124 protein-coding genes, 1 tRNA gene and 1 pseudogene (2 of these 126 cut by a window edge) are annotated in these 105,997 nt (G+C 71.3%); 59 read left to right on the forward strand and 67 right to left on the reverse strand.

Annotated elements, in window-relative coordinates; all coding sequences use genetic code 11:
* A protein-coding gene (locus AB0J76_RS00620; protein ID WP_364388308.1) for a hypothetical protein crosses the window boundary here: on the reverse strand, nt 1-244 show its 5' end (the start). The gene continues 1,700 nt to the left of window position 1, outside the view; the window shows 244 of its 1,944 coding nt (coding positions 1-244); it begins with the start codon at nt 242-244; the stop codon falls past the left edge of the window.
* A gap of 169 nt (nt 245-413) precedes the next feature.
* Here AB0J76_RS00620 and AB0J76_RS00625 point away from each other — a divergent pair, with 169 nt between their 5' ends.
* From AB0J76_RS00625 to AB0J76_RS00635, 3 genes are all read left to right on the forward strand, one after another.
* Complete coding sequence (locus AB0J76_RS00625) at nt 414-1,082, forward strand: hypothetical protein (protein ID WP_352319755.1); 669 nt, start codon at nt 414-416, stop codon at nt 1,080-1,082.
* Nucleotides 1,079-1,732 (forward strand): hypothetical protein, encoded by a 654-nt coding sequence (locus AB0J76_RS00630; RefSeq protein WP_352319757.1) that lies wholly within the window; start codon nt 1,079-1,081, stop codon nt 1,730-1,732. Before AB0J76_RS00625 ends, AB0J76_RS00630 begins: the two co-directional genes overlap by 4 nt.
* 568 nt (nt 1,733-2,300) lie before the next feature.
* Nucleotides 2,301-3,050: a hypothetical protein gene (locus tag AB0J76_RS00635; RefSeq protein WP_352319759.1), complete on the forward strand. Its 750-nt coding sequence runs from the start codon at nt 2,301-2,303 to the stop codon at nt 3,048-3,050.
* On the opposite strand, the gene AB0J76_RS00640 is transcribed toward AB0J76_RS00635, so the two are convergent.
* Nucleotides 3,037-4,278 (reverse strand): hypothetical protein, encoded by a 1,242-nt coding sequence (locus AB0J76_RS00640; protein WP_352319761.1) that lies wholly within the window; start codon nt 4,276-4,278, stop codon nt 3,037-3,039. The genes AB0J76_RS00635 and AB0J76_RS00640 overlap by 14 nt on opposite strands.
* Before the next feature lie 225 nt (nt 4,279-4,503).
* On the opposite strand from AB0J76_RS00640, the gene AB0J76_RS00645 reads away from it, so the two are divergent.
* Nucleotides 4,504-5,058, forward strand: a complete 555-nt coding sequence (locus AB0J76_RS00645) for an XRE family transcriptional regulator (RefSeq protein WP_352319763.1) — start codon at nt 4,504-4,506, stop codon at nt 5,056-5,058.
* Here the strand turns inward: AB0J76_RS00645 and AB0J76_RS00650 are convergent.
* The 11 genes from AB0J76_RS00650 to AB0J76_RS00700 form a co-directional block, all read right to left on the reverse strand.
* Complete coding sequence (locus AB0J76_RS00650; protein WP_352319765.1) at nt 5,034-5,786, reverse strand: methylated-DNA--[protein]-cysteine S-methyltransferase; 753 nt, start codon at nt 5,784-5,786, stop codon at nt 5,034-5,036. The two genes, AB0J76_RS00645 and AB0J76_RS00650, sit on opposite strands and share 25 nt — an antisense overlap.
* Entirely contained in the window at nt 5,783-6,343 is a 561-nt protein-coding gene (locus tag AB0J76_RS00655; protein ID WP_352319767.1) for a sigma-70 family RNA polymerase sigma factor, read from the reverse strand. Before AB0J76_RS00655 ends, AB0J76_RS00650 begins: the two co-directional genes overlap by 4 nt.
* 104 nt (nt 6,344-6,447) lie before the next feature.
* Nucleotides 6,448-6,750 carry a DUF1416 domain-containing protein gene (locus AB0J76_RS00660; protein WP_352319769.1) on the reverse strand — a complete coding sequence of 101 codons (303 nt, stop codon included), beginning with the start codon at nt 6,748-6,750 and terminating at the stop codon, nt 6,448-6,450.
* Nucleotides 6,750-7,589: a sulfurtransferase gene (locus tag AB0J76_RS00665; RefSeq protein ID WP_352319771.1), complete on the reverse strand. Its 840-nt coding sequence runs from the start codon at nt 7,587-7,589 to the stop codon at nt 6,750-6,752. The genes AB0J76_RS00660 and AB0J76_RS00665 overlap by 1 nt, the downstream gene beginning before the upstream one ends.
* Complete coding sequence (locus AB0J76_RS00670) at nt 7,586-7,999, reverse strand: DUF4395 domain-containing protein (protein WP_352319773.1); 414 nt, start codon at nt 7,997-7,999, stop codon at nt 7,586-7,588. Before AB0J76_RS00670 ends, AB0J76_RS00665 begins: the two co-directional genes overlap by 4 nt.
* Before the next feature lie 58 nt (nt 8,000-8,057).
* Nucleotides 8,058-8,141 carry a putative leader peptide gene (locus AB0J76_RS00675; protein WP_350668905.1) on the reverse strand — a complete coding sequence of 28 codons (84 nt, stop codon included), beginning with the start codon at nt 8,139-8,141 and terminating at the stop codon, nt 8,058-8,060.
* A 32-nt stretch (nt 8,142-8,173) separates the two neighbouring features.
* Complete coding sequence (locus AB0J76_RS00680; RefSeq protein ID WP_352319846.1) at nt 8,174-8,515, reverse strand: thioredoxin family protein; 342 nt, start codon at nt 8,513-8,515, stop codon at nt 8,174-8,176.
* 144 nt (nt 8,516-8,659) lie between these two features.
* Nucleotides 8,660-9,475 carry a zf-HC2 domain-containing protein gene (locus tag AB0J76_RS00685; protein ID WP_352319774.1) on the reverse strand — a complete coding sequence of 272 codons (816 nt, stop codon included), beginning with the start codon at nt 9,473-9,475 and terminating at the stop codon, nt 8,660-8,662.
* A complete protein-coding gene (locus AB0J76_RS00690) occupies nt 9,475-9,987 on the reverse strand; it encodes a sigma-70 family RNA polymerase sigma factor (protein ID WP_125643242.1) in 513 nt (170 codons plus the stop codon). Before AB0J76_RS00690 ends, AB0J76_RS00685 begins: the two co-directional genes overlap by 1 nt.
* Before the next feature lie 37 nt (nt 9,988-10,024).
* On the reverse strand, nt 10,025-10,690 hold the full coding sequence (locus AB0J76_RS00695; protein ID WP_352319776.1) for a DUF2993 domain-containing protein: 666 nt from the start codon (nt 10,688-10,690) through the stop codon (nt 10,025-10,027).
* A gap of 72 nt (nt 10,691-10,762) precedes the next feature.
* Nucleotides 10,763-11,014: a MoaD/ThiS family protein gene (locus AB0J76_RS00700; RefSeq protein WP_352319778.1), complete on the reverse strand. Its 252-nt coding sequence runs from the start codon at nt 11,012-11,014 to the stop codon at nt 10,763-10,765.
* A 176-nt stretch (nt 11,015-11,190) separates the two neighbouring features.
* Here AB0J76_RS00700 and AB0J76_RS00705 point away from each other — a divergent pair, with 176 nt between their 5' ends.
* The 3 genes from AB0J76_RS00705 to AB0J76_RS00715 all read left to right on the forward strand — a co-directional run bounded on the left by AB0J76_RS00705 (nt 11,191) and on the right by AB0J76_RS00715 (nt 15,904).
* Nucleotides 11,191-11,883, forward strand: a complete 693-nt coding sequence (locus tag AB0J76_RS00705; RefSeq protein ID WP_352319780.1) for a response regulator transcription factor — start codon at nt 11,191-11,193, stop codon at nt 11,881-11,883.
* 104 nt (nt 11,884-11,987) lie between these two features.
* The gene (locus AB0J76_RS00710; protein ID WP_352319782.1) at nt 11,988-15,434 is read left to right on the forward strand and encodes a tetratricopeptide repeat protein; all 3,447 of its coding nucleotides are present in this window, start codon (nt 11,988-11,990) and stop codon (nt 15,432-15,434) included.
* Between the two features lie 101 nt (nt 15,435-15,535).
* Nucleotides 15,536-15,904, forward strand: coding sequence for a hypothetical protein (locus AB0J76_RS00715; RefSeq protein WP_352319784.1), 369 nt, complete (start codon nt 15,536-15,538; stop codon nt 15,902-15,904).
* A 100-nt stretch (nt 15,905-16,004) separates the two neighbouring features.
* On the opposite strand, the gene AB0J76_RS00720 is transcribed toward AB0J76_RS00715, so the two are convergent.
* Nucleotides 16,005-17,195 (reverse strand): aromatic acid exporter family protein, encoded by a 1,191-nt coding sequence (locus AB0J76_RS00720; RefSeq protein ID WP_352319786.1) that lies wholly within the window; start codon nt 17,193-17,195, stop codon nt 16,005-16,007.
* 103 nt (nt 17,196-17,298) lie between these two features.
* Here AB0J76_RS00720 and AB0J76_RS00725 point away from each other — a divergent pair, with 103 nt between their 5' ends.
* The gene (locus AB0J76_RS00725; RefSeq protein ID WP_352319787.1) at nt 17,299-17,895 is read left to right on the forward strand and encodes an alpha/beta family hydrolase; all 597 of its coding nucleotides are present in this window, start codon (nt 17,299-17,301) and stop codon (nt 17,893-17,895) included.
* A gap of 37 nt (nt 17,896-17,932) precedes the next feature.
* Here AB0J76_RS00725 and AB0J76_RS00730 read toward each other — a convergent pair whose 3' ends face one another.
* The 5 genes from AB0J76_RS00730 to AB0J76_RS00750 all read right to left on the reverse strand — a co-directional run bounded on the left by AB0J76_RS00730 (nt 17,933) and on the right by AB0J76_RS00750 (nt 21,094).
* The gene (locus AB0J76_RS00730; protein ID WP_352319789.1) at nt 17,933-18,781 is read right to left on the reverse strand and encodes a PHP domain-containing protein; all 849 of its coding nucleotides are present in this window, start codon (nt 18,779-18,781) and stop codon (nt 17,933-17,935) included.
* Between the two features lie 17 nt (nt 18,782-18,798).
* On the reverse strand, nt 18,799-19,506 hold the full coding sequence (locus AB0J76_RS00735; RefSeq protein WP_352319791.1) for a zf-HC2 domain-containing protein: 708 nt from the start codon (nt 19,504-19,506) through the stop codon (nt 18,799-18,801).
* On the reverse strand, nt 19,503-19,997 hold the full coding sequence (locus AB0J76_RS00740) for a sigma-70 family RNA polymerase sigma factor (RefSeq protein WP_352319848.1): 495 nt from the start codon (nt 19,995-19,997) through the stop codon (nt 19,503-19,505). Before AB0J76_RS00740 ends, AB0J76_RS00735 begins: the two co-directional genes overlap by 4 nt.
* 172 nt (nt 19,998-20,169) lie before the next feature.
* Nucleotides 20,170-20,808: a hypothetical protein gene (locus AB0J76_RS00745; RefSeq protein WP_352319793.1), complete on the reverse strand. Its 639-nt coding sequence runs from the start codon at nt 20,806-20,808 to the stop codon at nt 20,170-20,172.
* 82 nt (nt 20,809-20,890) lie between these two features.
* Nucleotides 20,891-21,094, reverse strand: coding sequence for a hypothetical protein (locus AB0J76_RS00750; protein ID WP_352319795.1), 204 nt, complete (start codon nt 21,092-21,094; stop codon nt 20,891-20,893).
* Here AB0J76_RS00750 and AB0J76_RS00755 point away from each other — a divergent pair.
* Both AB0J76_RS00755 and AB0J76_RS00760 read left to right on the forward strand, forming a co-directional pair.
* Nucleotides 21,083-21,415: a MarR family winged helix-turn-helix transcriptional regulator gene (locus AB0J76_RS00755; protein ID WP_352319797.1), complete on the forward strand. Its 333-nt coding sequence runs from the start codon at nt 21,083-21,085 to the stop codon at nt 21,413-21,415. The genes AB0J76_RS00750 and AB0J76_RS00755 overlap by 12 nt on opposite strands.
* A 121-nt stretch (nt 21,416-21,536) precedes the next feature.
* Nucleotides 21,537-23,123, forward strand: a complete 1,587-nt coding sequence (locus tag AB0J76_RS00760; RefSeq protein WP_352319799.1) for a Coagulation factor 5/8 type domain-containing protein — start codon at nt 21,537-21,539, stop codon at nt 23,121-23,123.
* 18 nt (nt 23,124-23,141) lie between these two features.
* Here AB0J76_RS00760 and AB0J76_RS00765 read toward each other — a convergent pair whose 3' ends face one another.
* On the reverse strand, nt 23,142-24,347 hold the full coding sequence (locus AB0J76_RS00765; protein ID WP_352319801.1) for an MFS transporter: 1,206 nt from the start codon (nt 24,345-24,347) through the stop codon (nt 23,142-23,144).
* A gap of 79 nt (nt 24,348-24,426) precedes the next feature.
* Here AB0J76_RS00765 and AB0J76_RS00770 point away from each other — a divergent pair, with 79 nt between their 5' ends.
* Complete coding sequence (locus tag AB0J76_RS00770) at nt 24,427-25,344, forward strand: LysR substrate-binding domain-containing protein (protein ID WP_352319803.1); 918 nt, start codon at nt 24,427-24,429, stop codon at nt 25,342-25,344.
* Here AB0J76_RS00770 and AB0J76_RS00775 read toward each other — a convergent pair.
* Nucleotides 25,310-26,200, reverse strand: coding sequence for a hypothetical protein (locus tag AB0J76_RS00775; RefSeq protein ID WP_352319805.1), 891 nt, complete (start codon nt 26,198-26,200; stop codon nt 25,310-25,312). The two genes, AB0J76_RS00770 and AB0J76_RS00775, sit on opposite strands and share 35 nt — an antisense overlap.
* Before the next feature lie 57 nt (nt 26,201-26,257).
* Entirely contained in the window at nt 26,258-27,523 is a 1,266-nt protein-coding gene (locus tag AB0J76_RS00780; protein WP_352319807.1) for an MFS transporter, read from the reverse strand.
* Nucleotides 27,524-27,575: 52 nt separating this feature from the next.
* On the opposite strand from AB0J76_RS00780, the gene AB0J76_RS00785 reads away from it, so the two are divergent.
* A complete protein-coding gene (locus AB0J76_RS00785; protein ID WP_352319809.1) occupies nt 27,576-28,448 on the forward strand; it encodes a winged helix-turn-helix transcriptional regulator in 873 nt (290 codons plus the stop codon).
* A gap of 26 nt (nt 28,449-28,474) precedes the next feature.
* Nucleotides 28,475-28,921 carry a GNAT family N-acetyltransferase gene (locus AB0J76_RS00790; RefSeq protein WP_352319811.1) on the forward strand — a complete coding sequence of 149 codons (447 nt, stop codon included), beginning with the start codon at nt 28,475-28,477 and terminating at the stop codon, nt 28,919-28,921.
* A 6-nt stretch (nt 28,922-28,927) separates the two neighbouring features.
* Here the strand turns inward: AB0J76_RS00790 and AB0J76_RS00795 are convergent, their stop codons facing one another.
* Entirely contained in the window at nt 28,928-29,854 is a 927-nt protein-coding gene (locus tag AB0J76_RS00795; protein WP_352319813.1) for a WYL domain-containing protein, read from the reverse strand.
* A gap of 92 nt (nt 29,855-29,946) precedes the next feature.
* Here AB0J76_RS00795 and AB0J76_RS00800 point away from each other — a divergent pair, with 92 nt between their 5' ends.
* The 3 genes from AB0J76_RS00800 (at nt 29,947) to AB0J76_RS00810 (ending at nt 31,647) form a co-directional block, all read left to right on the forward strand.
* Nucleotides 29,947-30,360, forward strand: a complete 414-nt coding sequence (locus tag AB0J76_RS00800) for a VOC family protein (protein WP_352319815.1) — start codon at nt 29,947-29,949, stop codon at nt 30,358-30,360.
* 5 nt (nt 30,361-30,365) lie between these two features.
* The gene (locus tag AB0J76_RS00805; protein WP_352319816.1) at nt 30,366-30,722 is read left to right on the forward strand and encodes a hypothetical protein; all 357 of its coding nucleotides are present in this window, start codon (nt 30,366-30,368) and stop codon (nt 30,720-30,722) included.
* Between the two features lie 118 nt (nt 30,723-30,840).
* Entirely contained in the window at nt 30,841-31,647 is an 807-nt protein-coding gene (locus AB0J76_RS00810) for a CPBP family intramembrane glutamic endopeptidase (RefSeq protein ID WP_352319818.1), read from the forward strand.
* Between the two features lie 73 nt (nt 31,648-31,720).
* Here AB0J76_RS00810 and AB0J76_RS00815 read toward each other — a convergent pair whose 3' ends face one another.
* Together AB0J76_RS00815 and AB0J76_RS00820 are read right to left on the reverse strand one after the other, a co-directional pair.
* Nucleotides 31,721-32,008, reverse strand: a complete 288-nt coding sequence (locus tag AB0J76_RS00815) for a hypothetical protein (RefSeq protein WP_352319820.1) — start codon at nt 32,006-32,008, stop codon at nt 31,721-31,723.
* Nucleotides 32,009-32,129: 121 nt separating this feature from the next.
* Nucleotides 32,130-33,071, reverse strand: a complete 942-nt coding sequence (locus tag AB0J76_RS00820; RefSeq protein WP_352319822.1) for a hypothetical protein — start codon at nt 33,069-33,071, stop codon at nt 32,130-32,132.
* A gap of 174 nt (nt 33,072-33,245) precedes the next feature.
* On the opposite strand from AB0J76_RS00820, the gene AB0J76_RS00825 reads away from it, so the two are divergent.
* Nucleotides 33,246-34,007 carry a MerR family transcriptional regulator gene (locus AB0J76_RS00825; RefSeq protein WP_352319824.1) on the forward strand — a complete coding sequence of 254 codons (762 nt, stop codon included), beginning with the start codon at nt 33,246-33,248 and terminating at the stop codon, nt 34,005-34,007.
* Nucleotides 34,004-34,612, forward strand: coding sequence for a hypothetical protein (locus AB0J76_RS00830; RefSeq protein ID WP_352319826.1), 609 nt, complete (start codon nt 34,004-34,006; stop codon nt 34,610-34,612). The genes AB0J76_RS00825 and AB0J76_RS00830 overlap by 4 nt, the downstream gene beginning before the upstream one ends.
* Nucleotides 34,613-34,652: 40 nt before the next feature.
* On the opposite strand, the gene AB0J76_RS00835 is transcribed toward AB0J76_RS00830, so the two are convergent.
* The 3 genes from AB0J76_RS00835 to AB0J76_RS00845 all read right to left on the reverse strand — a co-directional run bounded on the left by AB0J76_RS00835 (nt 34,653) and on the right by AB0J76_RS00845 (nt 38,086).
* Nucleotides 34,653-36,152, reverse strand: a complete 1,500-nt coding sequence (locus AB0J76_RS00835) for a M28 family metallopeptidase (protein ID WP_352319828.1) — start codon at nt 36,150-36,152, stop codon at nt 34,653-34,655.
* 122 nt (nt 36,153-36,274) lie between these two features.
* Nucleotides 36,275-37,216: an ATP-dependent DNA ligase gene (locus AB0J76_RS00840; protein WP_352319830.1), complete on the reverse strand. Its 942-nt coding sequence runs from the start codon at nt 37,214-37,216 to the stop codon at nt 36,275-36,277.
* 33 nt (nt 37,217-37,249) lie between these two features.
* Nucleotides 37,250-38,086, reverse strand: a complete 837-nt coding sequence (locus AB0J76_RS00845) for a helix-turn-helix transcriptional regulator (RefSeq protein WP_352319832.1) — start codon at nt 38,084-38,086, stop codon at nt 37,250-37,252.
* A gap of 78 nt (nt 38,087-38,164) precedes the next feature.
* Between AB0J76_RS00845 and AB0J76_RS00850 the strand changes: the two genes are divergently transcribed.
* The 3 genes from AB0J76_RS00850 (at nt 38,165) to AB0J76_RS00860 (ending at nt 39,704) form a co-directional block, all read left to right on the forward strand.
* Nucleotides 38,165-38,929: an SDR family oxidoreductase gene (locus AB0J76_RS00850; protein WP_352319834.1), complete on the forward strand. Its 765-nt coding sequence runs from the start codon at nt 38,165-38,167 to the stop codon at nt 38,927-38,929.
* 65 nt (nt 38,930-38,994) lie between these two features.
* Nucleotides 38,995-39,387 carry a CoA-binding protein gene (locus tag AB0J76_RS00855; RefSeq protein WP_352319836.1) on the forward strand — a complete coding sequence of 131 codons (393 nt, stop codon included), beginning with the start codon at nt 38,995-38,997 and terminating at the stop codon, nt 39,385-39,387.
* A gap of 35 nt (nt 39,388-39,422) precedes the next feature.
* The gene (locus AB0J76_RS00860) at nt 39,423-39,704 is read left to right on the forward strand and encodes a hypothetical protein (protein ID WP_352319837.1); all 282 of its coding nucleotides are present in this window, start codon (nt 39,423-39,425) and stop codon (nt 39,702-39,704) included.
* A gap of 18 nt (nt 39,705-39,722) precedes the next feature.
* Here AB0J76_RS00860 and AB0J76_RS00865 read toward each other — a convergent pair whose 3' ends face one another.
* On the reverse strand, nt 39,723-41,117 hold the full coding sequence (locus tag AB0J76_RS00865; protein ID WP_352319839.1) for a cytosine permease: 1,395 nt from the start codon (nt 41,115-41,117) through the stop codon (nt 39,723-39,725).
* Between the two features lie 113 nt (nt 41,118-41,230).
* Here AB0J76_RS00865 and AB0J76_RS00870 point away from each other — a divergent pair, with 113 nt between their 5' ends.
* Entirely contained in the window at nt 41,231-42,634 is a 1,404-nt protein-coding gene (locus AB0J76_RS00870) for an MFS transporter (RefSeq protein ID WP_352319841.1), read from the forward strand.
* 19 nt (nt 42,635-42,653) lie between these two features.
* Here AB0J76_RS00870 and AB0J76_RS00875 read toward each other — a convergent pair whose 3' ends face one another.
* Nucleotides 42,654-43,541 (reverse strand): cytochrome c oxidase assembly protein, encoded by an 888-nt coding sequence (locus tag AB0J76_RS00875; protein WP_364388334.1) that lies wholly within the window; start codon nt 43,539-43,541, stop codon nt 42,654-42,656.
* Between the two features lie 256 nt (nt 43,542-43,797).
* On the opposite strand from AB0J76_RS00875, the gene AB0J76_RS00880 reads away from it, so the two are divergent.
* Complete coding sequence (locus AB0J76_RS00880) at nt 43,798-45,138, forward strand: HAMP domain-containing sensor histidine kinase (RefSeq protein ID WP_352327961.1); 1,341 nt, start codon at nt 43,798-43,800, stop codon at nt 45,136-45,138.
* Between the two features lie 52 nt (nt 45,139-45,190).
* On the opposite strand, the gene AB0J76_RS00885 is transcribed toward AB0J76_RS00880, so the two are convergent.
* Entirely contained in the window at nt 45,191-47,011 is a 1,821-nt protein-coding gene (locus tag AB0J76_RS00885) for a bifunctional metallophosphatase/5'-nucleotidase (protein ID WP_352327960.1), read from the reverse strand.
* A gap of 119 nt (nt 47,012-47,130) precedes the next feature.
* Here AB0J76_RS00885 and mshD point away from each other — a divergent pair, with 119 nt between their 5' ends.
* Nucleotides 47,131-48,027, forward strand: a complete 897-nt coding sequence (gene mshD, locus AB0J76_RS00890; RefSeq protein ID WP_352327963.1) for a mycothiol synthase — start codon at nt 47,131-47,133, stop codon at nt 48,025-48,027.
* An 11-nt stretch (nt 48,028-48,038) separates the two neighbouring features.
* Here the strand turns inward: mshD and AB0J76_RS00895 are convergent, their stop codons facing one another.
* From AB0J76_RS00895 to dcd, 3 genes are all read right to left on the reverse strand, one after another.
* Entirely contained in the window at nt 48,039-49,043 is a 1,005-nt protein-coding gene (locus AB0J76_RS00895; RefSeq protein WP_352327959.1) for an inorganic phosphate transporter, read from the reverse strand.
* 5 nt (nt 49,044-49,048) lie between these two features.
* The gene (locus AB0J76_RS00900) at nt 49,049-49,666 is read right to left on the reverse strand and encodes a DUF47 family protein (protein ID WP_106243913.1); all 618 of its coding nucleotides are present in this window, start codon (nt 49,664-49,666) and stop codon (nt 49,049-49,051) included.
* A 236-nt stretch (nt 49,667-49,902) separates the two neighbouring features.
* The gene (gene dcd / locus AB0J76_RS00905) at nt 49,903-50,478 is read right to left on the reverse strand and encodes a dCTP deaminase (RefSeq protein WP_352327958.1); all 576 of its coding nucleotides are present in this window, start codon (nt 50,476-50,478) and stop codon (nt 49,903-49,905) included.
* A 100-nt stretch (nt 50,479-50,578) separates the two neighbouring features.
* Here dcd and AB0J76_RS00910 point away from each other — a divergent pair.
* Nucleotides 50,579-50,652, forward strand: a tRNA-Gly gene (locus AB0J76_RS00910).
* 150 nt (nt 50,653-50,802) lie between these two features.
* On the opposite strand, the gene AB0J76_RS00915 is transcribed toward AB0J76_RS00910, so the two are convergent.
* From AB0J76_RS00915 to AB0J76_RS00935, 5 genes and pseudogenes are all read right to left on the reverse strand, one after another.
* Nucleotides 50,803-51,024, reverse strand: a complete 222-nt coding sequence (locus tag AB0J76_RS00915; RefSeq protein ID WP_352327964.1) for a hypothetical protein — start codon at nt 51,022-51,024, stop codon at nt 50,803-50,805.
* 448 nt (nt 51,025-51,472) lie between these two features.
* Nucleotides 51,473-51,835, reverse strand: a pseudogene (locus tag AB0J76_RS00920) (site-specific integrase); the annotation flags it as partial.
* Nucleotides 51,835-52,110 (reverse strand): helix-turn-helix domain-containing protein, encoded by a 276-nt coding sequence (locus AB0J76_RS00925; RefSeq protein WP_352327957.1) that lies wholly within the window; start codon nt 52,108-52,110, stop codon nt 51,835-51,837. The gene AB0J76_RS00925 and the pseudogene AB0J76_RS00920, both read right to left, overlap by 1 nt.
* Nucleotides 52,053-53,507 (reverse strand): replication initiator, encoded by a 1,455-nt coding sequence (locus AB0J76_RS00930; RefSeq protein ID WP_364388339.1) that lies wholly within the window; start codon nt 53,505-53,507, stop codon nt 52,053-52,055. The genes AB0J76_RS00925 and AB0J76_RS00930 overlap by 58 nt, the downstream gene beginning before the upstream one ends.
* 17 nt (nt 53,508-53,524) lie before the next feature.
* On the reverse strand, nt 53,525-54,064 hold the full coding sequence (locus tag AB0J76_RS00935) for an SMI1/KNR4 family protein (protein WP_352323915.1): 540 nt from the start codon (nt 54,062-54,064) through the stop codon (nt 53,525-53,527).
* A 208-nt stretch (nt 54,065-54,272) separates the two neighbouring features.
* Here AB0J76_RS00935 and AB0J76_RS00940 point away from each other — a divergent pair, with 208 nt between their 5' ends.
* Nucleotides 54,273-54,605, forward strand: coding sequence for a hypothetical protein (locus AB0J76_RS00940; protein WP_352323916.1), 333 nt, complete (start codon nt 54,273-54,275; stop codon nt 54,603-54,605).
* A gap of 329 nt (nt 54,606-54,934) precedes the next feature.
* On the opposite strand, the gene AB0J76_RS00945 is transcribed toward AB0J76_RS00940, so the two are convergent.
* Both AB0J76_RS00945 and AB0J76_RS00950 read right to left on the reverse strand, forming a co-directional pair.
* Complete coding sequence (locus AB0J76_RS00945) at nt 54,935-55,108, reverse strand: methyltransferase domain-containing protein (protein WP_352323917.1); 174 nt, start codon at nt 55,106-55,108, stop codon at nt 54,935-54,937.
* 229 nt (nt 55,109-55,337) lie between these two features.
* Nucleotides 55,338-55,964 carry a DUF6518 family protein gene (locus AB0J76_RS00950; protein ID WP_352323918.1) on the reverse strand — a complete coding sequence of 209 codons (627 nt, stop codon included), beginning with the start codon at nt 55,962-55,964 and terminating at the stop codon, nt 55,338-55,340.
* Nucleotides 55,965-56,127: 163 nt separating this feature from the next.
* Between AB0J76_RS00950 and AB0J76_RS00955 the strand changes: the two genes are divergently transcribed.
* Nucleotides 56,128-56,364 carry a hypothetical protein gene (locus AB0J76_RS00955; RefSeq protein ID WP_352323919.1) on the forward strand — a complete coding sequence of 79 codons (237 nt, stop codon included), beginning with the start codon at nt 56,128-56,130 and terminating at the stop codon, nt 56,362-56,364.
* Between the two features lie 238 nt (nt 56,365-56,602).
* On the opposite strand, the gene AB0J76_RS00960 is transcribed toward AB0J76_RS00955, so the two are convergent.
* The 3 genes from AB0J76_RS00960 to AB0J76_RS00970 form a co-directional block, all read right to left on the reverse strand.
* Nucleotides 56,603-57,220, reverse strand: coding sequence for a hypothetical protein (locus AB0J76_RS00960; protein WP_352323920.1), 618 nt, complete (start codon nt 57,218-57,220; stop codon nt 56,603-56,605).
* Nucleotides 57,221-57,538: 318 nt separating this feature from the next.
* Nucleotides 57,539-58,165, reverse strand: coding sequence for a hypothetical protein (locus AB0J76_RS00965; RefSeq protein WP_352323922.1), 627 nt, complete (start codon nt 58,163-58,165; stop codon nt 57,539-57,541).
* A 643-nt stretch (nt 58,166-58,808) separates the two neighbouring features.
* The gene (locus tag AB0J76_RS00970) at nt 58,809-59,474 is read right to left on the reverse strand and encodes a hypothetical protein (protein WP_352323924.1); all 666 of its coding nucleotides are present in this window, start codon (nt 59,472-59,474) and stop codon (nt 58,809-58,811) included.
* 468 nt (nt 59,475-59,942) lie between these two features.
* Between AB0J76_RS00970 and AB0J76_RS00975 the strand changes: the two genes are divergently transcribed.
* Entirely contained in the window at nt 59,943-60,221 is a 279-nt protein-coding gene (locus AB0J76_RS00975; protein WP_352323925.1) for a hypothetical protein, read from the forward strand.
* Nucleotides 60,222-60,322: 101 nt separating this feature from the next.
* On the opposite strand, the gene AB0J76_RS00980 is transcribed toward AB0J76_RS00975, so the two are convergent.
* The 4 genes from AB0J76_RS00980 to pyrH form a co-directional block, all read right to left on the reverse strand.
* On the reverse strand, nt 60,323-60,577 hold the full coding sequence (locus AB0J76_RS00980) for a hypothetical protein (RefSeq protein WP_352323926.1): 255 nt from the start codon (nt 60,575-60,577) through the stop codon (nt 60,323-60,325).
* 333 nt (nt 60,578-60,910) lie between these two features.
* On the reverse strand, nt 60,911-61,462 hold the full coding sequence (locus AB0J76_RS00985) for an SMI1/KNR4 family protein (protein WP_352323927.1): 552 nt from the start codon (nt 61,460-61,462) through the stop codon (nt 60,911-60,913).
* Nucleotides 61,463-61,496: 34 nt separating this feature from the next.
* Complete coding sequence (locus AB0J76_RS00990) at nt 61,497-61,790, reverse strand: hypothetical protein (protein ID WP_352323928.1); 294 nt, start codon at nt 61,788-61,790, stop codon at nt 61,497-61,499.
* A 16-nt stretch (nt 61,791-61,806) separates the two neighbouring features.
* Nucleotides 61,807-62,520, reverse strand: coding sequence for a UMP kinase (pyrH, locus tag AB0J76_RS00995; RefSeq protein ID WP_352323929.1), 714 nt, complete (start codon nt 62,518-62,520; stop codon nt 61,807-61,809).
* Nucleotides 62,521-62,658: 138 nt separating this feature from the next.
* On the opposite strand from pyrH, the gene AB0J76_RS01000 reads away from it, so the two are divergent.
* Nucleotides 62,659-63,294 (forward strand): histidine phosphatase family protein, encoded by a 636-nt coding sequence (locus AB0J76_RS01000; protein ID WP_352323930.1) that lies wholly within the window; start codon nt 62,659-62,661, stop codon nt 63,292-63,294.
* 78 nt (nt 63,295-63,372) lie between these two features.
* Here AB0J76_RS01000 and AB0J76_RS01005 read toward each other — a convergent pair whose 3' ends face one another.
* Both AB0J76_RS01005 and AB0J76_RS01010 read right to left on the reverse strand, forming a co-directional pair.
* Nucleotides 63,373-63,834 carry an NUDIX domain-containing protein gene (locus tag AB0J76_RS01005; RefSeq protein WP_352323931.1) on the reverse strand — a complete coding sequence of 154 codons (462 nt, stop codon included), beginning with the start codon at nt 63,832-63,834 and terminating at the stop codon, nt 63,373-63,375.
* 68 nt (nt 63,835-63,902) lie between these two features.
* Nucleotides 63,903-64,571 (reverse strand): FadR/GntR family transcriptional regulator, encoded by a 669-nt coding sequence (locus AB0J76_RS01010; RefSeq protein WP_352323932.1) that lies wholly within the window; start codon nt 64,569-64,571, stop codon nt 63,903-63,905.
* Nucleotides 64,572-64,647: 76 nt separating this feature from the next.
* On the opposite strand from AB0J76_RS01010, the gene AB0J76_RS01015 reads away from it, so the two are divergent.
* From AB0J76_RS01015 to alc, 11 genes are read left to right on the forward strand one after another with little or no spacing between them, the layout of a single operon-like run.
* Nucleotides 64,648-65,778 carry an amidohydrolase family protein gene (locus AB0J76_RS01015; protein WP_352323933.1) on the forward strand — a complete coding sequence of 377 codons (1,131 nt, stop codon included), beginning with the start codon at nt 64,648-64,650 and terminating at the stop codon, nt 65,776-65,778.
* A complete protein-coding gene (locus tag AB0J76_RS01020; RefSeq protein ID WP_352323934.1) occupies nt 65,778-67,403 on the forward strand; it encodes an ABC transporter substrate-binding protein in 1,626 nt (541 codons plus the stop codon). The genes AB0J76_RS01015 and AB0J76_RS01020 overlap by 1 nt, the downstream gene beginning before the upstream one ends.
* On the forward strand, nt 67,400-68,332 hold the full coding sequence (locus AB0J76_RS01025) for an ABC transporter permease (protein ID WP_352323935.1): 933 nt from the start codon (nt 67,400-67,402) through the stop codon (nt 68,330-68,332). Before AB0J76_RS01020 ends, AB0J76_RS01025 begins: the two co-directional genes overlap by 4 nt.
* Nucleotides 68,329-69,129, forward strand: coding sequence for an ABC transporter permease (locus AB0J76_RS01030; protein ID WP_352323936.1), 801 nt, complete (start codon nt 68,329-68,331; stop codon nt 69,127-69,129). The genes AB0J76_RS01025 and AB0J76_RS01030 overlap by 4 nt, the downstream gene beginning before the upstream one ends.
* Complete coding sequence (locus tag AB0J76_RS01035; RefSeq protein ID WP_352323937.1) at nt 69,126-70,055, forward strand: ABC transporter ATP-binding protein; 930 nt, start codon at nt 69,126-69,128, stop codon at nt 70,053-70,055. The genes AB0J76_RS01030 and AB0J76_RS01035 overlap by 4 nt, the downstream gene beginning before the upstream one ends.
* Nucleotides 70,056-70,071: 16 nt before the next feature.
* Nucleotides 70,072-70,857 (forward strand): ATP-binding cassette domain-containing protein, encoded by a 786-nt coding sequence (locus tag AB0J76_RS01040; RefSeq protein WP_352323938.1) that lies wholly within the window; start codon nt 70,072-70,074, stop codon nt 70,855-70,857.
* A complete protein-coding gene (locus tag AB0J76_RS01045) occupies nt 70,854-72,308 on the forward strand; it encodes an amidohydrolase family protein (protein WP_352323939.1) in 1,455 nt (484 codons plus the stop codon). Before AB0J76_RS01040 ends, AB0J76_RS01045 begins: the two co-directional genes overlap by 4 nt.
* Nucleotides 72,305-73,582, forward strand: a complete 1,278-nt coding sequence (locus tag AB0J76_RS01050; protein ID WP_352323940.1) for an aldolase/citrate lyase family protein — start codon at nt 72,305-72,307, stop codon at nt 73,580-73,582. Before AB0J76_RS01045 ends, AB0J76_RS01050 begins: the two co-directional genes overlap by 4 nt.
* A gap of 1 nt (nt 73,583) precedes the next feature.
* Complete coding sequence (locus AB0J76_RS01055) at nt 73,584-74,366, forward strand: aspartate/glutamate racemase family protein (protein WP_352323942.1); 783 nt, start codon at nt 73,584-73,586, stop codon at nt 74,364-74,366.
* A complete protein-coding gene (gene allB / locus AB0J76_RS01060) occupies nt 74,366-75,706 on the forward strand; it encodes an allantoinase AllB (protein ID WP_352323943.1) in 1,341 nt (446 codons plus the stop codon). Before AB0J76_RS01055 ends, allB begins: the two co-directional genes overlap by 1 nt.
* The gene (gene alc / locus AB0J76_RS01065; protein ID WP_352323945.1) at nt 75,703-76,872 is read left to right on the forward strand and encodes an allantoicase; all 1,170 of its coding nucleotides are present in this window, start codon (nt 75,703-75,705) and stop codon (nt 76,870-76,872) included. Before allB ends, alc begins: the two co-directional genes overlap by 4 nt.
* A 9-nt stretch (nt 76,873-76,881) precedes the next feature.
* On the opposite strand, the gene AB0J76_RS01070 is transcribed toward alc, so the two are convergent.
* The 4 genes from AB0J76_RS01070 to AB0J76_RS01085 all read right to left on the reverse strand — a co-directional run bounded on the left by AB0J76_RS01070 (nt 76,882) and on the right by AB0J76_RS01085 (nt 79,997).
* Entirely contained in the window at nt 76,882-77,403 is a 522-nt protein-coding gene (locus AB0J76_RS01070; protein ID WP_352323946.1) for an EF-hand domain-containing protein, read from the reverse strand.
* 97 nt (nt 77,404-77,500) lie between these two features.
* Nucleotides 77,501-77,947 (reverse strand): hypothetical protein, encoded by a 447-nt coding sequence (locus AB0J76_RS01075; protein ID WP_352323947.1) that lies wholly within the window; start codon nt 77,945-77,947, stop codon nt 77,501-77,503.
* The gene (locus AB0J76_RS01080; RefSeq protein WP_352323948.1) at nt 77,944-79,326 is read right to left on the reverse strand and encodes a HAMP domain-containing sensor histidine kinase; all 1,383 of its coding nucleotides are present in this window, start codon (nt 79,324-79,326) and stop codon (nt 77,944-77,946) included. Before AB0J76_RS01080 ends, AB0J76_RS01075 begins: the two co-directional genes overlap by 4 nt.
* The gene (locus AB0J76_RS01085; RefSeq protein WP_352323949.1) at nt 79,323-79,997 is read right to left on the reverse strand and encodes a response regulator transcription factor; all 675 of its coding nucleotides are present in this window, start codon (nt 79,995-79,997) and stop codon (nt 79,323-79,325) included. The genes AB0J76_RS01080 and AB0J76_RS01085 overlap by 4 nt, the downstream gene beginning before the upstream one ends.
* A gap of 138 nt (nt 79,998-80,135) precedes the next feature.
* On the opposite strand from AB0J76_RS01085, the gene AB0J76_RS01090 reads away from it, so the two are divergent.
* The 3 genes from AB0J76_RS01090 (at nt 80,136) to AB0J76_RS01100 (ending at nt 81,373) form a co-directional block, all read left to right on the forward strand.
* Nucleotides 80,136-80,639: a hypothetical protein gene (locus AB0J76_RS01090; protein ID WP_352323950.1), complete on the forward strand. Its 504-nt coding sequence runs from the start codon at nt 80,136-80,138 to the stop codon at nt 80,637-80,639.
* A gap of 163 nt (nt 80,640-80,802) precedes the next feature.
* Nucleotides 80,803-81,138 (forward strand): hypothetical protein, encoded by a 336-nt coding sequence (locus AB0J76_RS01095; protein WP_352327400.1) that lies wholly within the window; start codon nt 80,803-80,805, stop codon nt 81,136-81,138.
* Between the two features lie 10 nt (nt 81,139-81,148).
* Nucleotides 81,149-81,373 (forward strand): hypothetical protein, encoded by a 225-nt coding sequence (locus tag AB0J76_RS01100; RefSeq protein WP_352327399.1) that lies wholly within the window; start codon nt 81,149-81,151, stop codon nt 81,371-81,373.
* A gap of 113 nt (nt 81,374-81,486) precedes the next feature.
* Here AB0J76_RS01100 and AB0J76_RS01105 read toward each other — a convergent pair whose 3' ends face one another.
* Together AB0J76_RS01105 and AB0J76_RS01110 are read right to left on the reverse strand one after the other, a co-directional pair.
* Nucleotides 81,487-81,933: a diadenosine tetraphosphate hydrolase gene (locus tag AB0J76_RS01105; RefSeq protein ID WP_352327398.1), complete on the reverse strand. Its 447-nt coding sequence runs from the start codon at nt 81,931-81,933 to the stop codon at nt 81,487-81,489.
* 110 nt (nt 81,934-82,043) lie between these two features.
* Nucleotides 82,044-83,090: a hypothetical protein gene (locus AB0J76_RS01110; RefSeq protein ID WP_352327397.1), complete on the reverse strand. Its 1,047-nt coding sequence runs from the start codon at nt 83,088-83,090 to the stop codon at nt 82,044-82,046.
* An 86-nt stretch (nt 83,091-83,176) separates the two neighbouring features.
* Between AB0J76_RS01110 and AB0J76_RS01115 the strand changes: the two genes are divergently transcribed.
* A complete protein-coding gene (locus tag AB0J76_RS01115) occupies nt 83,177-83,386 on the forward strand; it encodes a hypothetical protein (RefSeq protein WP_352327396.1) in 210 nt (69 codons plus the stop codon).
* Nucleotides 83,387-83,391: 5 nt separating this feature from the next.
* Here AB0J76_RS01115 and AB0J76_RS01120 read toward each other — a convergent pair whose 3' ends face one another.
* Nucleotides 83,392-84,150 (reverse strand): NAD(P)H-binding protein, encoded by a 759-nt coding sequence (locus AB0J76_RS01120; protein ID WP_352327395.1) that lies wholly within the window; start codon nt 84,148-84,150, stop codon nt 83,392-83,394.
* 165 nt (nt 84,151-84,315) lie between these two features.
* Between AB0J76_RS01120 and AB0J76_RS01125 the strand changes: the two genes are divergently transcribed.
* Nucleotides 84,316-85,203, forward strand: a complete 888-nt coding sequence (locus AB0J76_RS01125; protein WP_352327394.1) for a maleylpyruvate isomerase N-terminal domain-containing protein — start codon at nt 84,316-84,318, stop codon at nt 85,201-85,203.
* 41 nt (nt 85,204-85,244) lie between these two features.
* Entirely contained in the window at nt 85,245-85,472 is a 228-nt protein-coding gene (locus AB0J76_RS01130) for a hypothetical protein (protein ID WP_352327393.1), read from the forward strand.
* A gap of 207 nt (nt 85,473-85,679) precedes the next feature.
* Here the strand turns inward: AB0J76_RS01130 and AB0J76_RS01135 are convergent, their stop codons facing one another.
* Nucleotides 85,680-87,479, reverse strand: a complete 1,800-nt coding sequence (locus AB0J76_RS01135) for an alkyl sulfatase dimerization domain-containing protein (RefSeq protein WP_352327392.1) — start codon at nt 87,477-87,479, stop codon at nt 85,680-85,682.
* A gap of 147 nt (nt 87,480-87,626) precedes the next feature.
* Here AB0J76_RS01135 and AB0J76_RS01140 point away from each other — a divergent pair, with 147 nt between their 5' ends.
* From AB0J76_RS01140 to AB0J76_RS01160, 5 genes are all read left to right on the forward strand, one after another.
* Entirely contained in the window at nt 87,627-88,265 is a 639-nt protein-coding gene (locus AB0J76_RS01140) for an HAD family phosphatase (RefSeq protein WP_352327391.1), read from the forward strand.
* Nucleotides 88,262-88,720, forward strand: coding sequence for a GNAT family N-acetyltransferase (locus AB0J76_RS01145; protein ID WP_352327390.1), 459 nt, complete (start codon nt 88,262-88,264; stop codon nt 88,718-88,720). The genes AB0J76_RS01140 and AB0J76_RS01145 overlap by 4 nt, the downstream gene beginning before the upstream one ends.
* A gap of 18 nt (nt 88,721-88,738) precedes the next feature.
* Nucleotides 88,739-89,677 (forward strand): ribose-phosphate diphosphokinase, encoded by a 939-nt coding sequence (locus tag AB0J76_RS01150; RefSeq protein ID WP_352327389.1) that lies wholly within the window; start codon nt 88,739-88,741, stop codon nt 89,675-89,677.
* Between the two features lie 53 nt (nt 89,678-89,730).
* Nucleotides 89,731-90,477: a nucleotidyltransferase domain-containing protein gene (locus AB0J76_RS01155; RefSeq protein ID WP_364388363.1), complete on the forward strand. Its 747-nt coding sequence runs from the start codon at nt 89,731-89,733 to the stop codon at nt 90,475-90,477.
* Between the two features lie 100 nt (nt 90,478-90,577).
* Entirely contained in the window at nt 90,578-91,216 is a 639-nt protein-coding gene (locus AB0J76_RS01160; protein ID WP_364388366.1) for a maleylpyruvate isomerase N-terminal domain-containing protein, read from the forward strand.
* A 13-nt stretch (nt 91,217-91,229) separates the two neighbouring features.
* On the opposite strand, the gene AB0J76_RS01165 is transcribed toward AB0J76_RS01160, so the two are convergent.
* Nucleotides 91,230-91,799 carry a TetR/AcrR family transcriptional regulator gene (locus AB0J76_RS01165; RefSeq protein WP_364388369.1) on the reverse strand — a complete coding sequence of 190 codons (570 nt, stop codon included), beginning with the start codon at nt 91,797-91,799 and terminating at the stop codon, nt 91,230-91,232.
* A gap of 73 nt (nt 91,800-91,872) precedes the next feature.
* Between AB0J76_RS01165 and AB0J76_RS01170 the strand changes: the two genes are divergently transcribed.
* Together AB0J76_RS01170 and AB0J76_RS01175 are read left to right on the forward strand one after the other, a co-directional pair.
* Nucleotides 91,873-93,048: an FAD-dependent monooxygenase gene (locus tag AB0J76_RS01170; protein WP_352325943.1), complete on the forward strand. Its 1,176-nt coding sequence runs from the start codon at nt 91,873-91,875 to the stop codon at nt 93,046-93,048.
* Nucleotides 93,049-93,108: 60 nt separating this feature from the next.
* Entirely contained in the window at nt 93,109-93,933 is an 825-nt protein-coding gene (locus AB0J76_RS01175) for an NAD(P)H-binding protein (protein ID WP_352325942.1), read from the forward strand.
* A 1-nt stretch (nt 93,934) separates the two neighbouring features.
* Here the strand turns inward: AB0J76_RS01175 and AB0J76_RS01180 are convergent, their stop codons facing one another.
* The 5 genes from AB0J76_RS01180 to AB0J76_RS01200 are packed head-to-tail and all read right to left on the reverse strand — an operon-like array spanning nt 93,935 to nt 99,663.
* Nucleotides 93,935-94,939: an ABC transporter ATP-binding protein gene (locus AB0J76_RS01180; protein ID WP_352325941.1), complete on the reverse strand. Its 1,005-nt coding sequence runs from the start codon at nt 94,937-94,939 to the stop codon at nt 93,935-93,937.
* A complete protein-coding gene (locus AB0J76_RS01185) occupies nt 94,936-95,916 on the reverse strand; it encodes an ABC transporter ATP-binding protein (protein WP_352325940.1) in 981 nt (326 codons plus the stop codon). Before AB0J76_RS01185 ends, AB0J76_RS01180 begins: the two co-directional genes overlap by 4 nt.
* Nucleotides 95,913-96,794, reverse strand: coding sequence for an ABC transporter permease (locus AB0J76_RS01190; RefSeq protein WP_352325939.1), 882 nt, complete (start codon nt 96,792-96,794; stop codon nt 95,913-95,915). The genes AB0J76_RS01185 and AB0J76_RS01190 overlap by 4 nt, the downstream gene beginning before the upstream one ends.
* Nucleotides 96,791-97,846, reverse strand: coding sequence for an ABC transporter permease (locus AB0J76_RS01195; protein ID WP_352325938.1), 1,056 nt, complete (start codon nt 97,844-97,846; stop codon nt 96,791-96,793). Before AB0J76_RS01195 ends, AB0J76_RS01190 begins: the two co-directional genes overlap by 4 nt.
* On the reverse strand, nt 97,843-99,663 hold the full coding sequence (locus AB0J76_RS01200) for an ABC transporter substrate-binding protein (RefSeq protein WP_352325937.1): 1,821 nt from the start codon (nt 99,661-99,663) through the stop codon (nt 97,843-97,845). Before AB0J76_RS01200 ends, AB0J76_RS01195 begins: the two co-directional genes overlap by 4 nt.
* Nucleotides 99,664-99,809: 146 nt before the next feature.
* On the opposite strand from AB0J76_RS01200, the gene AB0J76_RS01205 reads away from it, so the two are divergent.
* A complete protein-coding gene (locus AB0J76_RS01205) occupies nt 99,810-100,160 on the forward strand; it encodes a DUF2809 domain-containing protein (protein WP_352325935.1) in 351 nt (116 codons plus the stop codon).
* A 4-nt stretch (nt 100,161-100,164) separates the two neighbouring features.
* On the opposite strand, the gene AB0J76_RS01210 is transcribed toward AB0J76_RS01205, so the two are convergent.
* On the reverse strand, nt 100,165-100,425 hold the full coding sequence (locus AB0J76_RS01210; protein WP_352325934.1) for a heavy-metal-associated domain-containing protein: 261 nt from the start codon (nt 100,423-100,425) through the stop codon (nt 100,165-100,167).
* Nucleotides 100,426-100,534: 109 nt separating this feature from the next.
* Here AB0J76_RS01210 and AB0J76_RS01215 point away from each other — a divergent pair, with 109 nt between their 5' ends.
* Nucleotides 100,535-101,080: a type 1 glutamine amidotransferase domain-containing protein gene (locus AB0J76_RS01215; protein ID WP_352325933.1), complete on the forward strand. Its 546-nt coding sequence runs from the start codon at nt 100,535-100,537 to the stop codon at nt 101,078-101,080.
* A 24-nt stretch (nt 101,081-101,104) separates the two neighbouring features.
* Here the strand turns inward: AB0J76_RS01215 and AB0J76_RS01220 are convergent, their stop codons facing one another.
* The gene (locus AB0J76_RS01220; protein WP_352325932.1) at nt 101,105-101,659 is read right to left on the reverse strand and encodes a helix-turn-helix domain-containing protein; all 555 of its coding nucleotides are present in this window, start codon (nt 101,657-101,659) and stop codon (nt 101,105-101,107) included.
* A gap of 91 nt (nt 101,660-101,750) precedes the next feature.
* On the opposite strand from AB0J76_RS01220, the gene AB0J76_RS01225 reads away from it, so the two are divergent.
* The 4 genes from AB0J76_RS01225 (at nt 101,751) to AB0J76_RS01240 (ending at nt 105,793) form a co-directional block, all read left to right on the forward strand.
* Nucleotides 101,751-102,665, forward strand: coding sequence for a zinc-binding dehydrogenase (locus AB0J76_RS01225; protein ID WP_352325931.1), 915 nt, complete (start codon nt 101,751-101,753; stop codon nt 102,663-102,665).
* A 97-nt stretch (nt 102,666-102,762) separates the two neighbouring features.
* Nucleotides 102,763-104,292, forward strand: a complete 1,530-nt coding sequence (locus AB0J76_RS01230; protein WP_352325930.1) for an amino acid permease — start codon at nt 102,763-102,765, stop codon at nt 104,290-104,292.
* A gap of 117 nt (nt 104,293-104,409) precedes the next feature.
* Nucleotides 104,410-105,246 carry an alpha/beta hydrolase gene (locus tag AB0J76_RS01235; protein ID WP_352325929.1) on the forward strand — a complete coding sequence of 279 codons (837 nt, stop codon included), beginning with the start codon at nt 104,410-104,412 and terminating at the stop codon, nt 105,244-105,246.
* Nucleotides 105,239-105,793: a TetR/AcrR family transcriptional regulator gene (locus tag AB0J76_RS01240; RefSeq protein WP_352325928.1), complete on the forward strand. Its 555-nt coding sequence runs from the start codon at nt 105,239-105,241 to the stop codon at nt 105,791-105,793. Before AB0J76_RS01235 ends, AB0J76_RS01240 begins: the two co-directional genes overlap by 8 nt.
* A 4-nt stretch (nt 105,794-105,797) precedes the next feature.
* On the opposite strand, the gene lipB is transcribed toward AB0J76_RS01240, so the two are convergent.
* Nucleotides 105,798-105,997, reverse strand: partial view of a lipoyl(octanoyl) transferase LipB gene (gene lipB / locus AB0J76_RS01245; RefSeq protein WP_352325926.1) — the 3' end only. 436 nt of this gene lie beyond the right edge of the window; the window shows 200 of its 636 coding nt (coding positions 437-636); its start codon lies beyond the right edge, outside the window — the gene reads right to left on this strand; the stop codon is at nt 105,798-105,800.

Here is a 105,997-nt window from a genome sequence, read left to right on the forward strand (position 1 = left end):
ACATGGTCAGGCTGATGGCCCGGATGGCGCGTACGGGCCGGTTGAGCATGTCCTCCTGGAGCCGCTCGCGGCGCAGTGCCTCGGCCGCCCGCCGGCCGGACGACTCCGCGTCCGGCGCCGGCTCCTTCTCGGGCGAGGGACGCTTGGGCGGCGGCCCCGGGTCGGGATGCAGCAGGATGTACTGCCACCCCAGGTAGATGCGGTCCGCCTGGAGCTGGGCATGCTCGGGATGCACGTCCGCCACGTGACCCTCCGGCCGCGATATGTCGTTAGTTGCAGGGGCCAGCCCTTTTCCGCTCCGTGACAGCGTATGAGCTTCCACCCCCGTAGCGGCAGGGTTCGCGGCAATTCCCCCCGCCAGAAGGGACCATTGCGGCAGATGGGGCAACCGTGACCTATTACCATCCATACCCATGACGGAACCCTCCGGCGACAGCACGAGGCCGAGACGCCCGGTGGCGGTGCCCATCGTGGCTCTCGTGGCGGTCACGGCCGTCGGCATCACGGCCTTGCTGGGCGGGTTGAACGAGGCCCCCGACAAGGGCCCGGACCTGCTCGGCCAGGGCGCGACGCTCGACCAGGGCCGTTACTCCACGCGCTTCGTCGAGTCGCGGGTCAAGGTCGAGCGGGCCAAGACGCAGTTCGACGAGGACAAGCGGTTCGTGGAGCTGGTCTTCGAGGTCACCAACAAGGGCGACGAGACCTCCAGCGTCGGCCTGCCCCCCGACCCCGCCGAGCCGGACAAGGCGTGGCTCGGCATGTTCTTCGCCGACTCGCTCGTCGCCATCAGCCCCAAGTTCCCGAAGGAGTCGGGGCCCTTCGTCTACGCCCTGGACAAGGGCGACGAGACCCGGCAGCTCCACCCCGGCGTGACCAGCCAGGTGCTCGTCCGGTACCGGCTCGGCGCGACCGAACGTCCTCCGGACAAGATCACGCTCGACGTGGCCACCTTCGAGTACGTCTCCGGTTTCCAGGACGAGCAGCTGCGCTGGAAGATGGTCGCCAAGGAGAAGGACAACAAGTACTACCCCGAGGTGAAGGCCCGCGTGACGCTGCCGGTCAAGGCGGGTGAGGGGGCATGACCGCCACCCAGCCGCGTTCCTCGGCCGTCCCCGAGCGTCCTGAGCGTCCCGGCCGCCGTGCCGGACGCGGGCCGGGCGGCGGCTCCAAGGTGCTCAACGCCTGCGCCGGGCTGCTGCTGGCGGCCGCCGCCGTCGGGCTGCAGACGTTCCACCTTTCCGCCAACGAGGCGAGAGCCAAGGCGACCTACACGGGCGCCAAGGGCGAGGACGTGGACGCCCGGCGGTTCACCGTCCGGCTCGACTCGTTCCTGGCCACCAGGACGATCCAGAACAGCGACCAGACCATCACGACGGACAACCTGTTCCTCGTGGTCAACGCCTCGGCCAAGTCGAGCCTCAAGCCGTACCACCTGGGGCAGCCGCAGCTGCTGACCGCGGACGGCAAGAAGTTCCAGGCCACCGACCGCGTGGCGAGCACTCTGACGCTGGCGAACACGTGGGTGCAGCCCGACATCTGGGTCAGCGGGCGGTTCTTCTTCGAGGTTCCTTCATCGGCGCTGCCGGGGGCGCGGGTGATCTTCGGCTTGCCGGCCGAGATGCTGGAGGAGCCGTTCCAGCCGGAGGTCGAGATCGACCTCGGGCTCGACGAGGAGGCCGCGCGCAAGCTCGCGGCCTCGCCGCAGGCCGTCTACTCCACCGTCAAGAAGTGATCGCACTGTGAGCACGAACGAGCGCGACTGGTTCGCCCCCAGGACCGACCACCACCCCGAGGACCCCGCCCCGGCCCCCTCGGCCTTCCCGCCTCCCCCGCCTCCCCCCGCACCCGCGGACCCGCCGTCACCGCCGTCGCCGCAGCCCGGAGCCGGACCGATGCCGCCTGCGCCGCAGCCCGGAGCCGGATCGATACCGCCGTCGCCGCAGCCTGGGACCGGGCCGATACCGCCGTCGCCGCAGGCGCCGCTGCCCGCCAGGCCCCGACGCCGCCGTACGGGCTCGCCGCGCGACCGCGCCACCCCGCCGCCGGCCCGTCCCACGCCGCCTCCCGGCTACGGCCCCGACCCCTCGGGCCCCGCCCTCGCCGGCCACGCGGCTCCCCCGCCCGGCCCCGCGGGGGCGCCTCCCGGTCACGACGCGCGGCCTCCCGGCCGTGGCGGCGCGCAGCAGCCCGGCCCTGGAACGCCGGGCGGACCGGCCGCACCCGCCGGCGCCGGGATGCCCGGCGGCCCCACGGCTTCCGGCGGCCAGGGGATGCCCGGTGGACCAGGGCGGGGGCGGTTCGTGCATCCGGACCAGCAGGTGTGGCCGCCCGCCCCCCGCGAGTCCTCAGGGCGCAGCACCCAGCCGCTGCCCGCCATCCGGCCCGGCATGGCCGTGCCGTCCCCGCAGCGCTCCCCGGCCGCGGCCGCGGCCGCGGCGCCCCCCGCGCAGCAGCCGCCGGCGAGCCCGCAGGACGCCCGCCCGCCCAGGCGCGGCCGGGTGATCCTGGTCGCCGTGGGCGCCGCCGTGGCGTCCATCGTCGCGATGGGCCTCAACACCTACGACGGCTACCGCTTCTACGACACGACCATCACCGACGGCGTCAAGGTCAACGAGGTCGCCGTCGCCCCCGGCCAGTCGGGCAAGGTCCACCACATCGAGTGGAAGGCGGCCCTGAAGGCCGTCCAGGCCCCCGAGGGCAGCAAGCACGGCCCCGAGGTCACCTGGCTGAAGGTGGACATCACCCAGAAGCTCCTCGACGAGTCCAGCGCCACCATGACCGCCCCGCCGGACCGGGCCAAGCTGGAGGACCGCTCCGGCCGGACCTGGACGGTGGAGTTCACTCCGGGCGACCGCCCGACGGACCGGCTGGAGCTGGGCAAGGAGTACAAGTTCGAGGGCATGGCCATCGTGCCGACGCCGGTCGCGAACGAAGTCGAGCTCTCCTTCAGGGTCAGCGACTACCGCTCCGACACCCCGACGGCGGACTTCTTCAAGCGGGAGAAGGTCGGCAAAGCGGAGGTGGACGCGCTGCGGTTCACACGTCGGTGAGCGGCTCGCCCTTGAGCCGGGCCCGCGTGGCGGCCAGGTCGTACGTGGCCGCCAGCAGCGCCATGGTGAGCACGGTCACGACCAGCCCGCTCACGAACGCCAGGGGCCCCTGCTTGTACGCCCACACCCAGTCGGCCTGCGCGCCGACGAGCGTCACCACGGCGCGCTCGGCGTACTCGGCGCCCACGGTCAGGGCGACGTAGCTCAGGCACATCATGCCGAACAGCGGCGCGCCGCCCTTGGCGATCATCCGCAGGGAGTTGGCCAGCGGCAGCCAGCGGTCCCGGAAGCCGCCGGTGAGCTGGTCGAACGTCCTCTTGGTGAGGTCGTGGCTGTCCTCCAGCCGATCCACGCCCCGTTCGAGCCGGGTGCCCTTGACCAGGCTGCGGGTCTCGTCGGAGTAGGCGCCGAACACCAGCATCGCCACGGTCAGCCAGGCCAGCGGGACGGCGACGCCGCCGATGAAGAACGGCCAGAAGTCGCTCACCGCGTCCGTGACCGTCTTCCACAGCGGCACGCTCTTCTCCGCCTGCTCCAGCAGGTCGTTGGTGCCGGCGACCACGCTGCGGTGCTCCACCCACTCCGAGCGCAGCCCGGCGATGGCGACGGTGGCGTTCAGGCCGTAGAAGACGAAGGCGAATTCGGAGAAGGCGGCGCCGAAGCCGTACAGCTTGCCCTTGCCCTGCTCCACGAGCTTGGCGAACAGCCACTTCAGGCCGAACAGCACGACCATCGCGCCCAGCGAGACCCGCCAGTCGAGGTCGGTGAGGCCCTTGCCGACGGGGGTCTCCTCGCCGAACCAGGCCGCCGACTGCATGTCGTAGAAGTGGTGGTTCAGGTCCATGCGCTGCAGGGCGCGGGCGTCCTCCACGTGCCAGCCCCACGACAGGTAGAGCACGGCGAAGGCGGGGGCCACCCGGTCCAGCACCCGGAAGAAGCGCTCGTCCTCGACGCCCTCCTCCCTCCTCGCGCGCATCTCCCACAGCGCGCCGCGCAGGGTGTAGAGCATGCCCGTGGTGACCGTCATCGCCGCGAGGACGATCAGGGTCAGGAAGGTGACCGTGCCCACCAGCCGGAGCTGTCGCAGGTCGCCGTAGGCGAGTTCGGTGGCGGCGTACAGCAGGACGAAGCGCACGACCTGGCCCGCCGCGTACCAGAGGATCAGCGGCAGCGCGCATTTCCCCGCGAGGCGCAGCGCGTGCAGGGGCAGCGAGTACGGCGACGGCATCCGCTGAGCCGGCGTAGGCCCAGGTCGGGGCGGCGCCATCACACCTGTCGATCCGGACATCTGCTGAATCGTAGCGGTCCGTCCCTTACGCCGCAGCCGCAACCCGTGGACAGCCTGTGGCCAGGGTGTTTCCAGGCCACTCCTGAGCAGTGGCGAAGGCGGGAAACGACGATTCGGTCCCCGGGAGGCGGTCACACCGGACGAGCCGTGCGGCACGATGGCGTTATGGACCCGCTGCCCGCCTTCGACCAGGACCCCGCCGTCGTCGGCGACCGGCTGCGACGGCTGCGCCAGGCGCGCGGAGTCTCGCTGTCCGAGCTCGCCAAGCGGGCGGGCATCGGGAAGGCCACGCTGTCCGGCGTCGAGACCGGCACCCGCAACCCCACGCTGGAGACGCTCTGGGCGATCACCGCGCAGCTCGGCGTGCCCATCGGGGCGATACTCGACTCGCCGCCCGAGCCGCGGACCATGCGCGGCACCGCCATCGAGGCCGACCTGCTGGAGGTCTTCGAGGACGACAGCGTCACCTACGAGCTCTACCGCGTCCGCGTGCCCCCGGGCGTCACGCAGACCTCGCCCGCCCACCACAAGGGGGTGAGCGAGCACGTCACGGTCTTCACCGGCACGCTCAGCGCCGGCCCGATCCACGAGCCGCTCACGGCCGGGCCGGGCGACCACATCTCCTGGCTCGCCGACGTCCCCCACGGCTACCGCGCGCACGGCCCCGACGTCGTGCGCGCCACCCTCCTGATGCGTTACCCGGCCAAGCCGCCCGCCTGAGCCGGCCGGCAGGTGCGGCACGGCCGGTAGCCGGCCGCCCTGGCCTGGGCGACGCTGCGGAAGCCGTGCCGGTGCGCGGGGGTGATCCGGCGGGCGTTGTGGCAGGTCGGGAAGCACACCACGCCGGTGGTGTCGCTGGCCAGGTAGAACACCCGCTCCCCGGCGAGGGCGCGCACCCGGTCCAGGTCGACGCCCTCGGCCAGCAGCAGCCGTTCCTTGGCCACCCGGCCGAACACGTAGTCGCCGGTCACGCCGTCGGACCTGACGACCCGGTGGCACGGCACGAGCAGCGGCACCGGGTTGGCGCCGAGCGCCGTCCCCACCGCGCGTACGGCCCGCGGACGCCCGATCTGCTCGGCCACCCACGAGTACGGCCTGACCTCGCCCCTCGGGATCGTCCTGACCGCGTCGAGCACGTCACGCTGGAAGCCGCTGACGCCGCGCAGGTCCAGCGGCACCTTGCCGAGACGGCCGGTGCGCAGCGCGGGCACCAGCCCCGCGGGCGGCCGGTCGGCGGCCAGCAGCGGCCGGCCGAAGCGTTTCCTGAACGAGGCGGCGAAGTCGTCGCCGGTGTGCACGTACGCCACGCCCTGGTCGGTGAAGGCCACCCGCAGCTCGCCGATCGGCGCGGGCACGCTCACCCAGCGGGCGGCGATCCGGTCGAGCAGTCCGGCGGGCGCGTCGGTGGCCAGCGCGGCCAGCCCGGCCAGCAGTGAATCGTCGTTCATCGGGCACCTCCCAGTTCGCGCAGCCGCCGCAGCCCTCGCGACACGTGCGACTTGACCGTGCCCTGCGGAATCCTGAGCACGGTGGCGATCTCGCTGACCGGCAGGTCGACGACGTGCCTGAGCACCACGGCGGCCCGCTGTTCGTCGGGCAGCAGGCCGAGCAGCTCCGACAGCTCGTCGCCGGTCTCCCTGCGGACCGCCGCCTCCTCGACGTCCTGGGCGGGGTCGGGCTCGTCGACGGGCTCGTCACGCAGGTCGGGTGGCGGTTTGCGGGATTTCGCCCTGGCGCAGTTGCGCCAGATGTTCATGAGGATCGTCATCAGCCAGGCCCGCGGCTGCAGCGCGGCCAGGCGGTCGGGCTCGTAGCCCGCCAGTGCCCGGTACGCCCGCAGGAACGCCTCGGCGGTGAGGTCCTCGGCGTCGGCCCAGCGCCCGCTCAGCCGCAGCGCGGTCGAGAAGACCAGGCCGCGGTGGGCGGCGTACAGCTCGGCGAAGCCCTCGTCGAGGTCGTCGAGGAGCGCCTTGCGCACCGGGTCGAGACAGTCGGTTCCACTCACGCCCTCTACAACACCGCAGCGCCGGGTTTCGTTGCGCTCGCCCGGAACGGGAACGGGGCCCGTGTCCGGTGTGGACACGGGCCCCGTCTCGGCGCTGTCTGGGCTCAGACGGCGACCGCGAGCTGGGAGACCTCACCCAGCCTGGCCTCCACCTGAACGTCGCGGGTGACGCCGCCGCCGGCGATGATGCGGACGGTCCAGTCGCCGGGCGCGGCGAAGAAGCGGAAGACGCCGTCGTCGGAGACGACGACCTCACCGGTGAACTCGCCGGAGTGGTCGAGCAGCCGCGCGTAGGCGGTGGTGGCGCCCGTCACCACGCCCTGGATGACGGCCTGGTTGGACAGATCGATCCCGGCCGGCAGCGCGATGGTCTGCTCCGGCGCTCCGCAACCCTGTGCAGCGGTCATCAGCGGGCCTCCCCCAGCTCGATCGGCACGCCCACGAGCGAGCCGTATTCCGTCCACGAACCGTCGTAGTTCTTCACGTTGCCCTGGTCGAGGAGCTCGTGCAGCACGAACCAGGTGTGCGCCGAGCGCTCGCCGATGCGGCAGTAGGCGATGGTGTCCTTGCCGAAGTCGACGCCGGCCTCGCCGTAGAGGGCGCGCAGCGCGTCGTCGGACTTGAAGGTGCCGTCGTCGTTCGCGGCCTTGGACCACGGGATGTTGCGGGCGGTGGGCACGTGGCCGCCGCGCTGCGCCTGCTCCTGCGGGAGGTGGGCCGGGGCGAGCAGCTTGCCGGTGAACTCGTCGGGCGAGCGCACGTCGACCAGGTTGAGCTTGCCGATCGCGGCGACCACGTCGTCGCGGAAGGCGCGGATCGCGGTGTCCTGCTCCTGGGCGACGTACTGGGTCTTGGCGCGCTCGGGCACGTCGCGGACCAGCTCGCGGGAGTCGAGCTCCCACTTCTTGCGCCCGCCGTCGAGCAGCTTGACGTCCTGGTGGCCGTAGAGCTTGAAGTACCAGTAGGCGTAGGCGGCGAACCAGTTGTTGTTGCCGCCGTAGAGCACGACGGTGTCATCGTTGGAAATGCCGCGGTCCGACAGCAGAGCCTCGAAACCGGTCTTGTCCACGAAGTCGCGGCGGACCGGGTCCTGCAGGTCCTGCCGCCAGTCGACCTTCACGGCGCCACGGATGTGGCCCTTGTCGTAGGCGCTGACGTCTTCGTCGACCTCGACGAGTACGACGTTGGGCGTGTCGAGGTTGGCCTCGACCCAGTCGGCGTCCACCAGGGCGGCGGAGCGGCTCATTGGGAAACCTCCATTTTGGCGGCGGGCAGTAGACGGCGAATGAGCAGGTACGTTTCGCAGCCGAGGCAGAATCCGAAGGCTGCGTTGAGGAAGGCGGCGAGGAGAGCCGCGGCCGTGGCCCCGAGGGCCAGCGGTGTGATCCCGGCGGCGAACCCGGCCAGCCCCGCGACCGCGAAGAGCAGCCCCACCCCCTGCGCGAACCGCGGCGGGCGGGCGTCTTCGGTCTCCTTCGGCGCGCTCCTGACGAGCGCCTTGAAGAGCATCGTGTACGGCGAGCGGCGCGCGACTCCCAGCGCGAAGACCACCGCCTGGACGGCGAGCAGCCACGCGCTCCCCGTCACGAGGACGAGAGCGAGGACCAAGGTGGTGACGGCCGCGCCGAAGCGCAGCGCTCTGGGATCAGCACGCATCGCAGGATGCTCCTGAAGGGGTCGATTGGGGCGGACCAGATGTCCGCGGTGACCGTCCTCAGGCAGCGCGACAGAGCGCGGTGGCCACGCGGCAGAAATCAACCGCGCGCCGCTTCGTGAGCAGCTCTGTCGACGGGTTCATAGCGACGACCCTACTCGTCGTCTCGCCATCTGTCACATCTCGTCCGAGTTCTGAGACAGTTCGTGAGACGGCCGTGACTCCCCGGAGGGGATCGCGGCTGCCAGCGCGGCCAGCACGTCAGCCTTCCGTGGCTGGCCAGAGGCCTTTTTGACCACATTGCCTGACGGATCCAGCACAAACACAGTGGGCGTGCGCATGACGTCGAATCGCCTTACCAGATCGAGCCGGGACTCGGCGTCGATCTCCACGTGCGCCACCCCAGGCACGAGCGCGCTCACGTCGGCCAGCACCCGCCTGGTCGCCCGGCAGGGCTGGCAGAACGCGGTCGAGAACTGCACCAGCGTGGCCCGCTCGCCCATCGCGGCGCCCAGCATGTCCGCGGTCAGCCGTTCCCCGGCCGCCGCGCGCACCCGTCCGTCGCGGCGCAGACGAACCACCCCGATCACCGTGCCGAGCGCCAGCGTCGCCAGCGCGATCCACAGACCCGTCACCTCAGGGCCAACCACGGGCGGCCGCGATTACTTCCTGGCCGGGCCGGCGACGTTCACCAGGACGCGTCCCCGCCGGTCGACGACCTCGAAGCGGTCGATGCGCCGCATGGGCACCGGCGTCGCCATCTGGAAGACGGTCTCCTCCCGGTAGCTCGCGCGGCTGACGGTCCAGCTCCCGGCGACCTCGCGCCGCCCCCTGTCGTCGTAGACGGCCAGGCTGCAGGCGGTGCCGACCGGCACGTTCCGCACGGTCACCAGCAGCTCGGTGCGCCCGTCGCCGGGCAGGGCGTAGACCGTGGCGTAGTAGTCCCTCGCCCGGTTCTCGCCCTTGAACGCCCGGCCGTCGCCGGTGGTGCTCAGGGCCGTGGTGGGCATCGCGCTCGGCGACGGGACGGCCTTCCTGAGCTGGGCGTCGGGCGCGGCGTCGCTGGCGACGAAGCCCTCGGTCTCCGGCGACTTCGCGGCCGCGGAGGACTGGGGGGCGGCCGCGGGCGCGGCCGCGGTCTGCTGCGTGACGTCCTGCCGGGTGACGCTCCAGACCGTGCCGCCGACGGCGATCACCGCGACGGAGGCGGCCACGGCCAGCATGACCCGGCCGCGCCGGTGGCGCCTGGCGCGGGCGTTGAGCAGCCGGTCGAGCACCTGGCGCGGCGGGCTGGCCACCAGCTCGACGTCGCGCTCGGACACCTTGCCGAGGAAGGCGGCGACGCCTTCGAGTTCGAGCAGCTCGGCGCCGCAGCTCTCGCAGGTGGCCAGGTGGTTGTCGATCTCCAGCGCCTCGTCGGGTTCGAGCGCGCCCAAGGCGTGCGCGCCCATGGCGATGCGCACTTCTTCGCAGGTCATCACGGCGCCAGCCCCCGCTCTTCGAGCGCCAGCTTGAGCGCGCGCAGCGCGTAGTAGGTGCGCGACTTGACCGTGCCCGGCGGTATGCCCAGCGTCGCCGACGCCTCCTTCACCGATCGCCCCCGGTAGTAGACCTCCAGCAGCACCTCGCGGTGCTCGGGCCGCAGCGCGGCCAGCGCCTCGGCCACGGCCCACGACTCGACCGCCCGTTCCAGCTCGTCGTCGGCAGGCAGCACCGCGAGGGCCTCGTCGCCGGTCTCCTGCGGCCTGGCCTTCTTGGCGCGGTGCTGGTCGACCACGAGGTTACGCGCCACCGTGAACAGCCAGGCCCGGATGGGACGGCCGGAGAGCGCGTCGGGGTGCCGCCAGGCCCGCAGCAGCGTCTCCTGCACCACGTCCTCCGCACGTCCGGAATCACCGGTGAGTCGCAGCACGTACCCGTAGAGTGGCCCGGCGTGCTCGTCGAAGAGGGTGCGTACGAGCTCCTCGTCCGCGGTGCCTGCTGCGCTCACGCCCTCATCACGTACGGGGGGCCGCAGCGGTTCAGGCTCATCCACGGATCGGCACGTCAGACGCTTCGGCCGAGAACTCCAATCCGTCGGCCACGTTCTTGACCCCGGTGATCTTCACGTCGAAGGGCAGGCCGCCCTTGAACGGGATCGTGTAGGTGACGAAGCGGGCGAGCTGGTCGGGCACGCCCTGGATCTTCTCCGCCTGGAGCCTGATGGCGCCGTCGGCCACGTCGACCCGCATCTCGGCGGTGAACTGCACCTTCTGCACCCCCACCGTCACCTCTCCCGACGCCACGAGCCGCCGCCCGTTGCCGCTGATCTTGATGCCCCGGGGCGCGTACTTGTCGATCGTGGCCCGGGTGAGCACGCCGCTCACGGTGACCCGCCCAGCCCGGACGTCGGCACGGTTCTGCAGCACGTCGGACAGCGGGGCGGTCACGTCGTAGGCGACGCCGCGCAGGTTCTTCACCGGCACGCCTCCGTAGGTGAGGGTGCCGAGATCGAACCGTACCTCGGGATAGTGCCCCGAGACGGCCTGAGTGAGAAACGGGATGCCCTCGATCGTCACCTTGGGGGTGCCGCTGAGGTCGGTGGCGGCGGCGATCCGGTTGGACAGGTCACGCTCCACCCCGGCGACGGCGACGCGGTCGACCACGACGAAGAGGACGACCAGCACGATCAGAAAGATGATCAGCTTGCGCATGGGGCTCCCTGTCGTCGGCGGGGGTGTCGAGCCTATCGATCCGGCGGTCTCCTTCCCCGCCGGAGCCGTCGATCACCCGCCGGCGAAGGGCGGCAGCACCTCCACCGTGACGCCCTCGCCGAGCACCACCGTGTCGTGGGCGCGCCGGCCCACGGGGGCGCCGTCCACGAGGAACGACGAACGGCCGACCACCCGGGCGAGCTCGGCCCTGTTCTGTGTGATTTTGGTCATCAGTTCCTCAAGAGTCGCCGCCTCGAACGACTCTTCCGCGACTCCGGCGGCCTCCTTGGCCGCCGCCCAATAACGTACTTTTCCTGTGGCCACGCGTTGCCTCACAATCGCCTTCGCTCTATTGTGCGACGCCCTTAACACGCCTGTTTCAAAGGGCCCGCTGTTCATCTGGTGGACGCGCAATGGACGCGACTAAGCCGTGGGATATCCTCGCGTACAGGACCTGGGCGACGTCGCCTCCGGGTCCTTGTGTGTTAGAGGAGGCCGTGATGAGCAACCTGCTGCTGCTGACCAACGCCCTCGAGCCGTCCTCCGAGGTGCTGCCGGCGCTGGGGTTGCTGCTCCACTCCGTCCGTGTCTCGCCGGCCGAGGCGTCGGTGCTCATCGACACGCCGCCCGCCGACGCCGTCGTCGTCGACGCGCGTAAGGAGCTCGTGCAGGCCAAGAGCCTGTGCCGGTTGATCCGCACCACGGGCATCGACTGCCCGCTGCTGGTGGTGGTGACCGAGGGCGGCCTGGCCGCGATGACCGCCGAGTGGGGGGTCGACGACGTGCTGCTGGAGACCGCCGGGCCCGCCGAGGTGGAGGCGCGGCTGCGCATGGCGACCGGGCGCAGGTCGCAGGCCGCCGCCGAGGACGTCCCCGACGAGATCCGCAGCGGCGACCTGTCGATCGACGAGGCCACCTACACCGCGCGGCTGCGCGGGAACGTGCTCGACCTGACGTTCAAGGAGTTCGAGCTGCTGAAGTACCTGGCCCAGCATCCCGGCCGGGTCTTCACCCGCGCCCAGCTCCTGCAGGAGGTCTGGGGCTACGACTACTTCGGCGGCACTCGGACGGTCGACGTGCACGTCCGGCGGCTGCGCGCCAAGCTGGGCACCGAGAACGAGTCGCTGATCGGGACCGTCCGCAACGTCGGCTACCGGTTCGTGCCCGATCGCAGCGATTCGGCGCACGTGTGATCCGTTGACCCGTGTTCGCCTGATGTGACACTTTGTCGTTGGGACTGTTTCCAACCTGTCATGTCGAGGACACCGCCGTCCCCAAGATTGGTGGTGGTGGCGGCGTGGGTCTGTTCAGGTCACTCGTGGACGAGGGCGCGAGCCTTCGCCTCTTCCGCCGCGGCGAGCTGATCTGCTCGCCGGTCCGGCCGGTCAACCGCGTCCACCTGATCGACCACGGGTACGCCCGCGAGCACGTCCCCGGCGGCGACCGGGAGGTCGTGCACGACCTGCGCGGCCCCGGCGACCTGGTGGGCGAGCTGGCCTTCTGGAGCCCCGGCGAGCGCGTCAAGGTGGACGCCCTGACCGAGGTCCGGGCCTGGCCCATCGACCTGCGGCGGTTACGCGAGCACGCCTCGGCGGGCCCGGCAGTGGCGACCGCGCTCGTCCAGGAGCTGTTCGCCAGGAACCTGGCGGCCCGCAGGCACGAGGCGCTGGCCCGGGCCCCGGTCGCCGCCCGTCTGGCCGTGTGGCTGCTGCACCTGGACGAGCGGTACGAGCTGGCCTCCCCCACCGCGCCCCCGCTGTCCATGGAGACGCTGGCCGATCTCGTGGGCAGCGCGCCCGACGTCGTGCAGCGGCAGCTCACGCAGTGGGTCAGGCGCGGCTGGCTGGTGCGGCCGGGGTACCGGAGGCTGCGGATCGCCGACCCGGTGGCGCTGCGCGAGGCCGCGGGGGCCTGGGAGCACCTGTCCGAGCCGTGGCGCGGCCGGGTGACGCCGTTCCTCACGCGGCCGGGCGCGCAGGCCGGGCCGCTGCCGGTCGGCGAGCTGCCGAAGCCGCGCCAGCTGCCCGCCGACGTGTCCGACTTCACCGGCCGCCAGCAGAGCCTCGACCTGCTCACGGCCTGGCTGGACCGGCCGCGGCGGACGAACACCATGGTCGTGCAGGGCCTGACCGGCGTGGGCAAGACCGCGCTGGTGACGCACTGGGGCCACCTGCACGCCGATCGGTTCCCCGACGGCCAGATCATGATCGACCTGCGCGGCCACTCGCCGACCCAGCCGCCCATGAGCTCGGCCGAGGCGCTCGGGCAGATCCTGCGCTCGCTCGGCGTCGGCGAGCACATGCCGGCCTCCGACGAGGCCGAGCTGATGCTGCTCTACCGCAGCAGGATCGCCGGGCGCAGGCTGCTGCTCGTCCTGGACAACGCGGCCGACCCGGCCCAGGTGCGGGCGCTGCTGCCGGGCGGCAAGGACTGCGTGGTGCTGGTGACCAGCAGGACGCGGATGGCGCCGCTGCGCGCCACCGGGCACGCCGACCTCATGGACCTGTCGGTGCTCGACCCGGGCAACGCGGTGGCGCTGCTGGTGTCGGTGCTCGGCGAGGGCTCGCCGCGGGCCGCCGACCGGGACGCGCTGGCCGAGCTGGCCCGGGTGTGCTCGTACCATCCGTACGCGTTGCGGATCTCGGCGGCCAAGCTGGCCGAGGATCCGGGGCTGAGTGTGCGGGCGCGGGCGGCGGAGCTGCGTACGCCGGACCGGCCGCTGGCCGGGGACCCGGAGGAGGCGTTCAGGTCGGCGCTGGACCTGGCGTACGAGTCGCTGAGCCCCGCCCAGCGGCGGGCCTTCCGGCACGTCGGGCTGCTTCCCGGACGGGACTTCGCGCCGGAGGTGCTGGCGGCGGCGCTGGGCGTGCCGGTGGGCGAGGCGGTCGCGGCGGTCGAGGGGCTGCACCGGGCGTACCTGGTCGAGCCGCTGCCCGGGTCGCGGTACCGGGTGCACGACCTGGTCAAGTGGCAGGCCAGGGAACTCGGCCGGCACGCCGAGGCGGGGGTGCGCGAGGCCAGGGTGCGGCTGCTCGACCACTACCTGGCGGTCGCGACGGGGCCGGACACGCCGCGCGAGTGGTTCGAGGCCGAGCGGCGGTCGCTGGTCTCGGCGGTGCGGCTGGCCGAGGAGAGCGGCGCGTACGGGATGGCCTGGCAGCTCGCCGAGGCGGTGTTCGAGCCGTTCAGAAGGCTGCGGTACTACGAGAACAACCTGGAGGTGCAGCAGGCCGGGCTGACCTCGGCCATCCAGGTGGGCAACCGGCGGGCCGTCGCGCTCATGCGCAGCCATCTCGGCTCGATCCACCGCGACATCGGGCCGTCCACGCTGGCGGCCAGATTCATCGGCGAGGCGCTGGCCGACTTCACCTCGCTGGGCGACCGCGCGGGGCTGGCCCGCGCGCTCAACGACCTGGCCGAGGTGCACGGCATCGCGGGCAACAGGGACGCGGCGCTGCGCCGCGCGGGCGAGGCGCTGGAGGTGTACCAGGAGATCGGCGACCTGGCCGGCGTGGCGACGTGCCTGCACACGCTCGCCCTGCTGCACCTGTCGCGGGAACGGCACGACCTGGCGCTGCGGTTCGCCGGCCAGGCGCTGCGCGTGCGGGAGGAGCTGGGCGACCGCAGGGGCACCGCGCAGAGCCTGATCGTCTCGGCCCGGGTCCGGCAGAGCCTGGGCGAACCGGACGCGGCGCTGTCGGAGGGCCTGGAGGCGTTGTCGATCTGCCACGAGCTGGGCGACGAGCACGCCGAGGCCGAGACGCTGCTCTGCCTGGCCGAGATCTACGACCGGCTCCGGCTGCAGCAGGACGCCCGCCGCGACGCCGAACGCGCCCTGGCCGGGTACACGGCCACCGGCGACCAACACGGCTGCGGACGGGCGTTGTGCGCCCTGGGCCGCATCGCGCGCAACGGCTCGCGCTACGACGAGGCGCTGGCCTGCTACGAGCAGGCGCTGGCGGTGCAGGTCGAGCTCCACCACGAGCAGGGCAAGGCCGAGACGCTCGGCGACATCGGGCTGGTGCACTGGCGGCTGTCGGACTACCTGCGCGCCGACGACTACCTGAACCAGGCGCTCGGGATCAGCCGGGTGATCCGCGACGAGCCCGTCGAGGCCCGCATGCTCAACCGGCTGGCCCGGGTGCGCCGCCGCCAGGGCCAGCCGCAGGTGGCCTTCGTGTACGCGCTGGAGGCCCTGGACCTGGTCCAGGGGCTGGGCAACCGGCGGGCCGAGGCCGACGTGCAGGAGACGCTGGCGTACACGTACCTGTCGCTGGGGTGGCACGAGCAGGCGCTGCGGGCAGCGCGGGCCTCGCTGGCGCTCAGGGAGGAGACGGGCGACAACAGGGCCAGCGCGCTGCTGTCGATCGCGCAGGCCCTGCACACGGGCGGCGAGCCCGCGGCGGCCCTGGAGTACGCCAGGCAGACCGCCGAGCTGCAGAACGAGACCGGCACCAGGGACCGGTGGGGGGCGGCGCTCACGACGCTGGCCATGGTGCTGCTCGACCTGGACCGGGCCGAGGAGGCGCTGGTGCACGCCAAGCAGGCCAGGGACGTGCACCTGGAGTGCGGGACGCGGCGCGACCTGGGGTGCGCGCTGAGGGCGCTCGGCCTGATCACCGCCAGGCTCGGGGACCGCGCGGCGGCGGTGGCCCATCTGGCCGAGGCGGTGCGCACGCTGGACGAGGTGGGGGACGTCTTCGAGGGCCGGCGGGCGGCGCAGGAGCTGCGGGAGCTCTCCTGAAAAGCCGCTAAAAGTCGGGAAATCTCGGAAGTGAGGTCGCAGATCTTCTCCGCGCCTTCTCGTTAGCTGGTGCCACCAGCGACGACACGGAGGTGATCCGGATGCTCAAGCACCACATGCGCCGAGACCTGCAGTCACTCAAGCGACAGGCGCGCAGGGATCGGCGGGTCACGCTCGGCCTGCTGGCCGGGGTGCTGGCGGCCTGGACCCGTCAGCTCTCGCCGGGTGACCCGCCGGCCGGGCCGGGGGTGCTGGTCGCCCTCTCGGTCGGGCTGCTCACCGCGTCGGGGGCGGCCTGGCTGATGGCGGCCTACTTCGCGGCACGGGCGGTCAGGCCGCGGTCCGAACCGGTGGAGGTGCTGGTCTGGGTGGCGCGGGTGAGCAGGAGCAAGGAGTGGGCGTTCTGCTCGCTGGCCGCGTACGTGGCCTGGCACCTGCTCCAGTTCGTCACCGCGCTGCTCCTGGCCTGAACGGGGGCACGGCGGCGGACGACCTCGGCGAGGGTGTCGTCGGCCCGGTCGGGCCGGCGTCAGGGGAAGGCGGGGGTCAGTGGCGGGGGCAGGGGCGGGGTCAGGGGAAGGCGGACTGGTGGGGGCCGGTGTCGGGGTCGAACTCGTGGCGGATCCTGGCGCAGTCGTCGAGCAGGGCGCCGTACAGGGGCCACAGGGGGCCCTTGGGCGGGGAGCCGGCCAGCTCGGCGGCCAGGTGGCGCTGCTGGTGCTCGCCCTCGCGCAGGGCCGCGCACAGGTTCGCCATGTCCCTGGACGCGGCCTTGCCCACCTGGATCAGGCCGAAGTCACGGAAGATGCGCGACAGCGCGCGCAGCTCGCCGGCCAGGGGTTCGGGCAGGTCGGCGGCCTTCTCGCCGGGCAGGCCGCGGGCGCCGGCGATCAGGTCCACCAGCCCGCGCGCGATGCTCCTGAGCTGGTGCCCGGCGTGGTCGAGGCAGGTCGCGGCCTCGGCCGACTGGCGCAGGCGCCGGTCGTAGCGGCGCCGCCGGCGGAAGGTCAGGCGCAGGGATTCGGCCGCCTGGTCGGCGGTGTCCTTGGTCTCCTCCAGGCGCTGGGACAGCTCGCGGGCGCGGTCGAGCCAGTCGCGGGCCATGTCCTCGGTCCAGTGGCCGCTCAGCCCGTCGGCCATGTCCTGGGCCAGGTCGGCCAGCTCGGCCGACATGTCGCACAACTGCCTGGCGGCGTGCTCGACGAAGCGCGGCGGCAGGATGAGCAGGTTCGCCGCGATGCCGATGGCCGCGCCGAGCAGGACGTCGGCCAGGCGCGCGAAGCCGTACGTGCGGCCGAGCGAGAGCACCAGCAGGGCGGTGATCGGGATCTGCACGTTCTGGGCCGGCAGGTTGAGCAGCCGGGTCAGCACGAGCCCGGCCGCCACCAGCACGCCCAGCGTCAGCGCGTTGACGCCCATCAGCCAGATCAGCCCCGACGCCGCCGCCACCCCCACCACGACCGCCCCGACCTGCTGGAACCCGCGTACGACCGTGCTGTAGGCGGTCGCCGAGACCGTGAGCAGCACCCCGATCGGCACCAGCACGGGCAGCGGCACCTTCAGCGCGAACGTGGCGAGCCACCACCCGAACACGCAGGCCAGCGTCACCTTGACCGTCTGGGCGAACGCCTCCCGTTCGGCCCTCAGCCACTCCCGGAACCCCTGGGCGCGCAGGCGCGCGAGCCCGGCCGCCGCGCCCGAGACGATCCGCCCGAGCGGCGCGCCGGCGCTCTGCTGCTTGCGCCCCGGCTCTTTGTTCATACTCCCAGGTCAATGCCCATTCGAGCGGTGGATAGAGGTCGCCGTGCCTGGGTAGCGGCAAGGTTGTGGCGCAGCGGGGCAGCGCGCCCGTCGGAGGTGAAGCATGACCGGCGACCTGGTCGTCCCTGACGCCGCCCGGGGGGTGGTGGTGTTCGCGCACGGCAGCGGCAGCGGCCGGCTCAGCCCGCGCAACCGTTACGTGGCCGAGGTGCTGAACAGGGCCGGCCTGGCGACGTTGCTGTTCGACCTGCTCACGCCCGAGGAGGAGGCCGACCGGGCCAACGTGTTCGACATCGGGCTGCTGGCCGGGCGGCTGCTGGAGCGTACGGAGGAGCTGCGCGGGCACGAGGAGGCGGCGGGGCTGCCGATCGGCTACTTCGGCGCGAGCACGGGCGCGGCGGCGGCCCTGTGGGCGGCGGCCGAGCCGGACAACCGGATCGCGGCGATCGTCTCCCGCGGCGGGCGGCCGGACCTGGCCGGGAAGCGGCTGGCCGCGGTACGCGCGCCCACGCTGCTCATCGTCGGCGGCCGGGACCCGATCGTGATCGACCTGAACGAGGAGGCGCAGCGGCATCTGAGCGCCGAGCACCGCCTGACCGTCGTGCCCGGCGCCACCCACCTGTTCGAGGAGCCGGGCGCGCTGGAGAGCGTCGCCGAACACGCCCGCGACTGGTTCACCACGTACTTCAGCGCGCCGTGATCGGTGCGGCCTTCAACGGCCTCTGATCGGGCCGCTCTCAACGGCCCGTGATCGGTGCGGCGCCCTTCGCCTCGGCGAGCAGGCGCGCGTAGACCTCGGGGTCGGTGGTCTCGCAGCCCAGGCGGTGGCCGGTCAGCTCGCCGTGGTCGTCGCTCGACCCGGTCACTTCGAGGCCGAGCCCGGCGGCGAGGCGGCGCAGGCGGGCGCGGGCCTCGTCGTCGTGGTCGAGGTGGTCGGCCTCCACGCCGAAGAGCCCGGCCGCGGCCAGCTCGGCGATCCACTCGTCGGGCACCGCCTCGCCACGCCGGACCGCCTTCGGATGGGCCAGCACGGGCACCCCGCCGGCCGACCGCACAAGGCGGACCGCGCGTACGGGGTCGAGGGCGTAGCGGGTGACGTGCGCGCGGCCGCCCGCGCCGATCCACTCGGGCGTGAACGCCTCCTCCGGCGCGGCCACGGCCCCCGCGGCGACCATGGCGCGGGCGATGTGCGGCCGTCCGACCGGGCTGTCGCCGGCCACCGCGGACACCTGCTCCCAGGTGATCGGCACGCCCAGCTCGACCAGCCGCTCGACGGTCAGCCTGCCGCGTTCCTCGCGGGCCCGGCGGATGCGTTCGCACTCGGCCAGCAGCTCGGGGTCGGCGGGGTCGAAGAGGTAGGCGAGCAGGTGGATGCTCTGCCCGGCCCGCCGGCACGACAGCTCCATGCCCGGCACCAGCGTCAGGCCCTCGGGCAGCGCCTCGGCGGCCGCCCGGTGGCCGGCGACGGTGTCGTGGTCGGTCAGCGCGAGCACGTCGAGGCCGCGCTCGCGGGCGCGGCGCACCACGTCGGCCGGCGGCTGCGTGCCGTCGGAGGCGGTGCTGTGGCTGTGCAGGTCGATGCGCATCGCTCGATGGTAGGCGGTCACACCTGCACGGTCGCGAGGATGCGGCCGTCCAGGGTCTCGATGGTGAAGTGGTTGAGGTCGTCCTGGGTGAGGCTGGTGCCGCCGTGCAGCAGCAGGGGGTCGGGGGCGCCCGGGACGCCGTACCCCTTGTCGGGCACGCCCCAGCTCGCCACGGTCTCCGAGCGGCCGTCGTCGCCGAAGGCCACCAGCCGGCACTTCAGCGGCCCCTTGACGCCCTTGAGCTCCAGCGCCACGTGGGTGCCCCAGCCCTTGTCCTCGACGCCCACCACCCCGGACACGCCGGTCGCGGGGTCGTTGACCGGGTAGGTGCGGCCGGTCATGAGCAGGGCGCGGGCGGGGCTGTGCACGCTGTCGGGGTCGGGGCCCGAGGTCGCCGCGTTGACGGCGAGGAAGACGCCGGTCGCGACGAGGAAGCACGCGGCGGCCGACATGAGCCCCCGGTGGAGGGCACGGCGGCGGCGCTCCACGGCGGCCCGGCGCACCAGCAGCGACTCGACCGGCGACTCCAGCTCCGACTCGACCGGCCCGGCGCGCAGGTCGTCGGGGTCGACGTCGCGCATCAGCTCCCCCATGGCCGCGAACGCGCCGACCTCGCCGGCGCAGCTCGGGCAGCCGTGCAGGTGGCGTTCGAAGGCGTTGCGCTCGTCGTCGTCCAGCAGGCCCAGCGCGTACGCCGCCACGTCCTCGTGGTGCACTTCGTTCACGGGAGCCCCACCCCCCTTTCCTCCAATGCGACGCGTAACGCCCGCATCGCGTAGTACACGCGGGACTTCACCGTGCCCACGGGCACGCCGATCGTCTCCGCGGCCTCCTGCAGCGTACGATCGCGCAGGAAGGTCTCCGTGAGCACCTGGCGGTGCGCCGGCGACAACGAGAGCATGGCGTCGGTCACCACGATCTCGCGCAGCAGGCGGTCGTCCTCGGCGGCCACGGCGTTCGCCCGTTCCGGGACCTCCTCCACGGTGTCGAGGGGACGCGTGCCGGCCCGGCGCCGGTCGTCGATCACGACCCGGCGGGCCACGGTGGCCAGCCAGGGCATCAACGAGCCGTTGTCGGTCCGCAGGTCCCCGAGGTTGCGCCAGGCGCGTACCAGCGTCTCCTGGACGACGTCCTCCGCCCAGCGCCGGTCGCCGCCCGTCAGCCGCACGGCGAAGGCCATCAGCGGGGACCCGTATTCGCGGTACAGGGCCCGCACCATGGCCTCGTCGGTCACACGATGATTCACGCGGCGACTCCTCGCGCTGCGTACATCATGAAATGTCGCCCGGATAACTACTGATATTGAATTATTGCCCTAGCACGGGCGAGGAACAAGATACGGGATTTGCATCAATCGCCCCACCTGTTCATTCAACGATAAAAGCTGATCATTCACCCGATGACGCCCGCCCGTGCCGCCCCGCCGCTCGCGACCGCGCCTCCGGACGTGCTTCCGTACGTGCCTCCGGACGTGCTTCCGTACGTGCCTCCGGACGCGCCGGCTCGTGCGGGCCGGCCCATGCCTCGGCCTCGCGCAGCAGGTCGCGCACCGAGGCGTGCCGGGCCGAGGCCGCGTGCCCGAGCAGGACGCGTACCAGCTCGATGGCCGTCGGCCGGGCGGCCGGGTCCGGCCGGCGGCACCGGTCGACCAGGCCTCGCAGCACGGGCGGCAACCGATCGAGGCCCGCGCCGCCCCTAACGTGCCCGGCGTGCCCGGCCGCGGCGAAGACGATCACGTCGGCCCACTCGCGCACGTCGGCCGGCGGGAGGTCGCTGCTCCTCGGGCCGGGCGCGAACGACGCCTCGCCGAGCGGCCCGACCAGCACGTTGTGCGGCCCGAGCCGCAGCCCCGCGATCCCGGTCAGATGCAGCCTGGCCATGGTGGCGGCCGTGCCCAGCGCGAGCCGGTGCAACGCCTCCCCCTCGTACGGCCCCGCCGCCGCGACCACGTCGGCCAGCGGCTCGCCCATCCCCAGGTAGTCGCGCGGCCGCAGGGCCAGCCCGCCACCCCATCCCTGACTGTCCATCGCCGTCCTCCGGCTCGGTGCTCGTCGTCAGGGTGTACGCCGTCCCGCGCGGCCCGGGTTCAACGGCTCCCATGCGGAAAACTCATGGAACGGCCGTGAAGAACTCGTAGCTGTGGCCGTTCGGGTCGCGCACGTAGACGCCCCTGCCGCCGCCCAGGTCGTTGGTCCGCCGGTCCCAGCCGTTCCAGGGGCCCGAGCCGTACTCGACGTCCGGGTCGGCGGCGAGCCGGGCCAGGAGCGCGTCGAAGGCGTCGTCGTCCAGCAGGAAGGCGTAGTGGCCGGGCACGTCCTGGTCCTGGAGGCGGTGCGCAGCTCCCCCGGCGAGGCGGACGTCGCCACCGTGGCCCACCAGCTCGGCCTCGACCACTCGGGCGCCAGCCGCATGGTCAGGGACGCCGTCGCCGCCGGCCATCTCGTCCGCGAGACCAGCGAGCACGACCGCCGCCGGGCCGCGCTGCGGGTCACCGGCAGCGGCGAGGCCCTGCTGGCCGCCGCCCGGCAATGGCAGCGGCACGTCTTCGACGACCTGACCGCGTCCTGGGACGAGCCGGACCGGCGGCGGTTCGGCGCCTACCTCGGCCGCCTGGCCGACGACGTGGGCGCCTGACATTTCGGTCCCGGATTTAGAGCGGATTTAGATGAGATCAGCTCATGTTCGGTCTTGCCGGGACCCTTCCGGCGGTGGATGCTTGCGGCGACCCCGGTACCGCAGCCTGGGAGGTGGTCCCGTGTTCCACCGTCTCATCCGCCGGGCGGCCGCAGCCGTCCTTCTCCTGACCGGCGCGCTGGTCGCGCCGTCCGTCCCGACCGCCGCCGCGCACGCCGCCGCCGCCGTGAGCGGCTTCGTGGACGGCCACAGCCACCTGTTCTCCTACGAGACGTTCGGCGGCATGCTCATGTGCGGCAAGCCGTTCGACCCCGACGGCATCGAGCACGCGCTGACCGACTGCCCCGACCACTACCCGAACGGCGAGCTGGCCTGGTACGAGAACTTCACCAGGACCGGCAAGCCCACCGGCACCCACGACCCGGTGGGCTGGCCCACCTTCCGCGACTGGCCGGCCCACGACTCGCTGACCCACCAGCAGGCGTACTACACCTGGGTCGAGCGCGCCTGGCGCGGCGGGCTCCGGGTGCTGGTCAACGACCTGGTGGCCAACCGGCAGCTGTGCGCGATCTACCCGCTGAAGAAGTACTCCTGCGACGAGATGACGTCCATCCGCCTGCAGGCCCAGCGGGCCCGCGAGCTGCAGGACCACATCGACGCCGAGTCGGGCGGCCCCGGACGCGGCTGGTTCCGCCTCGTGAACGACCCCGCGGAGGCCAGGAGCGTGGCCGCGGCCGGCAAGCTGGCCGTCGTCCTCGGGATCGAGACGTCGGAGCCGTTCGGCTGCCGGCAGATCCTCGGCATCCCGCAGTGCACGAAGTCCCAGATCGACCGGGGCCTGGACGAGATGTACGCGCTCGGCGTGCGCAGCATGTTCGTCTGCCACAAGTACGACAACGCGCTGTGCGGCGTGCGCTTCGACTCCGGCACCCAGGGCGCGATCGTCAACGTCGGCAACCTGCTGTCCACCGGCTCGTTCTGGCAGGCCCGCACCTGCACCGGCCCCGAGCACGACAACACCATCGACCCGGCCGGCGTGCTGCCCGACCAGATCGCGCGGCTGCTGCCACCGGGCGTCTCGCTGCCGCTGTATCCGCCGGCGCCCCACTGCAACACCCGGGGGCTGACCTCGCTCGGCACGTACATGGTCCAGGGGCTGATCCGGCGCGGCATGATGGTGGAGATCGACCACATGAGCGTGAAGGCCGCGGCCCAGACGCTCGGCCTGCTGGAGGCGGCCCGCTACCCCGGCGTGATCTCCTCCCACAGCTGGGCCGACCCGGGCTTCTTCGGCCGCATCTACGCCCTCGGCGGCATGATCACCCAGTACGGCCACAACTCCCCGGACTTCGTCGCGGAGTGGCGGCGCACCGCGCCGCTGCGGCAGCAGTACAACGTGCCCGGATACGGCTACGGCCTGGACGTCAACGGCATGGGCCGCCTGCCCGCCCCGCGCGCGGGCAACGCCGCGAACCCGGTGACGTACCCGTTCACGTCCTTCGACGGGAGCGTGCGCCTCGACCGCCAGCGCACCGGGCAGCGGGTCTGGGACGTCAACGTCGACGGCGTGGCCAACTACGGCCTGGTCCCCGACTGGATCGAGGACATGCGCCTGCTCGCCGGTCAGGACATCGTCCGTGACCTGGCGGGCGGCGCGGAATCGTACCTGCGGACCTGGGAGGCGACCGCCGCGCGGCGACTGCCGTGAGGCGGGCGTCCCCGTCGTTCACGCGACCGGCTGGACGGACCGCGAGGTCCGCCGGCCGGTGGCGAGGTTGAGCAGCAGCGAGCCAGCGGTCAGCGCCACGCCGAACCACACGACGCTGGTGACGCCGACGTTGTCGGCGAACAGCCCGCCGAAGAGCGCGCCGAGCGCGATGGAGGTGTTGTACGCCATCGTGTTGAGCGACATGGCCGCCTCGAAGGTCTCCGGCGCGGCGGCGAGCGTCATGTTGACCTGGGCGAGCTGCACCACCCCGAACGACAGCCCCCAGACGACCAGCGCCACGATCGCCCCCGTGGCGCTGCCGCCGATCGCGAGCAGCAGCAGCATGGCCGCCACCAGCCCCGCGGCGCCGACGACGAAGCTGCCCCGCAGGCTGCGGCTCACGGTGTGCCCGGCGACGAAGTTGCCGATCGCGCCGGCGACCCCGAACACCATCAGCACCCCGGTCACCAGCAGCGGCGAGGCGCCCGCGTTGGCCTCCAGGAAGGGCCGGACGAAGGTGTAGGCCCCGAAGTGGCCGAGCACGAACAGCACCACCGTGAACAGCACCATGCGCAGCGGCACGTTCCGCAGCGGGAGCCCGAACACCTCGCGCACCGAGACGGCGTTCGCCGACGGCAGCGACGGGATCGCGAAGGCGACCGCCAGGAACACCAGCCCGCTCAGCCCGCTCCAGATGAGGAACGTGGTGCGCCAGTCGGTGAGGCTCTCCAGGAAGGTGCCGAGCGGGATGCCGACCACGGTGGCGATCGAGATGCCGGACATCACGATGGCGGCGGCCCGGTTGGCGTGCCGTTCCTCGACCAGCCGCATCGCCATGCTCACGCCGATGGCCCAGAACACGCCGCTGGCGAAGCCCAGCAGGAGCCGCGTCGTCAGGATCACGCCGTAGTTCGGCGCGATGCCGGTCACCAGGTTGCCCAGGGCCAGCACCGCCAGCAGGACCGACAACAACACCCGCCGGTTGACCCGCCGCGACCAGGCCACGATGAACGGCACGCCCAGCCCGGCCGACACGCCCTGCAACGTCACCATCAACCCGGCCGCGCCCACGGAGATGCCCAGATCCTCGCTGAGCGGGGTCAGCAGTCCCACCGGCATCAACTCGGTCGTGAGGAAGACGAAAAGGCTGGCCGTGATCGCGGCGACCCCCGCCCACGCCCGGAAGGCGGAGCGCGTCGCCTGCGGAGAAAGAGTTTGCGTCATGCGACCAGCCTGCCGACACTCCATCGATGAGTCCAACACATAGTTTTCATCACGATCGATCGTCTGACACGATTGATCCATGGAGCTTCAGCAGCTGCGGTACGTCCTCGCCGTCGCCGAGACCAGCAACTTCACCCGCGCCGCCGAGCGCTGCCGGGTCGTGCAGTCGGCGCTCAGCCACCAGATCGCCGCCCTGGAGCGGGAGCTGGGGGCCCGGCTGTTCGAGCGCACCAGCCGCCGGGTGCGGCTGACCACGGCCGGGGAGGCGTTCCTGCCCGCGGCCCGCGACTGCCTGGAAGCCGCCGACCGGGCGCGCACCGACGTCGCGGCGGTCAGCGGGGAGATCCGCGGGCGGCTCGCGGTCGGCTCGATCCCCACGGTCTCCGCCGTGGACCTGCCGGTCGTGCTGAAGGAGTTCCGCCGCCGGCACCCGCGGGTGCGCATCACGCTGGTCTCCGCCGGCAGCGAAGACCTGATCGAACGCGTCCGGCGGGGCGAGACGGACGTCGCCTTCCTCGGCCTGCCGACCCGCGCGGAGCCGAAGGCCGTCCAGAGCCGCCCGCTGGCCAGGGGCGAACTGGTCGCCGTCGTCGCGCCGGACCACCCACTCGCGGGTGGCGAGAGCGACCTGCGCGGCCTCGCCGACGAGCCGTTCATCGACTTCCGCGCCGGTCACGCCGGGCGCATCCAGTCGGACGTGGCGTTCGCGGCGGCCGGCGTCCACCGCGAGGTCGCCTTCGAGGTCACCTCCGCCGAGTTCATGGTCGACCTGGTCCGGCACGGCCTCGGCGTGGGCCTGCTCCCCGCCGCGTACGCCCCCCGCTTTCCGAACCTCGGCCTCGTCCGCCTCCGCGACGCGCCGGCCCGGGTGGAGCACCTGATCTGGGGCGCCCACCCGTCCGCGGCGGCCGCGGCGTTCCTCGGCCTGATCGGCCCGCCGGCCGACGGCGGCGGGAGCGGGGTCAGCCGCGCAGCAGCGGCTGGCCGGGGAGCTTGACCTTGGTCTTCATCAGGCTGGGCGCGCCGTTGCCGCCGATGTTGACGAAGTAGAGCGCCCTGCCGTCGAAGGCCAGGCTGGCCGGGCTGTCCAGCTTGTCGGCCAGCACCTCCACGCCGCCGCCGGTGCGCACGATGCTGAGGGTGTTGCCCGTGTAGCTCGGCACGTAGAGCTGTCCGCGCACGTCGAAGGCCACGCCGTCGGCGCCGGCCAGCTTGGCGTCCTTGACGTACACGGTCGGCACGCCGGCCTTGCCGCCCTTGCCGTACGGGACGCGGACGATCTGTCCTTCGTCGGACACGGCCACGTAGAACGCGCCCGAACGCCAGGCGATGCCGTTCGCCCCGGTGCCGTCCGAGCCGACGAACAGGGACGACTTGGCCCAGACCGCCGCCTTGCCGTCGGTCACGCGGTAGACGACGCTGTTCGTGGTGTCTGTGACGTAGAGCGCGCGGTCGGGGCCGAAGGCCAGGCCGTTGGCGAAGCCGATCGGCAGCGCGGCGTAGAGCTTGGCCTCGCCGTAGGGGGTGATCCGCCAGATGCCGTTGGTGGCGGCTGCACCGGAGTTGAGCGCGGCGTAGACGTTGCCCTGGCGGTCGGTGGCCAGGCCGTTCAGCTTGCCCTCACCGATGGGCAGGGCGGCCAGCAGGCTGTCGGTGCCGGTGGTGTCGACCTTCCTGATCTCGCCCTTGGTCAGCAGGCCGACGTAGATCGTGCCGTCCGGGGCGACGGTGACGCCCTCGGTGAGGTCGCCGTACGGCTGCACGACGATCGGGCGCAGCGCGGCGGCCTGGGCCGGCGTGGCGACCAGCGTCAGCAGCGCGGCGGTGGAGAGGAAGAGGGGGATGCGCTTCATGGCTGTGATCCTGTCGCCGCAAGATCGCCGTGACGTCACCGCCACTTCCGCGAATCATCATGTGATCGGCACGCCCTGCGAGCCTGCGGTGCTCTCCTGATGGTCGGTGAGGTCGCGCAGGCGCCGGATCGGCGAGGCCAGCAGCACCAGCGGCGCACAGACGGCCGCGACGACGAAGACGAACAGGGTGGCCCGCGCGCCGAGCAGCCCGGCGATCACCCCCGCGACCAGCCCGCCGACCGGGATCGCGCCCCAGGAGACGAAACGGACCGTGGCCATCACCCGGGACAGCAGCTCGGGCGGGCTGGCGAGCTGCCGGTACGTCCTGGTCAGCACGCTGAGCACCACGACGCCGCCGGCGAACACCACGTTGCCGACGGCGAACGCGGCGAAGCCCGGCCGGCCGTCGCCGAGCGGGATGACGAGCGCTCCGGCCACCGCGACGAAGCCCGAGCCGACCAGCGTACGGGCGGTGCCGAACCGGGCCGTGAGCCGGCTCGCCGACGCCGCGCCGACCAGCGTGCCGACGCCCTCCACCGCCAGCAGCAGGCCGACCAGACCGGGCTCGGCGTGCAGCTCGCGTACCAGGTAGAGCGCGTAGAGCGCGTGCTGCGCCCCGCAGACCGTGTTCACCGCGGTGGCGGCCCACATGCACGGACCCATGACCGGGTGACGCGCGACGAACCGCCAGCCCTCGCGGATCATCTCGCGCATGGGCGGCCGGCTGTCGGGGCTCTCGGGGCGGCGTTCGGGCAGGGTCCGCAGCAGCAGGGCCGAGACGAGGTAGCTGACCGCGTCCACGAGCAGGGTGGGCACCGCCCCGAGCAGCTGGACGACGACACCGCCGACCGACGGCCCGCCGAGCTGGGTGGTGGCGTGGGTGCCGGAGATCAGGCTGTTGCGGGACTGCAACTGCTCCTTGCTCACGATCGACGGCAGGAAGGTCGCGTTGGCGACGTCGAAGAGCACGTTCGCGAAGCTGATCACCAGGGCCACGATCACCAGCTGGGCGATGGTCAGCTCGTCCAGCCACCAGGCCAGCGGGATGGATGCGACCGCCGCGGCGCGCGCCAGGTCGGCGGCGACCTGCACCGTCCGCATCGGCAGCCGCTGCACGATCACCCCGGCGGGCAGGCCGATCACGATCCAGGCGACGTAACCGGCGGCGGCGATCAGGCCCATCTCGAACGCGGAGGCGTCGAGCACAGTCAGGGCCGTCAGCGGTAACGCCACCGCGCCGACCGCCGAGCCGGCCCCGCTGGTCGTGCCGGCCGCCCACCACCGCCAGAAGACGGCCGCGCCGCCTTTGCCGCCGAGCCCCATCCCGCACCTCCGCCTAGTAAGTTCCAAACTGGAACGCACTATACTGGAGTCCGTGAAGCGCGCCGATCTCCCCGACTCCGACTGCGGCATCGCGCAAGCGCTCGGCGTGATCGGCGACTGGTGGACGTTCCTGGTCGTGCGCGACATCGCGGGCGGCACCACCCGCTTCGACGGCCTGCAGCGCGAGCTCGGCGTCAGCCGCCGGGCCCTGGCCGAACGCCTGGCCAAGCTGGTCGAACACGGCGTGCTCGAACGCCGGCCCTACTCCACCCGCCCGCCGCGCCACGACTACGTGCTGACGGCGAAGGGCGAAGGTCTGCTGCCCGCGCTCATCGCCCTCCAGGACTGGGGCACCAGGCACGTGATGGGCGACGGCGCCCTGACCGCCACCAGCGAGACCGGCTCCGCCGAGAGCCGTCGCGTGCACGAGCTGGTCGGCCGGAAGATCCCCGACGTCCTGCTGGAACGCCATGACGGCGAGCCGGTCGCCCCCGGCGCGCCGGGCGTCTGGACGGTGCTCTACTTCTTCCCCGGCGCATTCGCCCCGGGCGCCCAGGACCACCCGCCCGGCTGGGCCGACATCCCCGGGGCGACGGGCTGCACCCTGGAGGCCCTCGCCTACGCGTCACGGTTCGCCGACTTCGAGGCGGCGGGCGCCACGATCCGCGGCGTGAGCACCCAGCGTCCCGACCAGCTGGCCGCGTTCGTCGCGCACACGAAACTGCCCTATCCCCTGCTGTCCGACCAGAACGACCGGCTCGCCGCCGGGCTGCTGCTGCCGACCTTCCGGACGGCCGGCGTCGACCGGTTCAAGCGCCTCACCCTGCTGGCCGACCCCGGCTCGGTCGTCCGGGCCGTGCAGTTCCCGATCAGCGATCCGGCCGGTTCGGTGGACGAGATGCTCGCCCTCGTCCGCGACCGCTGACCGGCGGCCTACGGCAGGATGGCACCATGCTGGAGATCGACTTCCTGACCGAACCCGACCGCGCCCGCTGGGAAGTGCTGGCCCGCGGGCAGGACGCCTACTTCGACACCGAACGCGACGACGACGCCTACGAACGGACCTGGCGACGCCTGATCGACGACGAGCAGACCCGCGGGATCACCGCCCGCCTGGACGGCGAGATGGTGGGCATCGCGCACTACCTGTTCCACGCCAGCGTCTGGTACGCCGGGCGGTGCTACATGGCGGACCTGTTCGTGGACGCCGGGTTCCGGCGGCGGGGCATCGCGACGGCGGTGATCGAGTGGGTGGCCCGCGACGCCGAGGCCCACGGCTACCCGAGCCTCTACTGGAACACCCTCGAAGACGCCCAGGCCCGCGCACTGTACGACAAGATCGGCAGGTTCCACGAGGGCCTCATCCTCTACACCTACCGGCGCGACGCCGCCCGGTAGGGGCCGTCAGAGGCCGCCGTACAGCGCCGCGATCTGGGCGGCCAGCTTCGTCAGCTCCTTCTGGACGGACTCCGGGCCCTCCACGACGACGAGGTCGCCCCAGCCCGCGAGCTGGCGGGCGATGTCCAGCGCGGTCGGCGCGGTGAGCCTGACGCGGACCCGGTCGCCGCGGGAGATCACCTCGCAGTGGCGGCCGAAGCGGTCGCGCAGCACGCGCAGGTAGCGGGCCTCGACGGTCGCGGTGGCCGTGGTCGTCGCGCGCCGGGCCTCCATCGCGGTGACGACCTCGTCCCAGGCCGCCGCGAGGTCGAAATCCGCCGGGCGTTCGGCCGGCTCCTCGGTGACCTCGGCGTCGGTGACCCGGTCGACGCGGAAGGTCCGCTGCCCGTCGGGGGTGCCGGCGATCAGGTACCAGGTGTCGTCCTTGTCGACGAGGCCGTACGGCGCGACGACGCGCTCCCGTCCGGAGTAGGTGAGGCGGACCTTCCGGCGCCGGACCACCGCGTCCTCCAGCAGGTTGACGAGCACGGGCCGGGTACGGCGGTGCTCGCCCCAGCGGGCCGGATCGACCACGACGGCGTCCGCCGCCGCCTCGGCCTCCTGCCGGAACGTCGACGGCAGGGCGCGGACCAGCTTGCGCAGCGCCGCCTTGGCCTCCGGCGCGATCGCCGCGGCCGGGCCGAGCAGCAGGAACAGCGCCCTGGCCTCGGAGGCCTTGAGCCCGGACAGGTCGGTGCGGGCGCCGCCGAGCAGGGCCCACCCGCCGCCGCGCCCGGCCTGCGGATAGACGGGGATGCCCGCCGCCGACAGGGCCTCCAGGTCACGGCGCGCGGTGGCGACCGAGACCTCCATCTCGGCGGCGACGTCCGCCGCCGTCACCCGTCCGCGCGCCTGCATCAGCAGCAGGACGGCCACCAGTCGATCCGCTCTCATGTCTTCGACGATGCCAGAAAAAGTGCTCATTCGATGAGCACTTTGCCTGGAAGCATCGATCTCACCAGCCACCACGCGAAAGGCCACAGGACATGCTCCGCGGACTCACCACCATCAGCTTCTACGCCCACGACGTCGCCGCCGCCCGCGACTGGTACGCCGACCTCCTCGACATCCCCGCCTACTTCCAGCGCCCCGAACAGGGCGACCCCGCCTACGTCGAGTTCCGCGTCGGCGACTACCAGCACGAACTCGGCATCATCGACGCCCGCTACGCCCCCCACGGCTGGAGCACCGAAGACGGCGGAGCCATCGCCTACTGGGCCGTCGACGACCTCGACGCCACCTGGAAGAAGCTGCTGGAGATGGGCGCCACCCCCTACGACCAGCCCACCGAACGCGGCCCCGGCTTCACCACCGCCTCCGTCCGCGACCCCTTCGGCAACATCCTCGGCATCATGATCAACCACCACTACCTGAACGTCCTCGCGAGCCGGAAGGGCTGACCACGATGACCGACGACGCCCTGATCCTGCACGACGCCGCCGCCTGGCAGTCCTGGCTCGCCGAGCACCACGGGACCGCCGCCGACGTCTGGCTGCTGATCGCCAAGAAGAACAGCGCCGCGACCACCGTCACCCTCGACGAGGCCCTGGACGAAGCGCTGTGCCACGGCTGGATCGACAGCCACCGCAGGGCCTTCGACAGCGACTACTACCTCCAGCGCTACTCGCCGCGCACCCGCCGGAGCCCCTGGTCCGCCATCAACGTCGCCAAGGCCGAGGCGCTGACGGCGGCCGGCCGGATGCGCCCGGCGGGCCACGCCGCGATCGAGAGCGCCAAGACCACCGGCCGGTGGCCCGCCTGACGCCTGCCCGCCCCGCGGGGACGCTCCGGCCCCTCATGACGTGCGCCTTTCACGGGGCTCGGAGCCGTGTCAGAACGATGTCAGGGCCGTGTCGGGTCGCCCGTCCACGATTGCCGGCATGGACACAGCAACGCGGCCCCCGGCCGGCGCCCACCCGACAGGCTTCGTCGCGAAGCTCCTCGCGGACCGTCACTCCGTCCCGCTCTCCATCGCCCTGCACCTGGTGCCCGGCGCGGCCATCGTCGCCGTGTACGCGTTCGTCGCCGCCCCGCTGGTGCGGGCGATGGACGCGCCGATCTTCGCGGCCTGGGCCATGGCCCTCGCGATCGTGCTCTTCCCGCTCCAGCTGTTCCTGCTGTGGCTGGGCAGGAAGCAGACCGGCCGCTTCACGCTGGAGGGCGTCGTCCGCTACCGCGGCAAGCCGCTCACGCGCCGCAAGGTCATGTGGCTCGGGGGCGCGTGCCTGGTGTGGATGACCGTCGTCTCGCTCGCGCTGACCCCGCTGGACAACCTCGTCTACGACTGGTTCTTCACCTGGGTGGACTACCAGGGCGCCGGCCCCGACGGCACCACCTACCTCCAGGGCTACCCCCAGGCGGTCGTGCTCACCACGCTGATCGTCTGCGGGCCGTTCACCGGCTTCACCCTGCCGCTGATCGAGGAGTACTACTTCCGCGGCTTCCTGCTGCCCCGCCTGCCGCAGCTCGGCAAGTGGGCCCCGATCTTCAACACCCTCCTGTTCTCCGTGTACCACTTCTGGGCCCCCTGGACGGTCCTGTCGAAGCTCGTCTTCCTCTACCCCGGCGTCTGGCTGGTCTGGAAAAAGCAGGACATCCGCATCTCGATCACCATGCACCCCGGCACGACGCTCCTGATGACCGTCGTCGGCATCGTCGCCCTCGCCTCCGGCGCGGCCGCGGTGTGAGAGGCCCCTTCCCTGGAACGACGACGGCCACGACCCCGCACAACGCTGCGGGGCCGTGGCCGGACGATTTCCCCTACCGGATGAACACGCTGGTGCCGAACACCTCCTGGCCGTCGTTCGGCGGCACCGTCCCGGTCACCGGTCCCTCGCAGCCCGGCCGGAGGAACACGATGGCCACCTCGTTGGTCCGGTTGTAGACGAAGGGGTTCGCGCTGTCGGAGCTGTAGCAGCCGCTGGGGTCGTCGTACTGCGCCCGGTTGATGTAGAGGGTGCCGGTCGCGGCCGAGGCGGGGGCCGCCAGGCTCAGGACGAGTGCGGCGGCGGAGGCGAGGCCGGTCAGGCTGGTCGTGGTACGGAGCATGAGCGCGTTCCTGTCCCTTGAGGTACGGCGCCGTGGCGCCGGCGTCCTCGCCATCATTCACGCAGAGCAGTTTCATTACTACTGTCCGTGACGACAGTGATCGGTGGCGCTCGACGAACGGCTACTCGGGACGCAGCAGCTCCTCGCGCCTGGTCAGCAGCCGCGACTGCTCGGCCAGCAACTGGCCGCGCCGCCCCCTCAGGTGCGCCCTGGTCTCGCGCACCCACTGCGCCAGTCTCCGCACCTCGGCCCTGGTCTTCTCGATGCGCTGATGCTTGAGCACGTCGCTGATGACGTTGTCGAAGAAGGCGTCCACGAACCATCGCGTGTCCACCTTGGGCATCACCGGCCGGGCCGCGATGCCGGTGTCGGCCAGCTCGCGGGAGAAGACGTCCAGAGCCCGCTGAGCGTGCCAGGCGGCCTTGTCGGCGCTGGTCAGCCGGTCGTGCTCGAAGGCGTCGGCGATCAGGCCGCCGCCGAACACGTCGAAGGTGGAGGCCGTCCTGGCGGAGTCGAGCAGGCGCAGCACGACGGCCAGCGCGTCGTGCGCGCCCTGCCCCGCCTGGTGGGCCTCGTCGCACTCGCGCACCTCGGCGCTCAGCCGGTCGAGCGCGGCGCCGAGATCGGCCAGCTCCCGCGCCCGCGGATCGCCGCTGCGGACGAGCTGCTGCTCCTTCTCGGCCAGCAGCCGCGCGTACTCGCGGGAGGCGGGGTCGAGCACCGCCAGCTCGGCGTCGGCCGCCGCGACGTCGGCTTCGAGCTGCGCGAGCCGGGCGCGGTGACCGTCCACGCGTTCCCTGGCCACCACCACCTCGGCGCGCTCGCGCGCCAGCCGTTCCTCCCGGTTGCCCACCATGCGGGCCAGCACGGCGGACAGCCCGCCCTCCAGCCGGGCGACGTCGCGCTCCTCGCCGGCCAGCTCGGACTCCAGACCCTTCAGGGTCTCGCGGACCTCCGCGAGCTGCTGCGCGGCGTTCCTGCGCAGACGCCGGACGTGTTCGGCGCGGTGCATCCTGGCCGACGCCTCGCGCAGCCGTTCGTCAAGTTCCGGGGAGAGGCTCACGCAATGACGACGAACGGCCCGGACCAGACGTTCCTCAGACCGTGCGGAGAGTGCTCGTTCGATGAGCACTTCGCCTGGAAGCATCGATCTCATCAGCTACCTGAACGTCCTCGCCGGCCGCACCGCCTGAGGCCGGCTTGACCTTGACGTGGCGTCAAACTGTTCAATGAGGGCATGCGGATCGGCGAGCTGGCCGCGCTGGTCGGGGTTTCCACCCGTACCGTGCGCTACTACCACCACCTGGGAATACTGCCCGAGCCCGAACGTCTTCCCAACGGCTACCGCGAATACCGGCTGCGCGACGCCGTACGGCTGGCGCGGGTGCGGCACCTTGCCGGGCTCGGGTTGTCGCTGGAGGAGTTGCGCGACGCGCTGGCCGACGACCGGGGCGTGGACTTCCGGGAGGCGTTGCAGGAGCTGGACGCCGACCTGGCCAGGCAGCAGGAGGCCATCGCGGCGCGGCGGGCCCGGCTGGCGGCGTTGCTCGCGCAGCCCGGCCTGAGCCCGGATTCGATGATGTCCCCCGACGCGGCGGCCGTGCTGCGGGACCTGGGCGGCGGCGGGTCGGCCTTCGGGGCGTTCGACCACGAGCTGCTGACCCTGGCCGCCGTCCTGTCCGACGAGGAGGGCCAGGCGGGGCTGGCCGAGCTGATGCGCCCGATGACCGAGCCGGGCGCGCTCGCCGCCGGGCAGGAGCTGTACCGGCGGCTGGACGAGCTGGCGGACGCGCCGGCCGGGGACGACCGGATCGGGCCGCTCGCCGCGGACCTGGCCGCCCACATCCCGGACGAGCTGGCCGCGATGGTGCCCGCCGGCCCAGGGGCCGACCTGTCCTGGATGGAGACGATGATCGGGGAGTTGTCGCCCGCGCAGGCGGAGGTCCTCCGGCTGCTGTTCGCCGAACTCACGGAGACCGACGCCAAGGAGATGACGTGATGACGGGCGTGGTGCGCGCGGTGCTCAGGTTCGAGCTGGCGGGGCTGACCAGCGTGGCCCTGTGGACGGCCGGACGGCGGCACGGCGTCCCGGCGGGGGCGACCGCCGTGTCGTACGCCAAGGAGCAGGCGTTCACCCTGGGCCTGTTCGCGTTCGCGATGGTCGTCGAGACGGCGGTCGTGGACCTGCTGCTGGTGGCGAACGGCGTGCCGGCGGCGATCCGCGTGCCGGTGCTGGTCGGCGACCTGTACAGCCTGCTGTTCGTGGTCTTCATGGCCGCCGCCTCCGTCACCAGGCCCCACGTGGTCACCGAGGACGAGCTGCGCGTCCGGTACGCCGCCTACTTCGACCTCCGCGTGCCGCGCGCCCTCATCGCCTCCGTCCGGACCGCCCAGAACTACAACGAGGCCCGGCTGATCAGCGTGGACGGCGGGCGGCTCGGCGTCGCGGTCGCCTCCAGGACGAACGTGACGGTGGAGCTGACCGAGCCGGTCGTCGCGGTGCGGCCGCTCGGGAAGCGGGCCGAGGTCACCTCGATCCGCTTCTTCGCCGACGACCCCGCCGCCGCGGTCGCCGCCCTGCGCTCCCCGAGCCGTACCCGCTGAAGGATCCCGGGCGGGCGGCGACCCGCCCGGGATCGCCTGCTCAGCGTGCCGACTGCGAAGAGAGCGCGGTCTTCGCGGCGGCGGCGGTCCGCGGCGGGATGCCGTTCAGGTTGAAGGCGAACCTGGCCGTGGAGTCGGCCACCGCGTCGGCGTCCACGTCGAGGGCGGTCGCGTTGATGTTGGCGATCGTGTCGCACGCCTGGTGGTAGCAGGAGTCGTAGGGCTGTCCCGCGACGCCGCCGAACAGCGCGGCCTCCTGAGCCGTCTTGACGCCCTCGGCGCCGGTGAAGATGCCGCCCGCGGGGATGCCGACCGCGATGAACGGACCGTAGTCGGAGCGTCCGTCGAAGTCGGTGCCCACGGTGGGCAGGTGGCGGGAGGCGTAGAAGTCGGCGAGCTGCCGCTCGATCTGCGCCGATCCGGGCGGACCGGCCGGCGAGCCCTGGCCGTCGGAGTCGTCGCCGTCGTACAGCTTGTACGCGTAGTTGGGCGAGGCGACCATGTCGAAGTTCAGGTAGACCCGGATCCGGTCGCGCTGCGCCTGGGACAGCTTCTCGACGTACTGGTCGGAGCCGAGCAGGCCGATCTCCTCGGCGGCCCAGAACGCGAAGCGCACCTTGTTCTTGACCGGGAAGTGCGCCATCTCCTCGGCCACTTCGAGGATGGTCGCGCTGCCCGAGCCGTTGTCGTTGATGCCGGGGCCGACGGTCACGCTGTCGAGGTGACCGCCGACCATGACGACGTTGCGCGGGTCGCCGAACCGGGACTCGGCGATCACGTTGTCGTTGGCGCCCAGGACGAGGTTGGCGTCGACCTTGAGCCGCACGGTCGGCGAGCCGGTGGCCAGCTCGTTGCCGACGGCGAAGTCGGCGAAGACCATGGGCACGTTCGCCCGCCACTCGCCGATGTCCAGCGGGAACGCGTCGGTCCGGCCCGGCTGGCCCTCGTTGAACACGATGATCCCGGACGCGCCGGCCCGGCCCGCGTTGCGGATCTTCTGGGCGAACGCGCAGGTGCCGCGCTGGATGAGCGCGATGCGCCCGGCGACGAACCCGGCGAAGTCCGACTCCTCGCAGCCGCTGGTCGAGGTGGGCGTCGGGGTCGGGGGCAGGATCAGGTCCACGCCCTGGACCTGCGCGGTCACGTCCCCGGCGGGGGACGGCTGGAAGGAGTAGAAGTCCTCGTTCGGCACGTACGACTTGGCGTCCGGCGCAGTGCGGTTGAGCGTGGGCGGGCTGTTCTCGGTCCAGCTCTCGACGAAGTTGATCGGCTGGAGGGTGACCTTGTAACCGGCCTTGCGCAGCTTGCCCGCCACGTAGTCGCGGGAGGCGTTGTAGCCGGGTGTGCCGGCGGCGCGGGTGCCGCCGTTGGCGTTGGCGATGGATTGGAGTGCTTCCAGGTGCTTCTGCACGTTCTCGCCCTTGACCTGCTTCACCAGCAGCTTGGCGAAGACGTCGTCGAGCGGGCCCGCGCTCGCCGGGACCGCCATGGCGACGGGTAAGGCGAGAGCGGCGACCAAAGCGATGATGATTCTGCGCATGCAGGCTCCCCTAGGAGTGAGATGCGGAGAAATCCCCCGAGCCGCAATGATTCGCAAGGTAGCCCGTCGAAGCAGCCCTGAGAAGGTCTACCGGCCTACGCCAGTGCGTCAATATCCGGACACTACGGTGACTCGGCCCGCCGGGCGCGGGCGCGACGCTTGCCCTCGTGCATCGCCTGGACGCGGGCCACCGGGATCGTGTGCCCCTCCGCGACCAGGTCGGCGGGCAGCTCGCGCGGCTCCGGCATGAGCTCGGCCCACGGGTCGCGCCCGCCGAGCAGCCCGGCCGCGTTGTGGATGGTGAAGTCGGCGGGCACGACCTGGTCGAGTTCGTCCCAGGGGACGGGGAACGAGACCGGCACGCCCGGCCGCACCCGCGGGCTGTAGGCCGACACGACCGTCGCGCCGCCGGCCCTGGTGGAGTCGATGAACACCTTGCCCGCCCGGTCCTCCCTGATGAAGGCCGTCGTGGCCAGCGCCGGGTCGAGCCGCTCGGCGCGGGCGGCCAGGGCCCGGGTGGCCGCGGCCAGGTCGTCCATGGCGGTGCCGGGCGGGACGGGGACGAACACGTGCACGCCCTTGGCGCCGCTGGTCTTGACCGCGCCCGCCAGCCCGGCGTCGCCGAGCGCCTGGCGGACGAGGTGGGCGGCTCGTACGGCGAGCGGGAAGGAGTCGTCGCCCTCGGGCGGGTCGAGGTCGAGGATCATGTGCGTGGGCCGGCCGTCCAGGAACAGCGCCGGGTGGTACTCCACGGCCCGCTGGTTGGCGAACCAGAGCAGCGTGCGCCGGTCGTCGCACAGCGCGTACGACACCTCCCTGCGGGACGCCTCGGCCCACACGGTGACGGTCCTGATCCAGGAGGGGGCGTATTTGGGCAGGTTCTTCTGCATGAAGGGTTCCTGGCCCGGCCGTACCCGCAGCACCGACAGCGCGCGCCCGCGCAGCGCCGGGACGATGCGGTCGGCGACCGCGTCGAGGTAGTCGACCAGGTCGCGCTTGGTGGCGCCCGACCCGTCGAACAGCGGCTGGTCGAGGTTGGTCAGGGCGACGTCATCGGCGGTCACCCGCTCCACGATGCCCACTGGCCCGTGCCCGGGTCAACCACGGCCGGACCGGGCGAGTTCCCGCGCGGAGCCGATCTCCTCCCGCAGCCGGGCGACCACGCGACCGGTGTCCGAGTCCGGGTCGGCCGTGTACATGACGATCACCAGGTCGGGCTGGCCGGGCACGGCGAGGGTCTCGTACCCGAACTCCAGCTCGCCCAGCTCGGGGTGGCGCAGCCGCTTGGTCCCGTACGTCTTCTCGGCGACCCCGTGCTCGGCCCACAGGCGGACGAAGTCGGGGTCGGCCGACAGCTCGGCGACCAGCTCGGCCAGCAGCGGGTCCTCCGGGTGGCGGCCGGCGTACAGCCGCAGGTACGCGACCGTGTCGGCGGCCACCTCGGCCCAGTCGGGGTAGAGGGTGCGCGTGTGCGGCGCCAGGAACACCTGGAGGAGTTGGTTGCGCCGGCCGTCCGGGACGCCGGCGAAGCCGCTGACGCGGTCGGCCAGCGCGTTCCAGGCCAGCACGTCCATCCGGGGCCCGAGGACGAAGGCGGGCATGCCGTCGGCCAGGTCGAGCAGCCGGCTCAGGCCGGGCCGCAGCACGGGCCGGCTCACGTGCCTGGCCGGGCGGAGCAGGTCGCGCAGGTGGGCTCGTTCGGTGTCGTCCATGCGCAGGACCCGGGCGACGGCGTCGAGCACGGCGTCGGAGACGTTCTGGACGCGTTCCTGCTCCAGGCGGATGTAGTAGTCGACGCTCACGCCCGCGAGCAGCGCGACCTCCTCGCGCCGCAGGCCGCTGACCCGCCGCCGCCCCGACGCGGGCAGCCCGGCGTCCGCCGGATGGATCCGGGCCCGACGAGAACGGAGAAACTGCCCCAAATCACCTTCCACCGCTTCAGGGTAGTACTGGCTTTACCAGGAAAAGCCGTGCGCTGGGTAAGTCCGTCCGGCTCGGCCAGGGTGAGAGGCATGACGAACTACGAGAACCTCTCGGGCCGCATCGCCGTCGTGACCGGAGCCGCCAGCGGCATGGGCGAGGCCACGGCCCGCCTGCTGGCCGCCAACGGCGCCAAGGTGGCCCTGCTCGCCCGCCGCGCCGACCGGCTCGCCGAGCTGGCCGCCAAGATCGACGCCGACGGCGGCACCGCGCTGCCCGTCACTGTGGACGTCACCGGCGACGCGAGCGTGGCCGCCGCCGTGGAGGCCGTCCACACCGGGCTGGGCCGGGCCGACCTGGTCGTCAACGCGGCCGGCGTGATGCTGCCCAACCCCGTCCAGGACGTCCGCCTCGACGAGTGGGCGCGCATGCTGGACACCAACGTCGCCGGCGTGCTCCGCGTCACCGGCGCCTTCGCGGCCGACCTGCTGGCCGCCGCCGACGCCGGACGGACGGCCGACCTGGTGAACATCTCCTCGATCGGCGCGCACGTCACGTTCCCCAACTACGCGGTCTACGGCGCGACCAAGGCCGCGCTGAGCCACCTGTCGGCCTCGCTGCGCCCGGAGTTCGGCCCGCGGGGCGTGCGCGTGACCAACCTCGAACCCGGCCTGACCGCGACCGAGCTCGGCGACCACATCGACAACGCCGAGCTGGGCGCGCAGCTCGCCGGCATGTTCGAGGCGTTCACCCCGCTGACCGCCGACGAGATCGCCGACCTGATCGGCTACACGGTCAGCCGCGCCCGGCACGTCAACCTGCGCCAGGTGGTCGTGCTGCCGACCGCCCAGGCGTAGGCGGGAAGCCCGCGCGCGTCCGGCGTGTTGACGCCTGCATGGACGATCGTTTCGCGGATCAGCGCGTGATCAGGCAGCTGCTGCACGAAGCCGGGACGTGGGTGTTCGTGGGGCTCGGCGACGACCCGCAGCGCACGGCCTACGACCAGGCCCAGCGCATCCAGGCGCGGGGCAAGAAGATCATCCCGGTCCATCCGGCGGGCCGGCCGGTCCTGGGCGAGCCGGGCTACACGTCGCTGGCCGAGGTGCCGGTCAAACCCGACGTGGTGGCGGTCTACCGGCGTTCGGAGTTCGCCGGCCAGGTCGTGGACGAGGCCATCGCGGCCGGCGCGAAAGCGGTGTGGCTGCCCATCGGCGTGATCGACGAGGCGGCCGCCCAGCGCGCCCTCGACGCCGGGCTCGACGTCGTCATGGACCGCTGCCCCGCGGTGGAGTGGGCGCTGCGCCGCAATCCCTGATCGCGAGGTACGGTGCGGTGAGGGAGGGCGGATCCATGGAAGACGACCACATCACCACGATCGGCACGTGCTTCGCGTGCAAGCGCACGTTCCCCTACACCACCGCGAACGTCACCATGATCACCATCGACCCGGAGACCGGCCTGCCTCCGGACCGGACAGTGCTCGGCACCCAGCGCGAGCCGACCCCGGAGGCCCTGGCCCGGTCGGCGCCCGAGCCCGTCTGCCCCGACTGCCTGACCAGGGCGCGCGAGTTCAAGGAGCGCATGAGCTCCCCCATGCCGTTCGAGCCCTGGCGCCGGCCCGGCCCCCACTGACCTCATCCGGCGAGGAGGTCAGCGGCGGCGCAGGGTGAGCACGAAGTACAACACCCCCGCCAGCAGCAGCGCGATGACCACGCCGATGTTGGCCGCCCCGAACGTGCTGTTCCGCAGCTCGTCGCTCATCAGGAACCCGACGACCGCCGCGATGTGCTCGTCCGCGGACGTGATCAGGCCGACGCCCACGACCGAGGCCACCACCAGGGAGACCAGCCCGGCCGGGTTGAGCGCGGGCGCGCCGGGGCGCAGCAGGCGCTCGTCGTAGGCGCGGCCGCCGTCCCGCAGCCGCCACATGTCCACCAGGAAGATCGCCACCCAGGCGGCCATCACCACGCCGATGATCGCCAGGAACGCCTGGAAGGTGCCGAAGAAGTTGTCGGACACGAACAGCAGGTAGTAGCCGCCGAGCACCATGAGCAGCCCGTCGATCAGCACCGCCAGGTGCCGCCTGACCGGCACGCCGAGCGCCAGCATCGACAACCCCGACGAGTAGATGTCCATGATCGCCCCGGCCAGGAAGCCGCCGATCGCGGTCAGCAGGTACGGCAGCAGGAACCAGGTCGGCAACGCCGCCGCCAGCGCGCCCACCGGGTCGCCGCCAGCCGCCTCGGCCAGCTTCGGGTCGCCGCCGGCCAGCAGCACGCCGAACACCAGCAGCACCATCGGCGGCAGCGCGCCGCCCAGCGTCGTCCACAGGGCCACCGACCTGGGCCGGGAGCCGGCGGGCAGGTAACGGGAGTAGTCGGCGCCGCAGTTGACCCAGCCGAGGCCGAGCAGGGTCATGGACAGGATGACGCCGCCCACCCAGCCGCCGGGGCCCGCCGTCGTCTCCAGCGAGCCGCCCAGCCTGGGCAGCATGAGGATCAGGTAGACGACGGTCAGCACGACGAACGCGTACGTCAGGTAACGCTGGACGACCATGATCATGGCGTGGCCGTACACGCCGACGGCGATCACGACCAGCGCCGCGACGGCGAAGCAGCCGGCGGTGGCGGTCGTCTCGGGGATCCCGGGCGCCACGCGGCGCAGGATGGCGGCGCCGCTCTGCGCGGAGAGCGTGACGAGCACGATCTCCCAGCCGACGTTCGACACGTACGACAACACCGCGGGCAGCTTGTTGCCCTGGTACCCGAAGGGCGCCCGGCCCAGCGTCATCGTCGGCACGCCGGACCGGCTGCCCGCGACGGCGACCAGGCCGACCAGCAGGAACGACAACGCGTACCCGACCGCGCCGGTCACGACGGCCGGGACGACGCCGAGGCCGAGCCCGACGACGTACACGCCGAACGCCACCCCGAACAGGGACAGGTTCGCCCCCGCCCAGGGCCAGAACAGGTCGGACGGTCTTCCGCGCCGCTCGCTGTCGGGGACGGCGTTGATGCCGTTCCGCTCCACGGCCATCGTGTCCATGATCACTTGCTCCTTCGCGGGGGCCCGGCAAAGAAATCATTGTCCGCCTAGGACGATATTTCCCAGCCTGTGGGGAATCATGATCGCTGCCGCTGTTCCGCAGAGAGGTCGCGATGCAGGCACCCGGTTCCGACACGCGCAGGCGGGCGCTGGGCGTGTGCCTGGTCGCGGCGTTCATGTCGGGCCTGGACGTGAGCATCGTCAACGTGGCCCTGCCCTCCATCCGCGCGGGCCTGCACGCCTCGGACGACGGCCTGCAGTGGACGCTGTCCGGCTACGCGCTCACGTTCGGCCTGCTGCTGGTCCCGGCCGGGCGGCTGGGCGACGCCAGGAGCCGCAGGGCGCTGTTCATGTGGGGCGTGGCGCTGTTCACGGCGGCCAGCGCGGCCTGCGGCTTCGCCTGGAGCATGCCGGTGCTGATCGCGGCCCGGCTCGTGCAGGGCATGGCGGCCGGGACGCTGAACCCGCAGGTGTCCGGCCTGATCCAGCAGATGTTCCTGGGCCACGAACGCGGCCGGGCCTTCGGCGCGCTCGGCGCGACCATCGGCGTGTCCACCGCCGCCGGGCCGCTGATCGGCGGCGCGCTGGTCACCGGCTTCGGGGCGGCGCAGGGCTGGCGGTGGGTGTTCCTGGTGAACCTGCCCATCGGGATCGCGCTGCTGCCACTGGCCTGGAAGTGGCTGCCCGCGCCCGCCGCCGGGCCGGTGCGCACCGGGCGGCGGGAGAGCATGGACCCGGTCGGCGTGCTGCTGCTCGGCGTGGGCGTGGCGACGCTGCTGCTGCCGTTCATCCAGCAGCACCAGTGGAAGGGCGAGGCCAAGTGGCTGCTGGTGCCGGCCGCGCTGCTCGTGCTGGCCGGGTTCGTGCTCTGGGAACGGCTGTACCACCGGGAACCGCTGGTGGACCTGTCGCTGTTCGCCAGGCGCTCCTACAGCCTCGGGTCGGCCATCGCCCTGTTCTACTTCGCCGGGTTCACCGGGATCTTCTTCGCCTTCACCCTGTACCTGCAGAGCGGCGAGGGCTACAGCGCGCTGCTGGCCGGGTTGTCGATCACGCCGTTCGCGCTGGGGTCGGCCGGGTCGTCGGTGGTCGGCGGCAGGCTCGTCGGCCGGGCCGGCCGGAAGCTGGTCGCGGTGGGGCTCGGGACGGTGATCGCGGGCCTGCTGGCGACCATGGCGGCGACGCTGCTGGTGCCGGGGGCCGGCGTGGGCGCGGCGACCGCGCTGCCGCTGCTGGTCGCGGGCATCGGCAGCGGCCTGGTGATCTCGCCCAACCAGGCGATCACGTTGTCGGAGGTGCCTCCCGCGGGCGGCGGCAGCGCCGCCGGGGTGCTGCAGACCGGGCAGCGGCTCGGGTCGGCGATCGGCATCGCGGCGGCGGGCTCGGCGTTCTTCGGCTCCCTGCCGCAGGGCTGGCCGACGGCCTTCCGGCACGGCCTGTGGGTGGTGCTGGGGTTCGTGGTCCTGGCGCTGGCCGCCGCCCTCTACGACCTCCTCCGCTCCCGCGCCGCCCATTGACGGGGCCGCTGCCGGGCGGCTACAGGTCGGCGGGGTCGGGTTCGTCCTCGTCGCCGTACTCGGAGGGGGTGAGCGGGCCGCGCGTCGTCCTCGCCGGCTCGCGGTCGGGGACGCGGATCCGCCGGACCGGCTCGGGCTCCCCCGGCACCCGGACGGTGAGGCCGGGGGCGAGCAGCTCGACGTCGGCGTCCTCGGGGGCGCGCCGGGCCCGCCGGGACGCCGCCAGGGCCACGGCGAGCAGCAGCTCCGCGGCGCCCCCGCCGGGGAACACGATCTCCGCCGCGCCCCTGAGCTGGCCGGACGGCACCGGCAGGCCCAGCCATCCGGCGTACATGGCCGCGGACAGGCCCGCGTGCACGGCGATCGCCACCCCCACCACGGCCAGCCGCACCGGCGCCGGCGGGCGGCGCGGCGCGGGGTCGGGCCCGGCGACGACCCAGGCGAACAGGTAACCGGCCAGCAGGAGGTAGGCGTGCACCGGCGGCGCGGGGACGAGCCCGTACAGGGGCGTGCAGTACAGGGCCGCCAGGCCGCCGGCGCTGAGGGCCAGCGCCGTCCACGGGTTGGCCAGGAGGTGGACGGCGGGCCCGCGGAGCGCCAGGGCCAGGCGGCCGGCCCGCGCGGCCGGCAGCGAGCGCAGCAGCAGCGTCACCGGCGCCCCCAGGGCCAGGGCCAGGGGCGCCGGCACGCCGATCAGCAGGTGCTGCAGGACGTGGCCGCGGAAGTCGGTCGCGGCCAGCGCCGCGACGGGATCGGTGAGCGCCACGGTCACCAGCGCGCAGCCTCCGGCGAAGCTCGCGGTACGCCACCGGCTCCACGCCGTCCGCCCGGCCAGCACCACGTACGTCACCAGCACGACGAGCGCCGGCACGGCCCAGAACCCGCTCAGATGGTGATGATGCGGCACAGATCGATCACCTCGTCCATGTGTCGCCGCAGCCGCCCGCCGAGGTCCGGCGGCATGCCCGTGGCGCCTCCCACGTGATCCACTATTCGAGCGGGACGCCCGGCCGCCCCGGCGGGACACCCCTCTTTGCGGGCCGCTTGCCGAATCTCGATCCGGCGTTTTCCCCGTTCAGGTCTCCATGGGTAGGTCTCAGGGGATGGCGAAAAGGCTCTTTCCCCGCTCGATCCGCGGGCGCCTGACCACGCTCGCGACATTGGTGGCGGCAGTGGTCCTGGCCGTCACGGGCGCGCTCGCCCTCACCCTCGGGCCGGACAACCTGCACGGGCTGGTGGAGACCCGGGTGGAGCTGGCCGTCCGCAGGGTGGCCAGCGAGGCCCGCGCCGGGCAGCTGCCCGCGACGCTGGAGGCCCCGGCCCGGGTGCAGCTCCTGCAGGTGGTCGACGCCGACGGACGCGTGCTGGCCACCAGCCCCGGCCTGCACCACGGCCAGCGGCTGTCCGGCATGCGGGTGGACAAGCCGGAGACCCTCTACAGCGCCGAGAGCACGCTCACCGGCCTCAGGGACGAGAAGGAGGCCCAGTACCTGATCATGGCGATGAAGGTGCGCACCCCCGACGGCCGGCTCGTCACCGTGTACGGCGCCTCCTCCCTCAGCGACGTCAACCGGGCGCTGTCCTGGCTGAACGCCGTGGTGTTCCTCGGCACGCCCATCGCCCTGGTGATCGTCGCCGGCATCACCTGGGTCGTGGTCGCCTCCGCGCTGCGCCCGGTCGAGCGCATCCGCGCCGAGCTCGCCGAGATCACCGGCCGCGACCTGAGCCGGCGCGTGCCCGTCCCCGAGACCGGTGACGAGATCACCGACCTGGCCGCCACCACCAACGACACGCTCGACCGCCTCGAACGCTCGGCCGAGACCCAGCGCCGCTTCGTCGCCGACGCCTCCCACGAGCTGCGCAGCCCCATCTCCGCCCTGCGCACCCAGCTGGAGGTCGCCAACGCCTACCCCGACGAGACCGACTGGCCGGCCACCGGCGCCCGCGCCCTGGCCGCCGCCGAACGTCTCACCGGGATCATCGACGAGCTGCTCCTGCTGGCCCGCCTGGACGCCGGCGCCATCCCCGACCGCCGCGTCGTGGACATGTGCCGCCTGGCCGAGGAGCAGGTACGCCGCCGCGCCGGCGGCAAGATCCCCATCGTCGTGGACATGTGCGCCCACGCCCCCGTCCTCGGCTCGCCCGTCCAGCTCGACCGGCTGCTGACGAACCTGCTGGACAACGCCACCCGGCACGCCGCGCACCGGATCGACCTCAGGGTGTGGGTGGAGGGCGACCACGTCTGCGTCTCGGTCACCGACGACGGCGACGGCATCCCGCCCGCCGACCGCGAGCGCGTCTTCGAACGCTTCACCCGGCTGGAGGACGCCCGCCGGAAGGAGAAGGGCGGCAGCGGGCTGGGCCTGCCGCTGTCCCGCGAGATCTGCGCCTCGCACGGCGGCATGCTCAAGGTCGCCGACCACGAACCGGGCGCCCGTCTGGTGGCCAGCCTGCCGCTGTACCGCGAGCAGGAACCATCCGCCGACTCGCCGCACCGGAACTGAGACCGGCCGTACGCAGCCGGAGGTCCCGCACGGCGGGACCCCCGGCCCTGGATCACTTGATCATCTTGATGCGGTCGGCCGCCGACGGGCTGATCGGCGAGTGCGCGGTCAGGTACGCCGTGAACGCGTCGAGGTCGACCGGCCCGCTCCACGTGTCCGTGCTCTGCGTGAACACCGAGAAGCCGTCACCGCCGCCCATCAGGAAGTTGTTCGCGGCGATCTTGATCGACTGCGTGTCCGTGACGGGGGCGCCGTTGAGCTTGACGTCCGACACGCGCGACCCCACCGGCTTGGTGGTGTCGAAGGTGTAGGTCAGCGACGACGACACCTGGAGCAGCCGGTGGTTGATCGCGCCCGTCGTCGGGTTGGGCGTCCAGACCTGCTGCTCCAGCAGCGCCTTGAGCTGCGCGCCGGTGTACGTGCGCACCTGCACGATGTTGCTGAACGGCTGGACGGCGAACGCCTCGCCGTAGGTGACGACGCCGTCGCCCTCGGCCCCCGACTGCGCGTACGTCAGCGAGGTGCGGATGCCGCCCGGGTTCATCAGCGCGATCTCCGCGCCCGCCGGCTTGGCCGCCTCCAGCTGGGAGTCGGCGATGAGGTCGCCGAGCGGCGTCTCCGGCCGGGTGGTCGCGGCCGAGGTGTTGGTGACGACGTTGCTGATGTCACCGGTGATCGTGCCGATCCTGCGGTTGGCCACCTCGGCGCTGCGCGTCCGCCATGTCTGGATCTGCGCCTCGACCTGCGGGTCCGGGGTGACCGTACGGGCGACGACCTTGTTGTCCGCGGTGACCGAGGAGCGGACCACGTCCCGGGTGCGCTTGTCGACCTTCAGGTCGATCTGGGTCAGCACGCGGCCGAACGACGAGCCCTGCGTGTAGTAACGGTCCTGGCCCGCCGGGTCCTTGGTCTTGCAGATGTAGGCCTGGTGCGAGTGGCCGCTGATGACCAGGTCGATCTGCGGATTCAGCTCCCTGGCGATGCGCGAGCCGGCGTTGGCGGTGTTCGCCGAGCACGCGTCCGGACTCTGGTTCGGGGTGGTCGAGTCGCCCTCGTGCATCAGGACGACCTGCGCCTTGACGCCCCTGCGCGCCAGGTAGGCCGAGGCCCGGTTCGCCGCGGCGACCTCCTCGGTGAACTGCAGGCCCTTGATGCCCTCGGCGGTGACGATGGTCGGTGTGGTCGCCGTCACCAGGCCGATGAAGCCCACCTGCACGCCGTTGATCTTCTTGACGTAGAACGGCGACAGGGCGTACTGGCCGGTGCCCTCCTTGAGGACGTTGGCCGCGAGGAAGTCGAAGTCCGTGCCCTTCCACTGGCCGGCGGGCGAGCAGCCGTCCACCGGGTGGCAGCCGCCGTTCATGAGGCGCTGCAGCTCGGCGTACCCCTCGTCGAACTCGTGGTTGCCGGCGGCCGTCGCGTTGAGTCCGAGCGAGCCGAGCACCTCCAGGGTGGGCTCGTCGTGGTAGGCGGCCGAGATCAGCGGGGACGCGCCGATCAGGTCGCCCGCCGCCACGAGCAGCGTGTTCTCGGTGCGCGCCTGCTTGACGTACGTCGCCAGGTACGACGCGCCGCCGGCGATCGAGTACTTGCCGCCGGGCAGCCCGGTCAGCGAGCCGTCGGCGTCGACGAGGGGGCCGTCCGGGTCGAGGATGCGGCTGGAGGAGCCCGACGGCGGTTCGAGGTTGCCGTGCAGGTCGTTGATGCTCAGCAGGCGGACCGGGACGGTCGGCCCGCCATGGCCGTTTCCGTGACCGGTTCCGTGACCGGCCGAGCCGCTGGTCGCGGCGACCGCGGGCGCCATGGCCAGGGCGATCCCGGCCGCGGTGGCGGCGCCGGCCGTGCACAGCCGGAGGAGGGTGCGTGACGTCATGAGAGGGACGTTACGACGTCTCCCTATGCAACGAATGTCGCAAAGGTAACGATTGACCGGGGCAGCCCATGGCATTGTTCGCCATTGGTACGCCTAGAGTTCCTTATGTGGGTGCACATGTGAAGATCTGCGAACGGCTCGACGACGACGAGGTCTCCCAGGTTCTCCGCATCGTCGAGGCGGCGACCGAGACGGACGGGGTCCGCCCGCTCAACGAGCACGTGATGCTCCATCTCCGGTACGGCGGCGACCCCCGCGCCCGCTCGCTGCTGCTGCACGCCGACGACGGCGCGCCCGCGGGCTACGCGCACGTCGACCCGACCGACGAGGTCGAGGGTCCGAGCGCGGAGCTGGTCATCCATCCCGCCTACCGGCGACAGGGCCACGGGACGCGGCTGCTGCGGGCCGTCCTGGAGCTGACCGGCGGCAGGGTGCGGCTGTGGGCGCACGGCGACCACGCCGGCGCCGGGGCGCTGGCGGCGTCGTTCGGCTTCGACCGGGTGCGCTCGTTGTGGCAGATGCGCCGCTCGCTGTTCGCCCCGCTGCCGCCCTACACGCTTCCCGAGGGCGTGGAGCTGCGCACGTTCGTCCCGGGTCAGGACGAGGAGGCGTGGCTCAAGGTGAACGCCGCCGCCTTCGCCCACCACCCGGAACAGGGCGCCTGGACGCTCGACGACCTGCACCGGCGCGAGCGCGAGCCCTGGTTCGACCCCGAGGGCTTCTTCCTGGCCGTACGCGGCGACCGGCTCGCCGGCTTCCACTGGACCAAGATCCACGGCTCGTCCGAGCACGGCCACGAGCCGCTCGGCGAGGTCTACGTCGTGGGCGTCGACCCCTCCCAGCAGGGCACCGGCCTGGGCCGGGCGCTCACCCTGGCCGGTCTGACCCACCTGCGCTCGCGCGGCCTCGCCCACGCGATGCTCTACGTGGACGAGGCCAACACGGCCGCGATCAGGCTGTACGAGTCCCTGGGCTTCGCCCGCTGGGACGTGGACGTGATGTACGCCGCCGGATAGCCCCCGGCGCCCTACTCCACCATCAGGTGCAGGACGCCGTAGGCCAGCGCCGCCACGAGGGCCGCCGCCGGGATGGTGAGCACCCAGGCGGTCACGATGTTGCCGGCCACGCCCCACCGCACGGCGCTCAGCCGCTTGGTCGCGCCGACGCCCATGATCGCCGTGGTGATGGTGTGGGTGGTGGAGATCGGCGCGCCGAACCCGATCGCGGCTCCGTACAGGACGGTGGCCGCGGCCGACTCGGCGGCGAACCCCTGGGGCGGGTCGAGCGCGATGATGCGCCGGCCGAGCGTGCGCATGATGCGCCACCCGCCGGCGTACGTGCCGAGCGAGATCGCACCGGCGGCGCTCAGGATGACCCACTGCGGGATCCCCTCGCCGGGGCTGGCGTACCCGCCGACCGTGAGCGCCAGGAAGATGACGCCCATCGTCTTCTGCGCGTCCTGCAGGCCGTGCCCGAGCGCCATGGCGGCGGCCGAGACGGTCTGCGCGTAGCGGAAGCCGCGGTTGGTCCTGCCCGGCTGGCTGTTGCGGAAGATCCAGTAAATTGCGATCATGATCAACGCGGCCAGGCTGAACCCGATCAGCGGCGACAGGATCATCGGGATGACGACCTTGTCGACGACGCCGTCCCAGTGCACCACGCTGGCCGAGGCCAGCGCGGAGCCCACCAGGCCGCCGATGAGCGCGTGACTGGAGGAGGAGGGCAGCCCGAAGTACCAGGTGATCAGGTTCCAGACGATCGCGCCGATGAGCGCCGCGGCCACGACGACCAGGCCGTGCGGACCGTTGGGAGCGTCGATGATCCCTTTTCCGACGGTCTGGGCCACCTGAGTGCCCAGGTGGGCGCCGATGAAGTTCATCGCCGCCGCCATGAACAGCGCGGCCCTGGGAGTGAGCGCCCGGGTCGAGACGGAGGTCGCGATGGCGTTCGCCGCGTCGTGGAACCCGTTGGTGTAGTCGAAGGCCAGGGAGATGACGACCACGCCGATGACGAGGGCGAGCGTGAGGTCCACTGGGCCTAGCTTTCCTTGACCGCGATCGACTCGACGGTGTTGGCCACGTGCTCGAAGGCGTCGGCGGCCTCCTCCAGGGCGTCGACGACCTCCTTCATCTTCATGACGGTGAGCGCGTCGTACTCGCCGCTGAACAGCTTGGCCAGCAGCCTGCGGTAGACCTGGTCACCCTGGTTCTCCAGGCGGTTGACCTCGATCCAGTACTCGTTGAGGTTCTTCATGGAACGCAGCCGGGGCATCGCCTCTGCGGTCAGCTCGGCGGCGCGTTCCAGGACCTCGACCTGCCGGACCACGTCTTTGGGGAGATGGTCGATCTGGTAGAGGACGATGAGGTCGGAGGCGGCCTCCATCGCGTCCATCACGTCGTCGAGGTTGGAGGCGAGGCGGTAGATGTCCTCACGGTCGAACGGAGTGATGAAGCTCTCGTTGAGCCGGTTCATGATCGCATGGGTGCGTTCGTCACCGGCGTGCTCGCAGGCGCGCATCTTCTCGGCCAGGGCTTCCCTGTCCGATCCGTCACTGATGATCTCGACCAGCAGACGGGATGCCGTGACCAGGTTGTTCGCGGAGTCGGCGAACAGGTCGTAGTAGCTGTCCTCACGTGGCGTGAGACGCAGGCGCACGTCGTTCTCCAGATGTGCGGGGATGGTCCGTGGAAGAGGGTACGGGTTACCAGGCGAAATGCGAACTTCATGTCCCCTTCGCCTTCTGGCTACCCTGCGTATGTTGTGCGACACCGGCGTCCGGAGTAGTTTGGCCGCTTTTTGCAGGGAAATCCGGCCGGTGACGTGGCCTGTTGTGGGGTGCGCGGAGGGCTCATCCTTCCGCGACGTTCCCTAAATGTTCACCTGTTGTTCACTCAAATCCTCGTCCGGTGGAAGTTCCTGAACGACCGGGACGGAGTCGGGCCCCGCTGCCCCTGATACCGGGACTCGTACTTGGCCGATCCGTACGGGTGCTCGGCGGGCGAGCTGAGCCGGAACACGCACAACTGCCCGATCTTCATCCCCGGCCACAACTTGATGGGCAGGGTCGCCACGTTGGACAGCTCGAGCGTGACGTGCCCGCTGAAACCGGGATCGATGAACCCGGCGGTGGAGTGCGTCAGCAGGCCCAGCCGTCCGAGCGAGCTCTTCCCCTCCAGCCGCGAGGCCAGGTCGTCGGGGAGCGTGATCACCTCATAGGTGGAGGCCAGCACGAACTCCCCCGGATGCAGGATGAACGGCTCGTCACCGGACGGCTCGACCATCCGCGTGAGATCCGGCTGCTCGACGGAGGGGTCGATATGGGGGTACTTGTGGTTCTCGAAGACACGGAAGTAGCGGTCGAGCCGTACGTCGATGCTGGACGGCTGGATCATGTCCTGATGGAAGGGGTCTAGGGCGAGCCGGCCGGAGTCGATCTCAGCAAGGATGTCACGGTCAGATAGCAACACGATGAGCCAACTTACCGTCCCGGCCGGAAAAGGTGGGGCGTTGGGTTTGCTGTTGGGGGGCAAGTTTCCGCTACAGTGGGGGACGCGTACTTCGGTTCGTGCGGGTGTAGTTCAATGGCAGAACATCAGCTTCCCAAGCTGACAGCGCGGGTTCGATTCCCGTCACCCGCTCCACATACTGAGGCCCAGGTCAGGAATCCGATCCTAACCCGGGCCTTGATCATGTCTGGAGCTGTTCGATCTTCTCGGGCCATTAGCGGGCCATTAGCCGTTGATCATCCTGCGGGAACCAGCGCTCCGGCCGTCTCGTCCCCCTCGTCGTCATCACGGGCCGCGCCCCTTGGCCCCGGGGAACATGAGTGATCCCGGCTCGTCCTTGACGTAGGTGTCCATGTGCTCGCGCAGGATCGGGATGATGCTCTGCGGGATGCCCACGGTTCGCCGTCCCGCTTTCGACTTGGGCGGGCCGAGCACCAGGCCGCCGGACGAGCGCTCCACGAAGGCCACCCGTACTCGGACCGTACGCGCGTCGAGGTCCACGTCCATCCGGCGTAGCGCACTGACCTCGCCCCAACGCAGGCTCGCGAAGGTGGCCAGAAGGACCATGGCACGGAACCGGCGGTCCTGCATGGAGTCCGCTTTGCCGCCCGTCCCATCTTCCACAGCGCCCGTTCGGCTTCCGCGCGAGTGATGAAGATCTCAGGATGCGTGCGCATCTCGCCGTGCCGTTGGAAGCGCAGCCGATAGACCCCGTCCTTGACCTTGCGCACGTTGCGATCGGCCGCAGGCCCACCCGGCCAGCCAGCTCGAAGACCTGGGCCACGGAAAGCACCGGGCGTGCGGCGGCATGCTCGTCGCCGGCCCCGCGAATCCGGCACGGGTTGTGAGGAATGAGCCGGTCGTCTTCGCATGCGGTCATCAGCACCGCTCGAAGCAGCCGGTATGCCTTGGCCGCCATCCCCACCGAGACGCCGTTGCCGAGCAGGTCTGCCCGCCACTGCCGAACGGACGAGGTAGAGATCTTGGCCACCTGGACGTTGCCGAGATACGGAGCGATGTGCTTCTTGAGCAGCCAGCGATAGAGATCGACCGTGCGAGGTCGCAGGCCGGGGCGCTGGGCGATCCAGGTCTCGGCGTAGTCCTTGAGCTTGACCTTGCCGCGCTCGGGGTCCGTCCATTCGCCCTTGATGATCTGGGCCTCGATGAGCGACAGCGCCCGCTCTGCATCTGACTTGCGCTCGTAGGTTTCAGTGCCTGACCGCATGCGTCCGTCAGGGCCGGGATAGCGGATCTGGTACCGCCCGGACTCGCGCTTCCGGATGTTGCCGAAACGACGGTGGTTGTCCTTGTTCGCCATCAGGCGGCCCTTCTGGTTGCGTCGAAGGTCGTCATAGGCGGGACGGTCCCAGCGACGACGAAGGCGATCAGTGCGGACTCTCGGATGCGGACGTGCCGCCCGACCTTCACGAACTCGATCCGGCGTTCGGCGATCAGTCGGCGGACGAAGCGAACCGAGTGCTGAGCAGTTCGGCCGCTTCCGGGACGGTGAACAGTTGGTCCAAGATCTCCTCCTCTCAGGCTGCCTGCGGATTTGCCGAAAGTTCTTCGAGCCGTCTCAGATGAGCGCGCCATCGCTGGCGATCTCGGATGGAGCGGAGGAGGCGCGTGGCCAGGGGCGGCACGTTGGCGTCTCCGGCCGGGACGGGTCTCCAGACGTAGCGGTGTGGGTCTGGTTTCTCGTCGTTCTGGCCGAGGGCTTCCAGGACCCAGGTGCGGCGGTCTTGCTTGTGCTCGGCCAGCGTTTTGTTCGACCACTTGCGGGAGACCAGGACGCGGCGTCCGGCGTAGCCGAGGTGGTCGGGCTTGTGGGCCTTGCCGTGGCAGCGGCCCGGAGCCATTCCGGGTTTGGCGCCCTTGGGTTGGATGCCGTAGCGCAGCCAGTTGGCGCAGGTGGGCGAGCAGGGTTCGGTGCGCAGGGCCTCGATGAGGCGAGCGGCGTGCGCGCGGCGGGCCGGGTTGTCGGCGGTGGTGTCGAGGGGGTCGGCGTCCTCGTCGGCGTCGAGCTGGTCGAGGGCTTGGTCCCAGGTGGGCAGGACCTCGCCGGTGGCGGGGTCGAGGTAGCCGGCCCCGTCCTGCCAGAAGGGCAAGTGATCGCCGTCGAAGCGGACTTCGTCGGCCGGTGGCCACCACACCTGGTGGTAAGTCGCGGCAATGATCTGCTTAAGTTCGGCGCGGGGCAGCGTCCCCCGGATGGCGATGTGCAGGTGCGGAGCAAGACGCTGCTGTGGCTCGACCGTGCCGAAGTACTGCACGTCATAGCCCGCCACCCGGCGCAGGTTCTGCACGAACCGGTCCACCAGCTTGGAGAAGTGCAGCGCATCGCGGGCGGCCCGCGCGTAGTCGTAGGCGTCGGGATCGACCGGGACGCCGTCGCGAATCTTGCCGTAGGAGGGCAGGGTGAGGGTGACGAAGAGCGAGGACCGGTAGACCTTGCCGTCCGGGGCTGCGAAGGTGCGGCCAAGGGTGGTGTCGGCCATCTTGCGCTTGGGCAGGTCCGGCGCGTCCTGCCGTCGCCGGGTCGAGCGGGTGCGCTTCCGAGCGGTCCGGCCGAGAACACTCCCCCGCATCCCGGCTGCGTTGATCTCCTCGTCCAGACCGGCGATGGCGGCATCCCAGTCGGCGGTGTCCTCGCCGAGCTGTTCGGCCTCCTCACGCCGGGCCTGGAGATCGGCGCGGAACTCGACCAGCCATCGTTGATCGTCGGTCGACTCGTCGGGGGTGACGGTGGGTTCGTGGTCGAGGTGCCAGCCCTCGTGGCACTGGGCGATGCGGAGTTGCCGGTTGCGCTTGGCGCACGGCGGGCACTTGGTCTCCAGCGTGGAGCCGCACGGGACGTCGATGAGTTGCCACTGTCCGGTGTGGGTGTCAAGGCGGCGGCGCACGCGCCGCCGCGCGGCCCGACCTTGCGGGCCGCGCGCTGCGCGTGCGGCCCGGGGGCCGTTCTCGCGCGCGCCCGCCACTCGGGCCACGCGGGTGGAGATTCCGTCTAATCCCGTGGCTCACAGATCAGGGGGTGTTCTTCGGATTCGGCACTGAACGCCCAGCTACCAAACCGACCTCCGGAGGCCCAGCCCACCAGCCACTCGGTCATGGTCTCCTGGACCGGCGAATCCTCGTCGTCATGTCGAGCGACGATCATGATTGGCCATTCCTCAGGCTTACCCACCGTCATCCAGCCCATGGCGTCACCGTCGATGGTGCTGCCCCACTGCAAGAAGCCCTCTGGTTCCGGCCACATCGCGAGCCGGAAGTCTTCGGGCGAGTCCTCCCGGAGATCTCGGTAATAGTCCATCCACTCTGGGACGTAAGTGAACTGCTCATCAGTGAGCGTCCGAAAATCGAAGACACAGAGCCATCGGGCGAACTCGCAGTCCCCGTATCGGTCCATGAAGGCGATGTAGTCGGGCGGAAGGCGGAGATCGAGAGCTCGAAAGACTTCATCCCAGCTACGTGCACCAAAGATCGGTGAGGCGGGCGGGGGAACGAGGGAACTGAGCCGATCGAGCGCTGTCGGGTCGTAAGCCACGCGTCCGACTGTAACGACGTGCACTGTCAAAACCATGCCTCCGGCGGGGGCTTCCGGCTCCGGGATGATCGCCGTGGTGAGAGTGAGGTCGTAGGTGGCTGAGGTGGGAACCTGATCATCCCGCCCACCATCGACCCGGGACAAGCCGAGCAGGCCAGGGCCACGGGGCCAAGGTCGTTCCTCCAGTTGGGGGCTCCACCTTGTCCCCGTGGCCCTGGCCCGCTTCCCCTTCGGACGGGCCGACGGCAGACGGGATGATCAGACAGGGGAGATGCGCGCAGTGCACCTCAACATGCACAATGCGCTCGTGGAAATCGTTAGTGCGACCACCGAAGTGATCACCGTGAACCTGGGGCCGGACGACGCCCTCGCGATCAACAATGCTCTCAACGAGGTCTGTAACGGCGTCCACCTTGACGACTGGGATTTCCAGACCCGCATGGGCGTTGAACGCGATCAGGCTCGGGCTATGCTGCGCGCCATCAGCGACTCGATCGCCGCGATGCGGGAACAGCGCTTGGCGGAGGGGAAGCAATGGTAGAGCGGCAGGTTGGAGGCTGATGACCGGGCCATTAGCAGGCCATTAAGAGGGATGAGGGGTCAACCACGGTCACTCGGGACCAGCTCGCTGCCCAGCTCAGCGCCCCAAGAGGCCGTGATCGATGCAGTTCCCAAGCTGACAGCGCGGGTTCGATTCCCGTCACCCGCTCCAAACTGCTCGGCCTTACGCCCTCGATGGGCGCTTCGCGCCTTTGAGCTTCAGGCAGCGCCTCCCAGGGGGCTCCGCCCCCTTCGACCCCCAACCCTCCGCTCGCCTTCGCGCTAGTCGTGGCCGATCACCAAGTCGGACGTCAAGAGCCTCTGTCACCGTCATGCCACGGATGCGATGACGTCGAACGAGGCGGGCTCGAAGGGGGCAGTCAGGAAATCACCGAGGATGTAGTCGACGTCATCCGGGTGCTCGCGGGCTTGGTCGATGCTGGGCGCGTCGAGGTCCATGGCAGTGACACTCGGCACGGTCCGCCGCAGTTCGCGGGCGAGCATGCCCTCGCCGCAACCTACGTCGAGGGCGTGCTGGGGACCACCAGGGATCGCATCGGAGGATGCGGGGGTGGTGATGGATGTTGTGGTTCCAACGCCTCCGGTTCCTCACGGCCACGCGTCTATCCTGCCGGGCAGCCGTTGACGGATCCCTCTGAGAACCTCTAGCCAATTGAAGCGCGTGGTCGGCCAGGAGATCGGCCCCAACTGTGCCTGCGGCCTGCGATCCACCTCATGCCGTCACGTACTGAAGTGGGAAACCGACGACCAAGTACGCCAGTGGCGCGAGGGCCAGGGCCGTCAGCAGGGTCGGCATCCGCTCTCTTTGCCGACGTGCCATCACCAGCGGTGCAAGGACCAGGACGGCCAGACAGACCCATGCCTGCGGGGCGTAATGCAGGACGAAGGCATACAAGATGCCCTCCATCCCGAAGACACCTCCCAGCGCGGCGAGCCCGATGACACGGTTACGGATGGTGCGTCCGTTCCGCCACCACAGCCCCGCCACACCGAACAACGGGCCGCTGATGACCGCCATCACAAGCCACACCAGCGGATAGATGACGCTGCCCATGCCGTCACGGCCGAACTCCGCGTACCCGTAATACCCAACGACCAGGCCGACCGAGGCACACAGGCCGGCGACGGCGGCTGACCGCGCTGACGCCCGGCCGGCAAGCAGGGCGCCGACGACGAACGCCGGGACACACCAGACAGCACCGGAGTTGGCGACCTGGTTCCAGGCACCTGGAAGCCAGCCCTGGGCGAGATTGGTGACAACACCGAATCCCAGGCCCGCCAGCAGTGCGGATGTCCACCAACCGCTGAGCTTTGCGATCGGCCCGAAGCGGCTGCTCATCAGGAAGAGCCCCCCTGTCTTCCCTCGCTGGATACCGGCGGGTCGCAACTCTATATGCAAGCTGTACATGCTGTGTCTGGTCGATGATCACGTCGTCACCGCAAGATCCCCACTCACAAGCCGGCACGATGATGTACATCGTTCTGTTAGGTGCTCGTAACGCATGATCACCACGACGGGTGCTGGGGCCGCGGTTGCTGAGGTGCCTGATCATCCCCCGCCCACCATCGCCCAGGGACGAGCAGACCAGCGCCACTTCCCGTTCTCGATGGTCGACAGCAGACGGGATGATCACACTGGGGAGGTGCGCGCGGCGCAGGCCCTGGCTCTGCTGCGCGCCATCAGCGACTCCATCGACGCGATGCAGGAACAGCGCTCGGCGGAGGGAAAGCAGTGGTAGAGCGACAGGCCGGAGCCTGACGATCGGTCCATGGGCGGGCCATTAAGAGGGGTCATGAGGGGTCAACCACGATGACTCTGGACCAGCTCAGCACCCCGACAGACCGTGATCGATGCAGTTCCCAGGCTGACAGCGCGGGTTCGATTCCCGTCACCGCTCTCAGCGTGATGGCCCAGCTCGTGGCGGAAGCGCCCCTCCTGAACTGGGCCCCGCGCTGCTTACGAAGCCAACCCGTCAGTCATTCGGACGTGTGGCGGCGCTCCCAGATGCCGGCCTTCCTGCCCTTCACCCATACAATCGGCGACCACCTGCACGGTTCCCCCTCTTCTCCGATGGGACTCACCGCGATCTCTTCCTCCTCTTGCGGCGAGAGCTCGAAGTAACCGTCATAGAACGGTTCGTCGAAATCGCGGCCGATCGACTCGGCGAGCCACGACGCGAAGGTGATGTCCTGCGGAAAGAGCGCATGATCCAAGCAGCACAAATTGGGGTCCCATCCCCACATCGCCCCTTGGGGATCACTGCAATCCACAAGTGACGCGATCGCACATCCCCAGTCCAACAACTGGATCATGCCCGGCCGTGGGTCGCAAGGATCAGTACGAAACGCCAGAGCCGACTCAGTGATGTCCGCGTAGATGTCGCTTCGCCAGAACTCATAGCCCCGTACACCGATGATGCCACCGCGAGCACCGAAACCTCCGTTCCCCACCTCCAGATACAACCGTCGCAGCAGCGAAGGGAGCGGGTAACCGATGGCGTCTTCAGCCTCGGCGACAGCCTCGGGCGAGGCCACCGGTAGGACATCGGGCCCAGCGTCTGACCGTATCGCTTCGAAGATTTCATCCTCGGTCATGATCTGCACTCCCCATGTGGGGGCCGGCCACTGGAGGAGGGCCTGAAGTCGTCCACGTCCATGAGGCTGCATGCTGCCAGCTTCGACCGACAATGCCAGAACACAGAGGCATCGATCGCGCGTTAGATCCGTGCCAGAACGGGCGGCGCTCGGCGGTGAATCACGGAGACTCACGGTCACTCGACCCGCCTTGGCCTGCACCCTCGTCCATCCAACTCAGGACCGCAAGATCAGTTGCCTATTCCGGAGCTGACAGCGCGGGTTCGATTTCCGTCACCCGCTCCAAGCACGAAAGCGTTGTCCGGCATGCCGGAGCGCCTACTCCTCGAACCAGACCACCAAGCGGACAGCATCATCTCCGTGGACGCGCGCGAGCGTACGCATGACTGTCCATACCCCGTGCCAGAGGCTGTCAGGCGGTACGGCCTGGCGGCGCGTGGCACGCTCAACGCGGAAGACGGTGTCTTTGTCCCTCCACTCGGCGCCTTCATTCCACTGCACAGCAACCTGACAAGGATCGACCGTCAAGGTGTCCACGCCACTTACCCGAGCGAACCTACGGCTCCACACTGAGCGGTGAACGAGTTCTAGGCTCTGATCGGGAAGCAGCCGATACTGGGCTACGTTGGTCGGGTGAAGCGCGGGTTCATCCCAGTCGATCGCGGTGACCTCATCCCAGTTCAACCACGTGACACCGAAGGCGGCTTCCCCCCATTCCGCCAAACCCGCTTTGGTGGTCTCCGACGCATCCTGAGGGAGCCCGCGATCGGCCGCTATCGGTCGCCAGTGGCCTGAGCTGCGAACCCCGAAGATGCAATCGAAGGCTTCATAGTCTCTGCCAACCAACGTCTTCAGCGAGAGAGCAGCACACCAAGCGGTCTCACCGACATCGAGTCCGGGAGCCCATGTGCGGCACTCGATGAATCCATGGATGTCGGTTCCCATGCCGAAATCTTGTTGTCCGCACAGAGGGGTTGTCCAACCTTTTCGAGGGCGAATCACTCTCCGGCGGCCATGAGGTAGAAGCCCGAGTAGAGCGAGCGGAGTGCATACGAGCCGCCAGGCCGCCCCAGCAGCGCCATGCTCCAACCCCACCAGGCAAGAGGCGCCCGGGCTGGCCCGAATCGGCGACCGCCGCGAAGCTGACCGCGCACTTACCCGAAGGCCGAAGTCCTTACCAATCTGCCCGGGCCCGATCACCCGGACCATCACTTCGTCTTTGACCACGCCAAGTGGGTCTTCTACGCCGCCACCTGCTGAACGTGACGCGCCGACGACGACCGCGCCCGCGAAACCAGCCAGGCGCACACCCGCCCGGACGGCACCTTCCAACGCCCCCGTGCGAGTCGCCGACGCACACATAGACCTCGGCATAGTTCACGTCCGCCGAGGCGAAGAGTTCTACCAACGTTTCGTAACCGCCCGCATGCCCTGATTAACCACCGTCCTGACCTGCTCGACTGAGCGCAACACGCGTACTTGCCGGGCTGCCAAATTGCCGAGTTGTTCTCATGGGTGTTAAGGGCGGCGCTCCCCGCCGAATCAAAAGGAACCCGCCTCACTGCGCCGCCTCGCCGCGGAAGGTTTGCTAGGAAGCCTTTAGAGCTTCCAGGAGGCGGCTCGTGGCTGTCTGCGCGGCAGACCTGGTGAGCGCGGGATCAAACTGGCCCACGTGTCCATCGTGCTCCAGTGCGATCACCGTGTTCCCCACCCTGGTAATCACGATGTCGATCGCCACCATCGACTCCTTGTCCAGGTTCCTGCCCGGGAACCCACTGCGGAGCTTGAGCCCATAGGAAGCGTCGCCGAGCCTGCCGACCGATAGCTTGCGGATCGTGTCTTTGGTGGCGTCCGTAGTAACCGTGACGCCATTGCAGTCGCGGACCATCACTTTGGCCGCCCGCTCCAAGGCGGAGATCTTGCCGCGAGTACCGCTCACGATGTACTCGCTCACCCCCTCCCACCCGTCTTCCTTCCTCAACCAGGTCGCGGCCTTGGCTCGATAGAGCGGAAGAACGCCCTTAACCGCCCTGGTGCACGCCTTCGAGCGGGTGACTATGTCATACCGATGCGGTTCTCTTTTCCAGCTCGCGTGACGTACGAAGCCGATGCCAAGGTCCTCCGGCAGAAGCAGGGCCGCTTTGAGTCGATCCGGAGGCAGCGGCTTGGGAGAGCTTTCAGCCGCAGCAGGAACCGGTACGAGGAGCACTCCGCATAAGAAACTGGCGGCGAAAAGCGCACGAACAGTGATCACAAGAGGCACTTTAAATGATGCTTCCTACCGCGGGGAGAGGCAGACGTCGGCTCCCTTCTGCGCCTCCGACTCGGGCGCTCCGGCTCATGGATGATCGCCAAGGGCCGTTACCGGGTCCTCGTCGCTGACCACCACGCCCATGACAGCCGAACATCGGCAGACCCCAGTAGCTTGGCGCTCATGGAGGAAGGACATCCGGGCAAACAGCCGGTGCAGTGGCCAGAGCGACGCAAGGACGTGCTGGAGTCACTGGGGGGGCGTAGGTGGGAGAGGTAGATGCCGGATCATCCCGTCATCGTCCGGGGACAGACCGAGCAGATCTGGGACACTCCACCTCTCCCCCGTGACGAAGGCCCGCCTCCCCTTGAGGCGGAACGGCGGCCGACGGGAGCGTCTGAAATTGGAGATGCGCGCGGCGTCGCAAATACCTATAGTGGCGGAGCTTCACCTACATATTGAGGTGCTCACGTGGCCGAGCTGATCGGAATGCTTTATCAGACGATCCCCCTGACAGTGGGCGGAGTCGTCTTCGTGGCCTTGTTCTTGGCGTTTCGACGCACGCAGCGGCACGCGCACTATCTCCTGTGGCCGGCAGGCGCCTGGCTCCTGGCTGCGTTGGACGAGTGGTACATGAACACCTACCAGCCGGAGATGAACATTCGAATCGACGCACTCCCCTGCTTGGCGCTGATGGCCATCACCACATTGACGTGCGTTCCGCTGGCCTTCCTTCGTCGGCGGACGTAGTCGAATCGCCTGCCGATGCCCGTCCCGGGGGCCTTCAGCGCTTCCTCTGCGAGCTCACAAGGCCACGCCCGAAATAGCGCGTCGCCGGAAGAAGCCCTGGTTTATTCGTCGTCCTCGTCGCCTGTGTATGCCTCGTACAGCTTGCGGCGGAGGAGGTCGGTTCGGACGGTGAGGGCGCCGAGGAGTTCCTCGTCGCTGAGCCCGTCCGTGGTTCTGAAGGCCCATGAGGAATGGCCTTCCTCGTCGAGACACTTCACGAGGACTATCGCCCCCAGAGCGGTCCATCCTTCGGGAAGCGGGTAGACGTCGAGGCCGTTCAGGGCCTGGCCCACGGGCACTTCCCTTTCCTCTGTCACGGAGTCTCCTCATGGCTGGTGGTGGCACGAACCGAGGTGTGCTGCTCAAGCGCGTCGCAGCAAGCACCGAAACCGCTGTGCCGGGGACACTCGGCTTCCCCGGCTCGCGGGCAGTGGTGGATGTCCGGACAGCCGCAGTCGAGGAACAGGGGCAAGGGGTCAGGCAGGACAGCCACTGTTCAGATGATGTGCCGCTGGTTCCTCGCAGCGCAACCGCTTTGGTCTCCTGGCCGGCGGACGAACGGCGGCGGCACCCAGCGGACGTGTACGGAGAACGAGTCTCCAGGCCAGAGCCCTCCGACGGTTGCACCCGCAGTTCCGGGGAAGAGCGCATCATTCTGCCAGCCGCTGTTGAGCGGACTCCCATGGCCGCATCTCGCCGTCTTCGTCGGCGTCTTCGTCGGCGTCCTCTTCGTACCAGCCCGTTTCCGAGAGCCAGGTCTCCAGCCAGTCGGTCAGGCTCTCGGAGTCGACATACCAGGCGTGGTGCCAGTCATCGCCGATCCCGTTCGGTTCGAAGAGGAGGACGGCGCCCTCGGGGCTGCGGCAGTCCACGGCGGCGTACATGCCGCACCCCCAGTCCAGGACGGGCAGCACGTCCGCCGGCCAGTGCGCGTCACCGCCGGGCCCTGACGTCTCCCGGACCTCGCGGTATTCGGTCACGGCGGTGCGTCCTTCTCCCGCGAGCGGGAGAAGCTGGTAATCGGGGCCGAAGCCGCCGTTGGCCACCTCGCGGTAGAGCCGGGTGAGCACCGGCGGGAGTCGGAAGCCCAGGATGCGTTCGGCCTGTGCCACCTCCTCCGCCGTCGCGGGAGGAGGCAGGTGCTCCGCGGTCGCGCCCGCCTTCGCCGACACACGCCGAAGGAGATCATCGCTGTCCGTCACGACGGTGATCCTGCCATCTGCCCACGACAGATCTTCATGGACGGACGGCCGTGTACGTGCCATCCGGGCGCATGACTGCGGTCCGCGTCACGGGAGCGACATTCGGACGGGGCACACGATCGTTCACCGCGACGACCAGGCGGAGTGCCCGATCGGCCTCGGGAAGCACGTAGAAAAGTATCTTGTAGCTGCTCCCGTCCTTTCCGGTGACATTCACCCAGTCCTTGTCGTCGTTCTCCTCCATGAGAGCGAGTTCGTCATGGACAGCGACACGACGCCACCGTGACAGGTACTCCTCTGCGATCTCAGCCGCCACCTGCTCGTTCATTGCCCACCTGAAGTGGCTATCTGGAGGAATCCGGATCCCGGGTGATTCTCGTTCCCACGTCCTCTCCTTGGCAGATCGCCTTCATCACGCCCGTCGCCGCCACGTCGAACACGTGCATGAGAAGCCCTTGCTCATTGGCGAGCACGAAGGCGCTCTCGTCCATCACCCGCACCCCGGCCGCCAGAGCTTCGCGGTAGGTGAGGTTGGTGTACCGCTTGGCGTCCGGGTTCACGTTCGGGTCGCTGTCGTACACCCCGTCGACGCCGCGCTTGGCGACCAGCAGCGCGTCGGCTTCAAGCTCCAGAGCCCGCTGAACAGCCGGATAGTCCGTCGTGACGTACGGCTGGCCGATGCCGCCGGCGAGCAGGACGATCAGCCCGCGGCGAAGGTGCCGGTCGGCGCGCAGCCGGATGAACGGCTCGGCGACGCTCTGCATCGGCACCGCCGTCATCACCCGCACATCCGTCCGCGACCGCGCGGTGAGCACCCCACGCAACATCAACGCGTTCATCACCGTGCCGAGCATGCCGATGTTGTCGGCCTCGGCGCGGCCTATCCCCCAGCCGTCGGCCATCCGGCCGCGGAAGTAGTTGCCGCCGCCGATGACCACGGCGACCTCGACGCCCAACGTACTGACGGAGAGAATCTCATCCGCCAGCTGAGCGAGACTGGCCGGATCGGTTCCCCAACCGGCGTCTCCCGCAAGTGCCTCGCCGCTCAGCTTGACCACGACCCGTGAGTAACGACTCATCCCGTTCCCTTCACGGCCGCGCCCTCGGCGACCCGATCAAGAATACGAGGCGCGACCTCCCCAGGAGCATCCCGACCGCACATGCCTCGACGGCCAACCTTTGGCATGATCCACCGCATGCGAACCCGGATGTTCTTCGTGCGCCATGGGGACTCCCTGCACAAGCGGGAGGGCGTGATAGGCGGCCCGAAGGGATGCCGCGGCCTCACCGACACCGGACGTCGGCAAGCGGCACAGCTCGGACGGCAGATCACCGCGGAGATCGGCGACGACACGACGACGATCTACTCCTCGCCCCTGCCCCGCGCCGTGCAGACAGCCGCCGCGATCGCGACGGCGACCGGCCGGCCCTCGTCGCAGGACTGCGGGCTCTGTACGTGGCACACCCCGCCGGAGGCGGACGGGCTCACCCACGCGGAGTTCCGGCGCCTCGACATCGAAGGCGGCGGCATCTACCGTCCCTGGCAGCAGGGCAACGAGACCTGGGCCGAGATGGTGACCCGCACCAGCCGCACCATCACCGACCTCGCCCACCGGCACCGCGGCGAGACCGTCATCGTGGTCGGGCACGCCGAGACGGTCGAGATCTCGTTCAACGCCCTCGGGTTGCTGCCGGTCTACCGGTCCTTCGACCTCAAGGTGTCCCCGGCCTCGGTGACGGAATGGGTCACCGACGAGGAGCCGACACAGTGGCCGCCGCCCAGGTGGACGCTCGTGCGCTTCAACGAGGGAGGCACTGCGGCTCCGGGATGATCGCCGTGCCCGGGGCTGGAGGTCAGGCGGCGCGTCGTCGGGTGTCCCGCCGGCCGCGTTACGGTTCCGGGCGCGGGGTCAGGTGTGGAGCAGTTGGGTGAGTGGCGCGCGCACGTCGGCGGGGTAGAGGTCCAGTTGCCCGAACTCGGCGGCGCTCGCCCAGATGAGCTCGAAGGTGTTGTCCGGCCCGTGATCCACGGCTTCGTCGCCGGAGAGCGACGGGACGCCGATCACGTCCCGCATGAGGAAATAGAAGGCGGGCCGGCCGTTGTGCGAGCCGGTGAAGAGCAACCGGTCGATCGTCGCGGTGAGAGTCGTCTCCTCGTGGAGCTCGCGCACCGCGGCGCTCTCCGGCGACTCGCCGTCCTCCACGTGGCCGCCGGGGAGCAGCGCGTAGTGGTGCCCGGGACACTGCTGCCCTTGCCGGCCTTTGGCGGTGCAGATGCCGCAGGCGACGCCGGGGCCGCGCCGGAAGAACCGCTTGATGACCAGGACCCGGGCGCCGTCGACGACCACGGCGACCGCTCGGGGGATCGGCATGAGACGGATCATACGATTCGGCCATAGCTCACGACTCGGCCTCCGGCGGACGGGCAGCATGGAGGGCGTCAGAGGTCGCGTTCCTGGTCGTTGAGGATGGTGAGCGCGATCGTGGCCGCGCCGGCCGCGTCGCCGGACTCGATGGCCTCGTACAGGTCCTCGTGGGTGGAGTCGGAGCCGAGCACGGCGCGTTCCATGCAGTGGTCGCGGCGGACCGTCTCGCGCACCGCCTCGCTCATGCCGCGGTACAGGTCCAGCAGCACGGGGTTGTGCGAGGCGGCGGCGATGGACAGGTGGAACTCCACGTCGGCGTCGGCGAACGCGTCGAGGTCGGCGGCCTGGTGGGCGGCGGTGCGCCGGGCCAGGGCCGTCCTCAGGTCGTCGAGGTCGGCCGGCTTGCGGCGTTCGGCGGCCAGGCGGGCCGCCACGAGATCCAGGCCGCGTCGTACGTCGATGATGTCCATGGTGGCGGCGCGGTCGAGGCGGCGCTTGAACGCCACTTCGCTCTCGTCGGTCGCGGTGACGTAGGTGCCGTCGCCCTGACGCGTGGTGAGCAGCCCGGCGTGGACGAGCACGCGTACGGCCTCGCGTACCGACAACCTGCTGACGCCCAGCGCCTCGGCCAGCCGGCTCTCCGTAGGGATCTTGGCCCCGACCGGCCAGACGCCGCTGGTGATCTCCTGGCGGAGCTCGCGGATGGCGGAGTCGACGAGGGAGGTCCGGCCCACGTGCCGCATTTGTCCTCTTCTCTAATCATCTGATGTCTGATAATTCTATGCCACTGTCGCCCTCGGGTTAAGGGGATCAGCCGGTATGGCTCAGATTCTGTTCACCGATGTACGCCCCCACGATGTCCTGATCGAAGACGGTCGCGTCGTCCCGTCGGCACGCCGGGCGGAAGACTGCCAGGTCGTGGCGGCGGACGGCCTGCTCGCCCTGCCCGCCCCGGTGGACGCGCACGTCCACCCCGACAAGACCACCTGGGGCCAGCCGTGGCTGAGCCGCACCCCGGCCGGGACGCTGCGCGACCTCATCGAGGGCGACGTCGCGGCGCGCGCGGAGATGACCGCGCCGGTCGCCACGCGGGCCCTGGCCCTCATGGACCACGCGATCGCCCGCGGCACCCGGGCCTGGCGGGCGCACGTGGACGTCGCCCCGGTGTACGGCCTGAGCAACGTGCACGGCGTACGGGAGGCCGCTGAGGCCCGCGCCGACCTGCTGGACGTGCAGATCGTCGCCTTCCCGCAGCTCGGGCTGCTGTCCCGGCCGGGCACGGCGGAGCTGATGGAGCAGTCGCTCAAGGAGGGCGCGGACATCCTCGGCGGGCTCGACCCCGTGGGCATCGACGGCGACCTGCACGGACACCTCGACCTGCTGTACGGCCTGGCCGAGCGGCACACCGTCCCGCTCGACATCCACCTGCACGACGGCGGCGACGAGGGGGTCGCGCAGGTGCTGGAGATCGCCCGCAGGGCGAGGTCCAGCGGTGTGCCGACGACGATCAGCCACGCCTTCTGCCTGGCCGACCGCCCGGACCTCGCCGAGACGCTGGCCGAGGCGAAGATCTCGCTGACCACCTGCGCGCTCGGCGCCGACCCGGTCCTGCCGGTCGGGCCGCTGGTCGAGGCAGGGGTGCTGGTCGGCCTCGGATCCGACGGGGTGCGGGATCCGTGGACGCCGTTCGGCGACGGCGACATGATCAACCGCGCCCACCTGCTCGCCTACCGCACCGACGCCCGCACCGACGAGGAGCTGGCCAGGTGCTACGAGATCGCGGCGCACGGGGGCGCCGCGCTGCTGGGCCTGGAGCAGGCCCGGCTCCGGCCCGGAGATCCCGCCGACTTCCTCCTGGTACGCGCCGACTCCATGGCCCAGGCGGTCGTGGACAAGCCCATCCCCCAGTTCGTCGTCCGCAACGGACGCGTTCGCGAAAGGTCCTCCTGATGATCCGTCGAGCCCTACCGGTGGCCGCCGCACTCGCGGTGGCCCTGGCCGGATGCGGCCAGCAGGCCGCAGCACCGCAACAACAGCAGCAGGGCTCGGGCGAGGCGCCCAAGCTGGAGCTCAGGACCGTCACCGCCCCGGCCACCGGGGAACTGGACAAGGTGACGTGGAACCTGCCGTACGAGCCGCAGACGGTCGACCCGATCAGGTCGTTCAACTACGCCGAGAACACCGTGCTGGCCAACATGTGCGAGAGCCTGCTGCGGCTGACCCCCGAGTTCGGCATCGAGCCCGGCCTGGCCGAGAAGGCCGACAACCCCACCCCGACCACGTGGGTCTACACGATCCGCGACGGCGTGAAGTTCTGGGACGGCACGCCGCTGACCGCCGAGGACGTCGCGGCCAGCCTCAACCGCCACCTCGACCCCGCGCTCGGCACCTGGTGGGGCGACTACTTCCACACCGTGCAGTCGATCAAGGCGACCGGGCCGATGCAGGTCACCGTCACGCTGAAGCAGCCCGACGTGCTGTTCAACCAGGCGATGGCCACCGCGGCCGGCGCGATCGTGTCGGCCGAGTACGCCGGGAAGAAGGACCTGGGCTCGCCGACCGGCAGGGTGATGTGCACCGGCCCGTACAAGTACGGGAGCTGGAAGTCCGGCGACGCGCTGACGATCACCCGCAACGACGCCTACTGGGACACCGCGCTGCGGCCGAAGACCAAGGAGCTGGTCTTCCGGTTCATCGCCGACGAGACCACCGCCATCAACGCGCTGCGCTCCGGCGAGGTGGACGGGCAGTACTTCTACCTGCCTCCGGCCGGGCTCGGCCAGCTCCAGCAGTCGCCGACCGGCTCGGTCACGCTCGGCAAGTCGCTGACCTTCTGGACGCTGCTCGGCGCCGCCAAGTCCGGCCCGTACGCCGACCCGAAGGTCCGCCGGGCGCTGTCGCTGGCGCTGGACCGGGCGGCCATCTCCAAGGTGGTCTTCCAGGGGACGGCGCTGCCGCAGCGCACCCTCGCCGGCGCCGAGTACTGGGGATACCAGCGGGACGCCTTCCAGAAGGCCCACGACGCGATCCCGCCGGAGACGCCCGACCTGGCCAAGGCCAAGCAGCTGCTCACCGAGGCCGGCTCCCCCACCCAGACGATCACCATCGGGATCCAGGGCAGCTCGGCCGTCCACGAGCAGACCGCCAACCTGATCAAGGCGACCGGCGAGGCGCTCGGCCTGAAGATCGAGATCAAGGTGATCCCCGTCGAGCAGTACGGGAACCTCTACAGCGACCCCAAGGCCCGCGAGGGCATCGACGCCTTCTTCTCCACCTGGTACGGCAACGTGCCGGACCCGCTCGACATCTACACCGTCTTCCTGGCGGGCGGCCGTACCAACTTCAACGACTACGCGGCCGTGAACGCCGACATCGCCAAGGCGCGGGCCGCCTACGACGAGACGGAGCGGGCGGGGCTGGTGACGGCGATCCAGCAGAAGGTCACCACCGACGTGCCGTGGATGCCGCTGAACAACCTGCCGGTGATCCTCTACATGAACAAGCGGGTGACCGGCGCCGTCGCCTCCTTCCCCTACCTGTACTACCCGTGGGCCGCGGGGCTCGGCGCGGCATGAGGTTCCTGGCGAAGCGGCTGGCGGGGCTGATCGCGGTCCTGCTGGTCGCCTCCTTCCTGGTGTACGGCCTGCTCTACCTGGTGCCCGGCGGGCCGATGGCGTTCCTGCTCGGCAACCGCAGCGGCACCCCCGAGCAGGTCGCGGCCATCCGCGCGCAGTACCACCTGGACGACCCGTTCCTGCTGCGTTACGCCGCCTGGCTGCGCGACGCGGTGACGGGCGACTTCGGCGCCTCCCTGGTCTACCGGCAGGACGTCTCCGCGCTGATGGCGTCCCGGGCGACGACGACCGTCTTCCTGGTGGTCTACGCGACGCTGCTGATCGTGGCCGGGGGCGTGGCGATGGGCCTGCTGGCCGCGCTGCGCGGCGGCCGGACCGACGGGCTGGTCAGCCTGGTCTCCTCGGTGTTCCTGGCCACGCCGCCGTTCGTGGTCGGGGTGATTCTGGTCATCGTCTTCGCGCTGGGACTCGGCTGGTTCCCGGTCTTCGGGCCCGGCGACGGGTTCGGCGACCGCATCCACCACCTCACGCTGCCGGCGATCACGCTCAGCCTGGCCAGCGCCGCCTTCCTCGCCCGCATCACGCGGGCCTCGGTGTCGGAGGAGCTGGGCCGCGAGCACGTGGAGACCGCCCGCAGCCGCGGCCTGGCCGAGGGGCACATCGTCCGCAGGCACGTGCTGCGCAACGCGGCCATCCCGGTGGTGACAGTGGTCGGCCTGAACGTCGCCGGGCTGATCGCCGGCTCGGTCGTGGTGGAGAGCATCTTCGCCCTCGACGGTCTGGGCTCGTTGTTCGTCCGCGCGATCCTGCAACGCGACTTCGCGATCGTCCAGGCGGTGGTGCTCGTGCTGGTCACCGCCTTCGTCCTGATCAATCTGGTGGTGGACCTGTGCTACTCCGCTCTCGACCCGCGCCTGTCGCGGCAGTGACCCGCCGCCTGGGCGGGCTGGGCGTGGCCGCCGCCGTCCTGCTGGCCGCCGTCGTGGTGGTCACTCTGCTCGCGCCGCTGCTCGCGCCCTACGACCCCGACCAGCCGGACCTGTTCAACGCGCTGGGCGGCGCGTCCGTCGCGCATCCGCTGGGCGGGGACGTCCTGGGCAGGGACGTGTTGTCCCGGCTGATGCACGGCGCGCGGACCACGTTGCTCGCCCCGGTGCTGGTGATCTGCGTCGCGAGCGCCGCCGGGACCACGCTGGCGATCGTCGCCGCCTGGGCGGGCGGCAAGGTGGACGCGGTCGTCTCCCGCCTGCTGGACGTGCTGTTCTCCGTGCCGGGCATCGTCTTCGCGCTGGTCACCGTGGCCGTGCTCGGTCCCGGCGTGCCCGGCGTGGTGATCGGCCTGGCGGTCGCGTACACGCCGTACGTGGCCCGGGTGGTGCGCAGCGCGGCGCTGCGTGAGCGCAGCCTGCCGTACGTGGCCGCCGCCTGGGTTCAGGGCCGGTCGGCGACCGCCATCTGCCTGCGCCACCTGCTGCCGAACCTGCGCCCGATCATCGTCGCCCAGTCGGTGTCGGCGCTCGGCTTCGCGGTGATCGACGTCGCGGCCGTCTCCTTCCTCGGGCTGGGCGTGCAGCCGCCCACCGCCGACTGGGGGCTGATGGTCAAGAGCGGCCTGGACAGCGCCCTGCGCGGCCAGCCGCTGGAGGCGCTGAGCGCCGGGCTGCTGATCGCGCTGGTGGTGGCCGCGGTGAACCTGTTGGGCGATCGCCTGGGGAGGCAGTCGTGAGCCTGTTGACGCTGGAGGCCTTCGGCCTGGCCGTGCCGTACGAACGAAGCTGGCGGACGCTGGTCGAGCACGTGGACCTGACCATCGGCGCAGGAGAGGCCGTCGGGCTGGTCGGCGAGTCCGGTTCGGGCAAGTCGATGACCGCCCGCGCGGTCATCGGCCTGACCCCGCCCGGCGCCCGCGTGACCGGCCGGATCGTCTTCGACGGCGCCGACGTGCCCTCGGGCCGGGCGCTGCGGCTGCTGCGGGCCAAGCGCATCGCGATGGTCTTCCAGGATCCGCGGGCGCACATCAACCCCGTCCGCAGCGTCGGCGACTTCCTCACCGAGGCCATGGTCCACAACCTGCGGATGCCGGTGCGGCAGGCGTCGGCGCGGGCCGTCCAGTTCCTCAAGGAGGTCGGCATCGCCGACGGCGAGCGGCGCCTGCGCCAGCACCCGCACGAGCTGTCCGGCGGCCTGCTGCAACGGGTGATGATCGCCTCCGTGCTGGCCGTCGAGCCCGACCTGGTGCTGGCCGACGAGCCGACCACCGCGCTCGACGTGACCACCCAGTCCGAGGTCATGGCCATCCTGGACGAGCTGCGCCGCGAGCGCGGCATGGCCATGCTGCTGATCACCCACGACCTGGAGCTGGCCGCCGCGACGTGTGACCGGCTGGCGGTGATGTACGCGGGCCGCATCGTGGAGGACCTCGACGGCGAGCCCCGCCACCCCTACACGCGCGGCCTCATGAGGTCGCGGCCGAGCCTTGAGCAGACCGCGCACCGGCTGCCGGTGATCCCCGGACGGCCCGTGGCGGCCTTCGAGGCCGAGGACGGCTGCGCGTTCGCGCCACGCTGCGAGCTGGCCGAGCCGCGCTGCCGGGAGAGCCGGCCGCCGTCCGTCCGCGGGGTCGCCTGCCTGAGAGCGGAGGAGACGGCATGAGAGCGGAGGAGACGGCATGAGCGTGATCGAGGCGCAGCGGCTACGGAAGGTGTACGGCCCGGCCACAGCCGTGGACGAGGTCTCCTTCACCGTGGCCGAGGGCGAGTCGCTGGCCATCGTGGGCGAGTCCGGTTCGGGGAAGACGACCGTCGCCCGCATGCTGCTCGGCCTGGAGACGCCCACCAGCGGCACGATCAGCGTCTGCGGGCGTCCGCGGGCGGCGGGCCGGGTGTCGGCGGCGGAGCGGCGCAGGCGGGCACGGGAGATCCAGATCGTCTTCCAGGACCCCTATTCGTCGCTGGACAAGCTGCAGCGGGTCGGCGACGTCGTCGAGACGAGCCTTGCCCTGCACTTCCCGCTCACCTCCGCCGAGCGGCGGAAGAGGGCGCTGGACCTGCTCGAATCCGTGGGCCTGGCCGAACGGCACGCGGCGATGCTGCCCAGGCAGCTGTCCGGCGGGCAGCGCCAGCGCGTGGCCATCGCCCGCGCCCTGGCGGTGGAGCCGCGGGTGCTGGTGCTGGACGAGGCGGTGGCCGCGCTCGACGTGTCGATCCAGGCACAGATACTCAACCTGCTCGCCGACATCCGCGAGCGGCGCTCGATCAGCTACGTCTTCATCTCCCACGACCTGGCCGTGGTCAACCAGATCAGCGACACCGCCGTCGTGATGCGGCACGGCCGCGTCGTGGAACGCGGAGCCACCCGCACCCTGCTGCGGGAGCCGCAGGAGGAGTACACCCGCGCCCTGCTGGCCGCCGTGCCCAGGCCCGGCTGGAAGCCGACCAGGAGGAACACACAGTGAGCACGCTGATCAGGGCGTCGTTCGTCATCGGCTTCGACGGCGACGACCACGTCATCCACCGGGACGCGTGCGTCGTCTACGACGGCGACCGGATCGTCCACGTCGGACGTTCCTACGAAGGCCCGGTCGAGGAGGTGATCGACGCCGGTGAGGCGATCGTCGGGCCGGGCTTCATCGACCTGGACGCGCTGGCCGACATCGACCACGCCGTCCTCGACACCTGGCACGCCGACTCCAGCGGGCTGAACTGGTCGCACGACTACGCCGTCAACCGGCGCCGGGCCGTCTTCCCGCTGGAGGACACGCTCTTCATGCGGGAGTACGCGCTCACCCAGCTCATCCGCAACGGCGTCACCACGGCGATGCCGATCGCCGCCGAGACGCACAGCGCGTGGGCGGAGTCGTACGAGGAGCTGGCCGGTGTCGTGGAGATCGCCGGGCGGCTCGGCCTGCGCATGTACCTGGGGCCGTCCTACCGCTCCGGCGTGCCGGTCCTGCGCGCCGACGGCAGCCGGGACGTGCACTGGGAGCCCGGACTCGGTGAGCGGGGGCTCGCCGACGCGATCCGCTTCGTCCGGGACGTCGACGGCGCCCACGACGGCCGGATCCGGGGGGCGCTGCTGCCGTGCCGCATCGAGACCGTCACCCTCGACCTGCTGCGCGCCACCGCCCAGGCCGCGCAGGAGCTCGACTGCCTGGTGCGTCTGCACTGCATGCAGGGCCTGACGGAGCTGCGGCTGCTGCGCGAGTGGTACGACCGGCACCCCCTGGACGTGCTGGCCGAGGTCGGCCTGCTCGGCCCGCGGCTGCTGGTGCCGCACGCCCTGTACCTCGGCGACCCCGGCACGCCCTTCGAGGGCTCACCGGACCGGCTCGCGGCGCTGGCGGGGATCGTGCACTGCCCCCTCACCTTCGTCAGGTACGGCGACGCGCTGCGCGACTTCGACCGGTACCGGGCGGCCGGCGTGAACGTGGCGCTGGGCACCGACTCCTTCCCGCCCGACATGATCCGCAACATGGACTACGGCAACAACCTGGCCAAACTGGTCACCGGCCGGCTGGACGCGGGCTCGGCCGCCGACTACTACCGGGCCGCCACCCTGGGCGGCGCCCGCGCGCTGGGCCGCGACGACCTGGGCAGGCTCGCCCCCGGCGCCAAGGCCGACCTGGTCGTCGTGGACCTGTCCGGCCCGCGCACCGGCCCGGTCGACGACCCGATCAGGACGATGCTGATGAACTGCACGGGCGCCGACGTGTCCACCGTGGTGATCGACGGCCGGCCGGTGATGCGCGACCGGACGATCCCCGGCGTGGACGAGGAGTCGATGCGGCGGCGCGCGCAGACCTACTTCGAGACGATGAAGGCCGCCTACTCCGAGCGCGACCACCTGCGCCGGGACCCGTCGCTGCTGTTCCCGGCGTCCTTCCGCGTCGTCGGGGACGGCTCATGAGCGGCGCGGCCTTCGTCTCCGGGCTCGTCTCCGGGCTCGTCTCCGGGCTCGCCGCCGAGCTCGACGTCCGGCTCGCCGCCGCGGACGAGCGGCTGCGCACGGCCTACCCCGGGGAGCCGGCCACCCGGCAGCCGGTGCACACCGTGTACGTCCCGGCCGACCGCTACACGCCGGACACCGTACCGGCGTGGGGCCGGCGGGCGCTGGCGGCGCTGGCCGAGCACGGCGGGACCGCCACGGAGTTCGCCGACGCGCTCGGCCTGCCGCCGCGGACGGCGGCGGAGGTGTACGACCAGGTCCGGGCCAAGCTGGCCCACGAGCCGGTCGAGGACCTCAGGATCGACTTCGAGGACGGCTACGGCCACCGCCCGGACGCCGACGAGGACGCCGCCGCCAGGACCGCCGCGAGGGCCCTGGCCGAGGCCAGCGCCGCGGGCACCGGCTCGCCGTTCTGCGGGATCCGGTTCAAGAGCTTCGAGGCGCCGACCCGGCGGCGCGGCCTGCGCACCCTGGCGATCTTCCTGGAGACCCTCGGACCGCCGCCCGCCGGCTTCGTCGTCACGCTGCCGAAGGTGACCTCGGTCGAGCAGGTGGAGGCGATGGCGCTGGCCGCCGGACGGCTGGAGGCGGCGTACGGGCTGGCGAGCGGGAGCCTGCAGTTCGAGCTCCAGGTGGAGACGCCGCAGGCGATCCTGGGCGCGGACGGCGTCTCGCCGCTGCCGTCGATGATCCGCGCCTCGGCCGGGCGCTGCACGGGCCTGCACTACGGCACCTACGACTACTCGGCGGCGCTCGGGGTGTCGGCGGCGTACCAGAGCTCGGACCATCCGGTCGCCGACCATGCCAAGGCGGTGATGCAGGTCGCCGCCGCCGGCACCGGCGTACGCGTCTGCGACGGGTCGAGCAACGTGCTGCCGGTCGGCGATGGCGACGCCGTCCGCGCCGCCTGGCGGTCGCACGCAAGCTTGGTCCTGCGCGCCCTGGAGGGCGGCCTCCACCAGGGCTGGGACCTGCATCCGGCCCAGCTGCCGAGCCGGTACGCCGCCGTCCACTCCTTCTTCAGGGAGGGGCTGCCGGCCGCCGCGGCACGGCTGCGCGGCTATCTCCGGCGCGAGACGTCCGGCTTCCTGGACGAGCCGGCGACCGCCCGCGCGATGGCCGGGTTCCTCGCCCGCGGCCTCGACTGCGGCGCGATCGGCGCGGCCGAGCTGGGCGCCCTGGCCGGGGTCACGCCGTCCGAGCTGCGTGCCATGCGCGCCGGGACGGGGGGCTGACGTGCGCATCCTGATCGTGAACGTGAACACCACCCGGTCGATGACCGACACGATCCGCGCCCAGGCGGCGGCGCACGCCTCGCCGGGTGTCGAGATCGTCGCGCTCACCCCGTCGTTCGGGCCGGAGTCGGTGGAGGGGAACTTCGAGAGCTACCTGGCGGCGGTCGCCGTGATGGACCGGGTCGTCCGCTACGACGAGCCGTACGACGCGGTGATCCAGGCGGGGTACGGCGAGCACGGCCGCGAGGGGCTGCAGGAGCTGCTCGACGTCCCCGTGGTGGACATCACCGAGGCGGCCGCGCAGGTCGCGATGCTGATCGGGCGTACGTACTCGGTGGTCACCACGCTGGACCGGGCCGTGCCGCAGATCGAGGACCGGCTGCGGCTGGCCGGGCTGGCCGGCCGGTGCGCGTCGGTCAGGGCCAGCGGGCTGTCGGTCCTGGAGCTGGAGGAGGATCCCGGCCGGGCCGTCGAGGCGATCGTCGCCCAGGCCCGTGAGGCCGTCACCGGCGACCGGGCCGAGGTGATCTGCCTGGGATGCGGTGGAATGGCGGGACTCGACCGGAAGATCACCGCGGCCACCGGGGTGCCCGTCGTGGACGGCGTGGCCGCCGCGGTCGCCCTCGCCGAAGGGCTCGTCCGGCTCGGCCTCACCACGAGCAAGGTGCGCACCTACGGGACGCCGCGCCCCAAGACCGTGACCGGATGGCCGATCACCGGCGGCCCCGCGGCCGTCGCCCGGCCGGTCCGCGCGGGACGGCGCGGCCACGGAGGTGTCGCCTGATGGCCCGGCTGGACCTGCTGTTCAGGGCCCGTCGAGTGGTCACCGACGCCGGAGAGGCAGCCCGCAGCATCGGCGTGCGGGACGGGACGATCGTCGCGGTCGAGCCGCTGGAGGCCGACCTGGCGGCCGCCGAGGTCGTCCGGCTCGGCGACGACGAGGTGCTGCTGCCCGGCCTGGTGGACAGCCACGTGCACGTGAACGACCCCGGACGGACCGAGTGGGAGGGGTTCGCGAGCGCCACCCGGGCGGCCGCGGCCGGCGGCGTCACGACGATCGTCGACATGCCGCTGAACAGCGTCCCGCCCACCACCGACGCGGCCGCGCTGCGGGTGAAGCGGGCGACCGCCCGCGGCCAGGCGTACGTGGACGTCGGCTTCTGGGGCGGCGCGGTGCCGGGCAACCTGCGCGAGCTGCGCGGCCTGCACGACGCGGGCGTGTTCGGGTTCAAGAGCTTCCTGCTGCACTCGGGCGTGCCGGAGTTCCCTCCCCTGGAGCCGGCCGAGCTGGCGGACGCGCTCCGCGAGCTGCGGGCGTTCGACGCGTTGATGATCGTGCACGCCGAGGACCCGCACGTGATCGACCACGCGCCGCCCGCACGCGGCGCGAGCTACCGCGACTTCCTGCGCTCCCGCCCGCGCGGCGCGGAGAACCTCGCGGTCGCGCACGTCATCGAGCTGGCCCGGCGGACCGGCTGCCGGGTACACATTCTGCACCTGTCCAGCTCGGACGCGCTGCCGATGATCCGCTCGGCCCGGGACGACGGCGTGCGGATCACTGTGGAGACCTGCCCGCACTACCTGACGTTCAGCGCCGAGGAGATCGCCGAAGGGGCCACCCCGTTCAAGTGCTGCCCGCCGATCCGCGAGGCGGCCAACCGGGAGTCGCTCTGGCGGGGGCTCGCCGACGGCACGATCGACTGCGTGGTCTCCGACCACTCGCCGTGCACGCCGGAGCTCAAGCGGCTCGACACCGGCGACTTCGGCCTCGCCTGGGGCGGCATCGCGTCGCTGCAGCTCGGCCTGCCCGCCGTGTGGACCGAGGCCAGACGCCGCGGCCACCCGCTGACCGACGTGGCGCGCTGGATGGCCGGACGCCCCGCGCAGGTGGCCGGGTTGTCCGGCAAGGGCCGGATCGCGCCGGGCCACCAGGCCGACCTGTGCGTGTTCGCGCCCGACGAGACGTTCGTGGCCGACCAGGACCGGCTGCACCACCGCAACCCCGTGACGCCCTACCACGGCCGCACGCTGGCCGGCGTGGTCCGCGCGAGCTGGCTGCGCGGCGAACGCGTCGACATCGACGGCCCGCCGCGCGGCCGGCTGCTCAACCGAGGAGCAGCATGACCTTCACCCATTTTCCGGACCTGGCCTCGCGCGCGCTGGCCGGCAGCGTCGTGTACGCCAACGACGAGCTGTTCGCCGAGCGGGAGAACCTGATCAAACCCGGTCCCGCGACGTTCTCGACGGAGGACTTCGGCCACAAGGGCAAGGTGTACGACGGCTGGGAGACCCGTCGCAGGCGCGAGCCGGGGAACGACTACGCGATCGTCCGGCTCGGCGTCCCCGGCGTGGTGCGCGGGGTGGTGATCGACACCGCCTGGTTCAGGGGCAACTACCCGCCGTACGCCTCGGTGGAGGCGACCAGTGTCGAGGGCGTGCCGTCACCGGCCGAGCTGGAGCGGGCGAACTGGGAGACGATCGTCGGGAAGAGCACGATCCGGGGCGACGCCGAGAACGCGTTCGAGGTCGCGGACCGGCGGCGCTGGACGCACGTGCGCCTCAGCATCTACCCCGACGGCGGGGTGGCCCGGTTCCGGGTGCACGGCGAGCCGGTGCCCGACCCGCGCCTCCTGGACGGCACGATCGACCTGGCCGCGCTGGAGCACGGCGGGGACGTGGTCGCCTGCTCCGACACCTTCTACTCCTCCCCGGTGCAGCTGCTGCTGCCCGGCCGGGCCCGGATCATGGGCGACGGCTGGGAGAACGCCCGCCGCCGCGACGGCGGCAACGACCACGTGACGGTCAGGCTGGCGGGCCGCGGGCGGGTGCGCCGGGTGGAGATCGACACGTCGTACTTCGTCGGCAACGCGGCCGGCTGGGCCTCGCTGAGCGGAACCGACGCGAGCGATCCGAACGCAGGCCATCCGGACGCGGGCCATCCGGGCGCGGGCGCGGAGTGGTTCGAGCTGATCCCGAAGACCCGGTTGCAGCCGGACACCCGGCACTTCCTGCGCCCGGTGTCGTCCGCGCCCGTGACGCACGTCCGCCTCGACGTCTTCCCCGACGGCGGCCTGGCCCGGCTCCGGGTGCACGGCGAGCTGGACGCCGACGCCCACCGGGCGGCCGTGCTGCGCTGGCTCGACCTGCTGCCGGCCGGGCACGCCGTCGAGGTGCTGCGCGGGGCCGGCGTGCCCGGCAGGACCGCCGAGGAGCTCGTCGGCCGCCGGCCGTTCGCCGACGGCGACGTGCTGCCTCCGGCGCTGCTCCTGCCGGTGGGGCCGCCCCTCTGACCTTGAGGTCTATTCGGGCGGCGCGCCGAACACGTACGAGCCGGGGGCGTCCGGGTCGTCGCCGGCCCAGAACTCGGTCCAGTGGCGGCGGAACTCCTCGCGCGACAGGTGGCCGTCGCCGTCCAGGTCGAGGCGGGGGAAGATCTCGTCGGTCGACGACGGCGCGCCGTTCCACGTCTCGATCAGCGCGCCGTACTCCGAGCGGGAGATGAGGCCGTCGCCGTTGAGGTCGATGGCCTCGAACATCGCGTCGGCGGTGCCGGTGACCGCGTCGGTCATGTCGCCGAGCACGTCGACCACGCTGAGCACCTGGTCGAGGGAGACGCCGGCGTCGCCGCCGGAGGCGGCCCGGAGCACCGGCCACCAGCCGGTCATGACGGAGGTCAGCCGCTCGGGGTCGGCCGGCCCCGCGACGGCCGACCAGCGGTGGGCGAGCGCCTGGAAGTCGGCCTGGGTCAGCCGGCCGTCGCCGTCGACGTCCATCGCCCGGAAGACGCCGCCGACCTTCTTCCGCTGGAACTCACTGGCCACATCTGCCTCCACTCCTCGGGAAGCCTCAATGCTGTCGAGTGATCACTTATCGTGACCATAGTCGTTTGAGTGACTAATCCGTTACGTAGTGTGGGGGTCAGGTGAAGTCGGCGCAACGGGCCTGCCCCTTGCCCGGCACGGTCACCCGTACGTCGTCCACCTGCACGCCGCGCTCGACGGCGGTGGCGGCGGCGATCGTGCAGACGAGCTGCCCGGTCGCCATCCGCGGCAGACGGGACGCCGGCGCCCCCAGGACGAACGCGTCGCCGGTCGCCCGGACGGCCAGGCCCTTCGGCAGGCCGGTGTCGAAGCCGCGCTCGCGTTCCCCCGAGGTGGGGCCGCCGGTCAGCAGCACGACGGCTTCGGCGGCCGGCAGCGGGCCCTCCGGGCGGGTGACGGGCACGAGCCGGCCGTGCCGCACGAAGTACAGGCTGGTGCCCTGGACGAAGCCGCGGGGCGCCTCTCCGGCGCGGATCACGTCGGTGGGGCCGACTCCGCAGGCCGTGCAGACGGTCAGGATCAGGGCCAGCGGCCAGGCTCTCACGGACGGTTCCTCGGCAGGGTGAGGGTGAAGACGGCGCCAGGACCGGGGGCGACGGTGAGGTCACCGCCGTGCAGCAGGGCGTTCTCGCGGGCGATGGCCAGGCCGAGGCCGCTGCCTTCGGAGCGGGCGCGCGCGACGTCGGCCTTGTAGAAGCGCTCGAAGACGTGCGGGAGCACGTCGGCGGGCAGGCCGGGCCCCTGGTCGGAGACCTCGACGGCGACCGTCCGGCCGGTGGCGCGCACCCGGACGGCGACGGGCGGCGCGCCGTGCCGCAGCGCGTTGCCGACGAGGTTGGCGACGATGACGTCCAGGCGGCGCGGGTCGAGGGGAACGCGGACGTCCGGGGACGACAGGTCCGCGACGACGTCGGAGCTCCAGCCGCGGGACCGCAGGCAGGCCGCGACGGCGGCGCCGACGTCCACGTCGTTGAGGTTGAGCGCGGCGGCTCCGGCGTCGAAGCGGGAGATCTCCATCAGGTCGTCGACGAGCGTGCTGAGCCGGGCGACCTCGGCGGTGATCAGCCGGGCGGCGGTTCCGGCGTCGGCGTCCAGCCGGGCGGCGCCCGCTTCCAGGACGTCGGTGACGGCGGTGGCGGCGGCCAGCGGCGTGCGCAGCTCGTGGGAGACGTCCGCGACGAACTGCCGTGACCTGGCCTCCATCTCGCGCAGCTCGCCGACCGAACGTTCCAGCGCGGCGGCCGTCTCGTTGAAGCGTCCGGCCAGCCGGGCCAGCTCGTCGCCGCCGTGCACGGGCAGGCGGGTCTCCAGCCGTCCCTCGCCCAGCTGCCGGGCCGCCCGGTCCAGGTCGGCGACCGGCCGCAGGACGCCGCGCGCGGCCAGCAGCCCGGCCAGCACCGCCAGCAGCACGACGGGCACGGCCGCCGCCTGCGCGGCGCGCAGCACGGCCGTCTCGTCGGAGGCGGCCTGCCCGAGCGACTCGACGAGGTAGACGCTGATCCCCGACGGCGTGCCGCCGGCGCGGAGCATGACCCTGCCGCCGGCCACGAGGTACGGCACGCCGTCGCGCTCCACCCGCTGCCAGGCCAGCTCCGGCCACCGCAGGACGGTCGCGCGCAGCTCGGCGGTGACGCGCGCGTCGCCCGGCACGGCGCCGTCCCTGACGACGTAGACCTTGCGGTCGCCGATCTCCAGGTCCTCGGCCAGCTGGGCCAGTTCCTCGTCGCCGGCGGGCAGCGCCACGTCGCGGGACAGCAGCAGCACCCGGTTCCTGAAGTCCTTCAGCGACCGGTCCTGCGCTCCGGCCAGCAGGTTGGTGCGCGCCTTGTAGTACGTCAGCCCCGCGGCCCCCACCGCGCTCAGCCCGCCCACCAGCACGAACGTGATCACCAGCCGGACCCGCAACCCCCGCAGCCAGTTCATACCGGCCCGAAGCGGTAACCGAATCCGCGCACGGTCTGCACGTACCTCGGCTCGGCGGGCACGTCCTCGATCTTGGACCGCAGCCGCTGCACGCAGGCGTCCACCAGCCGCGAGTCGCCCAGGTAGTCGTGCTCCCACACCGACTCCAGCAACTGCTGCCTGCTGAAGACCTGGCCCGGCGTGGCCGACAGGTGCAGCAGCAGCCGCAACTCCATCGGCGGCAGCGCGACCTCCCGGCCGTTCCTGCTCACGGTGAGGGAGGCGCGGTCCACGCACAACCCGCCGTACCTCTCCACGGGCGAGGGCACACCGTCCGTACGGCGCAGCACCGCCCTGATCCGGGCCTCCAGGACCTGCGGGCGCACCGGCTTGACCACGTAGTCGTCCGCGCCCGCCTCCAGCCCGCCGACCACGTCGAAGTCGTCGCCCCGCGCGCTCAGCATCACGATCGAGGTGGACGTGGTCGCGCGGATGCGACGGCACACCTCGAACCCGTCGATGCCGGGCAGCATGAGGTCGAGCACCACCACGTCGGGGGCGAAGCGGGCCAGCCGTGCCAGCCCGTCCTCCCCGGACGCCGCCGACCGCACCTCGTGGTCCCGGCCCTTGAGGGCGAGTGTCAGAGCGTCCCTGACGTGGGGATCGTCCTCGATCAGCAAGACACGGGCCATGCGTTCCAGTATCGGCGGCCTGGCGTGCCGGTTTGTGCGCCTTCGGAAGCTATTACACGTTCATGACATGGAGCGGACGGGCTCCTCACAACGGCCGGCCACGGTGTTGACCGCCAGCCGAACCCATTGGAGGAAACCGTGTTGATCAGCAAGCGGCGTCTCGCCGTCCTGGCCGCCCTGCCCGTCCTGGCCCTGAGCGCGGCGTGCGGGACGCAGAGCTTCGCCAGCTCGTCCAGCCCCGCGCCCGACTCCGGCAAGCCCAGCTGGCACGAGACCGCGGTGAAGTTCGCCGGATGCATGCGGGAGAACGGGGTCGACATCCCGGACCCGGTCAAGGGCCAGGACCTCGACACCAGCGCCGTCAGCAAGGTCACCCAGGCCAAGCTCGACGCCGCCATGAAGGCGTGCAAGGAGTGGGACTCGACGCTGCTCGGCGGCTCCGAGCCGGCCACGCCGGAGGAGGACGCCAAGTTCGCCGCGTGGGCGCAGTGTCTGCGCAAGGGCGGCGTCTGGCAGCCCGTCACCAAGGGCGAGGAGATGCCGGCGGGGTTCAAGCGGGTCAAGCCCGGCTCGGCCGCCGAGAAGCAGGTCTTCGAGGGCTGCGACCTGCTCCGGCCGGCCGCCCCTTACGAGGAGAACTAGCCACCCCGCACCCCGCCAGGCCATGCCCTTCTCTCTGCTGGATGAGGGGAGGGTTGGCGGGGCTTCGGGCCGGCCGCGGCTCCTGGCGTCAGGAGCCGCGGCCGGCCGTTCCCCACCGGGCCGGGCCCGGTGTCCGGCCGGTCACGGGGGCTAGGCTGGGCGCATGGGTCATGCGAAGACGTCGTTCGTCTGCCTGCCGTGCCGGGCCTCGTACAAGCAGCCCTACCCGCTGCCCGGCGACCGGGGCCGGTCGTGCCCGCGCTGCGGCGAGCCGCTGATCCACGTGGGCTCCGCCTTCGCGGCTCCCCGGCGGCGCGACACCGCGGCCTGGCGGGTGCTGTCGCTGCTGCTGCACGCGGGCGTCGGCTTCCACAAGAGTTGCTGCGGCGGGCCCGGCTACCGGCCGCGCACGCTCGGCGAGGCCCGCGCGCGGATGGCGCACGCCCGGGCCGCCGGAGAGCCGTTCGCCAAGGCCCTGACGCGTCCCGAACTGCCCTAGGACGGCCCGCATGACCATCGACGTCCGGACGCTGCTGCCCGTCGCCGAGGCGGCCGCGTCGATCGCCGGCGAGATCATCACCACCCGGGCTCCCGGCGTCGTCACCGCCAAGGGCGACCGCGACATGGCTACCGAGGTCGATTTCGCCGTCGAGCACGCCGTACGGCGGGCGTCGTCATCGCCTGCGAGGCCGGGGCCGTGGTGGTCGACCTCGACGGCAGCCCCCACGACATGACCTCCCGGGCGACCATCGCGACGAGCCCCGCCCTCGCCGCCGACCTGCTGAAACTCCTCACCGCCGCCCTCTCCCACGCTTCGGAGTAGGTCCGTCCGGTCCGGGGCACCGCGTCAGCCGCCGGCGCGGCCCTGGGCTCCGTGGGCCGCGTACAGGACGCCGAGCTCCCGCTCGATCTCCGTACGCACCGGGTCGTGTCGCGGGCCGAGGGCGTATCGCGGGTCGGTCCAGTTGCCGGGCGGATACAGCCACACCGGCCGGCCGACCAGCTCGGCCGGTTCCCACTCGTACCGCGGCCAGACGTGCGCGTGCAGGAAGGGGTCGGTGTTGCCGAGGATCTCCAGGTTCACCCGCCGGAACGCCGGGTCCAGCGCGCCGCAGGCCCGCTCGACCGCCTCACCGAGCAGCTCCATGTCCGACAGGAAGGCCATCCGCCTGGCCCGGGGCAGGTCGGACAGCCGTTGCACGCCGGGCTCGTCCGCCAGGAGAACCGAGTATCCCGGCAGGAACTGAGTGTCACCGATCACGGCGAAGCCGGCGTCCAGCCGCCTGAGCACCATGGGATTCCGCCCCGCCAACGCACTACCGACCCTGTCCTGCCGCCAGTCACCACTCATGATCCCGACCCTACACACGAGCCCCCGCGGATCCGCGGGGGCTCAGGCCTCTCCTACGGCAGGACGATCGAGCCGCTCCACTGGGTGACCGCGTCGGAGTAGACCGCGCGCAGTTCGCCGTCGAAGTAGGGCGAGAAGCTCTTGTCGTAGCGCAGGTCGCCGTCGGTGTCGGCGACGCTGATGGTGATCGCGTTGAGGTAGCCCGCACGGCTGGTCTTGTCGTAGCGCAGCAGCCAGGAGGAGCCGAGGGAGCCTTCACCGGGGAACGGGGAATCGACGGCGGTGAGTTCCTCGGCCTTCAGGCTGGGCGCCTGGGCGGCGGACGTGCGTCCCGAGAAGGTTTCCAGGGTGTCGCCCGTCTGCGGGTGGGAGCCGTCCGGGTGGACGCCGGCCGGGAAGCCGAAGACGTCGACCGAGGAGTCGAGCGGCTGGTTCCAGGTCAGGCCCTGTCCCCCGACCTGGTCGACCAGCCTGCCTGCGTCGGTCAGCTCGCCCGCGGGAGAGGAGGTGACGCCGTTGTAGACGGTGACGAAGGCGTAGTCGCGGTCGTAGTCGCCGTACGCGGGGAAGTCGAAGTGGGTGAAGAGCTGCTTTCCGACGTAGAGGCCGGACGGAGCGGTGCTGGCGGAGTATCCGGGGACGAAGACCCACTTGCCGAGACCCCCGCCGTACTGCTGTTCGTAGGCGCAGTGGCCGGCGGTGGCCACGAGGTTGCGGTACTGCGACTGCATGGCGGTGCCGGTGCACCAGTGCGGCAGGCCGTCGGGGCCGACGAAGAACACCTTGCCCGTGCCGGCGGGCCCCTTGCCGGCGCTTGGGGCGCCGCCGGGCGGGAGCACGGGCGGGACGGTGCCGGGCTTGCCGTCGGCAGTGGCCGAACCGCTGAGGATGACCTCGTCGATGTCGGTCTGGACGGCGTAGGGGGTGGCGTTCGCCAGGTTGGCGCCGCCGTTGCCCAGCCAGAACGTGGCCACCTCGACAGCGGACGTCTGCGTGACCGTCAACGGGTAGCTCGCCGTGCCGACCGATCCGGCGGCGGGCGCGGCCATGAGGCCGGAAACCAGGAGGCCGGTGGCCAACACGCCCAGCGTTGTCTTCATCTGGCCCTCTCCACTCTGCTCGGGGGGTTACGGCTTTTCGAACATACGATCGCCGTCGAGGGCCGACGCTACCCGCCGGACTAAAGATGATCAACACTTTCAACAGCCGGCTGTCAACACGGCCCCTGCGCACGAGCGCCTGGCGGGCCGGGGACAATCGCCGGATGGAAGATGATCTGCCGTCTCAGCACCTCTCCGACGCGGGCATGGCCGTCGTTGCCGGAATCATGGTGTTCCTGATTCTGCTGCCCACCATCGTCTGGATCACCTTGGTGATGCTGCACGGCCGCAAGTAGGGCGGTCAGAGGGTGGCGTGGAGGTGGGAGAGCATCGTGCGGGGCGGGCGGCCGAGGATGTTCTCCAGGTCGGGGGTCTGCCTCTCCAGGGCGCCGGCGCGGATCCGGGCGTTCAGCCAGGCCATCGGGCCGGGGGCGGCGTCGGGGACCTCGCGGTAGGGCACGCCCAGCGCCCGCGCCACCTCCGGGTGGGTCCACAGCGGGCCGGTGAAGTCGTAGGCGCGGCCCTCGTGGCCCTCGCCGGTCAGTACGTCGGCCGCCGCCTGCGCCAGGTCGGACCGGAACGCGGTGTTCAGGCCGCGCCCTCCACCGCTCCCGGTCAGCTCGCCGCCCGAGACGCGGGGGACGAACGCGTCGCTGTAGAAGGGGTGGCGCAGGATCGTGTACGGCAGGCCGCTGCGCAGGAGGGCCTGCTCGGTGGCGTGGTGGGCCTCGGTCATGCCGGTGGCGACGGTGTCGGCGTCCAGGAAGCTGGTGTAGACGACGGCGCCGACGCCCACGTCCGCGGCGGCGGCGAGGGCGGCCAGGTGGTGGCCGATCCGGCGGCCGGGGTCGAGCTCCGGCGACGAGATCAGGAGCAGGCGGGCGGCGCCCTCGAACGCCGTGCGCAGGCTCGCCGGGTCGTCGTAGTCGCCCCGCCGCACCGGTACGCCCTCGGGCGCGCGGGCGGGATCGCGTACGGCGGCGACGACGTCCGCCCTGGTGCGCAGCCGGTCGATGACGAGACGGCCGAGCGCGCCCGACGCCGCCGAGATGACGATCATGAAGCTCCCTCTGATCGAGATGGGTGCTCAAAGTGAACTGCCGGGACGTCCGGCGACGCCACCGGTTTTCGCCGGGGCGGGCGCACGAGGGGCCCAGAGGAGCATTTCCGGAGAAGACCGCCCAGGTCACCCGGGTTAGCGTGATCGTGGACCTCTGGAGAGAACATGGACGAGCTCATCACGTACGGCAAATGGGCGTCGGTGCGCGGCTCGCTCAAGGCGGCCACCGACCGGTTCGCGAAGCTGGTCTCCATCGTCGATCCCCACGCCATGGCGACCAGGGAGTGGACCGTCGCCGAGACCGCGGCCCACGTCACCGCGATCGCCTCGCTCTACACCTGCGTGGTGCGCGGCGACGTGACCACACCGTTCCCGGAGCTGGCCGAGCCGATACTCGGGGCCAACGTCGACACGGTGAGCGCCCTGAACGAGCTGGCGTTCGAGCACTTCCCCGAGCGTGACCCGGCCGTCCTGGCCGAGCGGCTGCGCGGCGACGTCCGGGAGATCCTGCGCGCCGGCGCCGAGGTCGATCCGGCGACCCCGGTCCCCTGGCTGGGCGACGCGCGGGTGCCCGTCGCGGGCGTGCTGGCCCACCTGCTGAACGAGCTGCTGCTGCACGGCTGGGACATCGCCCGCGCGACCCGTACCCCCTGGTCGGTGCCCGCGCGGGACGCCGGCCTGTTCTTCGACCTGTTCCTCATCGGGATGATCAGGAACGACTACGGACGCCTGATGGACACCGGGACGCCCGCCCCGCCCCGCCGGATCACCGTCGGTTTCCACTCCGCGCACACCGCGCCGGCGGCGCTGGTGCTGGACCACGGGCGGGTGTCGGTGGCCGAGATGGGGCCGCAGGTGGACGCGCACGTGCGGTTCGACCCGGCGGCGCTGAACCTGTTGCTGTTCGGCCGGATGTCCAGGACGCGGGCCGCGCTCACGGGCAGGGTGGCGGTCTGGGGGCGGCGTCCGTGGCTGCTGCCGGCCTTTCTGCGGTTCGTACGCCTGCCCACGACGACGGTCCCGCGCTCGCGCGCCGAGTCCATACAGGTGTGAACGCCACAAAGTATTCACCCAGTGGGCGCATACTGGAGGAGATGAAGCGAGCCAGCGGCGATTCTCGTCGTCACCTGCCCACAAGTCCCTTCAAACCGCCGCCTCCGGCGCCACCCGCGGAGCAGTTCGACATGCACGACCGGGTGAGCCACGACCGATTCGGCCTCGGTGTCGTCATCGGTGTGGAGGACGACGTCGCCGTTCTGGTCGACTTCGGATCCCGGCAGGAACGGATCACGACGCCGTTCAACAAGCTGTACAAACTCTGAGAGCCGGTCCGCGACGCCCGTGTGCCCCGAGGGCCGCATGGGCGGGACCGACGCGCGCCGGGCCCGGCTGAGGGCGCCGGGTTCAGTGACTCACGGGGACAGAAGCTCGTGGGTCAATGGCTCATGAGGTCAGTGGCCCGCGGAGTCAGTGGCCCGCGGAGTCAGTGGCCCGCGGAGTCAGTGGCCCGCGGAAGTGGGGTCGGCGGTTCAGGGGGTGACGATGGCGAAGTCGGGGGCCGGTGAGTCGAGCACGGCGACCAGCCGCTGGAGCGCCGTGATGTCGCCCTCCCGCTCCACCCCCTCCACGCCCTTCCCGGCCAGCAGGCCGAGCAGCTGCGCCCTGGTGAGGCGGAGCGTGAGGTCCACGGGCTCCTCCGGCGGGTTCAGCCGCTGGACGAGCACGCCGTTGGACAGCGTGGTGCGGTACAGCTCCCCCAGGTCCGTCAGGTGCCAGTCGATCGACAGGCTCTCGTGCCAGGCCCTGGGGCCGTCCACGCGGATGGCGAGGGAGTCGAAGATCTGCTCCACGGTCAGGGCCGCGACCAGGTCGGGCGAGGTGGTGGTGACGCGGGTGGGCGCGATGCCGTCGGTCAGCTCCATGGCCCCGGTCAGGTACGAGTTGCGCCACGTCCCGTTCTCCGCGCCCTGGCCGAGCCGGGTGTAGACCTCGGCCAGCAGGTCCCTGGCCGCCTTGTTGCCCTCGTCGGCGAAGACGGCGTGGTTCAGCAGCTGGACGGCGAAGCGCAGGTCGTTCTCCTCGATGTAGCGGCGGGCGAAGGCCACGACGGCCGCGCCGCCGCCCATGCACTCGACGTACCGGATCGCGCTCTCCCTGGGCGGGTGCTCCCACAGGTGGGCGGGGTTGCCGTCGTACCAGCCGAGGTAGCGCTGGTAGACGGCCTTGACGTTGTGGCTGACCGAGCCGTAGTAGCCGTGGGTGTGCCAGACCTGTTCCAGCGCGGGCGGCACCCGCATCTGCTCGGCGATCTCGGCGCCGGTCAGGCCCTTGTTGAGCAGGCGCAGCGTCTGGTCGTGCAGGTAGGCGTACAGGTCCCGCTGCTCCTGGAGGAACCGGACGATGTTGCTCCTTCCCCAGGTCGGCCAGTGGTGGGAGGCGAAGGCGACCTCGGCCCGCTCGGCGAGCAGCGTGAGGGTCTCCGACAGGTAGCGGGCCCAGACGCGGGCGTCGCGCACCTGGGCGCCGCGCAGCGTGAGGATGTTGTGCAGGTTGTGGGTGGCGTTCTCGGCCAGGCACAGGGCGCCGCGGTCGGGGAAGAGGAAGTTCATCTCGGCGGGGGCCTCGGTGCCGGGGGTGAGCTGGAAGACGATCCGCACCCCGTCCACGATCTCCTCCTGGCCGGTGCGGCTGACGTCCACGGTGGGCGGGATGAGGGACGTGGTGCCGGTCGAGGACGTCATGCCGAGGCCGCAGCCGATCTGGCCGTCCGGGGCGTGCGGCAGGGCGAGGCCGAACATGTAGCCGGCGCGGCGGTTCATGGCGGGGCCGGCGTAGACGTTCTCGGAGACCGCGTGGTCCATGAAGCCGGCGGGGGCCAGGATCGGCACGTTGCCGTCGGTGACGCCGCGTACGCCGCCGAAGTGGTCGACGTGGCTGTGGGTGTAGACGACGCCGGTGACCGGCCGGTCGCCGCGGTGGCGGCGGTAGAGCGCGAGCGCGGCGGCGGCGCACTCGGTGGAGACCAGCGGGTCGATGACGATGACGCCGATGCCGCCCTCGACCAGGGTCATGTTCGACAGGTCCAGGCCGCGTACCTGGTAGATGCCGTCGGCGACCTCGTACAGGCCCTGTTTGGCGCAGAGCTGGCTCTGCCGCCACAGGCTGGGATGGGCGGTCTCGGGGCATTCGGCGTTGAGGAATGCGTAGGAGTCGTTGTCCCAGACGACCTCGCCGCTTCTCGACGTGACCACGGCGGGGGTCAACTTCGCGATGAAGCCGCGATCAGCGTCCTCGAAGTCGCCCGTGTCATGAAATGGAAGGTCTGCCATGTCTGCTCGCATGCCCCTGAATGGACGCTCGTAGCTCAATAACCAGCCCCAATAGCATGAAACTCGGGCAATAAGGACAGGGAGCGGCGGCGTAGCGGCGCGGACGGTGTGATTGGGTGGTCCCAGACTGATCTATCGGGGGTGGTCATGGAAGCCTGCGTGTTCGACCTCGACGGCGTGCTCGTCGACTCCGAACCCGTCTGGGAGCAGGTGCGGCGCGCCTTCGTCGCCGACCACGGCGGCACCTGGCAGCCCGACACGCAGTCCAGGCTGATGGGCATGAGCACCGGCGAGTGGGCGGCCTACCTGCACGAGCTGGGGGTGCGCCTGACGCCCGACGAGATCGCCGCCGGCGTGATCGACCAGATGGCCGAGCGCTACCAGGACGGCGTGCCGCTGCTGCCGGGCGCCCGCGAGGCCGTGCGCCGGCTGGCCGGGCGGTTCACCCTCGGCCTGGCCAGTTCGTCGCCGCGGCGGCTGATCGACGTGGTGCTCGACGCGGCCGAGCTGCGCGAGTACTTCGTGACCACGGTCTCCACGGAGGAGGTCGCGCGCGGCAAGCCCGCCCCCGACGGCTACCTGGAGGCGGCCCGGCGGCTGGAGATCTACCCGAAGGACTGCGTGGCGGTCGAGGACTCCAGCAACGGGCTGCGTTCGGCGCACGCGGCCGGCATGCGGGTGATCGCCGTGCCGCACCCCGGCTACCCGCCCGACGACGACGCCCTGGCGCTGGCCTGGCAGGTCCTGCCCGACCTCGACGCGCTCACGGTCGAGGCGCTGACGTGACGACCGACGGCATAGGCGTCCGCCTCCGGACGCCGTCCGACCTGGACGCCTGCGCCGACGCCCTGGCCCTGGTGCACGCCGCCGACCGCTACCCCGTCGACTGGCCGGCCGACCCCCAGGGCTGGCTGACCCCTGGCGACCTCCTGCGCGCGTGGGTGGCGGTCGAGGAGGGCCGGGTGCTCGGCCACGTCGGCCTGGCAGGCGCCGCCGAGGGCCCGCAGGTCACCCGGCTCTTCGTGGTGCCCGCCGCCCGGGGCCGCGGGCTGGCCGCCGTCCTGCTGGACACCGTGCGGCAGGCCGCCGGGAGGCCCGTCCTGCTGGAGGTCTCCGACGAGGGCCGGGCGGCCGTCGCGCTCTACGAGCGGCTGGGCTGGCGCCGCGTCGCCAGCACCCGCGCGCGGTGGCTCAACGCCGCGGGCGAACCCGCCCTGCTCCACCACTACGTGAGCCCGTGAAGCTATCCTTTGGGAATCGTGCGAGACATCACGGTATTTTCTGGCAGCGCCCACCCCGAGCTGGCTGAGGAGATCTGCTCCCATCTCGGCACCCCGCTCCACCCCGTCAAGGTCGCCCGCTTCGCCAACGACGCGCTTGAGGTGCAGCTCCAGGCGAACTGCCGCGAGCGCGACGTGTTCCTCATCCAGCCCCTGGTGCCGCCGACGCAGGAGAACCTGGTCGAGCTGCTGCTCATGATCGACGCGGCGCGCGGCGCCTCCGCGGCCAGGACGACCGTGGTCCTGCCTCATTACGCCTACGCCAGATCAGACAAGAAGGACGCGCCCCGCATCTCCATCGGCGCCCGCCTGGTCGCCGACCTGATGGTGGCCGCGGGCGCGAACCGGGTGCTGGCCATGACGCTGCACTCGCCACAGGTGCACGGCTTCTTCAGCGTGCCGGTCGACCACCTGCACGCGCTGCGCGAGCTGGCCGCGCACTTCCGCCGCCACGACCTGTCGAACACCGTCGTCGTCTCCCCCGACCTGGGCAACGCCAAGGAGGCCGCGCACTTCGCCCGGCTGCTGGGCACCGGCGTCGCGATGGGCGCCAAGCAGCGCTTCGCCGACGACCGCGTGGTGATCAGCTCGGTCATCGGCGAGGTCGCCGGCAAGGACGTGATCATCCTGGACGACGAGATCGCCAAGGGCAGCACGGTCATCGAGCTGCTCGGCCGGCTGCGCGAGCAGGGCGTCAACTCCGTCCGGGTGGCGTGCACGCACGGGCTGTTCGCGGGCGGGGCGATCGAGCGGCTCAGCGCGTTCCCCGAGGTCCTGGAGATCGTCTGCACGAACACCGTGCCGCCGCCCAAGCCGAGTGACAAGCTGACCGTGTTGTCGATCGCGCCGGCGCTGGCCGAGGCGATGCGCCGGATCCACGACGGCGAGTCGGTGAGCGCTCTGTTCAGCACGTCCTGACGGCCCGCCCGGTGATCTTCCGGGACGGCCGGGAATGGATCATAGTGGACATCATGCATGCGGCCACAGACGACCTGCTCCGACGGTTCCGAGACGGCGTGGGCGAGATCGTGCCCCTGGTGTCGCTGTGGGCGCACGGCTCGCTGGGCGCCGGCGACTACCAGCCGGGGCGCAGCGACCTCGACCTGATCGCGGTGGTCGAGACGCCGGTCACGATGGAGCAGTGGCGCCGGATCAAGGGGCTGCACCGCGGGCTCGGCCTGCCGCTCGCCGACCTCCTCCACTGCTCCTACCTGCCGCTGGAGGAGCTGGCCGACCCGCGGGTCGAGCACGTGACGTGGGCCCACGAGCAGATCTACCGCCGCCCGGTGACGGCGGTGACCCGCCGCGAGCTGCACACGGCCCCGCTCGTGCTGCACGGGCCGCCGCCCGCCGAGCTGCTGCCGGCCGTCTCCGACGCCGTGCTGGCCGACTTCGTCCGTACGGACCTGCGCGAGTACTGGCTGGACAAGACCCGAGGGCGGCGGCGCTGGCTGCGGGACGTCTGGGTGGACCTCGGCGTGCTGACCGTCGCCAGGGCCTCGGTCACGCTGCGGGAGGGCCGGTTGATCACCAAGCGGGAGGCCCTGGACGTGCTGGCCGGGATGGGCGCGCCGGAGGTCGTCCTGGCCGACGTGCGCGCCCGCCGGTACGGCACGCCGCGCCCGGCGCTGAGCCGCTTCAGAAGGGGCCGGCTGACCCGCGCCTTCGTCCGGTCGGCCATCGGGAAGGTGCTCGCGGAGGGCCCCGGCGAGACCTGAGCCCGCCCCCGTCTCATTGGACAGGACAGTCGCCCCCCGCGGATCGCCGGGGGATAGTCTTGGCCCCGAGTTACCACCTGAACCGGGGAAAGGGCGGCAAATGGGGGAGATCAGGCAGTCCTATCTGGTGGCCGCGTCGTCGGCGATGTCGCTGCTGCGTGACCCGGCCGTGCGGGCGGCGTGGGACAAGCCCAGCGCGCTGACCGAGTTCAGCGTCGCGGGCCTGGCCGGGCACCTGGCCCACCAGATCGTCAGGGTCACCGACGTGCTGGACTCCGGTGAGGAGCCCGGGGCGCCGATCCCGCTGATCGAGCACTACACGAGGTCGCCGTGGGTGCAGGCCGGCCTCGACCACGAGAGCAACGTCAGCGTCCGGGTGGGCGGCCAGGCGGCCGCCGCGGACGGGCACGCCGCGCTCGTCGAGCGCACGCAGGCGCTGCTGGACCGGCTGCTGGCCGAGCTGCCCGCCGAGCCGGCGGACCGGGTCGTGCGGCTGCCGTGGACCGGCTGGTCGCTGCGGCTCGACGACTTCCTGCTCACCAGGGTGATGGAGCTGGTCGTGCACTCCGACGACCTGGCCGCCAGCGTGGGCGTCGAGACGCCGGAGCTGCCGCCGTCGATCAACGAGCCGGTCGTGGAGCTGCTGGCCCGCCTGGCGGTGCACCGGCACGGCGCGACCGCCGTCATCCGCACCCTGAGCAGGGCCGAACGCGCCCCCGCCACGATAAGCGCCTTCTAGCCCCCGGCCCGTTTCACGACCCGGCCACCAGGCGCAGGGCCTCGGCCACCTCGCGCCCGGACAGCGCGCTGTCCGGGTCGAGCAGCCACTGCGCCAGGAACCCCGTCAGCATGGCCTGGTACAGCGAGCCCACCAGCCGGGCCCGCTCGGGGTCGGTCTCCGCCCGCACGTCCTGGAACAGCTCGGCGAGCCCCAGCCGCGCGCCCTTGATCGCCGGGACGAGCTGCTCGCGCAGCTCCGGCACGTGATCGATCTGCCCGAGCAGCTCAAGCTGGGTGACCCAGAGCGGCCGCAGCCGGTCGAACGACTCCACCACCCGGTCCCACGCCGCCTCGAACCGCTCCAGCGGTGAGGCGCCCTCCTCGGTGTCGGCGACGAGCGTGCGCGCCAGGTCGTCGCCCCATTCCTGCATCACCTCGAACAGCGCCTCGTTCATCAGCGCGTCCTTGGACTTGAAGTGGTAGCCGATGCCCGCGAGGCTCACGCCCGACGCGGTCGCGATGTCGCGCGCGGTGGTCCGCGAGTAGCCCTTCTCGATCAGGCAACGCTTCGCTCCGGCCAGCAGGTCTTCCCTGTTTCCCATGCCCAGACGTTAACACGAACGTCTGAAAACTTCGTCCTAGACAAATGTCTGAGACGCGTGTACCGTTCACGGCATGAAGAACGTCCTGATCTCCGGCGCGAGCATCGCCGGCACCTCGCTGGCCTACTGGCTGCGCCGCCACGGCTGCACCGTCACCGTCGTCGAGCGCGCTCCGGCCGTCCGCACCGGCGGCTACAAGGTCGACATCCGCGGCGCCGCCCTCGACGTGATCGGCCGCATGGGCCTGCTGGAGGCGGTCACCGCCCGCAGCACCGGCATGCGCGTCGCCACCCACTACGACCGCAAGGGCCGCGCACTGGCCACCATGGACGCCGACCTGTTCGGCGGCCGCGCGGGCGACGACGTCGAGATCATGCGCGGCGACCTCAACGAGCTCCTGTACGACCTCACCCGCGACGACGCCGAATACCTCTTCGGCGACTCCGTCACCGCCGTCTCCGACGACGGCCTGGTCACCTTCGAGCACGCCGCGCCGCGCCGGTTCGACCTGATCGTCGGCGCGGACGGCATGCGGTCCAACATCCGCAGGATCGTGTTCGGGCCGGACGCCCGGTTCGTCCGCGACCTGGGCTACTACGTCTCGATCAGCACCGTCCCCAACACCCTGGGCCTGGACCGCGAGGAGGCCGTGCACGCCGCCCCCGGCCGCACCGCCAACGTCTACAGCACCCGCCAGGACGGCGCCGCCAAGGCGCTGTTCATGTGGTCCTCCCAACCGCTGTCCTACGACCACCGCGACACCGGCCGCCAGAAGGACCTGCTGGCCGAGGCCATGGCGGGGGTCGAGTGGGAGGTGCCGGCGCTGCTCGGCGCGGTGCGCGCCGCCGACGACTTCTACTTCGACTCGGTCAGCCAGGTGCACATGGACAGCTGGTCGAAGGGCCGGGTCGTGCTGCTCGGGGACGCCGCCTACTGCGCCTCGCCGGCCTCCGGGCAGGGCACGAGCCTGGCGATCGTGGGCGCGTACGTGCTGGCGGGCGAGCTGGCCGAGGGCGGCGGCGCGGCGGGCTACGAGCGGGAGATGCGGGAATTCGTCCGGGTCAACCAGGAGCTCGGGCCGGTGAACGTGAGGGGCATGGTGATGGGTTCACGGCTGGCGCTGTGGTTCCAGCTCAGGATGCTCAAGCTGCTGCCGTACCTGCCGGGCAAGGAGAAGGTCGTGGAGCGGGTCGCCGGGGCGATCCACCGGGCGGCCGTGGCGATCCGGCTCAAGAACTACTCGGAATGAAGCGTTCCGTTCTGCTATAGTAAGAGCAGAACGTTCCGTTCCGAAAGAAGTGGGGTTCACATGACCATCCTCGTCACCGGTGCCACCGGGACCGTCGGCCGCCTCGTCGTCGAGGAGCTCCTCCAGGCCGGCCGGCAGGTCCGCGCGCTGACCAGGAACCCCGCCAAGGCCGCACTCCCCGAGGGCGTCGAGGTCGTCGGCGGCGATCTCGCCGAGCCGGCCTCCCTGGCCGCCGCCTTCGAGGGCGTCACCGGGGTGCACTTCATCAACTTCGCCGGCGACGACTACACCCCGCTGCCCGACGGCGCCGGGCTCGCCGAGCTGGCCGTCAAGGCGGGCGTGCGCCGGGTCACCGTGCTCGGCGGCCGCGAGGACGGCGAGCTGGAGCAGGCGCTGGCCGCCGCCGACCTGGAGTGGACGCTGCTCCACCCGGTCGAGTTCATGGCCAACACGCTCCAGTGGTGGGCGCACACGATCAGGACGGAAGGCGTCATCAAGGAGCCGTTCGGCGACCGGCTGAGCGCTCTGGTGCACGAGCGCGACATCGCCGCGGTGGCCGCGAAGGTGCTGACCGAGGGCGGCCACGGCGGCCGGACGTACGTGCTGACCGGCCCCCGCGCGATCACCCTGCGCGAGAAGGTGGCCGTCCTGGCCGAGGCCGTCGGCAGGGACGTCGGGTTCGTCGAGCTCACCGTGGACGAGGCGCGGGCCAAGTGGCGCGCCGACGGCATGGGCGAGCAGACCATCGAGTTCCTGGTCGGCGCGCTGGGCAACACGCCGGAGGTCGGCTACACGGTCGTCCCGACCGTCCGGGAGATCACCGGCCGGGACGCGCGTGACTTCGCCGAGTGGGCGCGCGAGCACGCCGACGCGTTCCGCGGATGAGCTACCCGGTGACCGCCGCGTAGTGGCAGGCGGCCTGGGCGTCGGGGACCGCGGGCAGGATGCTCAGCGCCTGCGACCGGCAGGCCGCGTCCACGCCCGCCTCCGCCGCGCGGCCGGAGGCCAGCACGTGACAGCGGGGATGGAACCGGCAACCACCCGGCACCCTGGTCGGGTCCGGCGGCTCGCCGGACAGCACGATCCGCTCGGGCGACTCCGGCAACACCGACATCAGCGCCTGCGTGTACGGGTGCCGCGGCGCCGTCAGCACCTGCTCCACCGGCCCCGACTCGACGATGCGCCCGAGGTACATGACCGCGACCCGGTCGGCGATGTTCCAGGCCAGGCCGAGGTCATGGGTGACGACCAGGGCCGACAGGCCGAGGTCGGTCTTGAGCTTGAGCATCAGCGCCAGGATCTCGCCGCGCACGGAGGCGTCGAGCGAGGCCACGGGCTCGTCGGCGATCAGCACCTTCGGGTCGAGGGCGAGCGCGCCGGCGATCACGACCCGCTGCCGCTGCCCGCCGGACAGCTCGTGCGGGTAACGCAGGAAGAAGCGCTCGGGCGGTCGCAGCCCGGCCCTGGACAGGGCCGAGGCCACGATCTCCGCCTCGCCGGGCAGGCGGTGGATGCGCGGCCCCTCGGCGACCGCCTCGTAGACGGTCTGGCGGGGGTTGAGCGAGCCCATCGGGTCCTGCAGGACGAGCTGGACCTGGCGGCGGTAGGACCTGAGCGCCTTGGAGCCGTAGTCCAGCGCGTTGCCGTCGTAGCGGACCTCGCCGGACGTGGGACGTTCGAGGCCGAGCAGCGTGCGGGCCAGCGTGGTCTTGCCGCAGCCCGACTCGCCGACCAGGGCCACGATCTCGCCCTGGCCGATCGCCAGGTTGACGCCGTCGACGGCGCGGGCGCTGCGGCCCCGCGAGGAGAACGCGACGTGCAGGTCACGGGCCTCCAGCAGCGCGCCCTTGCCCGTCGAGACGGTCTCGGCCGCGGTCTGCGTCTCGGTCATGAAGCCTCGACCTCCTCCTTGGAGCGTACGTGCACGCACGCCGCGGCGTGGCGGGGACCGGCGGGCCACAGCTCGACGTCGAGGCCCGCGCATTCGTCCAGCGCGACCGGGCAGCGCGGGTGGAACGCGCAGCCGGTCGGGAGCTGCATCGGGTCCGGCGGGTCGCCGCCGAGCCCCTTGGGGGCCAGCCGCGAGACCGGGTCGCCCACGGTGGGGAACGCGGCCGCCAGCGCCCGGCTGTAGGGGTGGCGGGCGTCGCGGAACACCTCGCGGGAGGGGCCGTGCTCGACCACCCGCCCGGCGTACATGACCGCGAGCTGGTCGCAGACGTCGGCCAGGACCGACAGGTCGTGCGAGATCATGATCAAGGAGATGCCGTGCTCGGCGATCAGTTCCTTGATCAGCGTCAGGACCTGCGCCTGGACCATCACGTCGAGCGCGGTGGTGGGCTCGTCGGCGATGATCAGTCGGGGCGAGCAGGCCAGCGCCATCGCGATCATCACGCGCTGCCGCTGACCGCCGGACAGCTCGTGCGGGTAGCTGCGGGCCCGCCAGGCGGGCAGGCCGACCTGTTCGAGCAGCTCGCCGACGCGCTTGCGGGCGCCGTCCGGCTTGGCCAAGCCGTGGACGAGCAGCGGCTCGGCGATCTGCTCGCCGATCCGGCGCACGGGGTTGAGGCCGTGCTGCGCGCCCTGGAACACGATCGAGGCCTCGGCCCAGCGCACGGCCCGCATGCGCCCCCACTTCATGGTGAGGACGTCATCGCCGTCGAGCAGGATCCGGCCGCCGACGCGCGTGCTCTTGGGCAGGAGCCGGAGCAGCGCCATGGCCAGCGTCGACTTGCCGGATCCCGACTCGCCGGCGACCCCGAGCGCCGCTCCGGGGTCGAGGGTCAGCGACACGCCGCGCACCGCGGGCACCTCGCCCGACGCGATGCGGTAGGTCACCGACAGGTCGTCCAGTTCGAGGAGACTCATGCCGCCCTCCTGAGCCTTGGGTTCAGCACGGCCTCCAGCGCCCGTCCGACGAGGGTGAACGCCATGACGACCACGAGGATGGCCAGACCGGGGAGGATGATGTACCACCACGCGCCCTCGTTGGCCGCGCCGTAGTCGTAGGAGCCGCGCAGCATGGTGCCCCACGACGTCTTGTTCGCGCTGGCGCCGAGGAAGGCCAGCGTGGACTCGGTGACGATCGCGCTGGCCACCTCCAGCGTCGTGCTGGCCAGCAGCAGCGGCGCCACGTTGGGCAGCACGTGCCGGGTGGTGATGTGCCAGTGGCCGCCGCCGAGCGCCTTGGAGCGTTCGATGTAGGGCCGGGCCTCGACGGCGAAGGTCTGCGCCCTGATCAGCCGGGCCGTGGACGGCCAGGTGGTGACCCCGATCGCCATGATGATGGTGAACGTGCTGCCGCCGAGGATGGCCGCCAGCACCAGCGCGGTCACCAGCGAGGGCAGCACCAGGAACCAGTCGGTGATCCGCATCAGCGCGCCGCCGAGCCAGCCGCCGAAGTGCCCTGCGGCGATGCCGATGACCATGCCGATCACGATGCTGAGCAGCGCGGCGAGGAAGCCGATGAGCAGCGAGGCGCGCGAGCCCCACCAGATCATCAGCAGGATCGACCGGCCCGACTCGTCGGTGCCGAAGGGAAAGTCCAGGCCGGGGGCCTGGAACTTCTCGCCCGGCGCGTCGATGACGCTCGTCACGCCCTCGTCGATGAACAGCGGCGCGACCAGCGCCAGCACCACGGCCACCAGCAGGACGACCATCCCGGCCACCCCGGCGCGGTGCCTGCGGAAGTCGGTCCAGAAGTTGGTCAGCGCCTGCCGCCTGCGCGTGGCAGCGACACTCGTCATGCCGACCTCACCCTCGGGTCGAGAACGTGGTAGAGCAGGTCGGCCAGCGTGTTCATGAGGATCACGGCCACGGTGATGAGCATGAACGTGCCCTGCATGAGCGTGAAGTCGGGCACCCGCACCGCCCGGTAGAACAGCTGCCCGAGGCCCGGCCAGGTGTAGATCGTCTCCACGGTGACCGCGCCGCCGACCACGAAGCCGATGCGCATGAAGACCAGCGTCACCGTGGGCAGCAGGGCGTTGGGCACCGCGTGGCGGCGGCGTACCTCGTCGTCGCGCAGGCCCTTGGCGCGGGCCACGGTGACGTAGTCCTGGCTGACCTCCTCCAGCAACGACGACCGCATGACCAGCAGGTACTGGGCGTAGATCACCGCCACCAGGGTCAGGCACGGCAGCACCATGTGCGAGGCCACGTCGAGCAGGTAGGCGAACCCGTCGGGCGCGTCGACGCTCTCGATGCCGCGGAAGGGCAGGATGCCGGGGATCGGGCCGATGCCCACGCCCAGCACCATCATCAGCAGCAGGCCGAGCCAGAACGTCGGCACCGACCACAACACCAGCGACAGGCCGGTGGAGAAGCGGTCGAACCGGCTCCCCCGCTGCCATCCGGCCCTGGTGCCCTGCCAGATGCCCAGGCTGACCGCGATGACCAGACCGGTCCCGGCCAGCAGCAGCGTCGGGCCGATGCGCTCGCCGATGAGGTCGAGCACCGGCCGCTTGTACTCGTACGACGTGCCCAGGTCGAGCCTGAGCGTCTTGCCGACGAAGTCGAAGAACTGGTCGAGCACCGGCTTGTCGAGACCGAGCCGGTGACGTTCCAGGTCGAGCTGCGCCGGGGTCATGTTGCGGCCCTGCGCCAGGTTCCGCACCGGATCGCCGGGCAGCAGGCGGAAGACGAAGAACGTCCCGACGATCACCGCGGCGATGCTGAACAGCGCCCCGCCGACCTTCGACAACGCGTACCTCAGCGTGCCGCGGCGGGCGGGGCTGTCCTCACCAGGGCCCGCCGCCTGGACGGCGGCGGGCTCTGCTGCTTCGAGCGGTGTGGTCATTCGCGCTCGTCCGCGGCGCTCTTGCGCCGCCTGGTCAGGAAGAAGGCCACGAGGCCGATGACCACCACGCCGCCGACCACGCCGACGATGAGGCCGGTGTTGGAGCCGGACTCGCCGCCCGCGCCGGAGCCGCCGGCCGCGGACGCCTTGACGTCGGCCGTGTAGAACGGCCAGTAGCCGCTGCCGCCGTACAGCAGGCCCTTGTCCTCGGGGATCGGGGTGATGCTGGTGATGCGGTCCTTGCGGTAACCCTCGAGGTCGTTGGGGTAGTAGATCGCGATGACGGGGGCGTCGGTGTAGAGCCGCTGCTCCATCTGCTTGATCAGCTCGGCGCGCTTGGGCCGGTCGAGCTCCTTGAGCTGCTCCTGGTAGAGCTTCTCGAAGGTCGGGTCGCAGTAGAACGACTCGGTGCCGCCGCCCTCGCCGCCCGGCGCCGGCCTGCGGCTGCACAGGTGGGTGGCCAGGATCTCCTCGGGGTCGGGGTTGACCGACCAGCCGCTGATCGCGATGTCGAACAGCGCCGTGACGCCGGTCTCCTCGGTGAACTTGCTGGAGTCCAGCTTCTGGGTGGTCAGCGTGACGCCGATCTCCTTGAAGAAACCGGTCAGGTACTCGGCGAGCTTGTCCTCGATCGGCGTGTCGGTGTGGATGCTGAAGCGGAACTCCAGCTTGCGCTTGCCGTCGGGCATCGTGCGGACGCCGTCGGCGCCCTTCTTGTAGCCGGCGTCGTCGAGGATCTTGTTCGCCTTGGCCACGTCGTAGGTGACCTTCTCCTCGCCCGTGGCCTCCCAGAAGAAGTCCTTGTACATGGGCGGGATGATCGAGCCGTCGGCCGGCTTGGCCAGACCGCCCTGCACCTCGTCGACCAGCTTCTGCTTGTCGATGGCGAAGTGGATCGCCTGGCGCACCTTCGGGTCCTTCAGCGCCGGGTGACCGTCGCCGATGGGCTTGTTGTCGGTGGTGGTGGCGCCGTGGTTGATCTGCAGGTACGCGGCCCGGCGGCCCTGGGTGTTCCACGCCTCGATGTTCGGGTCGTTCTCGATGGCCTGGAACTCCGGCGGCGTCATGCGGCCGAGCAGGTCGATGTCGCCCTTCTTGAGCCCGGCGATGGCGGCCTGCGGGTTGTCGTAGAAGATGAACTGGAGCTCGTCGATCTTCGGCTTGCCCCGCCAGTAGTTGGGGTTGGCCTTCAGCTTGACGTACTGGTCCTTCTTGTGCTCGACCGCGATGAACGGGCCGCTGCCGACGGTGGGGTACGTGTCCCCCTCGTAGTTGGCCATGTCGGTGACCTTCTCCCACACATGCTTGGGCATGATCGGGACCGGGTTCTCCAGCATGGACGCCTGCGGCGCCTTGGTCTTGATGATCAGGTCCTGGCCGTTGGCGGTGACGCTCGCGAAGTTCTCCACGGCGGGGCCGTTGGCCGTCTTGGCCGCCTCGTCCGTCATCATCTTGTTGAACGTCCAGGCGGCGTCCTCGGCCGTGACCGGCTGGCCGTCGGACCACTTGGTGTTACGGATCTTGAACGTCCAGGTGAGCCCGTCGTCGGACGTCGTCCACGACTCGGCCAGGTCGGGGCTGGGCTGGAGCGTCTTGGAGTCAGGGACGGTGAGGAAGCCGTACATCGTGCGCTGGATCGCGGTGGAGACCAGCCGGACCGCCAGGAACGGGTTCATGTGGTCCATCGCCTGGGTGGCGCCGACGCGTAGGACCTTCTTCCCCGCCGCAGGTTCCTGGGCCTGGGCCGCCGTGGCGCCTTGGCCGGCCACTAACAGCGCTACGCCCAGCACAGCCAGGCGTGCGAACCATTTCCTCATGATGCCTCACCTTCAGGCGGGGGATTCCTGTGTAGATGAAGGCACACCATACGGAGACCGCGTGTCAACGAGTGGCGGAAAATTGTTTCATTCTCGTTTCCTTTTGCGGTGTAAATTTTCAGTAGGCTTGGCGCTACCGTGATCACGTGCCCCGCCTGCCCGTTCTCCTCGCCGCCGTCGCGACCGTCGTGGCCGGGCTCGCCGTCCGGGGGCTGTGGGACGGGCCCGTGCCCAAATACGCGGGCGACGCGCTCTACACCGCGCTGATCTACGCGCTCGTCGTGCTGGCGCTGCCGCGGGTGCGGCCATGGGTCGCCGCCGTGGGGTCGGGCGGGCTGAGCTGGGCGATCGAGTTCGCCCAGCTCGGTGAGATCCCGGCAGTCCTGCGGCCACTGCTGGGCAGCACCTTCAACCCGCCCGACCTGCTCTGGTACGCCGTCGGCGCGGCCGCCGCGTGCGCCGCGCACACCCTGTGGGCCCGGCGCCGATCCCGCTGAGAGGTCAGTGGCAGCCGCCCGAGCCGCAGCACGAGCCGGCCTGCGGCAGCAGCTCCCGGCCGCCGCCCAGCTCGTAGCCGGCCTCGACGACGGCCGACTCGATGACGGCCTGGTCGATCGGCGCGCTGCTGGTCACGACCATCTCCTTGGCCGCGAGGTCGACCTCGACGGCCTGGACCCCGTCGACCTTGCCGACCTCGGCCCGCACCGAGCTGACGCAATGGCCACAGGTCATGCCCTCGACCTGGTACGCGGTGATCACCATGCCCGAACTCCTCTTCTCTCGGCTTCGCGCCTCACACTATACCCCCCAGGGGTAAATGTGCATACTTCCTCGATGTCCGGAAAGGGGAGGGGAAAACGAAGGGACAGTCATGGTGAACGGCAAGACCATCGCGTTCCTGGTCGCTCCGGAAGGGGTCGAGCAGGTGGAGCTCACCGAGCCGTGGAAGGCGGTCAAGCAGGCGGGCGGCACGCCCAAGCTGGTCTCCACGTCCTCGGGACAGATCCAGGCGTTCAACCATCTGGACAAGGCCGACACCTTCCCCGTGGACGCCACGGTGGACGACGCCGACCCCGGCGACTTCGACGCCCTGCTGCTTCCCGGCGGCGTCGCCAACCCCGACTTCCTGCGCACGGTGCCGGAGGCCGTCCGGTTCGCGCGGGCCTTCTTCGACGCCGGCAAGCCGGTGGCCGCCATCTGCCACGCCCCCTGGACGCTGGTCGAGGCGGACGTCGTGCGCGGGCGTACGCTCACGTCCTGGCCGAGCCTGCAGACCGACCTGCGCAACGCCGGCGCGACCTGGAAGGACCAGGAGGTCGTGGTCTGCACGGACGGCCCGAACACCCTGGTCACCAGCCGCAAACCGGACGACCTCAAGGCCTTCTGCCAGGCCGTCACGGACGCCTTCTCGGCATAGCCCGACATACCGCCTTCGGCGGCCTCAGCCGCGCAGCAGGGCCTCGGCGACGCCGCGCACCGAGGCTCTGAGCCGGTCGGCGCCGCCCTCGGCCATCACGTGCCGGGCGAGGTCGGCGTCGAACGAGGCCAGCAGCGTGTGGGCGGCGAACTCGGCGTCGAGCCCCGGCGCGGCCGCCGCGACCAGCGCCGTCACGTGGGCGTGCCACCGCAGGTAGGTGGGGTCGCGGTATTTGTCGGCCGCGCAGGCCCGTTCGTGCGCGGCGAACAGCGCCAGGTTGCGCTCGGCCAGCCCGGCCAGCTCGTCCAGGAACGCGAGCAGCCGCTCCCGCGGCGGCGCCCCGGGCCCGAGCGGCGAGCCGGGCGACTCGATGGCCTCGGCCAGGGCGGCGGCGCGCTCGGCCAGCAACTCCTGGAACAGCCCGGTCCTGCTGCCGAAGCGGCGGAACAGCGTGCCCTTGCCCACCCCGGCCGCCGCGGCCACCCGGTCGAGCGAGATGTGCTCGGCGCCGTGGGCGTCCAGGAGCTCTTCTGCGGCCCGCAGGATCGCCTCCCTGTTGCGGGTCGCGTCTGATCGCACCAAGGCCCCTCCTTGCAAGCGGACTGTCGGTCCCCATAGTATCCCGCAATGAAGCGGACCGCCGGTCCGCATGGTTGCGGGAGGACTTCGTATGCGCGCACTGGTGGTCGGCCCGGGGGCCGTGGGGCGGCTCGCCGACGTCCCCGAGCCCGTTCCGGGGGCCGGGCAGGCACTCGTCGAGGTGCGGCGGACGTCGGTCAACTTCAGCGAGCTGCGGCACATGGACCGCCTGCCGGAGGGCGTCGTGCTCGGCTACGACGCCGCCGGGGTGGTGCTGCGGCCCGCCGCCGACGGCACGGGCCCGGCCGAGGGCGCGCGGGTGGCGGCGTTCGGGGCGGGGGCGTGGGCCGAACGGGCGGCGTTCGACACCGGCTCGCTCGCCGTGGTGCCCGACGGGGTGGACCTGGCGGTGGCCGCCGCCCTGCCGATGTCCGGCCTGTCCGCGCTGCGCTCACTGCGCGCGGCCGGCGTCTCACTCGGATCGCGCGTGCTGGTGACGGGCGCGTCCGGCTCGGTCGGGAGGCTGGCCGTGCGGCTCGCCAGACTGGCCGGGGCCCACGTCGTCGCCTCGGTGAGCTCCCCCGGCCGCGCCCCGGCTTTCGGCCCGGACGTGCACGTCGTGACCAGCCTGGACGGCGTGGCCCCCGTGGACGTCGTGATCGAGCTGGTCGGCGGCCCGGCCCTGGTGGCCGCCTGGGGCCTGCTCAAGCCGGGCGGCAACCTCCAGAGCGTCGGCTGGGCCGGCGGGCAGCCGGCCGTCTTCCCGCCCGGCTCCACCTTCTCCCTCGGCCCCGCCCGCTCGATGAACTCCTTCGGCGACGTCGCCTCCCCCGGCCCCGACCTGGCCTTCCTGCTCGGCCTCGTGGCCGCGGGCCACCTGACCGTCGAGATCGGCCGGCGCGTGCCGTGGGACCGCCTGGACGAGGCCGCCGCGGCCCAGCTCGACCGCACGGTCACGGGCAAGGTCGTGCTCGACGTCGGCCCGGCGGGACACGTTCTCTCCTGACCACATCGAAACTCATCTGTCACGCCTTGTCCCTCGGGAAGAAATGGTCTAGACCTAGACCAAACAGAGCGTCCTCCGCGCCCCCCAGGGAGACCTCATGTCACTCGAAGAGGATTCCAGGCGACTCGCCGAGCTCGGCTACAAGCAGGAGCTGGCCCGGACCTGGAGCGGCTTCTCCAACTTCGCGATCTCCTTCTCCATCATCTCGATCCTCGCCGGCTGCTTCACGACCTTCGGGCAGGCCTGGAACAACGGCGGCCCCATCGCCATCTCGTGGGGCTGGCCGCTGATCTCCGCGTTCATCCTGATCATCGGTTTCTGCATGTCGGAGCTGGTCTCGGCGTTCCCCACGGCGGGCGGCATCTACTGGTGGGCCGCCACCATGGGCAAGCCGGTCCACGGCTGGTTCACCGGCTGGCTCAACCTGATCGGCCTCATCGCGGTCACCGCGTCGGTCGACTACGGCTGCGCCACGTTCCTCAACATCACGATCAGCCGCCTGACCGGCGGCGCGTGGGAGGGGACGCTCCCCCAGGCGTTCCTGCTGTTCGTGATCATCCTCATCCTGCACGCGCTGATCAACATCTTCAGCCACCGGCTCATCTCGCTGCTGCAGAACATCAGCGTGTGGTGGCACGTCGCGGGCGCGGTCGTCATCGTGGCGATCCTGGTCTTCGCGCCGTCCGAGCACCAGTCGCTCGGCTTCGTGTTCGGCGGCACGATCAACAACTCCGGCTTCGGCGACGGCGAGAGCGGCGTGCCCTTCTGGCTGTACGTGCTCCCGCTCGGCTTCCTGCTCACCCAGTACACGATCACCGGGTTCGACGCCTGCGCCCACGTGTCGGAGGAGACCCAGGGCGCGGCCAGGACGGCCGCCCGCGGCCTGTGGCAGTCGATCTTCTACTCGGCGATCGGCGGCTGGGTCCTGCTGCTGGCCTTCCTGTTCGCCGCGACCAACGTGGACGAGATCAACAAGCAGTCCGGCTTCGTCGGCGCCATCTTCGAGACCGCGCTCTCCTCCCCGCTGGCCACCGCGATCTTCGCGATCTCCACGATCGGCCAGTTCTTCTGCGGGATGAGCTGCGTGACCTCGATGTCGCGCATGACGTACGCGTTCTCGCGGGACGGCGCGGTGCCCGGCTGGCGGCTGTGGTCGAAGGTGGACCGCAACCGCACCCCGGTCAACGCGATCCTGGCCGGCTGCCTCATCGCCGCCCTGATCACCCTGCCCGCCCTGTACGCCCCGGCCGGATCGACGACCCCGGTCGCCTTCTACGCCGTCGTGTCGATCGCGGTCATCGGCCTCTACCTGGCGTTCCTCATCCCGATCTGGCTGCGCCTGCGCATGGGCGACGCCTTCCGCCCCGGCCCGTGGACGCTCGGCCGCAAGTACCGGGTGCTGGGCTGGATCGCCTGCGTCGAGATCGTCATCGTGTCGATCTACTTCATCATGCCGTTCTCCCCGGCCGGCGTGCCGGGCAACAAGGACTTCACCTGGACGTCGGTCAACTACGCGCCGATCGCGGTCGGCGTCGTGCTGATCGGCATCTGGTTGTGGTGGAGCCTGTCGGCCAGGCACTGGTTCACCGGCCCGCGCCGCACGATCGACGAGGTGCCGATCTCCTGACCACCCCTGTGGGCGGGCACGGCCGATCCCGGCCGTGCCCGCCTTTTCGCTGCTTGACACCCGTTGGCTAAAGGGTTTAGCTTTAGGGCTATAAGAGTTAGCCGAGAGGGGTTGGACATGACGGAGTTCCTGACGGTCGAGGGTGGACAGCTCGCCTACGACGTGACCGGCGAAGGGCCGCTGATGGTGCTGGCGCACGGCATGGGCGTCGGACGGCAGTCGTTCAGGTTCCTGGTGCCCGAGCTGGTGGCGGCGGGCTTCCGGGTGGCGACCCCCGACCTGCGCGGCCACGGCGAGTCCAGCCGCGACTGGCCCTCCTACACCCGCGCCGACGTCGCGGGCGACCTGCTCGCGCTGGTCCGCCACCTGGGCGGCCCGGCGGTGCTGGTGGGCCACTCGTTCGCGGGCGGGGCCGTCACGATCGCCGCCGCGCAGGCGCCCGAGCTGGTCAGCGCCGTGGTGGAGGTCGGCCCGTTCACCCGGGTGCAGAAGATCGACAGCGGCGGCCTGCTGCGCAACGCCCACCACCGCAAGGGGGCCATGCTGCTGCTCGGCGCGGCGCTCCTGCGCAGCGTCGGGCTGTGGAAGAAGTACCTCGACCACGCCATGCCCGGCGTCAGGCCCGCCGACCACGCCGAGCACGTCGCGGCGCTCGAAGCCGACCTGCGCCGGCCGGGCCGGATGGCCGTGGTCTCCAAGATGGGCCAGGTCCCCCCTGCCGACGCCGGCGCGCGGCTCCCCGACCTGACCCGTGACGTGCTGGTCGTGATGGGCACCCTCGACCCCGACTGGGCCGACCCGCGCGCCGAGGCGGAGGGCATCGTGGCGGCCATGCCCGCCGGGCGCGGCCGGATCGCCATGATCGAGGGCGCGGGCCACTACCCGCACGCCCAGTTCCCGGCCCAGGTGGCCGCCGAGGTGCTGGCGTTCGCCAAGGAGCGCGTCCGTGCCTAGGGCCGCGTTGTCGAAGGACACGGTCGTCGACCTGGCGGTGCGCGCGGTGGACGAGGGCGGGCCCGAGGCCCTGACCCTCTCGGCGCTGGCGGCCCGCGCCGGGGTCGCGACGCCGTCGCTGTACAAGCACGTGCGCAACCTGGCCGAGCTGCGCGAGCTGCTGTCGGCGCGGATCACCGACGAGATCTCCGGCGAACTGGCCCAGGCGGTGCTGGGCCGCTCCCGCGACGAGGCCGTCGGCGCGCTCATGGACGCCTGGCGCGCCTACGTCACCCGCCACCCGCACCGCTACGCGATGGTCATCCAGCAGCCGCACCCCGGCATGCGGGAGTCGGGCGAGCGCCTGATGGACATCATGCTCGCGGCGCTGCGCGGCTACGGGCTGGAGGGCTCCGACGCCATCCACGCGGCCCGCTGCCTGCGCGCGACGGCGCACGGGTTCGCGGTGCTGGAGGCGTCGGGCGGGTTCGGCCTTCCCGAGCTGCTCGACGACAGCTACGACCTGCTCAAGCACATGGTCGTGGCCGGGCTGACCACTCCCCGCTGAGAGCTCAGGACGCCTCGAAGGGGGCGGCCACAGCGGGCCGCACGTCCTGCATGGTGATGTCGCCCAGCTCGCGCTTGAGCGAGGTCATGTCCACGTCGGGCATGCCGCAGGCCACCGCCCAGTTCCAGGGCGTGAGGTCGCCGTCGACGTTGAGCGCGAACCCGTGGCTGGTGACGCCCCTGCTCTGGCGCATGCCGATCGAGA

The organism is Nonomuraea sp. NPDC049624, from assembly GCF_040675255.1.
Classification (GTDB): Bacteria; Actinomycetota; Actinomycetes; order Streptosporangiales; family Streptosporangiaceae; genus Nonomuraea.

What these genes read in the sequence shown, in the direction of transcription:
- AB0J76_RS00625 (WP_352319755.1), top strand. Translation starts at nt 414, where the DNA reads ATGACGGAACCCTCCGGCGACAGCACGAGGCCGAGACGCCCGGTGGCG.
- AB0J76_RS00630 (WP_352319757.1), top strand. Translation starts at nt 1,079, where the DNA reads ATGACCGCCACCCAGCCGCGTTCCTCGGCCGTCCCCGAGCGTCCTGAG.
- AB0J76_RS00640 (WP_352319761.1), bottom strand. Translation starts at nt 4,278, where the DNA reads ATGCCGTCGCCGTACTCGCTGCCCCTGCACGCGCTGCGCCTCGCGGGG.
- AB0J76_RS00645 (WP_352319763.1), top strand. Translation starts at nt 4,504, where the DNA reads ATGGACCCGCTGCCCGCCTTCGACCAGGACCCCGCCGTCGTCGGCGAC.
- AB0J76_RS00650 (WP_352319765.1), bottom strand. Translation starts at nt 5,786, where the DNA reads ATGAACGACGATTCACTGCTGGCCGGGCTGGCCGCGCTGGCCACCGAC.
- AB0J76_RS00660 (WP_352319769.1), bottom strand. Translation starts at nt 6,750, where the DNA reads ATGACCGCTGCACAGGGTTGCGGAGCGCCGGAGCAGACCATCGCGCTG.
- AB0J76_RS00665 (WP_352319771.1), bottom strand. Translation starts at nt 7,589, where the DNA reads ATGAGCCGCTCCGCCGCCCTGGTGGACGCCGACTGGGTCGAGGCCAAC.
- AB0J76_RS00670 (WP_352319773.1), bottom strand. Translation starts at nt 7,999, where the DNA reads ATGCGTGCTGATCCCAGAGCGCTGCGCTTCGGCGCGGCCGTCACCACC.
- AB0J76_RS00675 (WP_350668905.1), bottom strand. Translation starts at nt 8,141, where the DNA reads ATGAACCCGTCGACAGAGCTGCTCACGAAGCGGCGCGCGGTTGATTTC.
- AB0J76_RS00680 (WP_352319846.1), bottom strand. Translation starts at nt 8,515, where the DNA reads ATGCTGGGCGCCGCGATGGGCGAGCGGGCCACGCTGGTGCAGTTCTCG.
- AB0J76_RS00685 (WP_352319774.1), bottom strand. Translation starts at nt 9,475, where the DNA reads ATGACCTGCGAAGAAGTGCGCATCGCCATGGGCGCGCACGCCTTGGGC.
- AB0J76_RS00695 (WP_352319776.1), bottom strand. Translation starts at nt 10,690, where the DNA reads ATGCGCAAGCTGATCATCTTTCTGATCGTGCTGGTCGTCCTCTTCGTC.
- AB0J76_RS00705 (WP_352319780.1), top strand. Translation starts at nt 11,191, where the DNA reads ATGAGCAACCTGCTGCTGCTGACCAACGCCCTCGAGCCGTCCTCCGAG.
- AB0J76_RS00715 (WP_352319784.1), top strand. Translation starts at nt 15,536, where the DNA reads ATGCTCAAGCACCACATGCGCCGAGACCTGCAGTCACTCAAGCGACAG.
- AB0J76_RS00720 (WP_352319786.1), bottom strand. Translation starts at nt 17,195, where the DNA reads ATGAACAAAGAGCCGGGGCGCAAGCAGCAGAGCGCCGGCGCGCCGCTC.
- AB0J76_RS00725 (WP_352319787.1), top strand. Translation starts at nt 17,299, where the DNA reads ATGACCGGCGACCTGGTCGTCCCTGACGCCGCCCGGGGGGTGGTGGTG.
- AB0J76_RS00730 (WP_352319789.1), bottom strand. Translation starts at nt 18,781, where the DNA reads ATGCGCATCGACCTGCACAGCCACAGCACCGCCTCCGACGGCACGCAG.
- AB0J76_RS00745 (WP_352319793.1), bottom strand. Translation starts at nt 20,808, where the DNA reads ATGGACAGTCAGGGATGGGGTGGCGGGCTGGCCCTGCGGCCGCGCGAC.
- AB0J76_RS00765 (WP_352319801.1), bottom strand. Translation starts at nt 24,347, where the DNA reads ATGACGCAAACTCTTTCTCCGCAGGCGACGCGCTCCGCCTTCCGGGCG.
- AB0J76_RS00770 (WP_352319803.1), top strand. Translation starts at nt 24,427, where the DNA reads ATGGAGCTTCAGCAGCTGCGGTACGTCCTCGCCGTCGCCGAGACCAGC.
- AB0J76_RS00775 (WP_352319805.1), bottom strand. Translation starts at nt 26,200, where the DNA reads ATGAAGCGCATCCCCCTCTTCCTCTCCACCGCCGCGCTGCTGACGCTG.
- AB0J76_RS00780 (WP_352319807.1), bottom strand. Translation starts at nt 27,523, where the DNA reads ATGGGGCTCGGCGGCAAAGGCGGCGCGGCCGTCTTCTGGCGGTGGTGG.
- AB0J76_RS00790 (WP_352319811.1), top strand. Translation starts at nt 28,475, where the DNA reads ATGCTGGAGATCGACTTCCTGACCGAACCCGACCGCGCCCGCTGGGAA.
- AB0J76_RS00795 (WP_352319813.1), bottom strand. Translation starts at nt 29,854, where the DNA reads ATGAGAGCGGATCGACTGGTGGCCGTCCTGCTGCTGATGCAGGCGCGC.
- AB0J76_RS00800 (WP_352319815.1), top strand. Translation starts at nt 29,947, where the DNA reads ATGCTCCGCGGACTCACCACCATCAGCTTCTACGCCCACGACGTCGCC.
- AB0J76_RS00805 (WP_352319816.1), top strand. Translation starts at nt 30,366, where the DNA reads ATGACCGACGACGCCCTGATCCTGCACGACGCCGCCGCCTGGCAGTCC.
- AB0J76_RS00810 (WP_352319818.1), top strand. Translation starts at nt 30,841, where the DNA reads ATGGACACAGCAACGCGGCCCCCGGCCGGCGCCCACCCGACAGGCTTC.
- AB0J76_RS00815 (WP_352319820.1), bottom strand. Translation starts at nt 32,008, where the DNA reads ATGCTCCGTACCACGACCAGCCTGACCGGCCTCGCCTCCGCCGCCGCA.
- AB0J76_RS00825 (WP_352319824.1), top strand. Translation starts at nt 33,246, where the DNA reads ATGCGGATCGGCGAGCTGGCCGCGCTGGTCGGGGTTTCCACCCGTACC.
- AB0J76_RS00835 (WP_352319828.1), bottom strand. Translation starts at nt 36,152, where the DNA reads ATGCGCAGAATCATCATCGCTTTGGTCGCCGCTCTCGCCTTACCCGTC.
- AB0J76_RS00850 (WP_352319834.1), top strand. Translation starts at nt 38,165, where the DNA reads ATGACGAACTACGAGAACCTCTCGGGCCGCATCGCCGTCGTGACCGGA.
- AB0J76_RS00860 (WP_352319837.1), top strand. Translation starts at nt 39,423, where the DNA reads ATGGAAGACGACCACATCACCACGATCGGCACGTGCTTCGCGTGCAAG.
- AB0J76_RS00865 (WP_352319839.1), bottom strand. Translation starts at nt 41,117, where the DNA reads ATGGACACGATGGCCGTGGAGCGGAACGGCATCAACGCCGTCCCCGAC.
- AB0J76_RS00870 (WP_352319841.1), top strand. Translation starts at nt 41,231, where the DNA reads ATGCAGGCACCCGGTTCCGACACGCGCAGGCGGGCGCTGGGCGTGTGC.
- AB0J76_RS00885 (WP_352327960.1), bottom strand. Translation starts at nt 47,011, where the DNA reads ATGACGTCACGCACCCTCCTCCGGCTGTGCACGGCCGGCGCCGCCACC.
- AB0J76_RS00915 (WP_352327964.1), bottom strand. Translation starts at nt 51,024, where the DNA reads ATGGACGTGGACCTCGACGCGCGTACGGTCCGAGTACGGGTGGCCTTC.
- AB0J76_RS00925 (WP_352327957.1), bottom strand. Translation starts at nt 52,110, where the DNA reads ATGGCGCGCTCATCTGAGACGGCTCGAAGAACTTTCGGCAAATCCGCA.
- AB0J76_RS00945 (WP_352323917.1), bottom strand. Translation starts at nt 55,108, where the DNA reads ATGCTCGCCCGCGAACTGCGGCGGACCGTGCCGAGTGTCACTGCCATG.
- AB0J76_RS00950 (WP_352323918.1), bottom strand. Translation starts at nt 55,964, where the DNA reads ATGAGCAGCCGCTTCGGGCCGATCGCAAAGCTCAGCGGTTGGTGGACA.
- AB0J76_RS00955 (WP_352323919.1), top strand. Translation starts at nt 56,128, where the DNA reads ATGATCACCACGACGGGTGCTGGGGCCGCGGTTGCTGAGGTGCCTGAT.
- AB0J76_RS00960 (WP_352323920.1), bottom strand. Translation starts at nt 57,220, where the DNA reads ATGACCGAGGATGAAATCTTCGAAGCGATACGGTCAGACGCTGGGCCC.
- AB0J76_RS00965 (WP_352323922.1), bottom strand. Translation starts at nt 58,165, where the DNA reads ATGGGAACCGACATCCATGGATTCATCGAGTGCCGCACATGGGCTCCC.
- AB0J76_RS00990 (WP_352323928.1), bottom strand. Translation starts at nt 61,790, where the DNA reads ATGAACGAGCAGGTGGCGGCTGAGATCGCAGAGGAGTACCTGTCACGG.
- AB0J76_RS01000 (WP_352323930.1), top strand. Translation starts at nt 62,659, where the DNA reads ATGCGAACCCGGATGTTCTTCGTGCGCCATGGGGACTCCCTGCACAAG.
- AB0J76_RS01005 (WP_352323931.1), bottom strand. Translation starts at nt 63,834, where the DNA reads ATGCCGATCCCCCGAGCGGTCGCCGTGGTCGTCGACGGCGCCCGGGTC.
- AB0J76_RS01010 (WP_352323932.1), bottom strand. Translation starts at nt 64,571, where the DNA reads ATGCGGCACGTGGGCCGGACCTCCCTCGTCGACTCCGCCATCCGCGAG.
- AB0J76_RS01015 (WP_352323933.1), top strand. Translation starts at nt 64,648, where the DNA reads ATGGCTCAGATTCTGTTCACCGATGTACGCCCCCACGATGTCCTGATC.
- AB0J76_RS01020 (WP_352323934.1), top strand. Translation starts at nt 65,778, where the DNA reads ATGATCCGTCGAGCCCTACCGGTGGCCGCCGCACTCGCGGTGGCCCTG.
- AB0J76_RS01025 (WP_352323935.1), top strand. Translation starts at nt 67,400, where the DNA reads ATGAGGTTCCTGGCGAAGCGGCTGGCGGGGCTGATCGCGGTCCTGCTG.
- AB0J76_RS01040 (WP_352323938.1), top strand. Translation starts at nt 70,072, where the DNA reads ATGAGCGTGATCGAGGCGCAGCGGCTACGGAAGGTGTACGGCCCGGCC.
- AB0J76_RS01050 (WP_352323940.1), top strand. Translation starts at nt 72,305, where the DNA reads ATGAGCGGCGCGGCCTTCGTCTCCGGGCTCGTCTCCGGGCTCGTCTCC.
- allB (WP_352323943.1), top strand. Translation starts at nt 74,366, where the DNA reads ATGGCCCGGCTGGACCTGCTGTTCAGGGCCCGTCGAGTGGTCACCGAC.
- alc (WP_352323945.1), top strand. Translation starts at nt 75,703, where the DNA reads ATGACCTTCACCCATTTTCCGGACCTGGCCTCGCGCGCGCTGGCCGGC.
- AB0J76_RS01080 (WP_352323948.1), bottom strand. Translation starts at nt 79,326, where the DNA reads ATGAACTGGCTGCGGGGGTTGCGGGTCCGGCTGGTGATCACGTTCGTG.
- AB0J76_RS01085 (WP_352323949.1), bottom strand. Translation starts at nt 79,997, where the DNA reads ATGGCCCGTGTCTTGCTGATCGAGGACGATCCCCACGTCAGGGACGCT.
- AB0J76_RS01095 (WP_352327400.1), top strand. Translation starts at nt 80,803, where the DNA reads ATGGGTCATGCGAAGACGTCGTTCGTCTGCCTGCCGTGCCGGGCCTCG.
- AB0J76_RS01100 (WP_352327399.1), top strand. Translation starts at nt 81,149, where the DNA reads ATGACCATCGACGTCCGGACGCTGCTGCCCGTCGCCGAGGCGGCCGCG.
- AB0J76_RS01105 (WP_352327398.1), bottom strand. Translation starts at nt 81,933, where the DNA reads ATGGTGCTCAGGCGGCTGGACGCCGGCTTCGCCGTGATCGGTGACACT.
- AB0J76_RS01110 (WP_352327397.1), bottom strand. Translation starts at nt 83,090, where the DNA reads ATGAAGACAACGCTGGGCGTGTTGGCCACCGGCCTCCTGGTTTCCGGC.
- AB0J76_RS01115 (WP_352327396.1), top strand. Translation starts at nt 83,177, where the DNA reads ATGATCAACACTTTCAACAGCCGGCTGTCAACACGGCCCCTGCGCACG.
- AB0J76_RS01120 (WP_352327395.1), bottom strand. Translation starts at nt 84,150, where the DNA reads ATGATCGTCATCTCGGCGGCGTCGGGCGCGCTCGGCCGTCTCGTCATC.
- AB0J76_RS01125 (WP_352327394.1), top strand. Translation starts at nt 84,316, where the DNA reads ATGGACGAGCTCATCACGTACGGCAAATGGGCGTCGGTGCGCGGCTCG.
- AB0J76_RS01130 (WP_352327393.1), top strand. Translation starts at nt 85,245, where the DNA reads ATGAAGCGAGCCAGCGGCGATTCTCGTCGTCACCTGCCCACAAGTCCC.
- AB0J76_RS01135 (WP_352327392.1), bottom strand. Translation starts at nt 87,479, where the DNA reads ATGGCAGACCTTCCATTTCATGACACGGGCGACTTCGAGGACGCTGAT.
- AB0J76_RS01140 (WP_352327391.1), top strand. Translation starts at nt 87,627, where the DNA reads ATGGAAGCCTGCGTGTTCGACCTCGACGGCGTGCTCGTCGACTCCGAA.
- AB0J76_RS01155 (WP_364388363.1), top strand. Translation starts at nt 89,731, where the DNA reads ATGCATGCGGCCACAGACGACCTGCTCCGACGGTTCCGAGACGGCGTG.
- AB0J76_RS01160 (WP_364388366.1), top strand. Translation starts at nt 90,578, where the DNA reads ATGGGGGAGATCAGGCAGTCCTATCTGGTGGCCGCGTCGTCGGCGATG.
- AB0J76_RS01165 (WP_364388369.1), bottom strand. Translation starts at nt 91,799, where the DNA reads ATGGGAAACAGGGAAGACCTGCTGGCCGGAGCGAAGCGTTGCCTGATC.
- AB0J76_RS01170 (WP_352325943.1), top strand. Translation starts at nt 91,873, where the DNA reads ATGAAGAACGTCCTGATCTCCGGCGCGAGCATCGCCGGCACCTCGCTG.
- AB0J76_RS01175 (WP_352325942.1), top strand. Translation starts at nt 93,109, where the DNA reads ATGACCATCCTCGTCACCGGTGCCACCGGGACCGTCGGCCGCCTCGTC.
- AB0J76_RS01180 (WP_352325941.1), bottom strand. Translation starts at nt 94,939, where the DNA reads ATGACCGAGACGCAGACCGCGGCCGAGACCGTCTCGACGGGCAAGGGC.
- AB0J76_RS01185 (WP_352325940.1), bottom strand. Translation starts at nt 95,916, where the DNA reads ATGAGTCTCCTCGAACTGGACGACCTGTCGGTGACCTACCGCATCGCG.
- AB0J76_RS01190 (WP_352325939.1), bottom strand. Translation starts at nt 96,794, where the DNA reads ATGACGAGTGTCGCTGCCACGCGCAGGCGGCAGGCGCTGACCAACTTC.
- AB0J76_RS01195 (WP_352325938.1), bottom strand. Translation starts at nt 97,846, where the DNA reads ATGACCACACCGCTCGAAGCAGCAGAGCCCGCCGCCGTCCAGGCGGCG.
- AB0J76_RS01200 (WP_352325937.1), bottom strand. Translation starts at nt 99,663, where the DNA reads ATGAGGAAATGGTTCGCACGCCTGGCTGTGCTGGGCGTAGCGCTGTTA.
- AB0J76_RS01210 (WP_352325934.1), bottom strand. Translation starts at nt 100,425, where the DNA reads ATGGTGATCACCGCGTACCAGGTCGAGGGCATGACCTGTGGCCATTGC.
- AB0J76_RS01215 (WP_352325933.1), top strand. Translation starts at nt 100,535, where the DNA reads ATGGTGAACGGCAAGACCATCGCGTTCCTGGTCGCTCCGGAAGGGGTC.
- AB0J76_RS01225 (WP_352325931.1), top strand. Translation starts at nt 101,751, where the DNA reads ATGCGCGCACTGGTGGTCGGCCCGGGGGCCGTGGGGCGGCTCGCCGAC.
- AB0J76_RS01230 (WP_352325930.1), top strand. Translation starts at nt 102,763, where the DNA reads ATGTCACTCGAAGAGGATTCCAGGCGACTCGCCGAGCTCGGCTACAAG.
- AB0J76_RS01235 (WP_352325929.1), top strand. Translation starts at nt 104,410, where the DNA reads ATGACGGAGTTCCTGACGGTCGAGGGTGGACAGCTCGCCTACGACGTG.